Source organism: Streptomyces griseorubiginosus (assembly GCF_017614965.1).
In the GTDB taxonomy this organism is placed as follows: domain Bacteria; phylum Actinomycetota; class Actinomycetes; order Streptomycetales; family Streptomycetaceae; genus Streptomyces; species Streptomyces griseorubiginosus_B.
Map to the genome: position 1 here is coordinate 1 of NZ_WVUG01000002.1, position 91335 is coordinate 91335.

79 protein-coding genes and 10 pseudogenes are annotated in these 91335 nt (G+C 69.1%); 47 read left to right on the plus strand and 42 right to left on the minus strand.

Features of this window, described 5'->3' with window-relative positions; genetic code table 11:
* Window positions 1–847: 847 nt before the first annotated feature.
* The 4 genes from GRC12_RS00505 to GRC12_RS00520 all read left to right on the plus strand — a co-directional run bounded on the left by GRC12_RS00505 (window position 848) and on the right by GRC12_RS00520 (window position 5198).
* On the plus strand, window positions 848–2077 hold the full coding sequence (locus tag GRC12_RS00505) for an ABC transporter substrate-binding protein (protein ID WP_308286428.1): 1230 nt from the start codon (window positions 848–850) through the stop codon (window positions 2075–2077).
* A gap of 58 nt (window positions 2078–2135) precedes the next feature.
* Window positions 2136–3089, plus strand: coding sequence for a carbohydrate ABC transporter permease (locus GRC12_RS00510; RefSeq protein WP_208776594.1), 954 nt, complete (start codon window positions 2136–2138; stop codon window positions 3087–3089).
* Entirely contained in the window at window positions 3089–3922 is an 834-nt protein-coding gene (locus GRC12_RS00515; protein ID WP_244371839.1) for a carbohydrate ABC transporter permease, read from the plus strand. The genes GRC12_RS00510 and GRC12_RS00515 overlap by 1 nt, the downstream gene beginning before the upstream one ends.
* Window positions 3923–4010: 88 nt before the next feature.
* Window positions 4011–5198: an ABC transporter ATP-binding protein gene (locus GRC12_RS00520; RefSeq protein ID WP_208776595.1), complete on the plus strand. Its 1188-nt coding sequence runs from the start codon at window positions 4011–4013 to the stop codon at window positions 5196–5198.
* Window positions 5199–5634: 436 nt separating this feature from the next.
* Here GRC12_RS00520 and GRC12_RS00525 read toward each other — a convergent pair whose 3' ends face one another.
* Entirely contained in the window at window positions 5635–5856 is a 222-nt protein-coding gene (locus GRC12_RS00525; protein WP_208776596.1) for a hypothetical protein, read from the minus strand.
* A 319-nt stretch (window positions 5857–6175) separates the two neighbouring features.
* Between GRC12_RS00525 and GRC12_RS00530 the strand changes: the two genes are divergently transcribed.
* From GRC12_RS00530 to GRC12_RS00555, 6 genes are all read left to right on the plus strand, one after another.
* Window positions 6176–7138 carry a U32 family peptidase gene (locus tag GRC12_RS00530; RefSeq protein WP_244371840.1) on the plus strand — a complete coding sequence of 321 codons (963 nt, stop codon included), beginning with the start codon at window positions 6176–6178 and terminating at the stop codon, window positions 7136–7138.
* A 71-nt stretch (window positions 7139–7209) separates the two neighbouring features.
* Window positions 7210–8448, plus strand: coding sequence for a sugar ABC transporter substrate-binding protein (locus GRC12_RS00535; protein WP_244371841.1), 1239 nt, complete (start codon window positions 7210–7212; stop codon window positions 8446–8448).
* A gap of 361 nt (window positions 8449–8809) precedes the next feature.
* A complete protein-coding gene (locus GRC12_RS00540) occupies window positions 8810–9862 on the plus strand; it encodes an ABC transporter permease (protein ID WP_208776597.1) in 1053 nt (350 codons plus the stop codon).
* Complete coding sequence (locus GRC12_RS00545) at window positions 9859–10632, plus strand: ATP-binding cassette domain-containing protein (RefSeq protein WP_208776598.1); 774 nt, start codon at window positions 9859–9861, stop codon at window positions 10630–10632. Before GRC12_RS00540 ends, GRC12_RS00545 begins: the two co-directional genes overlap by 4 nt.
* Window positions 10601–11179, plus strand: coding sequence for an MBL fold metallo-hydrolase (locus tag GRC12_RS00550; RefSeq protein WP_368861478.1), 579 nt, complete (start codon window positions 10601–10603; stop codon window positions 11177–11179). The genes GRC12_RS00545 and GRC12_RS00550 overlap by 32 nt, the downstream gene beginning before the upstream one ends.
* A 1436-nt stretch (window positions 11180–12615) precedes the next feature.
* Complete coding sequence (locus GRC12_RS00555) at window positions 12616–13134, plus strand: GNAT family N-acetyltransferase (protein ID WP_244371849.1); 519 nt, start codon at window positions 12616–12618, stop codon at window positions 13132–13134.
* A gap of 141 nt (window positions 13135–13275) precedes the next feature.
* Here GRC12_RS00555 and GRC12_RS00560 read toward each other — a convergent pair whose 3' ends face one another.
* The 3 genes from GRC12_RS00560 to GRC12_RS00570 all read right to left on the minus strand — a co-directional run bounded on the left by GRC12_RS00560 (window position 13276) and on the right by GRC12_RS00570 (window position 16591).
* Window positions 13276–13467 carry a hypothetical protein gene (locus GRC12_RS00560; protein ID WP_308286429.1) on the minus strand — a complete coding sequence of 64 codons (192 nt, stop codon included), beginning with the start codon at window positions 13465–13467 and terminating at the stop codon, window positions 13276–13278.
* Between the two features lie 315 nt (window positions 13468–13782).
* Window positions 13783–14904: an IS630 family transposase gene (locus GRC12_RS00565; protein ID WP_308286430.1), complete on the minus strand. Its 1122-nt coding sequence runs from the start codon at window positions 14902–14904 to the stop codon at window positions 13783–13785.
* A 625-nt stretch (window positions 14905–15529) separates the two neighbouring features.
* Complete coding sequence (locus tag GRC12_RS00570; RefSeq protein WP_208776603.1) at window positions 15530–16591, minus strand: YihY/virulence factor BrkB family protein; 1062 nt, start codon at window positions 16589–16591, stop codon at window positions 15530–15532.
* A gap of 425 nt (window positions 16592–17016) precedes the next feature.
* On the opposite strand from GRC12_RS00570, the gene GRC12_RS00575 reads away from it, so the two are divergent.
* The 5 genes from GRC12_RS00575 to GRC12_RS00595 all read left to right on the plus strand — a co-directional run bounded on the left by GRC12_RS00575 (window position 17017) and on the right by GRC12_RS00595 (window position 21240).
* Entirely contained in the window at window positions 17017–17478 is a 462-nt protein-coding gene (locus GRC12_RS00575) for an SRPBCC family protein (RefSeq protein ID WP_208776604.1), read from the plus strand.
* A 12-nt stretch (window positions 17479–17490) separates the two neighbouring features.
* On the plus strand, window positions 17491–17838 hold the full coding sequence (locus GRC12_RS00580) for an ArsR/SmtB family transcription factor (protein ID WP_208776605.1): 348 nt from the start codon (window positions 17491–17493) through the stop codon (window positions 17836–17838).
* A 2-nt stretch (window positions 17839–17840) separates the two neighbouring features.
* On the plus strand, window positions 17841–18251 hold the full coding sequence (locus tag GRC12_RS00585) for an SRPBCC family protein (protein ID WP_208776606.1): 411 nt from the start codon (window positions 17841–17843) through the stop codon (window positions 18249–18251).
* A gap of 417 nt (window positions 18252–18668) precedes the next feature.
* Window positions 18669–19487 (plus strand): IS5 family transposase, encoded by an 819-nt coding sequence (locus GRC12_RS00590; protein ID WP_208776607.1) that lies wholly within the window; start codon window positions 18669–18671, stop codon window positions 19485–19487.
* 148 nt (window positions 19488–19635) lie between these two features.
* Complete coding sequence (locus GRC12_RS00595; RefSeq protein WP_308286431.1) at window positions 19636–21240, plus strand: glycosyltransferase family 39 protein; 1605 nt, start codon at window positions 19636–19638, stop codon at window positions 21238–21240.
* A gap of 574 nt (window positions 21241–21814) precedes the next feature.
* Here GRC12_RS00595 and rpsN read toward each other — a convergent pair.
* Together rpsN and rpmB are read right to left on the minus strand one after the other, a co-directional pair.
* Window positions 21815–22120 carry a 30S ribosomal protein S14 gene (gene rpsN / locus GRC12_RS00600; RefSeq protein ID WP_208776609.1) on the minus strand — a complete coding sequence of 102 codons (306 nt, stop codon included), beginning with the start codon at window positions 22118–22120 and terminating at the stop codon, window positions 21815–21817.
* Window positions 22120–22356, minus strand: coding sequence for a 50S ribosomal protein L28 (rpmB, locus tag GRC12_RS00605; protein ID WP_208776610.1), 237 nt, complete (start codon window positions 22354–22356; stop codon window positions 22120–22122). The genes rpsN and rpmB overlap by 1 nt, the downstream gene beginning before the upstream one ends.
* An 83-nt stretch (window positions 22357–22439) precedes the next feature.
* On the opposite strand from rpmB, the gene rpmG reads away from it, so the two are divergent.
* The 4 genes and pseudogenes from rpmG to rpsR all read left to right on the plus strand — a co-directional run bounded on the left by rpmG (window position 22440) and on the right by rpsR (window position 24315).
* Window positions 22440–22604, plus strand: a complete 165-nt coding sequence (gene rpmG, locus GRC12_RS00610) for a 50S ribosomal protein L33 (RefSeq protein ID WP_014150502.1) — start codon at window positions 22440–22442, stop codon at window positions 22602–22604.
* A gap of 5 nt (window positions 22605–22609) precedes the next feature.
* Window positions 22610–22867 carry a type B 50S ribosomal protein L31 gene (locus tag GRC12_RS00615; RefSeq protein WP_208776611.1) on the plus strand — a complete coding sequence of 86 codons (258 nt, stop codon included), beginning with the start codon at window positions 22610–22612 and terminating at the stop codon, window positions 22865–22867.
* Window positions 22864–24038: pseudogene (locus tag GRC12_RS00620) on the plus strand (CobW family GTP-binding protein). Before GRC12_RS00615 ends, GRC12_RS00620 begins: the two are co-directional and overlap by 4 nt.
* Before the next feature lie 34 nt (window positions 24039–24072).
* Window positions 24073–24315, plus strand: coding sequence for a 30S ribosomal protein S18 (rpsR, locus tag GRC12_RS00625; RefSeq protein ID WP_208776612.1), 243 nt, complete (start codon window positions 24073–24075; stop codon window positions 24313–24315).
* Window positions 24316–24436: 121 nt separating this feature from the next.
* Here the strand turns inward: rpsR and GRC12_RS00630 are convergent.
* From GRC12_RS00630 to GRC12_RS00670, 9 genes and pseudogenes are all read right to left on the minus strand, one after another.
* A pseudogene (locus tag GRC12_RS00630) lies at window positions 24437–25430 on the minus strand (GTP-binding protein); the annotation flags it as partial.
* Window positions 25431–25502: 72 nt separating this feature from the next.
* A complete protein-coding gene (locus GRC12_RS00635; protein WP_208776613.1) occupies window positions 25503–25961 on the minus strand; it encodes a Fur family transcriptional regulator in 459 nt (152 codons plus the stop codon).
* Between the two features lie 13 nt (window positions 25962–25974).
* A complete protein-coding gene (locus GRC12_RS00640) occupies window positions 25975–26844 on the minus strand; it encodes a metal ABC transporter permease (protein ID WP_208776614.1) in 870 nt (289 codons plus the stop codon).
* Window positions 26841–27752, minus strand: a complete 912-nt coding sequence (locus tag GRC12_RS00645; RefSeq protein ID WP_208776615.1) for a metal ABC transporter permease — start codon at window positions 27750–27752, stop codon at window positions 26841–26843. The genes GRC12_RS00640 and GRC12_RS00645 overlap by 4 nt, the downstream gene beginning before the upstream one ends.
* Window positions 27739–28680, minus strand: coding sequence for a metal ABC transporter ATP-binding protein (locus GRC12_RS00650; RefSeq protein ID WP_208776616.1), 942 nt, complete (start codon window positions 28678–28680; stop codon window positions 27739–27741). The genes GRC12_RS00645 and GRC12_RS00650 overlap by 14 nt, the downstream gene beginning before the upstream one ends.
* Window positions 28681–28689: 9 nt before the next feature.
* Complete coding sequence (locus tag GRC12_RS00655; RefSeq protein WP_208776617.1) at window positions 28690–29661, minus strand: metal ABC transporter solute-binding protein, Zn/Mn family; 972 nt, start codon at window positions 29659–29661, stop codon at window positions 28690–28692.
* 318 nt (window positions 29662–29979) lie between these two features.
* A pseudogene (locus GRC12_RS00660) lies at window positions 29980–30370 on the minus strand (SCO5389 family protein).
* Window positions 30371–30426: 56 nt separating this feature from the next.
* A pseudogene (locus GRC12_RS00665) lies at window positions 30427–31386 on the minus strand (nucleotide-binding protein).
* A 386-nt stretch (window positions 31387–31772) separates the two neighbouring features.
* A complete protein-coding gene (locus GRC12_RS00670; protein WP_208776618.1) occupies window positions 31773–33749 on the minus strand; it encodes a heavy metal translocating P-type ATPase in 1977 nt (658 codons plus the stop codon).
* Between the two features lie 96 nt (window positions 33750–33845).
* Here GRC12_RS00670 and GRC12_RS00675 point away from each other — a divergent pair, with 96 nt between their 5' ends.
* From GRC12_RS00675 to GRC12_RS00685, 3 genes and pseudogenes are all read left to right on the plus strand, one after another.
* Complete coding sequence (locus GRC12_RS00675; protein ID WP_208776619.1) at window positions 33846–34244, plus strand: ArsR/SmtB family transcription factor; 399 nt, start codon at window positions 33846–33848, stop codon at window positions 34242–34244.
* Between the two features lie 89 nt (window positions 34245–34333).
* A pseudogene (locus GRC12_RS00680) lies at window positions 34334–34617 on the plus strand (YhjD/YihY/BrkB family envelope integrity protein); the annotation flags it as partial.
* A 63-nt stretch (window positions 34618–34680) separates the two neighbouring features.
* Complete coding sequence (locus tag GRC12_RS00685) at window positions 34681–35235, plus strand: phosphatase PAP2 family protein (RefSeq protein WP_208776620.1); 555 nt, start codon at window positions 34681–34683, stop codon at window positions 35233–35235.
* Between the two features lie 184 nt (window positions 35236–35419).
* Here the strand turns inward: GRC12_RS00685 and mscL are convergent, their stop codons facing one another.
* Window positions 35420–35863, minus strand: coding sequence for a large conductance mechanosensitive channel protein MscL (mscL, locus tag GRC12_RS00690; RefSeq protein ID WP_208776621.1), 444 nt, complete (start codon window positions 35861–35863; stop codon window positions 35420–35422).
* A 713-nt stretch (window positions 35864–36576) separates the two neighbouring features.
* Here mscL and GRC12_RS00695 point away from each other — a divergent pair.
* Window positions 36577–37215: a maleylpyruvate isomerase N-terminal domain-containing protein gene (locus tag GRC12_RS00695; RefSeq protein WP_208776622.1), complete on the plus strand. Its 639-nt coding sequence runs from the start codon at window positions 36577–36579 to the stop codon at window positions 37213–37215.
* A 209-nt stretch (window positions 37216–37424) separates the two neighbouring features.
* Window positions 37425–37841, plus strand: a complete 417-nt coding sequence (locus GRC12_RS00700; protein WP_208776623.1) for a nuclear transport factor 2 family protein — start codon at window positions 37425–37427, stop codon at window positions 37839–37841.
* Between the two features lie 21 nt (window positions 37842–37862).
* On the opposite strand, the gene GRC12_RS00705 is transcribed toward GRC12_RS00700, so the two are convergent.
* Window positions 37863–38633 carry a transposase gene (locus tag GRC12_RS00705; protein ID WP_208776624.1) on the minus strand — a complete coding sequence of 257 codons (771 nt, stop codon included), beginning with the start codon at window positions 38631–38633 and terminating at the stop codon, window positions 37863–37865.
* A gap of 1044 nt (window positions 38634–39677) precedes the next feature.
* Here GRC12_RS00705 and GRC12_RS00710 point away from each other — a divergent pair.
* The 8 genes and pseudogenes from GRC12_RS00710 to GRC12_RS46855 all read left to right on the plus strand — a co-directional run.
* Complete coding sequence (locus GRC12_RS00710) at window positions 39678–42785, plus strand: ATP-binding protein (RefSeq protein ID WP_308286432.1); 3108 nt, start codon at window positions 39678–39680, stop codon at window positions 42783–42785.
* A gap of 205 nt (window positions 42786–42990) precedes the next feature.
* Complete coding sequence (locus GRC12_RS00715) at window positions 42991–43782, plus strand: alpha/beta hydrolase (protein ID WP_208776626.1); 792 nt, start codon at window positions 42991–42993, stop codon at window positions 43780–43782.
* 229 nt (window positions 43783–44011) lie between these two features.
* Window positions 44012–44482, plus strand: a complete 471-nt coding sequence (locus GRC12_RS00720) for an alcohol dehydrogenase catalytic domain-containing protein (RefSeq protein WP_208776627.1) — start codon at window positions 44012–44014, stop codon at window positions 44480–44482.
* 71 nt (window positions 44483–44553) lie between these two features.
* A complete protein-coding gene (locus tag GRC12_RS00725) occupies window positions 44554–45378 on the plus strand; it encodes an alpha/beta fold hydrolase (RefSeq protein WP_208776628.1) in 825 nt (274 codons plus the stop codon).
* Window positions 45379–45506: 128 nt separating this feature from the next.
* A pseudogene (locus GRC12_RS47095) lies at window positions 45507–45671 on the plus strand (type 1 glutamine amidotransferase domain-containing protein); the annotation flags it as partial.
* Window positions 45672–45756: 85 nt separating this feature from the next.
* Window positions 45757–46187, plus strand: a pseudogene (locus GRC12_RS00735) (transposase family protein); the annotation flags it as partial.
* 71 nt (window positions 46188–46258) lie between these two features.
* Window positions 46259–46669, plus strand: coding sequence for a VOC family protein (locus GRC12_RS00740; protein ID WP_208776629.1), 411 nt, complete (start codon window positions 46259–46261; stop codon window positions 46667–46669).
* A gap of 163 nt (window positions 46670–46832) precedes the next feature.
* Window positions 46833–47021: pseudogene (locus GRC12_RS46855) on the plus strand (hypothetical protein); the annotation flags it as partial.
* Here GRC12_RS46855 and GRC12_RS00745 read toward each other — a convergent pair.
* On the minus strand, window positions 47002–48243 hold the full coding sequence (locus GRC12_RS00745) for an outer membrane protein assembly factor BamB family protein (RefSeq protein WP_368861479.1): 1242 nt from the start codon (window positions 48241–48243) through the stop codon (window positions 47002–47004). The pseudogene GRC12_RS46855 and the gene GRC12_RS00745 overlap by 20 nt on opposite strands.
* A gap of 227 nt (window positions 48244–48470) precedes the next feature.
* On the opposite strand from GRC12_RS00745, the pseudogene GRC12_RS46285 reads away from it, so the two are divergent.
* The 4 genes and pseudogenes from GRC12_RS46285 to GRC12_RS00765 all read left to right on the plus strand — a co-directional run.
* Window positions 48471–49507, plus strand: a pseudogene (locus tag GRC12_RS46285) (IS256 family transposase); the annotation flags it as partial.
* A 223-nt stretch (window positions 49508–49730) separates the two neighbouring features.
* On the plus strand, window positions 49731–51257 hold the full coding sequence (locus tag GRC12_RS00755) for a flavin monoamine oxidase family protein (protein WP_208776631.1): 1527 nt from the start codon (window positions 49731–49733) through the stop codon (window positions 51255–51257).
* A 424-nt stretch (window positions 51258–51681) separates the two neighbouring features.
* A complete protein-coding gene (locus tag GRC12_RS00760; RefSeq protein WP_308286433.1) occupies window positions 51682–52041 on the plus strand; it encodes a hypothetical protein in 360 nt (119 codons plus the stop codon).
* A 220-nt stretch (window positions 52042–52261) separates the two neighbouring features.
* Window positions 52262–52915, plus strand: a complete 654-nt coding sequence (locus GRC12_RS00765; RefSeq protein ID WP_208776633.1) for a hypothetical protein — start codon at window positions 52262–52264, stop codon at window positions 52913–52915.
* Between the two features lie 407 nt (window positions 52916–53322).
* Here the strand turns inward: GRC12_RS00765 and GRC12_RS00770 are convergent, their stop codons facing one another.
* The 7 genes from GRC12_RS00770 to GRC12_RS00800 all read right to left on the minus strand — a co-directional run bounded on the left by GRC12_RS00770 (window position 53323) and on the right by GRC12_RS00800 (window position 59688).
* Complete coding sequence (locus GRC12_RS00770) at window positions 53323–54354, minus strand: outer membrane protein assembly factor BamB family protein (protein WP_208776634.1); 1032 nt, start codon at window positions 54352–54354, stop codon at window positions 53323–53325.
* A gap of 461 nt (window positions 54355–54815) precedes the next feature.
* On the minus strand, window positions 54816–55667 hold the full coding sequence (locus GRC12_RS00775; protein ID WP_208776635.1) for a hypothetical protein: 852 nt from the start codon (window positions 55665–55667) through the stop codon (window positions 54816–54818).
* Window positions 55668–56058: 391 nt separating this feature from the next.
* Window positions 56059–56445 (minus strand): fic family toxin-antitoxin system, toxin component, encoded by a 387-nt coding sequence (locus tag GRC12_RS00780; protein WP_208776636.1) that lies wholly within the window; start codon window positions 56443–56445, stop codon window positions 56059–56061.
* The gene (locus tag GRC12_RS00785) at window positions 56442–56732 is read right to left on the minus strand and encodes a type II toxin -antitoxin system TacA 1-like antitoxin (protein WP_439959859.1); all 291 of its coding nucleotides are present in this window, start codon (window positions 56730–56732) and stop codon (window positions 56442–56444) included. Before GRC12_RS00785 ends, GRC12_RS00780 begins: the two co-directional genes overlap by 4 nt.
* A 712-nt stretch (window positions 56733–57444) precedes the next feature.
* Entirely contained in the window at window positions 57445–58035 is a 591-nt protein-coding gene (locus GRC12_RS00790; RefSeq protein ID WP_208776637.1) for an ATP-binding protein, read from the minus strand.
* A complete protein-coding gene (locus tag GRC12_RS00795) occupies window positions 58032–58829 on the minus strand; it encodes an alpha/beta hydrolase (protein WP_208776638.1) in 798 nt (265 codons plus the stop codon). The genes GRC12_RS00790 and GRC12_RS00795 overlap by 4 nt, the downstream gene beginning before the upstream one ends.
* Window positions 58830–58908: 79 nt before the next feature.
* Window positions 58909–59688, minus strand: coding sequence for an SDR family NAD(P)-dependent oxidoreductase (locus tag GRC12_RS00800; RefSeq protein ID WP_208776639.1), 780 nt, complete (start codon window positions 59686–59688; stop codon window positions 58909–58911).
* Between the two features lie 222 nt (window positions 59689–59910).
* On the opposite strand from GRC12_RS00800, the gene GRC12_RS00805 reads away from it, so the two are divergent.
* Entirely contained in the window at window positions 59911–60903 is a 993-nt protein-coding gene (locus GRC12_RS00805) for an alpha/beta fold hydrolase (RefSeq protein WP_244371844.1), read from the plus strand.
* An 18-nt stretch (window positions 60904–60921) separates the two neighbouring features.
* On the opposite strand, the gene GRC12_RS45225 is transcribed toward GRC12_RS00805, so the two are convergent.
* Window positions 60922–61173, minus strand: a complete 252-nt coding sequence (locus GRC12_RS45225) for a hexameric tyrosine-coordinated heme protein (RefSeq protein ID WP_308286434.1) — start codon at window positions 61171–61173, stop codon at window positions 60922–60924.
* 169 nt (window positions 61174–61342) lie between these two features.
* Between GRC12_RS45225 and GRC12_RS00815 the strand changes: the two genes are divergently transcribed.
* On the plus strand, window positions 61343–64099 hold the full coding sequence (locus GRC12_RS00815; protein WP_208776641.1) for an AAA family ATPase: 2757 nt from the start codon (window positions 61343–61345) through the stop codon (window positions 64097–64099).
* A gap of 17 nt (window positions 64100–64116) precedes the next feature.
* Here the strand turns inward: GRC12_RS00815 and GRC12_RS00820 are convergent, their stop codons facing one another.
* The 5 genes and pseudogenes from GRC12_RS00820 to GRC12_RS00840 all read right to left on the minus strand — a co-directional run bounded on the left by GRC12_RS00820 (window position 64117) and on the right by GRC12_RS00840 (window position 69943).
* Window positions 64117–66900 (minus strand): helix-turn-helix transcriptional regulator, encoded by a 2784-nt coding sequence (locus tag GRC12_RS00820; protein WP_208776642.1) that lies wholly within the window; start codon window positions 66898–66900, stop codon window positions 64117–64119.
* Window positions 66901–67075: 175 nt separating this feature from the next.
* A pseudogene (locus GRC12_RS00825) lies at window positions 67076–67618 on the minus strand (RNA-guided endonuclease TnpB family protein); the annotation flags it as partial.
* Between the two features lie 90 nt (window positions 67619–67708).
* Window positions 67709–68152, minus strand: a complete 444-nt coding sequence (locus tag GRC12_RS00830) for a carboxymuconolactone decarboxylase family protein (protein ID WP_208776643.1) — start codon at window positions 68150–68152, stop codon at window positions 67709–67711.
* Window positions 68145–69452 carry an NAD(P)/FAD-dependent oxidoreductase gene (locus GRC12_RS00835; protein WP_208776644.1) on the minus strand — a complete coding sequence of 436 codons (1308 nt, stop codon included), beginning with the start codon at window positions 69450–69452 and terminating at the stop codon, window positions 68145–68147. The genes GRC12_RS00830 and GRC12_RS00835 overlap by 8 nt, the downstream gene beginning before the upstream one ends.
* 68 nt (window positions 69453–69520) lie before the next feature.
* Entirely contained in the window at window positions 69521–69943 is a 423-nt protein-coding gene (locus GRC12_RS00840) for a nuclear transport factor 2 family protein (protein ID WP_208776645.1), read from the minus strand.
* 312 nt (window positions 69944–70255) lie between these two features.
* On the opposite strand from GRC12_RS00840, the gene GRC12_RS00845 reads away from it, so the two are divergent.
* From GRC12_RS00845 to GRC12_RS00855, 3 genes are all read left to right on the plus strand, one after another.
* On the plus strand, window positions 70256–71284 hold the full coding sequence (locus tag GRC12_RS00845) for an MBL fold metallo-hydrolase (protein ID WP_244371847.1): 1029 nt from the start codon (window positions 70256–70258) through the stop codon (window positions 71282–71284).
* 131 nt (window positions 71285–71415) lie between these two features.
* Window positions 71416–71736 carry a WhiB family transcriptional regulator gene (locus tag GRC12_RS00850; protein ID WP_208776646.1) on the plus strand — a complete coding sequence of 107 codons (321 nt, stop codon included), beginning with the start codon at window positions 71416–71418 and terminating at the stop codon, window positions 71734–71736.
* A gap of 7 nt (window positions 71737–71743) precedes the next feature.
* Entirely contained in the window at window positions 71744–72697 is a 954-nt protein-coding gene (locus GRC12_RS00855) for an NADP-dependent oxidoreductase (RefSeq protein ID WP_208776647.1), read from the plus strand.
* A gap of 13 nt (window positions 72698–72710) precedes the next feature.
* Here the strand turns inward: GRC12_RS00855 and GRC12_RS00860 are convergent, their stop codons facing one another.
* Together GRC12_RS00860 and GRC12_RS00865 are read right to left on the minus strand one after the other, a co-directional pair.
* Entirely contained in the window at window positions 72711–73937 is a 1227-nt protein-coding gene (locus tag GRC12_RS00860) for an RNA-guided endonuclease InsQ/TnpB family protein (RefSeq protein WP_208776667.1), read from the minus strand.
* Between the two features lie 173 nt (window positions 73938–74110).
* On the minus strand, window positions 74111–74377 hold the full coding sequence (locus GRC12_RS00865; protein ID WP_208776648.1) for a hypothetical protein: 267 nt from the start codon (window positions 74375–74377) through the stop codon (window positions 74111–74113).
* A gap of 442 nt (window positions 74378–74819) precedes the next feature.
* Here GRC12_RS00865 and GRC12_RS00870 point away from each other — a divergent pair, with 442 nt between their 5' ends.
* Both GRC12_RS00870 and GRC12_RS00875 read left to right on the plus strand, forming a co-directional pair.
* The gene (locus GRC12_RS00870; protein WP_208776649.1) at window positions 74820–75218 is read left to right on the plus strand and encodes a nuclear transport factor 2 family protein; all 399 of its coding nucleotides are present in this window, start codon (window positions 74820–74822) and stop codon (window positions 75216–75218) included.
* Between the two features lie 113 nt (window positions 75219–75331).
* Window positions 75332–76483: an ISAs1 family transposase gene (locus GRC12_RS00875; RefSeq protein WP_439959860.1), complete on the plus strand. Its 1152-nt coding sequence runs from the start codon at window positions 75332–75334 to the stop codon at window positions 76481–76483.
* 90 nt (window positions 76484–76573) lie between these two features.
* Here GRC12_RS00875 and GRC12_RS00880 read toward each other — a convergent pair whose 3' ends face one another.
* Together GRC12_RS00880 and GRC12_RS00885 are read right to left on the minus strand one after the other, a co-directional pair.
* Window positions 76574–77431 (minus strand): alpha/beta fold hydrolase, encoded by an 858-nt coding sequence (locus GRC12_RS00880; RefSeq protein ID WP_208776650.1) that lies wholly within the window; start codon window positions 77429–77431, stop codon window positions 76574–76576.
* Between the two features lie 100 nt (window positions 77432–77531).
* Window positions 77532–79070 carry a DHA2 family efflux MFS transporter permease subunit gene (locus tag GRC12_RS00885; RefSeq protein ID WP_208776651.1) on the minus strand — a complete coding sequence of 513 codons (1539 nt, stop codon included), beginning with the start codon at window positions 79068–79070 and terminating at the stop codon, window positions 77532–77534.
* 133 nt (window positions 79071–79203) lie between these two features.
* Between GRC12_RS00885 and GRC12_RS00890 the strand changes: the two genes are divergently transcribed.
* Both GRC12_RS00890 and GRC12_RS00895 read left to right on the plus strand, forming a co-directional pair.
* The gene (locus GRC12_RS00890) at window positions 79204–79662 is read left to right on the plus strand and encodes an ester cyclase (RefSeq protein ID WP_208776652.1); all 459 of its coding nucleotides are present in this window, start codon (window positions 79204–79206) and stop codon (window positions 79660–79662) included.
* Window positions 79663–79764: 102 nt separating this feature from the next.
* Window positions 79765–81192 carry an aldehyde dehydrogenase family protein gene (locus tag GRC12_RS00895; RefSeq protein WP_208776653.1) on the plus strand — a complete coding sequence of 476 codons (1428 nt, stop codon included), beginning with the start codon at window positions 79765–79767 and terminating at the stop codon, window positions 81190–81192.
* A gap of 11 nt (window positions 81193–81203) precedes the next feature.
* Here the strand turns inward: GRC12_RS00895 and GRC12_RS00900 are convergent, their stop codons facing one another.
* The 3 genes from GRC12_RS00900 to GRC12_RS00910 all read right to left on the minus strand — a co-directional run bounded on the left by GRC12_RS00900 (window position 81204) and on the right by GRC12_RS00910 (window position 83939).
* Window positions 81204–81494, minus strand: a complete 291-nt coding sequence (locus tag GRC12_RS00900) for a WhiB family transcriptional regulator (RefSeq protein WP_208776654.1) — start codon at window positions 81492–81494, stop codon at window positions 81204–81206.
* Between the two features lie 760 nt (window positions 81495–82254).
* On the minus strand, window positions 82255–83016 hold the full coding sequence (locus tag GRC12_RS00905) for a response regulator (protein WP_208776669.1): 762 nt from the start codon (window positions 83014–83016) through the stop codon (window positions 82255–82257).
* Window positions 83017–83054: 38 nt separating this feature from the next.
* Complete coding sequence (locus tag GRC12_RS00910; protein ID WP_208776655.1) at window positions 83055–83939, minus strand: sensor histidine kinase; 885 nt, start codon at window positions 83937–83939, stop codon at window positions 83055–83057.
* Window positions 83940–84077: 138 nt separating this feature from the next.
* On the opposite strand from GRC12_RS00910, the gene GRC12_RS00915 reads away from it, so the two are divergent.
* Both GRC12_RS00915 and GRC12_RS00920 read left to right on the plus strand, forming a co-directional pair.
* The gene (locus tag GRC12_RS00915; protein ID WP_208776656.1) at window positions 84078–84821 is read left to right on the plus strand and encodes an ABC transporter ATP-binding protein; all 744 of its coding nucleotides are present in this window, start codon (window positions 84078–84080) and stop codon (window positions 84819–84821) included.
* Window positions 84818–87163, plus strand: a complete 2346-nt coding sequence (locus GRC12_RS00920) for an ABC transporter permease (protein ID WP_208776657.1) — start codon at window positions 84818–84820, stop codon at window positions 87161–87163. The genes GRC12_RS00915 and GRC12_RS00920 overlap by 4 nt, the downstream gene beginning before the upstream one ends.
* A gap of 396 nt (window positions 87164–87559) precedes the next feature.
* On the opposite strand, the gene GRC12_RS00925 is transcribed toward GRC12_RS00920, so the two are convergent.
* From GRC12_RS00925 to GRC12_RS00945, 4 genes are all read right to left on the minus strand, one after another.
* Window positions 87560–87973: a hypothetical protein gene (locus tag GRC12_RS00925; RefSeq protein ID WP_208776658.1), complete on the minus strand. Its 414-nt coding sequence runs from the start codon at window positions 87971–87973 to the stop codon at window positions 87560–87562.
* 318 nt (window positions 87974–88291) lie between these two features.
* Window positions 88292–88834 (minus strand): hypothetical protein, encoded by a 543-nt coding sequence (locus GRC12_RS00930; protein ID WP_208776659.1) that lies wholly within the window; start codon window positions 88832–88834, stop codon window positions 88292–88294.
* 616 nt (window positions 88835–89450) lie between these two features.
* Complete coding sequence (locus tag GRC12_RS45230) at window positions 89451–90446, minus strand: hypothetical protein (RefSeq protein WP_244371848.1); 996 nt, start codon at window positions 90444–90446, stop codon at window positions 89451–89453.
* A 179-nt stretch (window positions 90447–90625) separates the two neighbouring features.
* Complete coding sequence (locus tag GRC12_RS00945) at window positions 90626–91207, minus strand: suppressor of fused domain protein (protein ID WP_208776660.1); 582 nt, start codon at window positions 91205–91207, stop codon at window positions 90626–90628.
* Window positions 91208–91335: the final 128 nt, after the last annotated feature.

The following is a 91335-nucleotide window of genomic DNA, read 5'->3' on the forward strand; positions in this document are numbered from 1 at the left end:
TCGGTTGGCTTCGCAACCCCGAGCTACCAAGAGGCCCTGCCTTCATGCCCGCGGCCAGCTGCGATCACCCGATCGAGACTCCCGTTCGACGCGCACCCCTCAAGATCGGAACGACAACAGCTACTTACGAACGAAGAGGATCACGAGGCAGATACACCGACGGGCCGGGTTCACGCTGCACCGCCACTGCATCGTCTGGTTCGTCGGGCTGGTGCTGCCCGCCCCTTTCCCCTGCTGCAGGGCCCGGGCGAGCACGCCGTCCAGGGCGTAGCGGCGGAAGCGGGGCTGCGACGTCGTAATGCAGTCGCAGCCCCCGGCGGGGCCGGCACCAGCTGCTCGGTGAGCGCCGGCGAGTGCGGGATCAAGGCGCAATGCGTGGGCCGTGCGAGGGAGGACACGCCCGAAGTCATGGGATCGCTCATGACCGGACGGGTGGGTCGCGTGCCGGTGGGCGGCAGGACCTCGACCACGCCACAGTCCCGGTGGTCTGTTCGCCGTGGGGTATCGCCGCGCCGCCAGGCGTCGCCGGGCCTCAGCCAGGTCACCTGGTGAAAAGTGATGGATTTCGCCTCGTGGGTCTTCGCGGTGAGCGGAGCCGAGGTAGTTGCGCGGGTCGTGAGTTTTGGAGCGGTAATAAACGATGTCCGCCATTTGCACGCATATGTACTTGTTGTTGCTCTATGCAGTGTCTAGCGTTCGTCGTGTAGAGAACGGCTGCGGGATCCGACTCTCGTAATCACCGACCCGGAAGCGAGGTGTGGAGCGCGTGGACGCGAGGCCCGGCTTTCGGCCCCTTCCGGTCTGGAGGCGCCCCAGGGGGAGCATGCGACGGCTGCGGGTGCTTGCCGTGCTGCCTCTGTTGGCGTCGGCACTCGCCGCGTGCGGCAGCGAGGAGGGGTCCGGCCGACCGACATTGAACTGGTACAACTTCCCCGACGACTCCGGCGCGCTGCAGAAGGCGGCTGATCGGTGCAGCCAGGCGTCCCACGGCCGGTACAGGATCAGCTACAACAAGCTCCCCCGTGCCGCCGACGGCCAGCGCCAGCAACTCGTCCGCAGGCTTGCGGCCCACGACAACTCGCTCGACATCCTGGGTCTGGACGTCACCTGGGCGGCGGAGTTCGCCGAGGCGGGCTGGATCCGCGAGTGGACCGGCGCGGCGAAGCAGCATGCCACCGCGGGCACCCTGCGCGTACCGCTGCAGACCTCGACCTGGAAGAACAAGCTGTACGCCGTCCCGTACAACACCAACACCCAGCTCCTGTGGTACCGCAAGGACCTGGTGCCCACCCCGCCCAAGACCTGGGCCGAGATGCTGGACATGGCCCGTAATCTCTCCCGGCAGGGCAAACCCCACTACGTGGAGATCCAGGGTGCTCAGTACGAGGGCCTGACCGTGTGGTTCAACACCCTGATCAACAGCGCGGGCGGCTCCATCCTCAACCCGACAGCGACGAAGCCCTCCCTCGGCGCGCCCGCGGTGCGGGCCGCCACGGTCATGCGTGACCTGGCGCACTCTGCGGCGGCGGACCCCTCCCTGTCCAACCAGATGGAAGACCAGAACCGCCTCGCCATGGAGGCCGGGGATGCCGCGTTCGAAATCAACTATCCGTTCGTCTATCCGTCGATGAAGGCGAACAATCCGGCACTGTTCAAGAACTTCCGCTGGGCGCCGTATCCGAGGGTCGATGCGAACCGCCCGGCACGGCCGACCATCGGCGGCATCGACCTGGCCGTGAGTGCCTACTCGCGCCACCCGCAGCTGGCCTTCGAGGCAGCCCTGTGTCTGCGCAACAGGGAGAACCAGCTCACCGCCGCGCTCCTGGGAGGCCTGCCGCCCACCCTGCGTGCCCTGTACGACGAGCGGCCGTTCGTCAAGGCGTATCCCTTCGCCAAGGACGTGCTGGCCTCCCTGGAGTTGGCGAGCGTGCGCCCGCTCACCCCCGCCTACCAGAACGTGTCGATCGCCGTGTCCCACACCCTGTCCCCGCCCTCCGCGATCAAGCCCGTGAGTTCGGTCGCCACCATCAGGGACCAGATCGATGATGCTCTGCAATCCAAGGGAGTGATCCCATGAACCACCACCCCCTCGGCCGGCGCTCCCGAGTGCTGGTCCCATCCTCAGGCGGTCTCCGATGAGCATGCAGGCGGAACCGGCCGGAGCCCCGCCACCTCCTGAGGCGAAGCAGGCCGGGCAGGACCGGGCGGCGCTCTCGGCCGGCGCCAGGCAGGAGCGGAGGCTCGGCTGGCTGCTCTGCTCGCCGGCTGTGATCGTCATGCTCGCCGTGACCGCGTATCCGATCGGATACGCCGTCTACCTGTCCCTGCAGCGCTACGACCTGCGCTTCCCGGCACAGGCGAAGTTCGTGGGCTTGAGCAACTACGGTGCGGTCCTGTCCTCCACGTTCTGGTGGCAGGCCTTCTGGGTGACGCTGTTCATCACCGGCGTGTCCGTGGCCATCGAACTGGTCCTCGGCATGGGCCTCGCTCTGGTGATGCACCGCACGATCTTCGGTCGCGGATCCGTACGCACCGCCGTCCTGATCCCCTACGGCATCGTCACCGTCGTCGCCGCGTTTTCCTGGCAGTACGCCTGGACCCCGCAACTCGGGTACCTCGCGGAGCTTCTGCCCAGCGGATCGGCCCCGCTGACCCATCAGTGGTCCGCCTTGTGGCTGATCGTGCTCGCCGAGGTGTGGAAGACCACCCCGTTCATGGCCCTCCTGCTGCTCGCGGGGCTCGCGCTGGTCCCCGAGGAGACGCTGAAGGCGGCAATGGTGGACGGCGCCACCGCCCGGCAGCGGTTCTTCAAGGTCGTGCTGCCACTGATGAAACCGGCCATCCTGGTGGCGCTGCTCTTCCGCACGCTGGACGCGTTCCGGATCTTCGACAACATCTACATCCTGACCTCGGGCGCCCACGAGACAGGCTCGGTGTCCATCCTCGGTTACGACAATCTGTTCACCGCGCTGAACCTGGGCATCGGTTCGACGATCTCGGTCCTGATCTTCATCGCTGTCGGGATCATCGCCTTCGCCTTTGTCAAGCTCTTCGGTGCGGCCGCACCTGGCGCGGAGGTGAAGCGCTGATGGCTGCCGTGGGAAAGACGCACGCCACCCGCTGGGGTGTCGTCAACGTGGTGGTGGTGCTGTACGCCCTGTTCCCGGTGTGGTGGATCGCCGCGCTGTCGTTCAAAGAGCCCAGCACCCTGACCGACGGGAACTACATTCCGAGGGAATGGACCTGGGAGAATTACCGGGGCATCTTCAAGACCTCCGAATTCACTCGCGCACTGATCAACTCGATCGGTATCGCCCTGATCTCGACGGTCATCGCGGTGGTGTTGGGCACCATGGCCGCCTACGCGGTGGCCAGGCTCCGGTTCCCCGGCAAGCGGGTCCTCATCGGCATGTCGCTGCTCATCGCCATGTTTCCCCCGATCTCCCTGGTGTCCCCCCTGTTCAACATCGAGCGCATCGTCGGGATCTTCGACACCTGGGTGGGGCTGATCATCCCGTACATGACCTTCTCCTTGCCGCTGGCGATCTACACCCTGTCGGCGTTCTTCCGGGAGATCCCCTGGGACCTGGAGAAGGCCGCCAAGGTGGACGGGGCCACGCCCGCGCAGGCCTTCCGGCTGGTCATCGCGCCGCTGGCCGCGCCGGGCGTGTTCACCACAGCGATCCTTGTCTTCATCTTCTGCTGGAACGACTTCCTGTTCGCCATCTCGCTGACCTCCACCCGGGCCGCGCGCACGGTGCCGGCCGCCATCGCGTTCTTCACCGGAAGCTCGCAGTTCCAGCAGCCCACCGGGTCGATCGCCGCCGCCGCCGTCGTGATCACCGTTCCGATCATCATCTTCGTTCTGTTCTTCCAACGGCGGATCGTCGCCGGACTGACCTCCGGCGCGGTCAAGGGGTGACCGGGCCGACCGCTCAGCCAGGCCACCACCAGGGCACACCGACCGCGGCACCCGGACCCGCAAGGCATGAAGGCAAGGAGGCACCATCATGGCCGAGATCACCCTCGAGGGAGTCACCAAGCGTTTTCCCGACGGATCCCTTGCCGTGAAGGACGTGGATCTCGACATCGCCGACGGCGAGTTCGTGATCCTGGTCGGACCTTCCGGTTGCGGCAAGTCCACCACCCTGAACATGATCGCCGGACTCGAGGACATCACCGAAGGCACCCTGCGCATCGGTGACCAGGTCGTCAACCAGCTCGCTCCCAAGGAGCGCGACGTTGCCATGGTGTTCCAGAGCTACGCCCTGTACCCGCACATGAGCGTGCGAGAGAACATGGGCTTCCCGCTGCGGTTGGCCAAGGTGGACAAGGCCACCATCAACTCCAAGGTGGAGGAGGCGGCCCGGATTCTCGACCTCACCGAGCACCTGGACCGTAAACCCGCGAATCTCTCCGGTGGCCAGCGTCAGCGGGTGGCCATGGGCCGGGCGATCGTCCGCGATCCCAAGGCGTTCTTGATGGACGAGCCTCTGTCCAACCTGGACGCGAAACTCCGGGTGCAGATGCGCACTCAGATCTCCCGCCTGCAACGGCGCCTGGGCACCACGACCGTGTATGTCACCCACGACCAAACCGAGGCGATGACCCTCGGCGACCGGGTTGTTGTGATGCGGCAGGGAGTCGTGCAGCAGATCGGTACGCCCGCACAGCTCTACGACCTGCCGCGCAATCTCTTCGTCGCGGGCTTCATCGGCTCGCCGGCGATGAACTTCCTGAACGCCACCCTGGAGGGCGGTGTGCTGCGCTCGCCCTTGGGTGATCTGCCCCTCGAGGACCGTACGAGGCAGGCACTGGAACGGCAGAACGCACCCCGCGAGGTCATCGTCGGCCTGCGGCCCGAGGCCTTCGAGGACGCAGCGCTGTCGGCTCGACCAAGCCAGGGCGGCCCTGTCTTCACCGCCAACGTGGACGTACTGGAGTCGCTGGGCTCCGACGCGTACGTGTACTTCACGGCAGAGGGCGGATCCGCGACGACCGCGGAACTGGAGGAACTGGCGGCCGACTCCGGTCTGCGTGACACCGGCTCGGAGGTCCAGCAGATCGTGGCCCGCCTGGACGCCGCCACGCGCGCCCGGGAGGGCGCACCGGTGGAGTTGCTCGTCGACATGGCCAAGGCGCACGTATTCGACCCGGCGACCGGAGCGAACCTCACCCATCCCGAGCGCCAATCCTGACGATGCCGCACGGCCGGAAGGTGACATCGGGGGGCCAGGCGGTGCCTCCGCCCGGAACCGACAGCGGCCATGGACTTCGTGGCACGGAAGGAGCGAACCGGCCTGGCACTCACAAGCCCGCCCAGGAGCACGTCGACGGACCACCGATACCCGCTTCCACAGCACTGCGCACGGGACGGCCGCGGCCAGGCTGAAGCCCGCGGACAGCGGCGCGACCGGAAGCAAGGGCGGCACCAGGTCGACGTCCCCACGGACTCGCTCGCCTCCGGGCCACGTTCGTCCAAGACGACGCCCACGGATGCCGCTGGCGGTCACCTCGGGAGCGGCCCGCTTGAAGGGGGCGGCGCGGGCAGGGGGTGATGAGACCGGTCAGGAACGAAGCGGCTCCGGCCGCCGCCGTGCAGCCCTTGGCGTGATGCTCACAGGCCCCTGCAGATCATCGGCCGAAGGGGTGGTCGTCGCGGACGGTCAGTTTCTCGGACAGGACGAGCGGCGACTGCTCGGCGTCCAGCGATGTGGCGTCGACCGGGTGCGGGCTGAGGTCCGTGTCAAGAGTGGCACCGGAGGACTGGAACGCCGCATGGACCTGCGGCGCGCGCTGCGACTGGAGATCGCGGACGGGGGAGTGCAGGCCACTGCGCTGGCCGGTTCCCTGCACTCGCTCCTGGGCCCTTCGTCGGACTTGGCCGTACGGAGGGGCGGTACTTCGTGACGGAGGTCGCGTTCGGGATGACCGGACGGCTCATCGGCGTGTTTCTGCGAGGGCGACGGGATCTCGGTGCGGTCGTTCACCTACGAGGGGTGCGACGACGCGGACGGGGTGGAGCTGGTACCGAGTTGCTGACTACTACGACTGCTGGATCGGCGCCTTGACGGAGCAAGCGCGGTGCGACGTGTGACATCCCGGAGGCCTGCCCATGGTGCCTTCGCGGACCGTTGACGGCTCGTCGTTGGCTGCCTACCGTCCAAGCGCAGCGATGCCGAACAAAGTTCGGAATATCGATCGAAGGAAGGTCCGGATGGATGGCATGGAAAGGTCGCGGCGGTCGCTGTCCGCACTCGGTCTGCCGGAGCGAGACCTCGGGGAACTGCCCGACTCGGACAAGCGGTTCCCGGACGGTGCGCAGTACCGGGTGGAGATCCCGTCGGTCGAAGGCCCGGGGCCGTTCCAGGCGGTCATGGATGAGGCTGAGGGGCGCGGGATCCGGATACATCGCATCAGCCAGGGCAGTGGCATGATGCTCCTTGCCGACTCGGAGATCGAGGAGATGGTCGCTCTCGGCCGCGAACGCGAGGTGGAGGTCTGCCTCTTCGTTGGACCTCGCGGCGGCTGGGACATCGGCATCCAGGCCACGTCCGCCGCGGGCGGGGGTGCAGCCGCGGTGCTGCGTGGCGCCGATCAGCTGGCGTACGGGGTCGAGGACGTCATCCGGGGCTGCGACCTCGGTGTGCGCAGCGTCCTGGTGGCAGACATCGGCCAGCTGTGGGTGCTCGGCCGAATGCGGCAGGCCGGCGACCTGCCGCCGGACCTGGGGATCAAGGCGTCGATCTCGATGCCGACGGCCAATCCTGCGGCAGCACGGGTGCTTGAGGACCTCGGGGTCACCACGATCAATCTGCCGATCGATCTCACGCTTGCCCAGATAGCGGCGATCCGGGGGGCGGTCGACGCGCCCCTGGACGTCTATGTCGAGGGCGCCGACGACTTCGGCGGCGTGGTCCGCTATTACGAGATCCCGGCCCTCGTGCGTGTGGCGGCTCCTGTCCATCTCAAGTTCACGGTACGGAACGCGCCGTCCCTGTATCCCTCCGGAGCGCACCTTGCCGACCTGGCCGTGGCGACCGCACGTGAGCGCGTACGGCGGGCGGCGCTCGGCCTGTCCGTGCTGCGCCGGTACTATCCGGAGGCCGAAGCCAGTCCCGGGCCGCTGGCGACGTAGGCCCGGAGCAGGCGTGGCGGGATGGACGATCTACGTACAAATATTGACGAAACCGTAGTTCACTGAGGGCCTTGACGACCTATCAGGCCGGTTCTACGTTCAGCCCCACCAAATGTGCCGAACGTCGTTCGAAATACCGGGCACCATGGGCCGAACACGCCGGAGTGATCATGAAGAAGATCGATCCGCAGGTGGAAAGGGCCGTCGACACGCTCGGCCTCAACGGGCTGACCAGGCGGCGACTGCTGAGGGGCGGTGGAATGGTGAGCGCCTCGGCCGCCGCGGCGGCTTTGCTGTCCGCCTGCTCGGCCAGCAACAAGAGCGACGACAACAAGACGGGCGACGGTGTCGGCGACTTCCCGAAGACACCGAAGTGGAAGTTCGTGTTCGTCAACCACGTCACGACCAACCCGTTCTTCACCCCGACGCAGTACGGCGCAGCTGACGCCTGTGCACTCCTGGACGCCTCGTTCCAGTGGACCGGCTCGAAGGACTCAAGCGTGCCTGAAATGGTCAGTGCCATGACCTCGGCCATCTCCGCGAAGGCCGACGGCATCGCGGTCGCGGTCGTCGACAAGAACGCCTTCACCTCGCCCGTCGACAAGGCCCTCAACGCCGGCATCCCCACCATCTCGTACAACGCGGACGGGGCCAAAGGGAGTCCGGGGACGAGCCGGCTCTGTTACGTGGGGCAGGACCTCTACCAGTCCGGAGTCGAGCTGGGCCGCCGCATCGCCTCGCTGATGCCATCCGGCGGGGACGCGGTCGGGTTCATCGCCACCCCGGGCGCGCTCAACATCCAGCCGCGCATCGATGGGGCCACCGACGCGATCAAGGCATCCGGCAAGTCGATCAACTTCAAGTCGGTCGCCAGCGGCGCGGAACTTCCTCAGGAGCTGTCGACCATCGACGCGTATGTCAGCGGACACAAAGATCTCAAGGGCCTGTTCGCGGTCGACGCGGGCTCCACGGAGAGCATCGGCAAGGTCATGAAAAAGTACGGCCTCAAGAAGAAGGGTGTGGTCGCGGGTGGCTTCGACCTGAATCCGAACACCCTCACTGCGATCAAAGCGGGTGACCTCGATTTCACGATTGACCAACAGCCCTATCTGCAGGGCTTCCTGAGTGTGCTCTACCTGTGGCTGTACAAACTGTCCGGCGGACTGGTGATCCCGAGTGTCACCGACACCGGCCTGCTCTTCGTGACCAAGGACAATGTCGACCCCTATCTGGAGACCAAGACCCGGTTCGAGGGCTCCAGCACGAGGCAGCAGTGGGTCAAGCGCTCCGGCCCCATAGCACACGCATGAGCTTCCTGAGTCGACCGCTGCGCCGCGAGGGGCGTCTCGGTGATCGGTTTGACCTTGCGCCTGGTGAATGGCGGGGGCGTGGCAGGCGCAGTCGCGCCAGCAGGACCAGATCACGCGGAGCCAGGCGCGAGCAAGGATCCGGCCGGGTCGCCGCACCGTCCCAGCCGGGCCGGCGTCACCTGGATGCCCTGCATCGGCCCTCTGTGGGGCGTGTCCCTGAAGCCGATCAGACGGCCTCGGCCCGGCGGGGCCGGCAGAACTCATGCCGGCCATCGCGTAGAACGCGAGCGCGGCCGGGCACCCGCCGGGACCGAGAGGTCACAACCCCACCCGTGAGGGCTGCAGAAGGGATGGTCCTCCCATGAGCGAGCGAGCCGTGCGGGACTCGACCGGCGGGAAGACCATCACGGCCGGCACCCCGCCGGTGCGGCGGCACGGTCCGCTGCGCCTGGCCTTCGAGGCGTTCGTCATCCGCCGCGAGGCCACCATCTTCATCGTCGCACTGGGCCTGCTGCTGTACTTCTGGTCCAACAACTCCGACTTCCTGGCCCGCAACAACCTGGTCAACCTCTCCCAGCAGACGGCACCGTACGCGATCATCGCGGCAGGCATGGTGCTGCTGCTGGTCAGCGGGGAGATCGATCTGTCGGTGGGCGCCGTCTTCGCACTGTCGCCGTTCCTGATGCACTACATGATCGACTACTACGGCACGTACCCCGTCATCGCGATCATCGGCTCGATACTGGCCGGCGCCTTCATCGGTCTCGTCAACGGCTTCGTGGTGGTCGTGCTCAAGGTACCGTCGTTCGTCGCCACGCTCGGCATGCTCTTCCTCATCCTCGGCATCATGCTGACCACCTCGCACGCCTACCCGGCACAGATCCCCGAGGCAGCACACGGGGTGCGCGGCTGGTTCGGGCAGTCGGACTGGTCGGAACTGATCTGGTGCCTGATCATCGTCGCGTACTTCCACGTGGTACTCACCCGCTCGCGCTGGGGCCTGCACACGATCGCCACCGGCGGCAACCCGCTCGGCGCGAGCGAGGCCGGCATCAAAACCGGTCGCATCAAGTTCGGCAACTTCATGGCCACCAGCGCCCTGGGGGCCTTCGCCGGCATCCTCGAGGCCTTCCGCGTCGACTCGATCGACCCGACCGCTGCGGGTGCGGATGGCGCGTCCCCGATGTTCACCGCCGTCTCCGCCGCGGTCATCGGCGGTACGGCGCTGGCCGGCGGCTCGGGGACGGTCGTCGGCGCGCTGCTCGGCGCGCTCGTCCTCGCGGAGCTGCGCAACGGGTTCAACCTCATCGGCATCAACGCCAACCCGTTCAACATCATCCTCGGTGCGGCGATCATCCTCTCCATGGTGCTCAACGTGCACCTGGCCAGACTGCGAAGGGCAGGCCGCCGATGAGCGGGTCGACCGAGCCGACACCGACCCCGGCGCTCTCCGTGGAGCATATTGCCAAGGGCTTCGGCGCGGTCACCGCGCTGCGGGACGTGAACCTGCGCCTGAACAAGGGCGAGGTACTCGCCCTCGTCGGTGACAACGGCGCTGGAAAGTCAACCCTGTTGAAGATCCTCTGCGGCTTCCACCGGCCCGACGCAGGCCGCATCCTCCTCAACGGCGAGGAGGTGACGCTCAAGTCGGTCGACCATGCCCGCTCGCTCGGTATCGACGCGGTGTACCAGGACCTGGCCCTGGTCAACGAGCTGACGGTCTATCACAACATGTTCCTGAACCGGGAGATGATCCGTCCCACTCGGCTGCTGCACAACCGCGCGATGCGCAAAATCGCCCAGGAGCACCTGGACGAGATGGGGGTGAACATCCCATCGGTCGACGTCGAGGTCGCCAAGCTCTCCGGCGGCCAGCGCCAGGCCATCGCCGTGGCCCGCTCGGTCTATTCCGAGGCCAGGGTCCTCCTTCTCGACGAGCCCCTGGCCGCGATGGGCGCCAAGGAAGGCGCCCTCATCCTCGACCTGGTCAACGACCTCAAAGCCCGCGGCGAGGTCTCCGTCATCATCATCGCCCACAACTACGCCCAGGTCTTCGAGGTCTGCGACCGGGTCAACCTGCTCCAGCACGGCGAAATCACCTTCGACAAGCGCACGTCGGAGACATCGGTGGCCGAGCTCACCGACCTGGTGGTTGAGGAGTACCGGAGGTCGCGAACCAAATAGGCGTCTGTCTCCGCGAGCGCGGCCTCGATGCCGGCGCAGATTCCGTAACCGCGCCGCCGTCCGTCTTCTTCGAAGGGAATCCCACGCGGACTTCGCCACGGCCTGGAAGTACTTCGGATTCGACGAGGACCCCACCGCCGTGGCACGAGTCGTTTTGGGCGGCCGCACGCTCGAGTGCCTTGCCACTCCCGGTCACCATGAGGCAGCGGTCACGTTCTACGACCCGTGGACCGGGATCCTCCTCACCGGCGACACCGTCTACCCCGGCCGGCTCTACGTCCAGGACTGGTCCGGCTTCGCCCGGACCATCGACCCCCTGATCGAGTTCTGCGAGCACAGACCTGTTACCCACGTCCTGGGCTGCCACATCGAGATGACCGCCGAACCGGGCGTGGACTACCCGGTCCGCACCACCTACCAGCCCCACGAACCCCCGCTGCAGATGACCACCGGCCACCTGCACGAAATCCGCGCCGCACTGCACGAGATCGGCGACCAACCCCGCCGACTGGCCTATCCGCTCTTCGTCATCTGCCCAGACGACTGAGCCCCGCCTGCGAGCACCTCCAGCCCGGACACAGACGAAAGCCGAACGGAGCGTCCTGAGAGGAGCGAGACGCTGGCAAGGCTGCTCCCGCTCACCGTCGCCGGTTGTGCACGCGGCGAGGATCGCGCGCCCTGGGGCCCGTTGCAGCAAGCGATTGGCCGGGGCACCGCCCAGATCATCGGCGATGTGCATGACCGGACGGCCCGCCATGCACTACTACGGCTGCTGCAGCAGTTCGGCGTGAGTCTGAAGCGCCGACCATGGTGGTCAGCGGGCTGACCCGCGCCGATCCGGGCGCGAGGACATCGCCCGAGTGCGTCGTGCGCCACATGGGTGGCGCCCTCGTATCCCGCATCAGCGTCGTCGATCACCGTAGGGCTCAACGGCTCCCGCCCCAGGAAGCTGACGATGTCGAGAGCGATCCTAGTCGCGGTCACGCCGTGTACGCGGAGGGCGTTCACGCCTTGCACCGCGCTTCTCGGCCGTAGGCTGCCCTTCCCCACCTCGGAGCTGGCGGTCCAGGAATTCGATGAGCCCCATCTCCGAATGCAACAACCGCTCGCGTTGCTCAGGGGGAAGGGATGCGAGGGCATCGACCAGGATCCGCTTCCGCGGGATGTGAACCATGTTTCCGGAGTAGATCCGGCAAGTTGAGCACCAGGCGAGCCCGATGCAGCGCTCGAACATGGTGGACTCGGGAGGATAGAAGCGGTACCGGTACGAGTAGACGGGCGTCCCGCTTACGGCACAGATCCGGCGTTCACCGTCCAGAACGGACCAGCCGCTCCCGACCTTGTGCCAGGGCTGTCGCCGGGCCGGTGCTCCTCAAGTCGTCATGTCCAGCATTCTGTCCGACCGAGGCTGCACGACACAGCCGTCATACCCAAGTGGACCGCCCACCCCGCCACGTGTCCTGCGGGTGCGGGAGGAAGAGGCGCCGATCGAAATCATGCGGGCGTCGTGAACCGCGGTGAAGAATACAGGAACTGGTCCTTGTCCTGGGGTTGTTCCGTGGCCTCGCCTCGCCGTAGGAGTACGCCGTGGCGCCGCTCCCAGAAGGACGTACACAGCCTTGACGAAGCGCTCCGGCAGCAAGAACGCCACCACCCAGCCGACGGCCCAGGGATCCCAGAGCAGGCCGAAAACCAGGGATGACAGTCCGACGAGGACAACGAAGACTCCGTGAAAGCTGCGGAGCAGGGACTCACGCGAGGCGGGGAGTACCGCCTCGGGGTCGGTCAGGGGACCGCGCTCTCGAAGTCGCGCTTCTCACCTCCCAGCCACCTTGACCGGGTCGAAACCATCAGCAGGCCGAAGAGCGCGCTCATGGCTGCAAACCACAGAAGGGCAGCCACCTTTGACCACGCCAGTTTCCCAGCACCGCACGCGCTCACCGACAACTGCCTCGCCTCAGCGCCGGATGGGACAGCATCATGATGCCCATGCGCATCCTCGTGTGCCGGCAAGATGATCTGGAGGTGCTGGAGGAACGTCTGCCCTCCTCGAGCGCCGTTTCCTACCATGCCCAGCGGTTCGCCCGGCAGGCATCAGGGACGAGTACGTTCCTCGTGGCCTGGCTGGATGCCCAGCCGACAGGAATCTGCGAAGTGCGCTGGGATGGCTGCGCGGCGCCAGAAGTGCGAGCGGTCCTGCCGGGCTGTCCGGAGATCAACGGGTTGCACGTCGTCGATGCGCTGCAGTCCCGGGGGATAGGGACCGCCCTGATCCGTCACGCCGAACAGCTCGCCGGCGAACGAAACGCAGAGCTGATCGGACTGGGAGTAGACGATCACGGAAATCCGCGGGCCGCAGCGCTCTACGCTCGGTTGGGATACGAGCCCACCGTCCCGTACGTGGATCGCTACTTCTACACGGACGACACGGGTGCCGAACACTCGGTCGCGGATCCCGCCGTCTTCCTGGTGAAGGAGCTCCCGCCCCGGCCCCATCTTTGAGACCGATCTCGTGCGCCATCATCAGAGTCTGGTGGCCCGGCCCATGTTCGCGCCCACCAGGTCGGCCATCTCCACCAGCGCCTGGCTGATCGCATCGAGTTCCTTGTGGAAGCTCGCCCGTATGCCGTCCTCGCCCTTGTGTCAGTGCTCCCACGCCAGCGGGCCCGGGCCGGTCCATTCGATCAAGGGTGAGGCGGCGATCTCGTCTTCCTCGCCCAGGTTCAGTCCGGCCCGCCGCAGGAAGACGATCATGTCCCACAGGCCGTAGGCGCGGCCGACGGGGACGCCGTGGATGCAGACCAGCCGGCCGCCCTCGGCATCGGGCGGCCCCACTCTCACGGGACACCAACTCGGCATGTGTGAACGGGTACCCCCGTGCGCGCCGGAACATGGCCGCATGGCCCATCCGGCCAGGGCTTTGCCCGGCCTGTGGCGTCTGTTTGCCTCATGGGCGCGCTGGGCGACGTTGGTAGTGGGTGTGGGCCGTTTCCGGGGAGTGCCGTGCTCGTGGTGGTGCGGAGCGGGCCCGGTTGATGTTGCTGTGGCCACCCTGGAGCCGGCCTGCGGGACCTTCTCGTCTTCCTCCTGGCCGGTCGTGCCGCTCAAGGGGCTGGCTAGTGCTGTGACCGCGTTGGTTCGCCGGGTTGGTCAGGCCGCGGTGGCGAGGGGGCGTCCGCCCCAGCGGATGCCTTTCTCGCTGCGGATGCGGGCGCGTTCCTTGCGTTCGGCGGTCAGGACGCCCGGGTGGCGGGCGTTGGCGTTGCGCCACCGTAGGTAGGCGTGCAGGGCCCGGGTCTGAACGGAGTGGTTGGGGTAGTTGGAGTTGGCGATGGTGAACTGCCGCAGTGGCCCGAAGTGGGCCTCGATCGGGTTCGCCCACGAGGCGTAGGTCGGTGTGAAGCACACCTCGACCTCGTGTTTCTTTGCCCAGCGTCGGATGTCGGCGCCCTTGTGGGCGGACAGATTGTCCATGATCACGTAGATCGGGGCGCCGTCCGGGCGGGCGGCGCGGATCGCCTTCAGTGCGGCCAGCGTGTTCCCGGCGCCCTTCCTGCGGCGGTTGACGCCCCACAGGCGGTCGTCACCGACCGAGTAGCAGCCGTGGAAGTACCGGACTCCGTGGGTGCGGTGGTAGGTGGCCGGCAGCCGGTCGGGGTGTCCTTGTTCGGCCCAGCCCGCGCCCGCGGTGGGCCGGATCCCGAGCGGGCCGAACTCGTCGAAGGCGAAGACCCGGTCCGGGAAGCGGTCCAGGACCTCCTCGATGCGGTCGAGCTTGGTGTCGCGCTCGGGGTCCGGGGACTCCTTCCAGGTCTTGGTGCGCTGGAAGGTGACGCCGCGCCGGGCGAGCAGGCACCGTAACGCCTCGCGGCCAATGCGGATCACCCGGCCGTGCACTTCGCGCAGGTAGGCGACGAGCTTGCGCAGCGACCAGCGGGTGAAGGGCTGGCCGAGCTTGACCGGGCGGGTGGTGGCCGTCGCAATGACGAAATCCTCGTCGTCAGGCTTGAGTTGGCGGGGACGGCCTCCCGCCCACTGAGGGTCCAGGCAGGCCAGGCCGATCTCGTTGAACCGGTGGATCACATCGGGCACCGTGTCCTCGTCGGCCTGCACCAGCTGGGCGATCACCGGCACCCGGTTCCCGCCGGCCGACGCCAGCAGCATCATCGCCCGCCGGTAACGCACCGTGCTGGTACTGCCCCGGCGCACGATCTGCTGCAGCCGCTGCCCCTCCTGGTCGGTCAGTCTGCGCACACGTACAGGCTCAGCCACCACGCCTCCAGCGATCGGATCAGACGTCACCCACATCCAACCGCCACGACCACCAACCCGGCGAACCAACACGGTCACAGCACTAGAGCCAGTGGCCCAGGAGCAGGGCGGGGGTGTGACGGGTGAGCCAGGCGCTGGTCAGGCCGATGGCGGCGGCGCCGGCGGTGACGTCGCTGGGGTGGTGGGCGCGCTTGACTGCACGCGTTGGATGGTCACAGTGGCGGCCGGCACCGCCCAGTGCGCCGGCCTGCAGCCAGGTGGGGGGTGGCGCCGGCGGTGAAGGCGGCCGCGGCCGCGGTGTGCCCGGAAGGGAACGAGGACGGTCGGGGCGGTCGGCCAGCTCGACGTGGGGGAGTCCACTCCGTAGGCGCCCGGGGGCGGCCGGCGAGCTGCCTGCACAGGACGTTCGCCGCACCACAGTGTCGTGCTCTGCGTACACTCCTGCCTCGCCGACCGGACCCTGGACGCAGCCGTCGGGATCAGGGGGATGTCTCGCGCTGCGTCACACGTCGGTCGGGCTCCCACAGGTCCGTCAGCACCCTCCCTCATGAACTGTTGTTGTCCCTGGGAGCAAGCCGGTAAGCAGCAGGACTGCCAGCCCCGTCCGTCATCCGCTGAACGGCGCTCACGACCTGTCCAGGCGGCGCAGGTCCTCCTCGGTCCATTTCCGGGTATCGCGGGGCTGGGTGTAGGGCTCCTTGTGGGGCTGCATGCCGCCGGCGATCGCCCGTTGTCGTAGGGTCTCCGCGTCGAACTCGAGGCCGAGCAGGATCGCGAGGTTGCTGATCCACAGCCAGATGAGGAAGACGATGACGCCGGCCATGGTGCCGTAGGTCTTGTTGTAGGAGGCGAAGTTGGCGACGTAGAACGCGAAGCCGGCGGAGGCGAGCAGCCAGATCAGCAGGGCCAGGAAGCTGCCTGGAGTGATCCACTTAAACCCCTTCACCCGCGCGTTCGGGGTGGCCCAGTACAACAGCGCGATCATGACCGTGACGAGGACCGCCAGAACGGGCCACTTGGCGATCGACCACACCGTCAGGGCGGTGTCGCCGACCCCGAGCGCTGTGCCCGCCTTGCGGGCCAGCGCGCCGGTGAAGACCACGATCAGGGCGCTGATCACAGCGAGCACCATCAGGACGGCTGTGAGTGCGACCCGCACGGGCAGGATCTTCCAGACCGGGCGGCCTTCGGGCATGTCGTAGACGGCGTTGGCCGCGCGGATGAACGCGGCGACGTATCCGGAAGCCGACCACACGGCCAGGACGATGCCGACGATCGCCATGACCGATCCGAGACCGGCGTTGTTCTGCAACTGCGAGACGGCCCCGGTGATGACGGTGCGGGCGGAGCCCGGGGCGAACTGCTGCAGATTCTTCAGCACCGCGTCCGTCGCCGACTTGCCGGCCAGGCTGAGCAGCGACACCAGGACCAGTAGAGCCGGGAACAGGGACAGCAGGCCGTAGTACGTCAGCGCCGCGGCCCGGTCGGTCAGCTCGTCGTCCTTGAACTCTCGCAGGCTTCCCTTCAGCACCGCACCCCAGGCCGTCCTCGGCAGCTGTGTCGGCGCGTTGGGCGCGCGCCGCTCCACCGCGGGTCCGGGGCCGGTCTCCCCGGGAGGCGGGGCTTCACGCTCGGTAGCGTCATCGTGTCCGTGATGTTCTTTACGTCCTGGAATATGCGATTTCATGCCCAGTGGGTACCCCCGCATACCCACCTAATCGGGGCGCGGTCCCTCGATTCGGGGAGCGGTGTGGGTGGGGGTGTCATGGAGGCACAGGGGATAAGAGACCACCGGCCGGGTGGGACCTGCGGGTTCGAACGGGCCCGCCTGATCGCCGACGGGGGAGTGTCATGAGGGCCCGGCGCCGGTCAGCGCTCGACCGGGCAAGAGTCGCTCCGTCACCCCGTCCCTGGACGGCGTCCTGGCCGTCGTCCGTAAGCGCCACGCGGACGCCGACGCCTCGCCCATCCATTGAAGCAATCAGGGTGGTGTGCGATCCCGGGGGGTCGGCACCGGGCACCGCGCATCCTCTTGACGCACGACGGAGCCCGGTCTATTTTACAAGCATCTACTTGTACAAGGATGTTCTTGTGATCGGAAAGGAGCCCGGAATGACCAGCACCACCCCCAAGCGGACCGAGGACTTCACAGCGGTCGTCAACCTCCCCGCCGACCCCGACACCGTGTCGGCCCTCTTCACCTCCGCCGCCGGCGTCAGCCGCTGGTGGGGCCCGACCGAGGGCGAGGGAGCAGTGGGCGGCACGCTCCTCACCAGCTTCGGTGACTACGGCGTCAATGCGATGCGCGTCCTCGAAGCCGGGCCCACCCGCGTGGTCTGGGAGTCCATTGCGCCCGACGGGACCACCGCCACCGGACACACCAAGGAGTGGCTCGGCACGACGATGGAGTTCGACATCGTGCCCAGCGACGGCGGTAGCGAGCTCCACTTCCGGCATGTCGGCCTGACCCCGCAGCTGGAGTGCTGGGAGTCCTGCGTCGCCGCCTGGACCTTCTTCATGGCGAGCATCGAGGCCTTCGCCAAGACCGGCACCGGCACTCCGTTCACGGCCTGAGACCCTGGTGCGATGACCGACCTGAAGCCGTCGGCGTCCGCGGCAACCGATGCGGTGCTGCGGGCGCTCGCCGACCCACATCGCCGGCAGATCCTGCGCCTCGTCCGGCACACCGAGCTGCCTGCGGGCCAGATCGCGGCGAACTTCACCCTTACCCAGCAAGCGGTCAGCCAGCACATCGGCGTGCTCAAGCAGGCCGGTCTCCTCACCGAGCGCCGCGAGGGCACCCGCCGCCTCTACGCACTGCGCCACGAGTCGCTCGAGCCAGTGCGCGAGCTGCTCGCCGAGTTCTGGCCCGACGCCCTCAGCCGCCTGAAGAAGGCCGTCGAGGCGGCCCACCCCAGACCACCGAAGAGGTAGCCGTGACCGCCGAGATCCGCAACGACGTCATCGTCGCGACCGAGCACATCAAGGCACCGCCCGAGGTGGTCTTCCCGTACTTCACCGACCCCGCGCTCATCGTCGAATGGATCGGCGACCGGGCCGAGCTCGACCCGCAGCCCGGCGGCGTGTTCTTGCTCGACATGGGGGAGGTCGTCGCCCGAGGCGCCTACGTCACCGTCGAGCCGCCGTACCGCCTCGTGTTCAGCTGGGGCATCCCCGGCAGCGACGCGCTGCCACCCGGCAGATCGACCGTCGAGGTCGTGCTGACCCCTGACGGCGACGACACGATGGTGGTGCTCACGCACACTGACCTGCCCCCCACTCATATCGGCAACCACCGCGCCGGCTGGGAACATCGGCTCGGGTTGCTGCGCCGGGAGGCCGGCTGAAGCCTGCCCCTGCAGAGTCCCTGGACAGCGGTAGCCGACGCCGGGTGCCGCGACGGCAGTTCTCCAGGCATCGGAACGGTAAGGAGACCCGAAGGTGCGAAGGACGACAAGGATCAGCGCAGTGGCATGGGTGCTGAGCTAGTTTGCTCTGTGCTTGGAGATCTTCCTGTGGCACCACGTGACTCCGACGCTGAGGCTCAACCCGCCCGCCCCACCTCCTGGCGCAGACGTGCGGCCCCAGCCCGGCGGCTTCCTCATCACAGTGCTCGCGGGCTCGGCGATCGCACCTTTGCTGTTCGTGGCCAGTCTGATCGTGGATCGGCGGCGAACTCCTCGATCCCCCTAAGGGGTCCTTGCAGAATGATCTTCCTGTGGCACGGTGGAGGTGTAGTGATTCCGTCTTTGTGGGGGTGACCCGTGGCACGGCGGAAGCCGTGGGAGATCAGTGACGAGCTGTGGGCGGTGATCGAGCCGCTGCTCCCGAAGCATGAACGACGGTTCCGGCACCCCGGGCGCAAGCGGATCGATGACCGCAAGACCCTGCAGGGTGTGCTGTTCGTCCTCTACACCGGGATCCAATGGGAGTACCTGCCGCAGGAGTTGGGCTTCGGCTCGGGGCCCACCTGCCGGCGCCGGCTGGCCGAGTGGCAGGAGGCCGGCGTGTGGGAGGAACTCCAGCGGGTGCTGCTGGACCGGCTGCGGGCGGCGGACCGCCTGGACTTCTCCCGCGTCACCGTTGATGCCTCGCACGTGCCGGCCAAACGGGGGCGCAGCAGCCCAAAAGTCGGTCCGAGTCCGGTTGACCGTGCACGGCCGGGCTCGAAACACCACGTGCTGACCGACGCGCACGGCACCCCGTTGCGGGTATCGCTGACCGGCGGGCACCGCAACGACGTCACCCAGCTGCTGTCGCTGGTCGACGGCGTACCGCCGGTGCGCGGCAAGCGGGGGCGGCCTCGGCGCAAGCCCCGCGCGTTGTACGCCGACCGGGGCTACGACCATGACATCTACCGTCGCCGACTACGCGAGCGCGGCATCGTCCCGAAGATCGCCCGCCGCGGTCAGCCACATGGCTCGGGCCTGGGTCAGGTGCGATGGGTTGCCGAGTCCGCCATTGCCTGGCTCCACGGCCCCCGCCGCTTACGTACTCGCTGGGAAGCCCGAGACGACATGCACGACGCTTTCCTCCAGCTCGCCCACTGCATGACCCTCGCCCGCAAGGTTCCAGCATTCTGAAAGCACCCCTAAAGGGCTTGTAGCCCTCTCGCCCGTGTCGGACCACCCTTCGGTAGATGGTCCGCGGCGCTGCTGGGGTATGGACCCGGTGGCACTCGGCCCCATAGTGTCCGGTCAAAGCGGGCGGGCGGTCGGCCGGGGGGCGGGCGTGGCGGATGCGGAGCGGCACGAGCAGCAGAGTGAGCGGGCGGCATCCGCGACGGGCGCGGTCGCGCCGGGCGAAGGGATCCAGGCTTCCCCGGTCGGAGCGCCCGCACCGGCAGCATCGCCGGGCGGCGGTTCACCGCCCCTGCCCTCCTTCGCGTTACTCCCCGTCGCCGCTGTGTGCTCCGCGCTCGTGGGTGTGCTCACCGTTCTGTCGGGCCGGTACGGCTTTCACCGTGACGAGTTGTACTTTCTGGCGGCGGGACGCCATCCGGCCTGGGGTTATGTGGACCAGCCGCCGCTCACCCCGCTCCTCGCCCGCACGGCGAGCGCGCTGTTCGGGGACACGCCGGAGGGGCTGCGGGTGCCGGCCACGCTTGCGAGTGCGGCCACGGTGGTGGTGGCCGCGCTGCTGGCGCGGGAGGTGGGTGCGGGGCGGCGCGCTCAGGTGCTCGCCGCGGTGCTGACCGCGGTGAGTGCCCAGGTGCTGGCGGTGGGGCACATGGTGTCGACGGCCACGTTCGACCTGCTGGCCTGGCTGGTGCTGAGCCTGTGCGTGCTGCGGCTGCTGCGTACCGGCGAGGGACGGTGGTGGCTGGCTGTCGGCGCCGCACTCGGGGTGGGGCTGCTGAACAAGTATCTGGTGGCGTCGCTGCTGGTGGCCCTGCTCGCCGGGATCGCCGCCGTCGGCCCGCGGCATGTTCTGCGCGGTGCCTGGCCCCTCGCCGGCGCGGCCGTCGCGCTTGCGCTGGCCGGCGGCAATCTGTGGTGGCAGGCCCGGCACGGCTGGCCCGAACTGACGGTGGCGCACGGCATCAGCGCGGACGACGGCGCGGACAACCGGATCGCCTTCGTACCGGAGCAACTCGTCTTCCTTTCCCCGCTGTTCGTGCCGGTGTGCGTGGCCGGGTGGCGCCGCCTGTGGCGCGAGCCGGCCCTGCGCTGGGCGCGCCCGGCGGCGGTCGCGTATCCGTTGCTGTGCCTGCTGGTGCTGGCGGCCGGGGGCAAGGGCTACTACACGGTCCCGCTGCTGATCGTGCTGCTCGCGGCGGGCTGTGAGCCGCTCGCCGGGTGGCTGCGCCGGTACCGCCGGCCGGTGTGGGCGCCGGCGCTTGTCTGCGCGGCGGCGATCAGCGCGGTCGTGGCCCTGCCGCTGCTGCCGCCGAGCGCGCTGGCGCTGCCCATGGCGGTGAACAAGGAGCAGGGCGAGCAGGTCGGCTGGCCTGCCCTGGCGGACGCGGCCCGCCGGGGCTGGTTGCTGATCCCGCGGGATGAGCGGGCCCGGGCGGTCGTCCTCGCCCAGAACTACGGCGAGGCCGGTGCCCTCGACCGCTACGGCCCCGCCCGGGGTCTGCCGCGGTCCTACTCCGGCCATATGAGCTATGCGGACTGGGGCCGGCCCCCGGACTCGGCCGACGGCCCCGTCCTCCTCGTACGGCAGCGGGACGCCACGGACATCGAACGGCACTTCACCGGCTGCCGCGAGGTCGCCCGCGTCGACAACGGACACGACGTCGACAACGAGGAACAGGGCGCGTCGATCGACCTGTGCTCGGGGACGGCACAGCCGTGGTCAAAGCTGTGGCCACAGCTGCGACGCTACTACTGAAAGCAGGTCGGGCGCAGGTTGGCGCGGTTCGGAAGTGCCCTTCAGCTCAGCCGTGTCACGCCTTCGGAATCCTCGACGACGAGGACGACCCGCACGTGGTCGCCGGGGCCGCCGACGGGCGCGCCGCCCGCGCCACCTGCCGCGACCGCGGCCCGACGTGGTGCGGATGCGTATCCGCATGCCCGGCATGGACGGGCTCATACGGCACGTGGAGCGATGCGGTTGCTACGGCCCTGGAGGACCTCGCGGCCGACCTGGAAGAGGCCGGCCGCGACGGCGCCGACGTGCGCAAGGCCGCCGAGGCGGCACTGCGCCACCGCACCGTCCTCGACGAGATCACCGAACTCCGCTTGCTCGGCGGGGACTTGTGGACCGTTCGCCAGGCAAGTCGTTTGTCGGTACCGAGGTTGTCGGAATCTCCGTGCACTCGAACCGCACCGCTGACGGAAGCCCCGGCCGGCAGCTGGCGGCGGAGAAGAAGGCGGGCTGCAGCGTCAAACGCGCGTGTGAGCTGTTGAAGGGCCCGCCGTACCAGTACACCCGGTCCCCGAACGGTGCAGGAATCGGGTGCGGCTTACCAACTGCTCTTGGTCACACCGGGGAGCTCGCCCGCGTGGGCCATCTCGCGCACGCGGATGCGGGACAGGCCAAAGGCGCGCAGATGGCCGCGGGGACGCCCGTCCACGGCATCGCGGTTGCGCAGGCGGGTGGCGCTGGCGTCGCGGGGCTGCCGGCGCAGTTCCCGCTGGGCGGCGGCGCGTTCCTCGTCCGAAGTTCCAGGGGACGAGATGATCGCCTTCAGCTCGGCGCGGCGCGCGGCGTAGCGGGCCACGACGAGGCGCCGCTGTTCATTCTTGGCGATCTTGCTCTTCTTCGCCATCAGACCTTCCCTCCCCGGGCGCGGATGCGGGCCACCGCCGCCTCGATGCCGATCGTGTCAACCGTCTTGACGGCCTTGGCGGAGAGCGTGAGCCGGACGTGGCGGCCTTCGCTCGGCAGCCAGTAGCGCTTGCGCTGGATGTTCGGGTCGAAGCGGCGCTTGCTGCGCCGGTGCGAGTGGGAGATGTGATGGCCGAAGCCGGGCTGACGGCCGGTGAGTTGGCAGTGGGCTGACATGGGGTTCCTCCTCTGTTGGCGGCGACGGCAGCACACTAGCAGCTTAATGAAAATGAAAACCAATCTCCTGTATGGTGCTGCCCATGGCCCGTAACGAACTCCGCCCGATCATCAAGCTGAGGTCCACCGCCGGCACCGGCTACACGTATGTGACCCGCAAGAACCGCCGCAACAACCCCGACCGGCTGACGCTGCGCAAGTACGACCCGGTCGCCGGCCGCCACGTCGACTTCCGTGAGGAGCGCTGAGAACCGTGAAACCCGGAATCCACCCCGACTACCGCCCGGTCGTCTTCCGTGACCGGGCCGCCGACTTCGCCTTCCTGACACGCTCGACGGCCACCAGCGACAAGACCGTCGAGTGGGAGGACGGCAACACCTACCCCGTCATCGACGTCGAGATCTCCTCGGCGAGCCACCCCTTCTACACCGGGACCCAGCGGGTCCTGGACACCGCGGGGCGGGTCGAGCGATTCGAGCGGCGCTACGGACGCTCACGGAGCAAGCAGTGAGCCGGGACCAGGCGCGGCTGCCGGTCGCGGTCGTCGCCGGGTTGCACGCGGATGCCCGCCGGGCCGCCGTGGAGGAGATCCTGCGTACGGTCCCGGCTCGGTGGCGCTGCACCACGACCTGACGTCCGCCGTCGACCGCGCGGTGCACCGCACCGTACGTGATGCCGGCGGCCTGTTGGGCAGCGGTGACGCACCCCTGGTGAACGACTGCGCGTGCTGCGCGCTGCGCGAGGACCTGGTCCCCGAACTGCTGCGGCTCGCAGGGGAGGACAGGTACCGGCTGGCCGTCGTGGAACTGTGGGACTCCGTCGAACCCCAGGCCATGGCCGGGGTCATCGCCGCCGCAGGCGCGCCCCTTGCGCTGACCGGGGTCACCACGGTGATCGACCCGGCACTCGTCCTGCCGTACCTGTCCAACGGCGATGACCTGGCCGACGTCGGCCTCGCCGCCGCCCCTACCGACCAGCGCACGGTCGCCGACACCTTCGCCCGGCAACTGGAGTACCCCACGGTCATCGCCGTCGGTGAGGACGGTACGCACGGGCAGGACGTGGAGGCCGCCGACGACACCGACTATGCGCTGCTCGCCCAGCTCACGCCGGGCGCACGCAAGGTGCGCGTGGGCAGCGGCGCCCTGGGTGGCGTCCTGCTGGCGGGCTTCGACGTGTCGGCGGCCGCCGCCCGTGTGCATCCTGCGTGCGCGCTGCTGCCGCAGGAATGTGACGAGCACGGTGTGAGCACCTTCGTCTGGCGGCGCGAACGGCCCTTCCACCCGCAGCGCCTCTACGCGGCGCTGGAGGACCTGACCTGCGCGGCCGCCCGAAGCCGTGGGCGGTTCTGGCTGGCGGACCGCCCCGACACCCTGCTGTCGTGGGATGCCGCAGGTGGCGCGCTGTGCGTGGAGTCGTCCGGCCCCTGGCTGGCCGCCCTGCCCGACGCCGCCTGGGAGATGGTTCCCGTCGAACGACGCCTCGCCGCCTCCCTGGACTGGCACCCCGAGCAGGGCGACCGCTGCCAGTACCTCACCTTCACCTCGCCCGGCCTGGACCGTGACGGTCTGCTGGCCATGCTCGACTCGTGCCTGCTCACCGACGACGAATACGCGGCCGGCAGCGACTGCTGGCGACAACTCCCGCACGCCTTCGACGGCTTGCTTGATCCAGTGACCTGAAAACGGCGACGCGCAAGAGAGGACCGATCTCACCATGCCCCGACCCACAAGCACCCGGCGGCAGACCGCCAAGCGGCAGCGCACGAACCCGCTGGACGCCGCCGGCATCACCTACATCGACTACAAGAACACCGACCTGCTGCGGAAGTTCATCTCCGACCGCGGAAAGATCCGCAGCCGTCGGGTGACCCACGTGAGTCGTCAGCAGCAGCGGCAGATAGCGCAGGCCATCAAGAACGCACGCGAGATGGCGCTCCTGCCCTACAGCTCCCGATAGCAGAGGGGACTGAGGAGCCGTACGGATGGAGACACCTCCTCTCGTACGGCTCCGGATCAGTGTCCGTGCCAGGCCGGGCCGGGCGGCGCCGTGGCTGCGTTCGCCGCCCGGCCCGGCGTCTTCAGACGCCCGCCACGAGGTGGGGATGCTCGTCATCGCAGGTGTCGTCGATGCCGTAGGTGTCCCAGGCAGGGAACGGGTCCGCGAGCGGCAGTTCCTCCCCCTCGGGCATGAGGCAGTCGGCCAGTGCCGCATGCAGGGCGTCCGCGTGCAGATCTGTGCCGATGAAGACCAGTTCCTGGCACTCTGGGCTGTCGGTGTCGCGTGCAGCCGAGGGGTCGAAGCGTGCGACGGAGCCGGCCTGTGACCACAGGCCCGTCACGTGCGGGCGGCTGGCGAGAGTGAAGAAGCCCTTGGAGCGCAGGATCTGTCCGTATGCGCCGCTGTCGAGTTCCTCGGTCACGAACGCCCACAACCGGCCCGGGTGGAAGGGCAGTCCGGAGCGGAAGACGGTCGAGGAGATGCCGTACTCCTCCGTCTCGGGGACGTGGTCGCCGTTGAGTTCCTTCACCCAGCCGGCGGCTTGTTGGGCGCGTTCCAGGTCGAACAAACGGGTGCCCAGTACGTCACTCACCCTCACCCGGCCATGGACGGCCGGGACGAGGCGTGCGGCCGGGTTGAGGCGGGTGAGCGCCGCCCGCAGCCGGTCCGCCGCTTCCTCGTCGACGAGGTCGAGCTTGTTGCGGACGATGACGTCGGCGAACTCGATCTGGTCCATCAGCAGGTCGCTGACGGTGCGTTCGTCGCCCTCGTACTGCTCCAGGCCCCGCTCGGCCAACTCATCGCCGCCTGCCAGCTCGGGCAGGAAGTTGGCGGCCTCCACGATCGTGACCATGGTGTCCAGGCGGGCGAGGTCGCCGAGGGTGGCGCCGTCGTCGCGGGCGAAGGCGAAGGTCGCGGCGACCGGCATGGGTTCGGATGAGCAGGTAGTCGAAGCGGCCCTCGCGGGCGAGCCGGTCGACCTCTTTGAGCAGGTCGTCGCGCAGGGTGCAGCAGATGCAGCCGTTGGTCATCTCGACCAGCCGTTCCTCGGTGCGCGAGAGGGCTGCCTTGCCCTGTGGCTGTGCTGCGGGGTGCGACTGCTGCCCTTGACCGTGACCACTCCGGACAGGCGGTGGCGCCTGAGTTCACCGGCGTTCGTCCGCAGCCAGTCGTTGGCCGCAGTCCGGGCACACCCCGGACAGCTCCACCGTGTGCCGGACGTTCGCGAACCCGGAGGTCTGCGCGAGGGTGTCGGCCCATTCCTCCACTGGGCCGGAGTCGACGGGGCGGCTCAGGCCGCATTCGGTGCAGATGAGGTAGTGGCGGTGTTCGGGCCCCGGGCGGTAGCGGAAGAGGCGCTCACCGTTGGTGTCGCGCACCATGTCGGCCCGGCCGGCGTCGGCCAGGCCGGCCAGTGTGCGGTAGACCGTGGAGAGGCCGACCCGTGAGCCGGCGGCAGCGAGCTGGTTGTGGAGCGCTTGGGCGCCGACGAAGCCGTCGGCTCGGACGAGTGCCTCGACCACGATGGTGCGTTGCTGGGTGAGGCGGCCGATCAGCGTGACGTCGTGCGAGGGGATGGGGGTGCGCTGGCGGTCGGGAGCCATCGGGTGCCTTCGCTCATGTGCCGGTGGGGACAGCGGTGCGCGTGCGAGGACCGGGAACCGGGCGTCGTATCAGGAAGGTGGCGGTGTACACGGCCGTGGCGGCGGCCATGATCGCGAAGCTCGGCGGCACCTTCGGCACCGCGTAGGAGGTGAACAGCCCCGCCCACATCTCCAGTACCGCAAGCCCGGCGGAGAGGGCGAGTGCCCGGTAAGGGCGGTCGGTGAGGCGGATCGCGGCGCCCGCGGGGGCGGCGAGCAGGCCGAGCAGGAGCAGGGAACCGACCGCCTGGGTGGCCTCTGCGGCGCTGATTCCGGCCAGGGCGAGGAAGCCGTAGCCGAGCAGCCGGACCGGTACCCCGCGGGCGGCGGCCACGGCCTCGTCGAGCGTGGCGAACAGCAGTGGCCGGGCGATGAGGAGCACCAGCAGGCCGACCTCGGCGGCCACCAGGGCGGCGACGACCGCGCTGCTGGAGGAGATGCCGAAGATGGAGCCGAACAGCACGCTGACGCCGGCGGTGCCGTTGGTGGTGCTGCGGGAGGTCGTGTAGAGGGTGATGAAGAAGGCGCCCAGGCCCAGGATCCAGGAGAAGACGCTGCCGATGACCACGTCGTCGGGCCGCGCCTTGCGGCCGAGGGTGCCGAACAGCAGCGCCATGGCGATGGTGGCGGCGAACAGCCCGAGGCGAAGGTCGGCGCCGAAGGCGAGAGCGGCCATCGCACCGGTGAAGGCGACGTGGCTGAGGGCGTCGCCGGTGAAGACCTGCGCCCGCAGCACCAGGAAGTAGCCGACCAGCCCGCAGGCGGCGGCGATGGCGGTACCGGCGAGGAAGGCGTGCAGGAAGAACGGGTGGGACAACGGGGAGGCGGCGAGCAGGACGGTCATGCGGTCACCTCCTTGGCAACGGGCGTGGCCCCGGCCCGGATGCGAGCGAGTCCCTCACGCAGCGAGCGCCGGCCCAGCGCGAGCAGGTATCCGGCGAAGGCGATGGTCGTCACGAAGAAGCCCAGAGGGTAGGGCCAGTAGTAGGCGGCGGTCAGTCCCAGCCAGGTCGCGGCGAAGGCCAGCAGGACGGCCAGGGCCAGACTCAACGCCGGGCGGGCGGTGAGGACTTGCGCGGTGGCGGCTGGAATCACCATGAGGGCGAAGACCAGGAGGGTCCCGGTGATCTGGCTCGCCTCGGCGGTGGCCGCACCGAGCAGGACGAGGAAGACCACCGACAGGGCGCGGACCGGCACCCCGCGCCCGCCGGCGACCTGCGGGTCCACGGACGCGAACAGCAGCGGCCGTCCGATCAGCGCCAGCACCGCGAGCACCACCGCACCGACCACCATCAAAACGGTCACCTGGGCGGAGGTGATGCCCAGGAAAGTGCCGAAGAGGATGGTCTGCGGCCCCTCCAGCAGCCCCCGGTACAGGGCTGTGAACAGGAACCCGGACGCGAGCAGAAACGCCTGTACGGTCCCGGTCAGTGCGGACTCCTCGTGCTCACGGCCACTCCGCAAGGCCGCGATGACCAGCGCCGCAGCCACGCACAGGGTGAAGTAGCCGTAGACCGCGCTGACTCCGAGCAGGAGCGCTCCGGCGGCGCCGGGGAAGGCGACGGCGGAGACGGTGTGGGCGGCGAACGTCTGTCGCCGCAGCACCACGAACCAGCCCACGACCGCGGAGACCACGGCTACGACCGCGCCCGCGCGGAACGCGTTGACCATGAACGGGTACGACCACATGTCCTGGAAGTCGGTCAGGAGGTTCCACGACCAGGCCGGCGCCCCCGTCTCAGCGAGCATCATGACCCCTCCCCGGGGTCTCGTGCCGGTCAGTGTGCACCGCGGGCGCCTCTGGCTGGCCCACGACGACCAGCCGGCCGTCCGAGGTCTGCAGCACCTCGACCGGAGTGCCGTACAGCCGGGTCAGTGTCTCGGAGGTGATGACCTCGCCCGGCGTGCCCGCGGCGGCGCCGCCCTCGGCCAGGTACACCACCCGGTCCAGGTGATGGAGTATCGGGTTCACGTCATGGGCGACCATGACCACGGAGACGCCCTCGTGATGGCAGATGTGCCCGATCAGCGCCGCGACGGCGCTCTGGTTGGGCAGGTCGAGGCTGTCCAACGGCTCGTCGAGCAGGAGCAGTTCGGGCCTGCGGACCAGTGCCTGGGCGATCAGTAGGCGCTGCTGCTCGCCGCCGGAACACTGCCCGATGGGCCGGTGTGCGTACGCCGACGCTCCGACCAGCTCGATCACCTCGTCCACCCGCGCACGGGCGGCCCGTCGCCGCGCGCTCGGGAACGGCAGCGGCACCCCCCACCGGTCACCGTCCAGGCCCATGCGCACCACATCGACACCGCGAATGCGCAGATCGGCGTCGAAGCTGCGCCGCTGCGGCAGGTAGCCGATGCGGTCGTTGGCCTGCCCGGGCCGGGCGCCGAGAACCCGAACCTCGCCGGCCGCCGCGGGCAGGGCACCCAGCAGAACCTTGATCATGGTGGACTTGCCGACGCCGTTGGGCCCGAGCACGGCGGTGAACTCGCCGGCCCCGATGCGAAGGTCCACACCCGACCACAACGTCCGGCCGCCGACCCGCACCGCGGTCCCGCGCAGGGCGACCACCGGATCGCTTCTCGCACCTGCGGCCGTGTCGTGACCCCCGCCTCGGCGGCCGGGGACGGCGTGACTGCTGGTGAGTGTGACGGCTTCGCGGGCCTTCGCTATCGGGTTCATGGCGTCAGCTCACTTCCCGGTGGCCTTGGCCAGGGCCTGCTCGATGCCCCGCAGCTGGGTGGTCTGCCACTGCTGGAAGGTGGCCCCGGCGGGGGTGAGGGTCTCGGTGACGGTGGCGACCGGGATGCCCTGGGCCTTGGCCTCCTTGACCTGCGCCTGCACGTCCGGCGTGGAGTTCTGGGAGTTGTAGACGTATATCTTGATCTGCTTGTTCTTGATCTGCTGGTCGATGGTGGCCTTGTCCTTGGCCGTGGGGTCGGAGCCCTCGCTCATCGCGTCCAGGAACGTCTCCGGGGTGAGCATCTTCAGCCCCAGGCCCTCGGCGAGCGGCGTGACGATGGACTCGGAGGCACCGATCGGCGTGCCCGCGTACTTCGCTTTGATGTCGGCGATGAGCTTGTTGTAGTCGCCGAGCGTCTTCGTCTCGAACGTCGTCTTCTGCTGGTCGAAGTAGGCCGCGTCGGCCGGGTCGATCTTCTTGTAGTCCGCGGTGATCTTCTCGATGACCTGGTGGACGTTGTCCGGGGAGTACCAGCGGTGCGGGTTGCCGCCCGGCTTGATCCCGACCAGGTCGCCGACCTTGAGCTGGGTGCGCCCGCTGGCGGGGTTGGCGGCCAGCAGCTTGTCGGCCCAGGCGTCGTAGCCGATGCCGTTGACGATCGTGTACTGGGCGCCGGCCACGGTGCGGGCGTCGGCGGCGGTCGGCTCGTAGTCGTGCGGGTCGGCGTCAGGGTTGTTGATGATGCTGGTCACCTTCACGTGGCTGCCGCCGAGCTGGGAGGCGATGCTGCCCCAGAAGTTCTCGGCCGCCACCACCTGGATCGTCTTGCCCGAGACGCTGCCGGTCGCCGCGGTGTTGGCGGTGTGCGAGGAGGAGGTCGAGCAGGCGGTCGCCGTCATGGCCGTCAGGGCGGCCGTCGCGGTGACCAGTGCGATCCTCACGGACGGCCGGGCGGAACGGGAGGCGGAGGCGGTGGACATGCGGGAACTCCTTAGGGCGGTGCCGGGGGCGCGGTGGACACGCGCCGGCGGTGTGGCGACACCTTCGACGCTAGGTGGAAATGATTTTCAGATCAATGGCAGATGAAAACCGTTGCCATCCTTTGACCGTGCGCGTGCGACTGCTCGGGCTGCGCAGGCCGGGGGTGCGGCGGATGTCGCATAGACAAGCGTCGGCGACCGGCGCCCACGAGGACCGGGTGTCCTGCTGGGCGACGGCCGCCGAGGGGGCGAAGTGGCCGGCCGGCCTGATTGCCGAACGCCGGTTCCGGCAGTCGGCGATTGCGACCGGCAGTGGGTTCAGCAGTCGCGGAATTCCGGCGACTGGTTGAGGATCTGCGCGCAGCGAGGTGAAGCGGGCGTGGGTGGCGCCGCCGCGCGCCTCGGGGTGGAAGGCGGCGACGCGGTGGCAGTCCTGGAAGGCGAGGGCGATGCCGAAGTGGCGTTCCAGACTGCCGCGGATCGCGTCGCTGGACAGGGCGCGCAGCAGCTGGCCGCGTTCCCTCTCGGAGGGCGGCGGGGTCTGGTTGTCCGCGAACTCGGCGGTGCCGGAGCGCAGTTCGCCGGCCAGGCGGGCGACGAGGTCGTAGGCGTAGGGCAGGGACGTGCGGACCGTTTCCACGAAGTCCTGCTCCCGCACCTCGCCGTTCTCGGCTTCGGCGAGCAGTTGCGGGGAGACGTCGAGCGACATGAAGGGCTGTCCTGTTCTGTGGGGCTGTCCTTGAGCGGGGTGCCTCGGGGTGAGGGTCACACGAGGGCGGTCAGTGCCGCGGGGCCGTGCCGGAAGTCGGGGTCGACCTGGGTGGCGAGGTCCTGGCCGGTGGCCCCGTTGGCCCAGGCGGCGGCGTTGCGCAGATGGAAGTCGACGGCATGCTGCTGGAAGGCGGTCCAGTCCTTGGGGCGGGCGTCCACGGCCCCGCGCAGCCGGTCCAGCGTGCGGGCGTTGTGCGCCTCCAGCTCGCCGTGGCCGCGCCCTTGCTCCTGCGCGCGGACGTACGAGGACTGCACGCAGTGGGCGATGAGGTCGTCGCCGACCTGGCCGCGGAGGAAGTCGAGGTCGTCCTCGCCGGTGACCTTGTTGCCGACCACGGCGACCGGGATGCCGAACTCGGCGGCGTGGTCACGGTACTGGCGATAGACGGAGACGCTCTTACGGGTCGGTTCGACCACCAGGAATGTCATGTCGAAGCGGGTGAACAGGCCGGAGGCGAAGGCGTCGGCACCGGCGGTCATGTCGACGACGACGTACTCACCAGGACCGTCGACGAGATGGTTGAGGTAGAGCTCGACCGCGCCGAGCTTGGAGTGGTAGCAGGCCACGCCGAGATCGCTCTCCTCGAAGGCGCCGGTGACCATCAGTGCTACGCCGTCCACCTCCTGGACGTGCGGAGTGTGCACCTCGTCGTCCCCGAGCAGGCGCAGCAGCCGGGAGCCGCGGCCGGGCGGGGTCGTCTTGACCATGGCGTCGCGAGACGGGATCCGCGGCTTCGTGCCCCGCAGGTAGTCCTAGATCTCGCCGGTCCGCGCGCTGAGCGGCGGGGCGGTGAAGAGCTCGTCCTCGGCGAGGCCGACGGCGTAGGCGAGGTGCTGGTTGATGTCGCCGTCGATCGCGACGACCGGCGCGCCCGACCGCGCCACGTGACGCGAGAAGGGGGCCGACAGGGTCGTCTTGCCACTGCCGCCCTTGCCGACGAAGGCAACACGCATCGCTAGCCCCTCCTATTGGAAATGGATGTCATGAGCATAGGCTGGGGGTGCGACGGAGTGCTGTCAAATCACCCACGCCCCAACTCGCCCATTAGGTGGGCGAGTTGGGTCACCCGTGGCGCAAACGGGGGGATCCCTTTGACCATCGCGGAGGAGACGCAGAGATGAGCGATGCCGCATGCGGTCCCGGGGCCCGCCCTTTCACCCGTGTCGTCTGCGGTTCCGGCGGCGCAGCAGGCGCCGGGCTGAAGTCCATGTCCATGTGAGCGGTTGGTCATGTGCCGGCCGGTGGGCGACACCTGGTCCAGCAGTTCTGCCGCAGCCATCAGACGGCAGCGGCCCGCCGCACCGGCGTGTCGGTGTGACGGGCCGTGGGGCTCGGGGGGTCAGCGGCGGCCCTCCTCACGGGCCCGCGTCCAGGCGGCGTCGCGTAGCAGCCGTAGGCCGTTGAGTCCGACGATGACGGTGGAGCCCTCGTGGCCGAGGACACCGAGGGGGAGGGGGAGGGTGGCGATGAGGTCCCAGACGACCAGGCCGGAGATGAACACGGCGGCGATGACCAGGTTCTGCACGACCAGGCGGCGGGCCCGGCGGGACAGGGCCACCACGGCGGGCACGGTGGCCAGTTCGTCGCGGACGATCACCGCGTCGGCGGTCTCCAGCGCGAGGTCGGAGCCGGCCCGGCCCATGGCGATGCCGGTGTGGGCGGCGGCCAGGGCGGGCGCGTCGTTGACGCCGTCGCCCACGACCAGGACCTTGCGGCCGGCCTGCTCCAGTTCCCGGACCACGGCCACCTTGTCCTGCGGGAGCAGCCCGGCGCGGACGTCGGTGATGCCGGCCTCGGCGGCCAGGCGGGCGGCGGCGCGGGGGTTGTCGCCGGTGACCAGCGTCGGCGCGGTGCCGGTGAGCGCGGTGAGGGAGGCGACGGTGGCGGTGGCGTCCGGGCGCAACCGGTCGGCGATGCCCAGGACGCCCGCCGGCGTGCCGTCGGCCACCACCAGCACCGCGGTGTGCCCGCCGTCCTCCAGTCCGGCGGCTACGGCGGTGTGCGCGCCCTCGGTGCCGGACAGCAGCCGGGCCGGGGACCCGACGGCGATCTTGCGGCCGTCCACCGTGGCGGTGACTCCGACGCCCGGGGTGGAGGCGAAGTCCTCGGTGTCAGGCAGGGGGAGACCCCGGGCCCGGGCGGCGGCCACGACGGCGTGGGCCAGCGGGTGCTCGCTGGGATGTTCGGCCGCCGCGGCCAGCCGCAGCACCTGCCCTTCCCCGAGCCGCGAACCGGGCAGCGGCCGGACGTCGGTGAGGCGCGGGGTGCCTTCGGTGAGCGTGCCGGTCTTGTCCAGCGCCACCGCGTCCACCTGGCCCAGGCGCTCCATCACCACCGCGGACTTCACCAGCACGCCGTGCCGCCCGGCGTTGGCGATCGCGGACAGCAGCGGCGGCATGGTCGCCAGCACCACCGCGCACGGCGAGGCGACGATCATGAAGGTCATGGCCCGCAGCAGCGAGCCGGTCAGCGCCGCGCCGAACGCGAGCGGCACCGTGAACACCGCCAGCGTGGCCACCACCATGCCGATCGAGTAGCGCTGCTCGACCTTCTCGATGAACAACTGGGTCGGCGCCTTGGTCTCGGACGCCTCCTCGACCATCTGCACGATCCGGGCGATCACCGAGTCGGAGGCGTCCCGCTCGACCTGGACGCGGAGGGCGCCGGTGCCGTTGAGGGTACCTGCGAACACCTCGTCGCCCGGCTCCTTGGCGACGGGCAGCGGCTCGCCGGTGATGGTGGCCTGGTCGACCTCGCTCGCCCCGTCCAGCACGCGGCCGTCTGCGCCGATGCGCTCGCCGGGCCGGACCAGCACGGTGTCGCCGACGGCGAGGTGGGTGGTGGGCACGGTCTCCTCGCCGCCGTCGTCGCGCAGCCGGGTCGCGGTGGCGGGGGCCAGGTCGAGCAGGCCCCGCACCGAGTCCGCGGTGCGGGCGGTGGCCAGCGCCTCCAGGGCACCGGAGGTGGCGAAGATGACGATCAGCAGTGCGCCGTCCATGACCTGGCCGACAGCGGCGGCGCCTAGCGCGGCCACGATCATCAGCAGGTCGACGTCGAGGGTCTTCTCCCGCAGCGCCTGCAGTCCCGCCAGCGCCGGTTCCCAGCCGCCGGCCGCGTAGGCGAACGCGTACAGCGGTCCCCACGCCCAGGCGGGCGCGCCGGTCAGCTGCAGCGCAAGGGCGAACAGGAACAGCACCGTGGCCGCTGCGGCCCAGCGGGCCTCGGGCAGCGCGAAGATCCGGGTCCGCCGCCGCGAGGGGGCGTCCGGCGGCGCAGTCGGGGCGGGTGTGGGCCGCTCGGTCAGGGTGGAGGGCATGGCGAAGAACCCTTCGGGAGGGCAGGGCGGATCGACTCGTCCACCATACAGGTACATATGAAGACCTCTTCAAGTGTTGCTTGTATGATGGCCGTCATGGGCCATGGAGCAGCTCCCGCGAACACCCCCGTCCCGCGCACCCGCCTGGACGCGGACAGCGCCGCCCGGGTGGCCACCACCCTCCAGGCCCTGGCCACCCCCTCCCGGCTGCTGATCCTCTCCCGACTGCGGGAGGGCCCCTGCGCCGCCACCGAACTCGCCACCGAGGTCGGCATGGAACAGTCCGCCTGCTCCCATCAGCTGCGCCTGCTGCGCAACCTCGGCCTGGTCGTGGGCCGGCGCCAGGGCCGCTCGGTGATCTACGCCCTCTACGACAACCACGTCGCCGAGCTCCTCGATCAGGCCGTCTACCACATCGATCACCTACGCCTCGGGCTCAGCGATGCCGCGGACACGGACCCCGCGGAGGACGCCGCGCCACGAGTGAGCCTCTGATCAAAGAACATGACCGGGGCAACCGGCGCCAGGCGGACCAACCGGACAAGCGGCGTCGCTGGTTCGGCCCTTGTGACACGGCCGTGGACACCGCCCTGCTGATCTGCATGCCCGCCTCCGCCGCCTTCGCCTTCTACGCCGCCAACTTCGCCTCCTACAACAAGACCTACGGCACGATGGCCGGCGTCATCGCCTTCCTGCTGTGGCCGTGGATCACCAACCTGGCCATCCTGCTGGGTGTGGAGTTCGATGCGGAGGCCCTACGCCAGCGGGCTGTCGCCGGCGGTCTGCCGCCTGGCGCCGAGCCCTGTGCCCAACCCGGGATACCCGGAAGTGGGACGAGGAGGACCGGCGCCGCCTGGGCGGCGACTGACGGCTCACCAACCGCCCGGTGATCTTGGGTGTAGGGCGGTGACCTCGGGATACCTGCCCTTTCATGAGGCTTGTGGCGCAGTTGCGTGACGTGGAGCGGTCGCTGACCAAGGCGGCGGCCTGCCGTATTCCGCCTCCGGCCGGGAAGGTGCTCTCGGCGGTGGAGGAGAGCGCCGAGAGCACGAAGCTGTGGTGCGCTGCTGCGGCTGTGATGGCAGGGGCGGGCGGCAGGCGCGGCCGTACGGCGGCTGCCGCCGGCCTGGGTGCCCTGGCGGTGGCGCAGCTCGTGTCGAACGGCCTGTGCAAGCAGCTGGCCGACCGCCCGCGGCCGCCGAAGACGTGGTTTCCTCACGACGAGGTCGAGGACCGTCCCGACTCCTCTTCCTTCCCCTCCGGTCACACCGCCGCCGCGGTGGCCTTCACCGCCGCGGTGACCCCCGTCTGGCCACCCGCCGGTGTGGCTTGTGCCCTGCCTGCCGCCATGGTGGCGCTGGAACGGGTGCAAAGTGGCGCGCACTACCCGAGTGACGTCGCCGTCGGCACGGGCATCGGGCTGGCCAGCGCTTGGCTCACCCGCAGTGCCCCGCGCCTGATCCTGCGGCACTGGCTGGCCGGCTGACGGGCGGGAGGCATCTTCGGACCGAGCAGGACGGCGAAAGGGGCGGCATAGATGTCGTACCTGTGAGGCTCCATCAAGCGCTATTTGGTGGCGATGCACTGCAGTGCCGGCCTCCTCGGGCAGCCCGGCCAAGCGTTGAGTTCCGAGAATGTCAGGTTTTGTCGCCGGTCGATCAGGGGGCCGGTCACCCGGCCCGCTGGGTTGTCTCCCCGGCCTGGGCGGGTACCGCGGGCAGGGGGACGGTGCAGGAGGCGCAGCGTCGGGCCTGGGCCGGGACGGGGCTGAGGCACTCGGGGCAGTCCCGCTTGGGGGCTTGGACGTCGTTGTGGGGAGCGAGGCGTTCGTGCAGCTTGTTGATCGGGAGTACGACGAGGAAGTACAGGGCGCTGGCGAGGAGAAGGAAGCTGATCGCCGCGTTGATGAAGGCCCCGTAGGGGAACTTGGTGGCGCCCACTGTGAAGGTCTTGCGGGTCATGTCGCCGGTGGCACCGCTGGCCAGCCCCACGAGCGGGGTCAAAAAGGCGCGGACGAATCCGTTGACGACGGCGGTGAACGCCGCTCCGATGACGATGCCGACCGCCAGGTCGACCACGTTGCCGCGCAGGATGAAGCTGCGGAAGCCCTTCACCTTCTCACTCCTTCAAGGCCCAAGACATAGGCGGGCGGCACTCGGGCCCCTTTCCGCGGATGCCCTGCCACGTCTCACCCATTCCTGCGGGGCGGCGGCACCAAGGTCAGCCGAAGAGATCACCGTCTTCGCCGGTCCGTCGACGCCCCTGCCAAAGCATCCGGGTCCTCGCCTTGGACAATGAACAGCTGCGATGCGAACTCGCGCGCGCGGCACCGTCACCGGTGTCCCAGCCGCGCGGGAAGGCTCCTACGAGCGACGAAGCCCTGCAGTCCTTTGGCTCGTTAAACAAGATCGTCCGGGTTAGGTATGTGTCAACCTGGTATGCGGCGATCAACATGGAGAAGGCTCCAATGCCGACGGCGCCTTCGACCCGGGAGCGGAAGTAGACCAGGCTCGCGTCGGCCACGATGATGCACAACTGCTCAAGACGGTCCAGCCACTTCTCAGACCGGCCCCGAGAAACGTTGCTTGAGCAAAGGTGTTGGCAACACGGGTCGCAGCCCGTTGCTCCATGTTTCACCGCTGACCTCAGGCAAGCCCTGGCAAACGGCTGCCTGCCGGATCGGCGCCAAGTGCGCGTGGTCTTCCCGATCTCTACGGTGATTCGTGGGTCCTCAGCGGCGCGGGACGAGGCGAGTGGTGTCCGGAATGAATCACCTGTTCGCGATGTTGACCGCTGAGGCAATCGCCGACGGCAGGGGGATGAGAAGGTGACGCAGGTCAGAGAGCTCTACCTGAGCGTGGCGGAATCCGTGGGGAGGCTGCTGGCAGAGCCGGCTGTCGCAGGCGGCTGGCACCAGCCCTCCGCGTTGGCGAAGCTCAGCGTCCGTGGGCTTGCGGGCCACCTGGCCGGGCAGGTCTTCTTCATTCCCGCAGTGCTGGCCGAGCCAGAACCTTCCGAGCCCGCCATCTCGATCCACGAGTACTACCGGCGCGTGAGTTGGATCGGCTCCGACATCGACACGCCGTTCAATCAGAGCATCCGATCCGGCGGAGAGAACGAGGCGGCCGATGGTCCCGCCGCACTGGCCGCGCGGGTCGCCACATCCGTCGACGACCTGCGCGGCACCTTGCCGGCCGCGCGGGATCGACTCGTCCGCCGCCCGACCTGGGGGCCGTGGTCGATCAGTCTCGACGACTTCATCACCAGCCGGACCCTCGAGCTGATCGTCCACTCCGACGACCTTGCGTACAGCGTCGGGCTGCCCACACCCGAGTTCCCGGCCCTGGCCGTTGAGACAGTCGTGGACCTGCTGTCGCGGATCGCACTGCGACGCCATGGGGCGAATGATGTGCTGCGCGCACTGAGCCGCGCCGAACGCGCACCGGCTTCCATCTCGGCTCTCTAAGGGCTGTCCCGTAAGCCGTGCATCGGCTGACGGTGACAGGGTGCAGGTGGAAAAGTCGGTGGCAGGCTGACCGTCGGTAAGAGACGATCACGAAGTGCACGGCCCTGCTCTTGCCGGACGCGCCTGGACGCGTTGAGCGGTGTGGTGCCGTGCAGACGTCGGATCGATGCTCGGCCGGGCCTTTCCACGCCGGGCCGGAGAGGACGCGTGTGTCGCTCGCTCTTGAAGATCGCTTGGCCATCACCGAACTGGTCTCGTTGCACGGTCACCTCGTTGACGACGGAAGCCTTGGCCGGTTGGAGGAGTTGTTCACCGCCGATGTGGTCTACGACCTCACCGACTTCGGCCAGGAGCCGCTGTCCGGGGTAGCAGCCATCCGAGAAGCGGCATGGGCGCTGGGAGCGGACAACCCTGTCGCACATCACGTCACCAACGTCGTCGTCACGGCGTCGGCGGACGGCCGGGTGCAGGTCCGTTCGAAGGGTCTGGGAATCAAGGCGGACGGCTCATGCGGTTCCGTCTCATACGACAACACCGTCGTGCGCACCCCTGACGGCTGGCGGATCAGCCATCGCAGGGTGTCGCCACGCCGAACTCCCTTGGGCGGGCTGACAAAGCCCAGCTGACCAGGCACTTCCCGCCTGGTCCTAACCGGTGAGGACGACATTGTGCAGGCGGGCGATGCCGAGCATGGCGTGGTGGACACCGTCGCCCTTCAGGCGGCAGTCGCGAAGGATCTTCCAGGTCTTCATGCGGGCGAAGACGTGCTCGACACGGGCGCGGACTTTGCGGTGGGAGGCGTTGTAATCTTCCTTCCATGCGGGAAGTTCGTCCTGGCCGCGCTCGCGGCGGTGCGGGATGACCAGGCCCGTGCCCCGGTATCCACCGTCGGCGATGACAACGGCCTTCCCGACAGCGGCCTTGGCTCCGGACAGTTCCCATGCCTTGCAGTCGTTCCGGTTGCCGGGCAGGGGCCGGCCGACGGCGACGACGAGCCAGGTATCGGCGTCAATGACGACCTGGTGGTTGGTGGAGTACCGATAGTTCTTCGACTGCTCGGCGACCGTGTGGTCTCGGGTGGGGACCAGGGTGCCGTCGACGATCAGCACGGTCTCCTTGCGGAACCGCTTGCGCTGCCGCAGAGCGAGTAACGGCCCGAGATGACCGATGATCCGGGAGGCAGCCGACTTGGACACACCGAACAGCGGGCCGAGCTGCCGCAGCGTCAGGTTCGTCCGCCAGTACGCGGTGACCAGCAAGACCCGGTCGTGCAGCGGCAGGCTCCACGGCCGGCCCTTGCAGGCCGAGTCCGCGCCTTCGCGCCGCAGGGCGGTGACCAGCTTGCCGAACTGCCGCGGGCTCAGCCCAGTGAACGGGGCTATCCAGGACGGCTCCGACGCCGTGATCAGACCAGGCACGACAAGATCATGTCGCCAAGATCAGCCGTTACGGGACAGCCCTTAGGCATGTATCGGTCAGCACCTGCCCGCTCGTCGATCTTGGGGTCGGCCAGGGGCCAGGTGACCGGCAGCCCGGCTGGAGTGCACACCAGGTGCAGCTTCAGACCCCATCAACTCCGCCGGGCCGTGGGGTTGTTCGTCTACGCGATCATCGCCGGATCCCAGCGACGCATGCGGCGCCGGCTGGAGCATGAGGCCCCCCGAGCGGTTCAAGCTCCGCATGTGGGGTTATCCGCACCTGAGATGGATCACCTGGCAGGCATCCTGTTCGTGGTCGGCTCCATGTTGCTGGTCCCACCAACGCCGTGCCGCCCCTGCCCGGGCCGTACACATAGGCGGCGACCACCGCGCCCGCCCCGAAGTACGCGCCCTGCACGCATCCGGTGAGGAAGCGGCAGACGATGAGCAGCGCGATGTTCGCCGCCGGGGGAGAGCAGGTTGTCCGTCAGGAGCAGCCCCCGTCAGGCCGCGCAGGAGCGTACGCCGGTTGACCGGCGCGGGCAGGAGGGTGATCGCGGGTGAGCCGATCACGACGAGAACGGCAGGATGATGCCGTTGTTGCCGAACTCACCCGCGCCGATGCAAACGGGCCCAGGGCCAGCGCGAAAACGACGCGTCCTCTTTGCCGGACCGGTGTGGTGGCAGCGGTGTGGCGGCCTTCCTCGGTCCTGCATTGTTGTTCCTAGGCCTTTTCATGCATAAACGGAATCGTCGCCACCGAGAGTGGACAGACAATCGACGAAGAATGCGGCTTCTGCTTGCACCGGCCCCGGGTGAACGAATCCCCGGAATGGATCGCCGCGTGTAAACTCTTGGCTGCGCATGCCGTGAGCAGATGTGATCCACTCAGTAAGCAACCTGGACCGGATGTATTCGGGGGCCATGAGCGTGGCTGAGTCAATGCGTCCCGTCCCGTTCGGTGAACAGGCTCGGCCGGATGACGGCCTTTCCCTGCGGCTGCAGATCCTCGGCCCGTTGCGGCTCTGGCGCGATGGTGTCGAAGTGCAGGTGGGACCGCGTCAGCAGGCTTTTCTGTTCGCTCTCCTCCTCGCCCGTGAGGGACAGCCGGTCAGCACGTCGGATCTGATCGACCTGATGTGGGACGAAGACGTGCCGGCCAGCGCCCTGAACGTCCTCCACAAATACGTCGGCGCGCTGCGGCGCCTGCTCGAACCAGAACTCCCGGCCCGCGACAGCGGCTCGTTCCTCCACCGCAGCGGCAGCGGATATCTGTTCTCGGCGGGGCCCGGCATGCTCGACCTGGTCACCTTTCGTCAGCATGTCGCGACGGCCCGGACGGCTTCGGCCCAGCAGCACCACGAGGCGGCGCTCGCCGACTACGTGGAAGCACTCGCCCTGTGGCATGGTTCCGCGGGTGACGGTCTGAACAGCGGCCCCACCGCGCTATCCGTCTTCGCCGGCCTCGATGCCGAGTTCTACGAGGCGTGCACGGCAGCGGCCGAACTGGCGACGGCCCTGGTCCGCCCGGAGCGAGTGCTGCCGGCGCTGCACCTGGCCGCCTCGATGGCGCCCCTGCACGAACCCGTCCAAGCCGGCCTCATCACCACCCTCGCCGCCGCTGGCCGGCAAGCAGAAGCACTGTCGGTGTTCGCTACGGTCCGTGATCGTCTCGGCGAAGACCTGGGCATCGACCCCGGGCCGGTGCTGCAGGCCGCACACCAACGGGTGCTGACACAGACGCCGTCGCCGGCCGTGACGGATGCGCACAGCGACGTCAGCCGCCCACGGCCGAGCACGGTCGGCACCTTGGTCGGGCGGGCCAAGGAACTCTCCTTGCTGCGGCAGAGCCGGGACGCCGCGCTCACCCGGGGCACAGCGATCAGCATCATCGAGGGCGAACCGGGTGTGGGCAAGACCCGGCTGCTGGAAGAGGGCACCGCCGAGGCAGCCCGGCGCGGAGCGCTGATCGTGTGGGGCCGCTGCCTGGAGGGCGACGGTGCGCCCTCGATGTGGCCGTGGGTGCAGGCCATCGGCACGATTCTCGACGCCCTGTCCCCGCCTGCCCGGGAGCAGTGGCACGCCGGTGAGCTCGGACATCTCGTCGAGCCTCGCGGCGGCGTGCTGGCCGCACCGGTGCTGCCGGACAGCGGTTTCCGCTTCCGGCTTTTCGAACGGGTGGTCGCCGTCATCGGCCAGGTGTCCGCCCAGCGGCCGGTCGTGCTCGTGATCGACGATCTGCAGTGGGCGGACGGCACGTCGCTGGAGCTGTTCGGGCACCTGGCCGCCCGGCTGCCGACCGGCACTGCCGTTCTCGGCGCCCTGCGCGACCGTGCTCCCGCACCCGGCTCGGAACTGTCCCGTCTGCTGGCCGCGGTCAGCAGGGTGCCCGGTCACCGCCGGTTCCGGCTCGGCCCGCTCACCCAGGACGACGTGGCCGAACTGGTCCGACGCGAGATGGGCCATGATCCCGGGGCGGGCGTGGCCCGCAGCATCCACACGCGGACCGCGGGCAACCCCTTCTTCGTGCGGGAACTGTCCCGGCTGCTCGCCGACGGCGGGGTGCTCACCGACGACGCCGCGGCCCGGGCGGGGGTTCCGACCACCGTGCGGGACGTCGTCCTCGACCGGATGGCCGACCTGGACGGCGATGCCAGAGATCTGTTGCAGATCGCCGCCCTCATCGGCCGCGATGTCGATCTCGACCTGCTCGTCCGGGTGGCAGGTGGGGGAGTCGAGAGCTGCCTCGAGCAACTCGAGCCCGTGAAGGCCCTGGGCATGATCGAGCCGACACCGGAGAATCCCTTCCTGTTCCGGTTCGCCCACGACGTGGTCCGTGAGTCGGTCTCCACGACAACGCCGCCGTCGCGGGCGAGCCGGCTGCATCTGCGGGTCGCTGACGCTCTGGAAGCGACCGAATCCGACCGCGAGTTGACCGCCGAACGTCTGGCGCACCACTTGTGGGCGGCCGGTCCGCTGGCCGATCCGGCCCGGACGGCTGCCGCCCTGGTGCACGCGGGGCGGCGGGCAGCGGGCAAGTCCGCCCTCGACGTCGCCGAGCGTCAGCTGCGGCAGGCCGCGCACGTGGCGCGGACGGCCGGCCTCGAGGACCTGGAGCTGACGGCTCTGTCGCAGCTCACCGCCGTGGTCGGGATGCGGTCGATGTACGGCTTCTCGTCGCGGGACCTGCTCGAGCGCGCCGAGCATCTGGCGCGCCGCCTCGGCCGTGAAGTAGAGGCGGCCGGTTTCCTGTTCTCCCGCTGGTCCTCCCACGCCCAGGCCATCGAACTCGACCGCAGCGGGCCCCTCGCGCGTCAGCTGCTGGAACAGGCCGAGGCGTCCACCGACCCGTTCGTGCTCGGGTGCGGTCTGCAGGCCTGGGGGATTCACCAGTGGGACATCGGCAACATCGGCGAGGCGTTCCGATACCTCAGCCGCTCCCGGGACATCGTCCTCAACCTCACCCAGCGCGAGAAGGATCCGGTCCAGCACGACCTCCAGTTGCTCATGACAGGGATGCTCGCGGAGGTGACCGCGCTGCACGGTGACGTAGCGTCGGCGCGGGTCCTGCTCGACGGGTTGGAGGAGGTGGCGGGCGCCGACCCGTACATGATCACGATCTGGGCCACCATGTCCGCGCGGACCGCAGCGATCATCGGTGACCCCGACCAGGCACTCCGCGCGACGCAGCGGGGACTCGCCGTGGACCCTGACTTCTCTTTCGTCTTTCTCGGCACCTACCAGAGACTGGCCCACTGCTGGGCCCGGGCCATGACCGGCGAGGACCCGGCCGGGGCCGCGGCGGAGGCTCAGCGGATCATCGTGGCGAACCTGCTGAACCCGCCACGTTCCAGCGTGGCCACGTTTTACGGGCTGCTCGGTGAAATGTGGCTGGCGGACGGAGCGTTGACCAAAGCCGCCGCCGCTCTCGACCGGGCTGACCTCTACCTGGACACCTGTGGCCAGCGCCACCCGGAGGGCCTGATCCTGCTGCTGCGAGCACAGCTGCTGCAAGCCAGTGGGGAGCCCGTCGCCGTGGTCCGCGCGGCCGCCGAAAGGGCGCGGGCCTTGTCCACAGAGCGCGAGGCCCACCTGTTCGCCCACCGCGCCGAAAGGTTCCTGGCGGACCTTGAGGACTCCGCCGACACATGACGGCACCCGCCTCCGCTGTGCTCAGGCGGTCTGTGGCGCGTCAGTGAGTGTCCACTCGTCGTCAACAGGACCCGTCTACGGTCAACGGAACGTCTGCGGGTGCGGGCGGCCGTGGACCATGGCCGCCGGGCGCTGCCGTACCGGCACGGCTCAGGCCGCGGCGATGCGCGGATCATGCGTCAATCTCTGAAGGCGAGGTCGCTCGATGAACACTCCGGTGGTCTTCATTCACGGACTTTGGATCCATGCGCTTTCCTGGCACCCCTGGCAGGACCTGTTCGGCGAGCGAGGCCATGAGACCCTTGCACCCGGCTGGCCCGGTGAGGCCGATTCCGTCGAGGCCAGCCGGGCCGATCCCGGCCCCACAGCCCGGCTCGGCGTCGACGAGATCACCGACGCCTACGCGAAGACCCTGGCGACTCTGGGGGCGCCGCCCATCGTGGTCGGTCATTCCTTCGGTGGGCTGATCGCGCAGAAGTTGCTCAGCCGCGGCCAGGCCGCCGCGGCGGTGGCGATCTCACCTGCGCCGATCAAAGGGATCCGGGTCCTGCCGCTGAGCCTGCTGCGCTCCAGCCTGCCCGTCCTGTCCCGGCCGGGCAACAAACGCAAAGCCGTCGCCCTGACCGAGAAACAGTTCGCCTACGCGTTCGGCAACGCGCTGCCGCGGTCGGAGTCCGACGAACTGTATCGCCGCTGGGCCATCCCGAGTCCGGGCCGTCCGCTCTTCGAGGCATCGTCGGCCAACTTCACCAGGAACGCGCCCACCGCCATCGACACGGGCCGGGGTGACCGCGGTCCGCTGCTGCTTGTTGCGGCAGGCAAGGACCACACCGTGCCCGCCGTCGTCGTCCGGGCGGCCCACCGGCTCTACGCCGGCTCCGGCTCCGTCACCGAGATCGTCACCTACGCCGATCGCGGGCACAGCGCGCCGTTCGACCACGGCTGGCGCGAACTCGCCGACGACACCCTCGCCTGGCTTGCCCGCCAAGCCCTGTAGCCAGCCGGAGGTGGAGGTGCCGTCGGTTGCGAGCGCCGGGCGAAGCCGTTGAGGCGCCGGACTTGCGCCCTCGTACTCGGCCTGATCCGGAATCCACAACGTGTCCACTTTTCATCCATCGGTGCTCCGTAGCTTCGGTCGGGACAGGGAGGACAGGGACACCACAGATCGCAAGCACTGCGGTTCATTCCGCGCCCGGGAAGTCAAGGACGCACGGAAGGAGTCGGCCATGGCAACGATGAAGGCGGCAGTGGTCCCTGAGGCCAACGCGCCCTGGGTGCTGCAGGACGTTGCGATGCCGACGGCGGGGCCGCACCAGGTCCTCGTCAGGATCCATGCCTGCGGGGTGTGCTACACCGACGCACTGCTGGCGCAAGGGGTGCTCACTCTCCGCCCGTTCCCCATGGTGCTCGGGCACGAAGGCGTCGGTGAAGTGGTCGCCGTCGGCTCCGGTGTGACGTCACGTCAGGTGGGCGACCGGGTCGGGCTTCCCATCATGCAAAAGCCCTGCGGAAGGTGCGCGTTCTGCAAGGAACGGCACGCGGACAGCTTCGTGACGGCCAACAACTGTGTCGCACCTGTCCTGACGAGAGTCAACGTCGACGGCGGCCATGCCGAATACATCGCCGCCGACGAGCAGGGCACGGTCCTCCTGACCGACGCACTGTCCTACGAGTTCCGAGCTGTCGTGAAGTACTGAGCTGCCGTGCGAGGCAGCGACCCCAATCATCCCAAGGCCGTCCAAAGGGGCGTCCGCGAGGGAGGTACACCATGAACACGATCACAGTCACAGACGGTACAGAGATCTTCTTCAAGGACTGGGGCTCCGGCCAGCCGATCGTCTTCAGCCACGGCTGGCCGCTGTCGGCCGACGACTGGGACAACCAGATGCTGTTCTTCCTGCACCACGGTTATCGCGTCATCGCCCACGACCGGCGCGGACACGGCAGGTCCACGCAGGTCGGCAGCGGTCACGACATGGACCACTACGCCGACGATCTGGCCGCGCTGACCGAGCACCTGGACCTGCGGGACGCCATCCATGTCGGCCATTCCGCCGGCGGCGGCGAGGTGACGCGCTACGTCGGCCGCCACGGCGAGGGCCGGGTGGCGAAGGTGGTGCTGATCAGCTCGGTGACACCGTCTCAGTTCCTGTCGGACGCCAACCCCGACGGTCTGCCACAGGAGGCCTTCGACGGTCTGCAGGCCGGCATCGCAGCCAACCGCTCCGAGTTCTACCGGAACGTCGCCTCCGGCCCGTTCTACGGCTTCAACCGGCCAGGCGTCGAACCGTCCGAGGCGGTCATCCAGAACTGGTGGCGCCAGGGCATGATGGGTGCCGCGAACGCCCAGTACGACAACGTCTTCGCTTTCGCGCAGGAGGACTACACCGAGGACCTCAAGAAGATCAGCGTGCCGGTCCTGGTGATGCACGGCGACGACGACCAGATCGTTCCCTACGCCGCCACGGCGCCCCGGGCAGTCGAACTGCTGAAGAACGGAACACTCAAGACGTACGCCGGCTTCCCGCACGGTATGCCGACCACGCAGGCCGACACGATCAACGCCGACCTGCTGGAGTTCATCCGGTCCTGACCGCCGTGGGCGTCCCCCGGGACACGACCCAGGAGACAGGAGAGGGCACATAAAGGTCCCGCAACGAGCCACAGTTCCAGACCGACCAGACCCGCCGGTTCGAGGCCGACGCCCGGGCCCAGGTCCAACCGGACACCACCGTGCGGCTGGACTCGGTGTCCGTCGACGACTTCGACGCGGTGTTCTACCCGGGCGGGCACGGGCCGCTGTGGGACCTCACCGAGAACCCGACGTCGATCGCGCTGATCGAAAGGGCCGTCGGGTCGGGCACCCCACTGGCGCTGGTGTGCCACGGCCCCGGTGCGATGCGGCACTGCCGGACCCCGGACGGCACGCCGCCCTTGGTGGCAGGCCGCAGGGTCACCGGCTTCACCTACAGCACCCACATTCGCCGAACCTGTGGCCGCGTCGATGAAGGCGTAACTGATCCTCGACGGCACGCTTCTGCCCATCGACCGGATCGCCGCCGACCGGCCCTTCTGCTCGGACAAACACAAAAGGCACGGGATGAACGTGCAGCTAACGCCGACCCGAAGGGCCCTTTGCTGTGGGCCTCACCGGCCCTGCCCGGAGCCGTCCACGACGTCCAGGCGGCACGTGAGCACGGCATCATCGATGCTCTCGCCAGGGCGGGCATCAAGTGCTGGGCCGACAAGGGCCACCAGGGTGCCGGCGGCACGGTCCGCACTCCTTGCCGCGGCCGTAGGAACAGCTTCTCCGCAGGCCACCAGGAGGTCAACCGATCTCGTGCGAAGATCCGGGCACTCGTCGAGCAGGCCGTCGCCACTCTCAAGTCCTGGCGGCTCCTCTGCCGGGAGCAGCCCACCATGAGGATCAGGTCTCGTAGCAGGTCTGATCGATCTCGTGGCAAGATCACGGGATGCTACGACTAACCGACTTCATCATTGATTGCCCGGACACGATGAAGCTGGCAGCCTTCTACTCCGAGGTGGTGGGGCTTCCGGTAAAGGAGGGCAGCAACGAGCACTGGGCCGGTATCCGGCTCGGCGAGGTCGAACTGGCCTTCATCGAGGTGAAGGACTACCGCGCCCCGCAGTGGCCCGACAGCGAGCACCCCAAGCAGTTCCACCTCGACTTCGAAGTCGACGACATGGAGGCCGAACAGCGCCGCGTCCTGGACCTCGGCGCGACGCTCCAACGGGACTGCATCGACCCCGACGGCTACGGCTTCCGCGTCTACACAGACCCCGTCGGCCACCCCTTCTGCCTCTGCCGGAACAAGGGTGTCACCTGGACCGCTCAGGGGCCTGTCTGGCCCGAGCCCGCCTAGGACTGTCCGCTAACGTCGGCCTGCAGGCATCCGGGATTCACACAGGCGCGAACGAGTGTTGAGAGACTCCAGCAACGGGATCTTGCGGAACGTTGGGGCCAGCATAGCGAGTGAGATCCCTGCCGGGGCCACTCACGTGGAGAAGTGGCAGCTGGACCTGGGCATGATCGACGAAGCCCGCACCTGTGGCGTCGACGTCGCCCTGGTCGTCCCCGAGCCGGATACAACGACCCACTCCTTCCCCCTGGGCCTGGAGGAACGCAAACGCGCCTACGCAGTCGGCATCTCCTCCCGGCTCAGTGCTCACCCCGAACAGGCGCAGCCGGTTCTGGTCAGGCGCGGACAGCCAGTAGGCCCCCGTTCTGGAGGCCGAAGTACAGGACGCCGTCGGCCACCGCCGGGGTGGAGAAGATGGGGCTGCCGGTCTGCGCCGTCCACTGTTCGTCGCCCGAGAGCGCGTCCAGCGCCCAGATGCGGCCGTCGTTGGTTCCGATGTACAACGTGCCGTTGGCCACCAGCGGAGCCCATCGCACCCAGACCCCCACCCTGCGTCTCCACCGGCTCTCGCCGGAGGCCGCGTCGACCGCCCACAGATACCCGTCGGTGGTGCCGAAGTAGACGATGCCGTCGGCCACGGCCGGGGTGGACTTCACCCATCGGCCGGCCGGGAGCTTCCACCGGACCTGACCTGTCGCCGCGTCCACTGCCCACAGGTGCCGGTCGGCGCTGCCGACGTAGAGGGTTGCTTCGGCCGCCACCGGCGAGGACCACAGCCCGCTCAGTGTCTTCAACCGCCACCGTACCTGGCCGGAAACGGTGTCCAGCGCCCACAGAAAGCCGTCGTTGCTGCCGACGTACACCGAGTTCCCCACCATGGCCGGCGAGGAGCGCACGCCTTTGCCGACGCCGACCTGCCACCGGCCCTGGCCGGTAGCGGCGTCGACCGCCCGGAAGTAACCGTCGTTGCTGCCGAAGAGGACCATGCCGTCTGCCACCACTGGTGTGGACCGCACCAGGCCGGCCGTTGGGAACCTCCACCGCTCCTGACCCGAGGCGGCGTCCACCGCCCACAGGTTCTTGTCCCAACTGCCGATGTACACCGTGCCGTTGACGACGGCTGGGGAGGCCGCCACCACGCCGCCGGTCCTGCAGCGCCAGCGTTCCTTGCCGGACACGGCGTCGACGGCCCACAGCAGGTGGTTCCAGGTGCCGACGTAGACAGTGCCGTCGACCACGACTGGTGATGATTCCTTCACGGCTCCGCCGGTATCCAGCTGCCAGCGCAAGGCGCCGCGTCGCTGCCCTTCTTCCCGCCCCTTGCGGTCACCGTCGGTGGCTCGGGCGGGACCCAGGACGTACGGTTTAACGGAAACCGGCAGGTAGGCGAAGTAGCCGATGACCTCGATCGCGTTGAACAGCCCCAGCGGCACGACGACCAGCACCCACCACGGGGTCAACTGACCCATGACGACTGCTATCAGTGCAGCGATACAGCCCAGTCCTGAGCAACTGGCCACAAAAAGCTCGACAGTTCCCTTGGCGCGAAGGCCTCGAAGCAGCATGACCGACAACATATGATCATCCGGCGGCTGAATTAGCCAACTTTACGGAAAAGATCAGCGGCGGAAACCTGCGCGGATGCCCTTACTCACAGAGCACTCTGATACCCCTCGGTAAGGGCGACGACTGGAACAGCGAGCAGCGCTCGGCGCTCGTCTCCTCCATGCGCGAGTACGAGGGAACCCTGCCGGTCGCGAGCATCGGCGACGACCGTGACAACCGGGCCCCGTCGGCGTCGGCCCTGCACTTCCTCGCCGAGGACAATCTCGCCGCGGCGAGTCCCGATCTGGTGCGGTCGATGATCAAGACGTTCGCCGACGCCCCCATGTCCGCCGGGGCGGACGCCCTCTGCCACGCCGAATCCGGCCAGCTGCTGGAACGCCGCCGGCGGGCCGAGCAGGCCCTCATCTCGGTGGTCGCCACCGCCTACCTGCTCGGGGTCTCCACCCGTCGAGTCGAGAAGCTCGCCGAGTCCATGGGCGTCACCCAGCTGTCGAAGTCACAGGTCAGCGCGATGGTCAAGCGCCTCGACGAGTAGGTCGCCGCGTTGCGTAACCGCCCCCTGGACGCCGGCCCCTACGCCTTCGTCCGGGTCGACGCACTCAGCAGAAGGTCCGCGAGGGCGACCGCATCATCAACGTCCACACGCTCGTCGCGGTCGGCGTCAACGCCGACGGGCACCGCGAGGTCCTCGGCCTGGACGTGGCCACCGCCGGCGACGGCGCCGGCTGGCTGGCCTTCCTGCGCTCGCTCATCGCCCGCGGCCTGTCCGGCGCCGAACTGGTCATCTCCGACGCGCACGCGGGCCTGGTCAACGCGGTCGGCGCCACCCTGCCCGGCGCGAGCTCGCAGCGTTGCCGCACCCTCCCCGCGGCGGGGGCACCCCCATCGCCCGCGCGCTGCTGGGCCAGGTGCCCGAGTCCGCCGAGCCATGGGTGCCACTTTGCTGCGGACCGTCTTCGAACAGCCCGACACCGACGCCGTCCAATCCCAGACGCGGCACGTCCTGGACGCCTTGGAAGCCAAGATCTGGTCGAACAACCCGCGGAACGGCTGAACAAGGACATCCGCCGCCGCACCGACGTGCTCGGCATCTTCCCCGACCGCACCGCCCTGATCCGTCTGGTCGGTGCGTTGCCGGCCGAGCAGAAGGACGAGTGGACCGAGGCCCGCCGCCACATGGGCATCGAGCTCCTGGCCAAGGCCCGCCTCCACCCGATCGAGTCAGAAACCAACGAGTCCGTCCTTTCCACCGAACTCAACGCAAACCTCAAAGAAGAGATCACCGAGCGACCGTCGATAGACCACTCGGAGGGGCAGTTGCAGAAACCGCGTGGATACACGAGTAACCGGCGGGCTGTAACCGGCGGTTGGAAGGCTTCCCGAGTCGTTCAAGATCGACGGAGGGAGCCCTCACGCAATGGCACAGCCTCACAGCCGAACCACCACCAGTCGGCGTTCGTTCCTGCGTAACGTCGGTCTCAGCAGCGGTGCCGGTGCCATGTTCGCCACCATGGGCGCCCTGGGCCTCGCCCCGACCGCACAGGCCGCCCAGCGCGAAGAGCCTTTCCGTGCCCTCAAGGCGAGCGACTTCACCCTCACCGGCCGCAGCGCCGCCAAGGTCGTTGTCCTCGGCGGCGGCATCGCCGGGCTGACCACCGCGTACGAACTCGGCAAGGCCGGCTACGACTGTACGGTCCTGGAGGCCAGAGACCGCACCGGCGGCCGCAACTTCACCGTCCGCGGCGGTGATTCAACCACCGACCTGTACGGCAACCGGCAGACCGCCCGCTTCGCCGAGGGCCACTACATGAACGCCGGGCCCGCCCGCATCCCGCAATGGATGGTCACCCTCGACTACTGCCGTGAACTCGGCGTTCCCATCGAGGTGTTCACCAACGTCAACGCCGACGCCTACCTCTTCAACGAGTCGGCCGGAATGACGAAGCCCGTGCGGTACCGGACCGCGAAAGCCGATGTCTACGGCTACGTCTCCGAGCTGCTCGCCAAGGCCACCAACAAGGGCGCGCTAGACAAGGAGTTGACGGCCGATGACCAGGAACGGCTCGTCGACTTCCTCCAGGACTGGGGGGAACTGGGCGACAAGCTGACGTACGAGGGCGGCGAACGCCGCGGATACTCCACCGTCCCGGCAGCCGCCGGCACTCCCGGCGTCCTGCTCGGCGATCTCCCGACCGCCTCCCAGGTCTTCGCCAGCGGCGTCGGCCGCTACTTCTCCTTCGAGTTCGGCTTCGACCAGGCCATGCTGATGTTCCAGCCGGTCGGCGGCATGGACCAGATACCGAGAGCGCTGACCAGGGCCGTCGGCGCTCACCGCATCCGTACCGGGGCGGCCGTCAGGAAGATCACCGACAAGGGCAGCGGCGTCACCGTCACCTACACCCAGGGCGGCCGTACGAAGGTCATCGAGGCCGACTACTGCGTCGCCGCCATGCCGCCCAGCATCCTCGCCAAGATCCCGCACAACCTGGGCTCCGGCGTGCAAAGCGCCCTGGAGGCCATCACCCCCTCATCCGCGGCCAAGATCGGCTTGGAGTACCGGTCCCGCTGGTGGGAACTGGACCACAACATCTACGGCGGCATCACCGAGACCGACCAGGACGTCGTGCACATCTGGCACCCCTCGTACGGCTTCCACGGCGAGCGGGGCATCATGATCGGCTACTACAACTACGGAGACGACGCCGACTCGTACGCCAAGCTCGCCCCCAAGGAACGCGAGAAGCGCGCGGTGGCCGCCGGCGTGAAGATCTACGGCGAGAAGTACCGCACGGAGCTCGTCTCCTCCTTCTCCCACCACTGGCGCCAGACACCCCACCTGGAGGCCGCTTGGCACGACACGCCCGGCGGCCCCGACGCCCCGCGCTACAAGCCGTTGAACGAGCCCTCCGGGCGGGTCCACTTCGCCGGTGACTGGCTCAGCTATACCGACGCCTGGCAGCACGGTGCGTTCACCTCGGCCCGCAAGGCCGTGACCGCCCTGCACACGCGTGTGCTGTCGGACTAGCACAGACACACAGACAAAAGGCGCGTGTTGAAGGTGTCCCGCAGGAGAAGGCGATAGAACGCGGCTGTGGAGGGCAGGCCGAGCGCTCTGAGTCGAGCTGCGGGAGAAGCTTCTGATGGAGGAGTGAACGGCTTCCGCAGCAATGACCTCTGGACCCCACGGGAAGAAAACCCATCCGTGCGGCCGACGGCACCGAATCATCGGTGAGGGCGTCAGGAAGCGGGGCTCTCACCCGTCGCCCGGCTGGGGCAGGGACACCCCGGCCGGGCGACGAGAGGTTCCACGCATGCCTAAAGCCGTTGCGTGCAACCGCCACCAGGACCGTCGCCCACCAGCGCCCCCGGCGCCTGGCCCGGGTCGCTGCCCGCGGTCTGACGCGGACCGCGATGCTGCCGCTGCCGTCGTGGAAGGCGGTCCCGACGGGGTGTTCGAGTCGCTGACGTACGGCAACTTCGATGCCGAAGAGGCGCTGATCGAGTGGGAGAGCATCTTCACCGGTCGGGGCTTCGAAGAACTCGTCGCCGCTGATGAGCCCGAAGTGGTTGCCGACCCAGGCGATGGTGAGGACCCGGTTGTCCTCGCTGCTTCCCGGGTGCTTCAGGATGCCCTTGCCACTGCCGATGAGCACCGGCTTGTGGAGGTCAGTCAGTTGTGGGTGCAGGAGCGAGCGGCAGACGGCGAGGTATTCGGCCTGGAGACGGCAGCTGAGGTCTTGAGCGGCCTGGTCGACCTGGCGTGGGTCGTCGGCGAGCAGGGGGAGAGCCTGTACTGCTGGATGGCATAGAGGCGGACACGGCCACCGTTGACCATCGTCGGTTGTGTGGACAGGGCAAGGGCGTTCGTTCTGGGCCTGCTCGCGGAGCTGCCGCGCGCTCACGGTCCGTGTGAAGGCGAATGACGGATCTGTGCGGTGGAACGGCCTGACGGTCAACTCCTCAGTACGTTTAGATACTTGAGGCTCATCAGCCACATCCGACCCACCATCCCCCCACGAGGAGACCTTGATGAAGGTGTTAATGCGGAGCCGCGCCCGAGCGGCCCTGCTGGCGCCTGCCGCCGCCCTGATGCTCTTCGCGTCCGCAGGTACGGCCAGCGCGAACTCCAGCCCCGGCTGGGGTGACGACAAGCCCGACGTGCTCTCTGACTGTAACCAGGGCAACGCCGACCTGTGCCAGTACCATGAGATCAACGCCTGGACCTCGTACGGCGACTGGCACGAGTCGAGCAACGTGTTCTCGAACTGCTCAGGCACCGACAACGCCACGTTCCAGATCGCCAGTGCGTACGCGACGAACACCTCGTACTCGTACCAGCAGTCCACGAGCGTCGAGGTCAGCGCGGGATTCAGCGACACGATCGAGCTGGGCATGAAGGCCAGCACGGAGACCTCCGAGACCTGGACCCTGGGGGACACCCGCACCAACACGCAGACCGTCACCAGCACCGTCCGCCCCGGATACAAGGGCGGTTACTCGTTCCGTCCGCTCGTGCGGCACTCGCAGGGCTGGATCGAGGTGCACTACGGCAAGCGCGTCGACGGCCACTACTACTGGTACTACCCCGGCCAGGGTTCCGACGGCTTCCGTATCGACACCCCGGTCGCCTGGTCGGACGGCTCCCTCAAGGGCGAGCTGAAGTGGGAGACGTGGAAGTGCTGACCCGGCCGGGCTGTCCAGGGTGGCCCTGAACCTTGCGGCACCACACCTCACGCACGGCGTGAGAGGAGGGTCGGGTGACCCGGCCCTCCTGCTCGGTTCCGGCTACTGACCTTGCTGGGGTGATCACTGCGGCCTGCCGCCCCGCCCCAACGAGCGCACGCGTCCGCCCGACGGTGGCAACTGACAAGCCTGCTCACTGGACGCCACGACCGGCTGCGCGACAAGGTCCGCCAGAAGGAGGGCCGGTCGCCGGCCCGACCGCCGCCATCGTGGACGCGCAGTCACTGCAGGCGGCCGGCGGACATCCCGCGCTCGACGTCCGGGTGGGACGGTGGGAAGAAGGTGGGCCGCCGCAAGCGGCACCGGGTCGTGGACTGCCTCCTTCTTCGGTCTGAGCTCTTTCTCCTCTATGACGACACCGCTCCTGGGGCCGGCACCGCGTCTATGGCGTACAGGTATCCGTCCCGGGAGCCGACGTAGACCACGCCGTCAGCGACGACAGGGCTCTCCACCCGTCCGCCGGTCCGTACCTTCCAGCGGACCCGGCCGTTCTCCGCTCTCACTGCCCACAGATGACCGTCGTCGCTGCCGAAGTACACCGTTTCGTCCGCCACCGCCGGGGAGGAGTCGACGCAGCCGCCCGTGACGACGTGCCATAGGGTTTTGCCGGTGGTCGCGTCGAGTGCGTAGAGGCGGTGATCCTGGGAGCCGACGTACACAGTGTTGCCGTGGATCGCGGGCGTGGTCGCGATGCTGCTGACGCTCTGGACGTCGGGCCATGCCTGCCATCGTTGCTCGCCGGTGGCGGCGTCGAGGGCGAACACGTGGTAGCCGAGTCCGTCTGCCAGATAGAGGCTGCCGTCGTGCACGAGTGGGGTAGCTGACCCGAGGGCGAAGGTGGACTGCTGCCAGCGGAGCCTGCCGGTGGCCGGGTCGAAGGCCCGGACCGTGCCCCGGTCGACCGTGTAGAGGGTGCCGTCGGCGAGCACGGGGCCGGCGTCGTTCCAGCCGGCGCGACGGTACTTCCTCCGCCAGCGGCGACGCCCGGTTGCCGCGTCGAGGGTACGGAGGTACCGGCTGCCGTTGACGAAGTGGACCAGGCCGCCGCCTACCGCGGGCGGGGTATAGGACCACCACTTCATCCGGCGGCGCCAGCGGGTGTGGCCGTCGGCGGCGTCCAGGGCGAAGAACCGGTGCTGGCCCGCGACGTAGACGGTATCGCCGACCACGGCGGGCCCGCTCATGAACCCCGCGTCGGGCCGGGTCCACCGAACACTGCCGTCAGCCGCGTCGATGGCCCACAGCCCCTTGCCGACGACATAGACGGTCCCCCCGGCGACGCACGGCGCCGAGTGGACGCGTCCGACGCGCACCCGCCAGCGCACGGTTCCGGTTCCGGTGATGCCAGACCCCTCCGTGCCCGCCGACGGTCTCGGCACGCGCAGCCGTATCCCTTGCTCCCGGCGCCAGTTTCTGCGCCGAAGACGCTTTCTGTTCGTCATTGCACGCCTTGTGTCCGACGTTTTCGGTCAGTAGAGGTCTTCCCTCGTCACGGGCTGACAAGTCACACGCGTCCTCCCAGCCCAACGCACCGCAAATGACCACGTTGCTTTCAAAGAGGCCGCCCCGAACGGCGGCTGCCAAAACGGTACTTGAAGCGCAGTGCAGCGATCACGGCAGCCGCCGCTTCCGTCATGGGTTCTCACCGCCGAATCGGTCGGGGTGCCGGTCACCCTGGGCGGAGTCAACGTGGTGTGGTGGTCACCTGGTTGACGGTTTCCGGTTGCTGCTGCTGCGTCGGTACGAGGCGAGAGACCAGTGGCGGTTCCAGCGGCATCCGCCGGAACCGCCACCTAGGCTCCGTTCACCTCACCGACACTGTTGAGCGGCTTGCGGTGGTTCAGGGCGTGTTCAGGCCGAATCTCTGTGTAGTGGTGTTGCTGGCACCGGGGCTCTTGACGTTGTGGTTGACGCTGATGTTGTTGTACATCGGGAGGATGCCGCTGAGGCTGATGGGCAGCAGCGACCCGTTGCCGCCCCCGTTGTTCCCTCCGGCCTGTTCGTAGGTGATGGTCACCGCGGCCGGACCGGTAGCGGGTCCGGAGGTGCCGCCCGCCGGGACACGGTTGGATCCGCCACCGCCGCCACCGGGCCCCTCCGTCCCATTGGAAAGAATCTCGCCGCAGCCTCCTCCTCCGCCGCCACCGAACCACCCTGCTCCACCGCCACCACCGGACATGGGACCCCCGCCGTTGCCGCCCGTACCGCCGCCACCGGGTGTGCCGGGCGTGCCGGGTACTGGGAGGCCGGCGACAGGGCAAGCGGCTCCACCCGCGCCGGGGGTCGCCTGAGTTCCCCCGCCACCTCCTCCACCGCCGTTGGGTCTGCTGCCTCCCGTCTCACCGGTCACTCCTGCGTCTCCTCCGGTGGCCTCGGGGGCGGGGTACAGATCCACCCCGGCCCCTCCGCCTCCTCCGCCGCCCGCGACGATCAGTCGGGGGTCGGTGGCCGTGTTGCCGGTGAGGAAACAGCTGGGGCTGGTGGAGTCGCAGGTGCGCACATCGCTGGCGCCGCCGCCGGCGCCGCCCTCGGCGAACGAGCCGCCCGCTGTTCCTCCGCCGGTGGCGACGTTGACGTAGAGGGTGGTGGTGCCCGCGGGCACGTTGGCGGTGCCGGTGACGGTGGAGCCGGCACCGCCAACTCCTCCGTTGGTGCCGTTGTTTCCTGCGCCCCCGGTGGCGGTGAAGATCAAGCCACAACAGGCCTATGCCGGGCATGCGGACACACCGTCACTCCCGCCGCGACGAATAGTCCTCAAGTCGGAGAAATCCGCCACGTGGACCAAGCGCGGGGGAAGGCGTTGCGGTGATCGCAGGCAGCGACTGCGGGAGGTGGGCCGGCGCCCGGGCTCGGGCCGAAGCAGGATCCCCCTTGTGGCCCGGCAACGGCCTGCTGTCTCCGGTCAACTCCGCGGATCCAGATGAACTTCGGCCGCGAGGCCCGTGCTGTCTCGCTCGTCGGCGTCGCCGTCGCGATCCACTCGGCCCACTCGTCCCGCTTACGCCACACATACGGTTCGCCGTTCCCTCCACGGGAGGGGAGGGAACGGCGAGGATCGAGACGAGGCCCAAGTCGGCTGAAGGTCAGGCAGCGCTCCAGGCACGCATCTGACGGCCGATCAGTCCAATGCCTATCGCGCCGGTAGCCGCGTCCCGCACCAGGGCGACCGCTTCCTTCGGCGGATACTCCAGACGGCACCCGTTCAGTGCGAGGTAGGCCTCCGCGCAGTGCCACGCGAACGCCTCGTTGGAGTGCTCCAGACACGGCAGCCGCACCAGCGTCTGCAACAGCGCCGCCGCCTTCAGATACAGGGACCCGTAGACGTCACGCTCCATGGCTCGGGCATTGACCCGGGCGACAGCGGCGTACAGGGGACCGTAGTCGTCCACCTGGGGATCACCGGGCAGCAACTCGGCAGCGTGCAGAAGGAAAGTCACATCAAGAGGGTGACGAGGTTCGTGCTGCGTCACGCGGCGTGGCCCCGCTCCTGCTGCTCCTCAAGATCCCGCCGCGCCGCCAGGTCCTCAGTACGGCGCTCTCCGTCGGCGCCGGCCGCCTCCGCGAACACCTCGCCGCTGCGGGCCATCGACGCGCGGAAGGCGTCGAGGAAATGCGTCTCCACAGCGGTGGCACGTGCGTAGGCAGCGGACAGGATGTACTCCTGCAAGCTGACGCCCTCCTGTCGCGCTGCGGCCTCGATCGCGGCGCGCTGGTCCGGATCGGGGAAACGAAGGTTCATCGCTTTGGGCTGAGACATGGTATCGACGGTACCACTGGTACCACGTTCGGTCCATGCGGGATCGCAGCATCGCCCTCCACGAGGAAGCCGCCGAGGCCATCCGTCCTCTGGCCGCACTGCGGCGGGCCCAAGACCGTGGCGTCATCGCGGGCCCCCACTACCTCTTCGCCCACCGGCTCCGCGTGTGGATCTGCCAAGAGCTGCCCATCCTCATGGCAGATCACCGATCATTCCCGGCACCGTCTCGCGCCTGTTGGAGACGTTCCGGTTCACCGCCGTCCGGCCCCATGAGTTCTTGAACTGCCTCGCCCGGCGCGGACGGTGGTTGCCCTGCTCGGTCGGGATGGTCGTAATCGACGCCGTCCACCAGGCCATCCTCCTCATTCTCACCGCGCCGAAGGACCGCTGTGAGGGGCAGACCGGCGCCATCAAGGGAATCGCAGTGGAAAACAGACGACAGGAACTCAAAGGCAGGGCCGCCGGAGTACCGTCAGCTCTGCCGCCCCATTGGTGATCGGGAGGACCATCACCGACCGCGCGATGTGGTGAGGTCCATCCTTGAGGGACACACGCCGAGGCGGCCCGGCATGCTCAATGACGTTTCCCCTCTCGCCTCAGGCGCCAGCGGGGGACGAGTCAACGGCGACTCGTAGGCCACTTCCCAGTTGCGGTCCGGCACGGCGATGTCGGCGATCAATCCTCGTACAGGCCGCCTCGTGAAAGCGCGAGGTTAGCCGATCAGCCGAACGAGTTCTTCGTCGGCCCGGTTGGCCCAGGTGACGGCCCCGAGGTTGCTGAGCAGGGCGCGGGCCGTGTGCAGTGTGGTGGTCGCCTGCTCCGGTTGGCCAGTGCGGCGCAGCCAAGAGCCGTGAGCCAGGGCGAGACGGGCCGCAAGCCATGGCACCAGGACGGTGAGCGGGCGTCGTAGCACCGCCCGGCGCAGCAACCGCGCGGTTCCCTGGTTGATCAGGGCGGGCTCGGGCGCCCGTTGCGCGACGATCTCGCCGAAGGCGGAGCGAAGCGCTTCCGGCTCCGCCCCACCAAGCGCAGGGATGTCTTGGACGAGGCCCCGCACCAGTTGATGGAGCCCGGCGAACGGCAGCCGCGCCTCCGCCTCGACGCCCACGGTCTTGAGTACCTCGTCACCGGCGTCTTCCGCGAACCGCTGGGCGACCTCCAGCAGGGCCGTTTTGCCGATGCCCGGCTCGCCCTCGATGAGCAGTACCCGACCGGGCTGGGGCCCAGGTCCCCACAGCCGGGCAAGTTCGGCCACTTCCGCTTCGCGGCCTACCAGATTCTCGTGGTCCACCTCCCCGGTCACAGCCCCTGCTCGGCAAGCCAGTCCAGGCAGGCGTCGGCGACCTCACGCCAGCCGCTGTCAATGGTCAGCGAGTGACCGCGGGAAGGGAACTCGATCAGGTCGGTGACGGCAACGCCCCTGTACTGCCGGAGGGTCGCCTTGGTGATCGCCTCCGGCACCGTGTGGTCCTTGCCGCCCATCACCAGCAGCAGCGGCCCCCGGTCCGCATTGCCGGTGTCGACCTCGGCCGGGGAATGCCGGGAGAAGTTGGCCGCGGCCGCCTCGAACAGCGGCTTGCCCGGAGCGGGGATGGTCCACCGCTCGTACAGCTCGTCGGACTCCTGCTCGCTGACAGCGTTGCCGAAGGCGAAGCGAAACTGCTCAGCTGTCAGGGAGACGGCACGGTGCTTGTTCGCGGGATTGCGGAAGACCGGGAAGGTCGACCGCAGCGACGACAGCGGCAGCGGCAGTACGCCCTTGATCTGCGCGGCGTCGATGGCTATCGCGGCCGCGGCCAGGTTCTGCCCGAGAAGTTTCTCGGCGATCATGCCGCCGAAGGAGTGCCCGACCAGAACCGGCTGCTCGGGCAGTTCCTGGATGACCTTGGCATAGTGGGCCACGACGTCGTCGATGCCGTGGCCGGCAATGCTCGACCAGTCGGCTCGGGACAGCTCGACGGTGTCGGCGACGCCCGGCCATCCGGGCGCGACGGGCTGGTAGCCGCGGTCCTTGAAGAGCTCCGCCCACGGGCTCCAGGAGCTCGGGTGCAGCCAGAGGCCGTGGATGAAGACGACGGGGCGCAGGGACGCACTCATGGTCGTCCCTCCTTCCTCTTGACGGGGTTTCCAGCCTCGTGAACCGGGCGGCTGCGGCGCTTGAGTCACCTGACTCAAGTCACCAGGTCGGCACGAAACCGCCGTCGATCCGCAGGTCACTGCCGACGATGTTGGCGGCCCGGTCGCCGGCCAGGAACACCACCAGGTCGGCGATCTCCGAGGCCCGCGAGAAGCGGCCGCTGACCGTGGCGGCCGCAGCCTGTGCGAGGACGTCCTGTGGGTTCAGCCCCGCCGCAGCGGAAACGGTGTCGGCCACCCCACCTCCGCCCAGCCACAGGTCGGTCTCGACCGGCCCGGGGCTGACGCTGTTGACCCGCACTCCGCGCGGCCCGAACTCCTTCGACAGGGCCTTGGAGAAGTTGACCAGGGCCGCCTTGGTCGCGCTGTAGTCGACGACCGTGGGGTCCGGCAGCTCGGCGTTCACCGAGCCGATGTTCACGATGGAGCCGCGGCCTGCCTCCAGCATGCGCGGCAGCACCGCCCGGGTGACCGCGATCGTGGCGAAAAGGTTGAGTTCGAGCGTCTGCCTCCACTGGGCGTCGGTGACGCTGAGGAAACCGCCCGGCCGTGCCGGTGCCGAGCCGACATTGTTCACCAGCACGTCGATGCGATCACCGGCCGCCGCTACCAGCTGGCCGGCACTGTCCGGCTCGGTCAGGTCGAGCGGGACCCAACGGGCGCCTGCCTCCTTCACGAGCACGTCGAGACCGGGCGACGAGGTCCGCGCCGCCGCGACCACATCCGCCCCCGCGGCCGCCAACGCCTCCGCCACGGCCAGCCCGATCCCCTTGCTCGCTCCGGTGACCACGGCCGTCATGTCCTGCAGTTCTCGTGTCATCGCCTTACTCCTCATCACCATCGGTTTCCGCCCCCAGCCTGTGCCCCGCGACGCCCCCCGCGCTTGAGTCGACTGACTGAAGCGGGACCGAAGAACCCTCACCCGGGTGCCGAGGTGCACGGGAGATGCCGCAGTCACCGCCACTGCGGTGACAGGCAGCGATGCCCAGAACAGTCAGTCGACCGAAGCCCGGCGACCTGAGACGTCCCTAACGTCCCGGCCATGACGATCACCATGAAGCGGTTCACCCGCGCCGTACTGCGGGCCACGCTCGCCCTGCTGCTCGTAGCCCTGAGCGTCGGAGCCACCAGCGCCGCGGGATCTCCATCTCCCCACCGACACGCCACCGCGGCCCCGCCGCCCAGGGGATTCGCCGAGCACCGGGCGCAGGTCAACGGGATCACTGTGGAGTACGTGCGGGGCGGCCACGGGCCGACGCTGGTCCTTTTGCACGGCTACCCCGAGACCTGGTACGAGTTCGAGTCCGTGCTCCCCACCCTGGCCCGGCACTTCACCGTGATCGCCCCGGACCTGCGCGGGGCCGGCGACAGCAGTGCCCCCGCCGCCGGCTACGACAAGAGGACCATGGCCGAGGACCTGCACCAACTGCTGGTCAAGCTGGGACTGCAGCACCGCATCGACCTGGTCGGGCACGATATCGGCACCATGGTCGCCTACGCCTACGCCGCCCAGCACCCGCACGACGTGTCACGTCTCGCCCTGACCGAAGCCCCGATACCCGACCAGAGCGTCTACCAGTTCCCCGCACTCACACCCGGCGGCCCAGGCGTGTGGAACTTCGGCTTCTTCAACGTCACCAACGGCCTGCCGGAACAGACGATCACAGGACGTGAGCGCACCTGGGTCGATCTCTTCATCCGCATGTTCGCCGTCCACAAGGACGCCGCCAGCCGCCCGGACGCGGTACGCGCCTACGCACAAGCGCTGAGCGATCCGGCCCATCTGCACGGCAGCCTGGAGTGGTTCCGCACGCTGGACCGGGACGTCGCGGACAACGCCGAGTCGGTCCGAACCCCGCTGCCCATGCCGGTCATGGCCGTGGGCGCCGACCACAGCCTGGGCCAGAGCGTCCTTGACCAGGTCCGCCGCTACGCCACCCACGTCCAGGGCGTGGTGCTGCCCGACTCCGGCCACTGGATCTTCGAGGAGCACCCGCAGGAGATGAGCGACTTGCTGCTGCGGTTCCTGTCCTGAGGGACGGGCCGGAGGCGTTCAGCGCCAGTAATCGTTGGCGGCCGCGATGGTGGCGAACTCCAGCGCAACCACCTGACCTGCGGCAATGAGCTTGGCCGCGTCGGCTGCGTACTGCGGCCGGCCGGCCTGGATGACCTCCAGCTCCGGCTGGATGGCGTGGATGGTGTTCCGCGCCAGGGCCAGCGCCAGCGCCCGGCCCTCCTCGGGCGTGGCCGTGATCAGAGTGCCGCCGGGGACGAGAACCAGAGCTTCATCGGGAACGCGCGTCACCGTACCGAACCTTTCGCTGGGCGGAATCGTCGCCCGTGACGCTACGAGAGCCGTACGGGCGCCCGCTTCAGTTGGACGACTGCACCTGCATCCCCGCTTGCCGTACTGGGTTCCCGGCGACCTGCGGCTACGTATGCTGGCCGCATCGCCGCCGAAAGGGGTCTGCTCCGTGCACGCCGCCGACCTTCCCGCCCCCTTTCTGGGGCGTGAGCGGGAACGCTCCCTCATTCGGCGTGTCTGGAGCGCGCTGCCGGACCGCGGCTGCGTCGTGCACCTGAGCGGACCGCCCGGCATCGGCAAGACCGCGCTGCTGCGGGCGTGCGCTGAGGACGCACTCGCCCAGGGACTGCAGGTGGTCCGGGCGGTGGGCAGCCGGGCCGAGCAGGCGCTTCCCTTCGCCACTCTGCACCAGTTGCTGCGTCCGCTGCTGGCGGGCGTCGAGCAGCTGCCGTTCGCCCAGCGTGCCGCGCTGCTCGGCGCTTTCGGCGTGGCAGACCTGCTGCGACCGGCGGAACCGGCACACATCGGCCTCGCTGCCCTGGAACTGCTCTCTGAGAGCGCCGTCGGACAGCCGTTGCTCGCCATCGTCGACGACCTGCAGTGGGCGGACCCGGCGAGCCGAGAGGCCATCGACTTCGTGTCCCGGCGCCTGGCCGCAGAGCCCGCCGTCCTGCTCGTCGCCACCCGAGAGGCCCCGCCGCGCACTGCCTCCGCCGGCGACGAGCACGACCCGCTGCATCTGCCGCTGACCCCGCTCGAGACGGCGGACGCCAGGGCTCTTCTCACCCGGCACGCGCCCGCACTGCCCGATGACCATCGAGACCGGGTCCTGGAGACGGCCCAGGGCAATCCGCTGGCTCTGCTGGAACTTTCGGCTTCGGTCCGCGCCAGCCCACCGGGCGCGGCGCTGGCCCTGACCGACCGTCTTCGGCACGCCTTCGCCGACCGGCTGGAGGAGTGCGGGCCGGCCGCAAGGGCGGTGCTCCTGGTCGCGGCGATCCAGGACAGCGACCGTCTCGACGAGGCCGAACGGGCGGCGCAGGTGCTCCTGGGCAGGCCGGTAGGGGACGGTGACCGGAGGGACGCCGCTCGCTCGGGACTGGTCGAGATCGACGGAGAGGCGCTGCGCTTTCGCCATCCGCTGATGTGCTCGGCCGTGATCGACCACTCCACCCCGCAGGCCGTGGCGGCCGCCCACGGTGCTCTGGCCCATGTGTTGGCCGCGGACCCCGACCGGTCCGCCTGGCATCACGCCTGCGCCCTGCAGGAGCCGGACTCAGCGGTCGCCGACGCACTCGAAGCCTCCGCCGACCGGGCCCTGGCCCGCGGCGCTCCCAGTCTCGCCCAGACCATCCTCGAACGTTCCGCGCAGCTCAGCCCGCAGCAGGACGTGAGCGGCCACCGGCTGCTGCGCGCTGCCGAGGTCGCCTTCGAACTGGGCCGCCCCGACACGGTTCGGGCGCTGCTCGAGCAAGTGCGCGCACGGCCGCTCCTGCCTGAGGACTCCGGTCGTGTGAGCGCCCTGGAGACGGCCTTCGACGATGGTGTTCCCGGCGGTGAGCGGCTCGTCCGCCAGTTGCAGCAGGCTGCCGCCGAAGCTGTCCGGGCAGGAGACAGCGAGCTGGCCGTCAGTCTCCTCATCCGCGCCTCCCGCTCCTGCTACTGGGGAGCGACGTGTGACACCGTGCTGCTGGGCCGACTGCGGTCAGTGGCCGACGAGGTGCGCCTGGCGCCCGGCGACTCCAGGCCGGTGCTCGTCGACGCCTTCCTGTCCCCCTTCGCCCGCGGCGCATTGATCGTCGACCACCTGAAGCGGTGGACAGCAGGCTCCGACAGCGACCCGGCGCTCACCGGCCTGCTCGCCATGGCCGGTTTCGTCAGCGGCTCCTTCGAGCACAGCCTGCCTCTCACCCTGGCCGCCGAGACCGGGCTGCGCCAACAGGGCCGTCTCGCGGCTCTCACGCAGGTTCTGGTCCTGCGTACCTTCGCCGCCCTCTACCTCGGCCGGTGGGATGTGAGCGCCACGGCCGCCGACGAGGCGCTGCGGTTCGCCGAGGAGACCGGCCAGACCACCTGGGCCGCCTGTGCGCGTCTGGGACTGGCCAACGTGGCCGCGATCCGCGGACGCCACCGCCTGGCCATGCGCCTGCTCGGCGAGGTGCAGCAGGCCGCGGTGGTCAGCGGCAACGTCGGCGTCGCCAACGGCATGCAGCTCACCCGGGGCCTTGCCGCCTTCGGCCAGGAGGATCCGGGGCTGGCCTATGACGAGTTCGCGCGGATGCTCGACCCGGCTGATCCGGTCTACCAGTCACCCCAGTGCGCGTGGGCCCTGGACTACTACGCCGAAGCCGCGCACGGCGCCGGCCGTCAGGGGGAGGCCCGGGCGGTGGTCCGGCAGGTGGAGAAGCTGGCCCAGGGCACCCCGGCCGGCGGAGTGCAGCGTGCCCTGGCGCTCGCCCATGCCCTGCTCGCCGAGGACGACGAAGCGCAAGACCGCTTCGCTCAGGCGCGGCTGCACCTTGCCGACGGCTCGACCTGGTACCGCGCGCGGCTCGACCTGGCCGAAGGAGCCTGGCTGCGCCGCCACCGTCGTATCGCGGAAGGCCGTGAGCTGCTGCGGGCCGCCCAGCGGGCCTTCGACCTGCTCGATGTCCCGGCCTGGGGCGCACGCGCCGCCCGCGAGGTGGCCGCCACCGGACAGTCCGCCGAACGACGGCGCCCCGGCCGCTGGGCGAGCCTGTCCCCTCAGGAATTGGAGATCGCACGCCTGGCCGGGCAGGGTCTGTCCAACCGGGAGATCGGTGAACGCCTCTACCTCTCGCACCGCACCGTCGGCTCGCACCTGTACCGCCTCTTCCCGAAGCTGGGCGTGCAATCCCGCGGCCAGCTGGCTGCCGCGCTGGCGGAGTCCGAGGAGCGGGAGTGAGCCCCGCGGTCATCGCTCTACAACGCTTTGAGCGCCTCGGCCAGTTGAGCACGGGCCGTGATACCGAGCTTGGGGAAGACGCGGTAGAGGTGCGAGCCGACCGTCCGCGGGGACAGGTAGAGCCGATGGCCGATCTGGCGGTTCGACAGCCCCTCGGCGGCCAACTTGGCGATCTGCAGTTCCTGCGGCGTCAACTGTGCGACCGTCACATCCTGTTGGATCGGCGCTCGGTGGCCTGCGGCCCGCAGCTCCTGGCGGGCCAGTTCCGCCCAGGGACGTGCTCCCATCGCCTCGAAGACGGTCAGCGCCGCGCGCAGCGGGCTGCGCGACTCCGCGCCGCGGCGTCTGCGCCGCAGCCAGCTGCCGTAGGCCAGTTCCAGCCGCGCACGGGGCCAGGGCCAGCGCACAAGATCGGCCGCGAGCGCCTCGTGGAACGGTTTCTCGGCCTCCTCGTCCTCCGTCAGGACCGCGTCCGCGTACCTCAGATTGACCTGCAGCAGCGCGGCCGGACACTCGCCCCAGCCGTCCCGCGCCCGCCCGATGGCCTCCCGCGCCTCGTCCTGCCGACCGGCTCGGGCCGCGGCGTCGGCCAGGAAGCCGACGCCGCCGAAGCTCTCGCGTGCGTTCCAGTACGGACCGCTCCGGTCGAACAGGTCCACCAGTGCTGTGCATGCCTCGTCGGCGCGTCCGTCCACCAGCAGCGCGATGCCGCGCACGAGCTGTGCGCAGGCGAGCAGGTCGTCGATGCCCCTGGGCAGCAGCTGCTCGTCCACTTCGGAGGCGAGGCGCAGGGCGGTGGCGGTGTCTCCGTGCAACGCTGCCACCTTGGCGTCGCCGACGAGGGTGCCGGCGGACCAGATGGGCTGCCCGGTGTCGACGGCCAGCCGGTGTCCCTCTTCGGCGGCCTGGGCCGCCAGCCGCCAGTCACCGAGGTCGAGGCGGACCTGGATCTGCATGCCGAGAACCTGCGGCAGCAGCCCGAGCCGTCCCTGGGCGCGCAGCCGGGCCTCGGCCCTGTCGAGGAAGTCGGCGGCGAGTTCGGTCTCACCCACAGCGTGCGCTGCCTGGCCCAGCAGGCGCAGGTTGTCGACGTCCCCGGTGATGGTGACGTCCTGCCCGGCCTTCAGCAGCAGCCGACGCACCTCGGCAGCCTCCCGGATCGGATCGGCCGTGGCGAGGACCGCGACATGGCGCGGGTCGTGTTCGGCTGCCGCGATGCCGCGGGTTACGGCCACTACCCGGGACCGCGCCTCCCGGCCGGTCTCGGCCCACCAGCACCGCAGTGCCGCGCCCATCAACAGATTGAACGCCAAGGAGACGTCCCCTACTGCGGCGGAACGTTCCGCCAGGGCGCACAGCTCCAGCACCGGGGCGGGATCTCCGGGCATGCCGTCCTCGAAGATCTGCTCCAGCCAGGTCATCCGGGCACGTTCGAGCTCGGGCAGGTCTTCGCGTGCGGCCGCGCTCAGCAGCCGGCGTACGAGGTCGGCTCGGCCCAGTCCGAAGCCGTGCTCGGCAGCGAGCAGCAACCGGCGTCCGGCGTCGGCCGGCTCGGGAGACAGCTCAGCGGCGCGCTCCAGCACCCGGATGGCTGTGAGAGCCGAGCCCCGCTGGAGCGCGATGCGGTGGTTCGCCTCGAGTTGGGCCGCCACCTCCTCGTCCGGGGCGTCGAGCGCGAGCGCGCGGTGCCAGGTCGCGCGGTAGGGATCGCCGGCGAGCTGCCGCGCCAGCGCCTCGTGTGCGGATCGCAGCCGCAGCGGCGTGGCCTCCTGCAGGACACCGGAGCGCACCAGCGGGTGCCTGAAGCGCACGCGCAGGTCGTCGAAGCGTACGAGCCCGGTGCCGACCGCGGGCTGCAGATCGTCCAAGGTCAGCTGACGACCGGTCAGCAATGAGGCGGCGGCGAGGATTTCGGCGTGCTGATCGCCGGAGTCCGCCGCGGCCACCAGGATCGCGTCGCGGGTGGCCTGCGGCAGATCGCGCAGCCGCCCGACGAAGGCCCGCTCGAGCCGTTCGGTGAGGGTGAGCCCGTCGCTGTGATCCCCGGCATGTGAAAGCAGCGTCCCGAGGCCGGCTTCCGTCCAGCTCGCCGCCAGTTCCACGAGAGCGAGCGGGTTGCCTTCGGCACGGGTGAGGATGTGGTCGCGGGCGACCGGGTCCAGATCGGCGCGGGCCCGCCGCACAAGCGCGGTGGCCTCCGCTGCTGTGAGCCGGCCGAGGTCGACGCGGGGCAGGTCGGCCGGGACGGGCCGCTCCCCTGCGTGCGTGCGCGAGGTGGCCAGCAGCACGATCGGGTCGTAGCCGAGGCGCCGGGCCACGAAGGCCAGCGCGTCGGCACTGGGCTGGTCCAACCACTGCAGGTCGTCCACGCACACCAGCACCGGCGCCTCGGCGGCGGCTTCGACCAGCACATCCAACGTCGCGAGCGCGACCAGGAAGGGCTGCGGCGCGGGCCCCTCCCGTACGCCGAGGGCGGTGAGCAGCGCCCTGCGCTGCGCGCTTGGAAGGCGCGACACCCGGTCGAGCAGCCCGGCGAGCAACCGGTGCAGGCCCTGGAACGGCACCTCCGCAGCCCCTTCGGAGCCGGCCGCGCTCAGCACCGTGAAGCCTGCCGCGCGGGCCCGCCGCTGCGCGGCGATCAGCAGACTCGTCTTGCCGATCCCAGGCTCTCCGGCCAGGACCAGCGCGCCACCGCCCTCGGACGCCAGGAGCTGATCGACGATCCGCAATTCCGCGTCCCGGCCCACCAGCGAATCCGTCCCGGCGGGGACACCGGCCCGGATGTGATCAGTACCGCCCATGCTGAGATGCTACGTGTCCGAAGTGCCGCAGATCCTGCCGCCAAGCGGACCTTGTCCGCGCCATGACGCAAACAGTCACCCACCGCAATGACACAACACCCGACCAGGCTTCCGTCCGTCAGGGTGTACGCAGCGGCTCCAGAGCCTCGCTCACCCGGTTGACTTCCTCCCCCGTCTAAAGGCGGGGGATTCCAGCGGTCGCCCGCTGGGGTTCCTGCTTCACCGACGACCGCCCCGTCCGGGAGGACTCCCGTTGAGGTCTTACACCGTCTCCACAGGCAGACGCCGCCAGCCCGGCGGCCAGGATATTGCGCGCCGCGTTCACGTCCCGGTCGTGCACGGCACCGCAGTGCTCGCACGTCCACGCACGGACGTTGAGTGGCATCTTCGCCGCGACCGTGCCGCAGCTCCCGCAGAGCTTGCTGGAGGGGAAGAAGTGGTCGATCACGACGAGGTCGCGCCCGTACCAGGCGCACTTGTACTCCAGCATCATGCGCAGGTCCGTCCAGGCCGCATCCGAGATGGCGCGCGCCAGGCGCCCGTTCTTCAGCAGGTTGCGGACGGTGAGGTCCTCGATCACGACCACTTGGACCACCTTCTCGCGGACGAGTCGAGTCGACAGCTTGTGCAGGAAGTCGCGGCGCCGGTCGGCGATCCGCGCATGCAACTTGGCAACCTTCCTGCGCGCCTTGGCCCGGTTCGCCGAGCCCTTCGCCTTGACAGCCCCACCCTTCCTGGGCGGGTGCTCGACACAATGATCTTGAGGTTGGTCATCTTGGCACCTCTTCCATGAGCCGCCGGCACCGGGTCACTTCCGCAGCGGGGGTCGCATTCCGGTGCTGACGCCGATGCGGTTCCACACATTGATCGTGCCGATAGCCAGGATCAGGTCGGCGAGTTCCTTCTCCGTGAAGAACTCCTGCGCTTTGGTCCACACGTCCTCCGGCACGCCGGCCTCTTCCAGCCGTGTCACGGCGTCGGTCAGAGCGAAGGCCGCACGTTCCCGCGGCGTGAAGTAGGGGAACTCATGCCACACAGACACGCCGAGAACGCGCTGCACACTGTCTCCCGTCTCGAACAGGTCGTGGCTGTGCGAGTCGACGCAGTACGCGCACCCGTTGAGGACCGACGCCCGTAGCTGGATCAGAAACAGCAGCTTGTTGTCGACGTTCGACCGGACGTACTTCTCCAGGTCCAGCACGGCCCGGTAGCCCTCCCGCGCGACCTGGCCCAACTTCATCCGCTCACTCAAGGCGTGCTCCTTCGGCTGATTCGAGGGGGACGGCGGCCGAGCGCACCAGGCCGAGTTGCACGGTCTGGCGGCCCAGGGCCGCTTCAAGGACCCAGTCGGCCGCTGTGCGCAGGCGGTTGCCCGGCATGGCCAGCAGGTGGTAGCCGCGGGCGACGGCCTTCGCCGGCCATCCGGACAACGGGATGCGGAACGGGTTGGCCGCCGCCTGCGCCCCGCCGAGGTCGACCACGAAGCCGAGATCGTGGTGCCTGTACGGGCGTGCCCGGCCGTGGCCGAGCGAGGCGGCGACGTTTCGTCCGGCAAGGGCGCCCTGACGGGTTGCGTGCTGGGCCGTCATTCCGGTGATCTCACCTGGACGGGTCAGGTCGGGTACGGCGGCGGCGTCGCCGCAGGCGAACACCTCGGGATGGCCGGGCACGGCCAGGGTGGGGGTCACCACCAGTCTGCCCCGGTCCACCTTCAGGCCGGTTGCCTGCACGAGGGGGTCGGGGCGTACGCCGACGCACCAGATGATCGACTTGGTCGGCAGGAACCCCCCGATGGTCAGGTGAACGCCCTCGTGGGTGGCCTCCCGTACGGAGGTCCGCATGCGCACCTCCACGCCCCGCTGCAGCAGCACCCGGTGTGCCGCACGGGACAGGCGCGGATCCAGTTCCGGCAGCACTTTCGGGGCCAGGTCCAGGAGGATCCAGCGCACCTTCTGGTCCTTGAGTTCCTTGTGCCCGGCAGCGATCGCCTGGGTGAACAGCGGTCCTTGAGCGGCGATTTCGGTCCCGGTGTATCCGGCGCCGACCACGACGAAGGTGCATCGGGCCTCGCGTTCGGCCGGTTGGTCGGCCGCGGCGGCGAGTTCCAACTGCCGGATGACGTGGTCACGGAGGTAGAGGGCTTCGGCGACGCCGCGGAAGCCGTGCGCATACTGGGCCACGCCGGGAACGGGGAGCAACTTGTTGACGCTGCCGACCGCGAGGACCAACCGGTCGTATCCGAGCTGGTGCCGGGTGCCTTCGGGGTCGGTGTAGCTGACCCGTCGTTCCTCCAGTGACACGCCATCCACGGTCCCGAGCACCAAGCGGACTCCGGGCAAAGTCCCCGGCAGGGATACGGTCACGCGCCGGGGGTCCACCACGCCCGCGGCCACTTCGGGCAGCAGCGGGAGGTAGAGAAAGTAGTCGGTGCGGTTCACCAGGACGATCTCCACGTCCGGGGCACGTTTTGGCAGTGCCCGTGCCAGCGAACGCGCCGCCTGGTACCCGGCGAATCCACCGCCGACGATCACCACGCGAGTCGGCTGCCCCATGTCCACCACCCTCTCCTGCCGCCTGTTTCCCTGCCGCCCACCGTGCCCGTCGCGCCGAAGCCGCTGCTTCAGTCGGCTGACTGCGCCGGCTGAAGGGCCTCCAGCAGGACGGCCGTGTCCACATGGACTTCCAGGGCGACGATGCGCCCGCCGCGCACCTGCCAGATGTGCACCTCCTGCGCGTCGAAGGGCTTGCCGGTGGCGAGGGCGAAGCCTCGTGTCCGGCCGATCTGCACGATCTTGTCTCCGGCGCGGAAGAGCGCCTCGGTCTCGACCTCGCTGTGGATGGCGCTCGACACGGCCTGGTAGAACGTCTGGAACCCGGGGAGCCCGGCGTACGTACCGCCCCATGGCACCTCTTCCGTCTGGTACACGGTGATCCGCGGGTCTGCCAGGGAAGCGCCGTCCGGATTGGTTCCGTTGATGAAGTCGTAAACGGCGCGGACCACGGCGAGGTCGTCCTGCGGCTCAGCGTCGTGAGGCTCACGCACGGCTGCGCTCCTTGTCCACGGGACCGGTGCTTGCGCTGACAGACTCCGGGTGCCGGGCGGACGCGCGCTTGCGTCGTTCGACTGCAAGGGCCGCTGCAGGGACCCCAGTCGGATGACTCAAGCGGCTAAATTACCCCGGCGCCCACGCTGACGTCACCATCCGGCGCGGCAGACGGCCGTGCCGGACAGCAGCCGACTCGCCGGCTGCCGATCTCAGAGGGGAACGCCGTGACGCACGCCACTGACGTGACGAACTCCATCGATGCGGGGCGCGGGACAACCGCACGCCGTGCCTTCCTGACAAGAGCCGCATTGACGGCTGCCGTCCCCGCCGCGGCCTCCCTGACGGCAGGTCTGTTGTCCGGAACCGCCGAGGCGGCTGCCACACCCGATCTGCCGGACTTCGCTCCCGTACCTGCCGGGTCCCTCGGCCCAGCGCTCAACGGGCAGGGCTACTACGTCGGGCCCATCGCCGACGGCCTGTACTGGGTGACCGACGGCAGCTACCAGGCCATGTTCCTGGCCACCAGGGAAGGCGTCGTCCTGGTGGACGCCCCACCCACCCTCGGGCACAACCTGATACGCGCCATCGAGCAGGTCACCCGGCCGATCGGCCTGCCCAGCAAGGTGACGCACCTGGTCTACTCCCACTCGCACGCCGATCACATCGGAGCCGCAGGACTGTGGGGCAAGGACGTCGAGCGCATCGGCCACGCCGAGAACCGGCGGCTTTTGAAACGGGACGCCGACCCCGGCCGGCCTGCGCCCGCCACAGTCTTCGAGGACCGTCTCGTCGTCGAAGTTGGCGGAGAGAGGCTGGAGTTGAGCCATCACGGCGCCAACCACGCGCCGGACAACATCTTCATCCGGGCTCCCCGCCAGCGGACCCTGATGGTCGTCGACGTGTTCTACCCGGGGTGGGTTCCCTTCTCCAACCTGGCTGTGTCCCAGGAGATCCCCGGCTGGGTCCGGGCTCACGACATCGCGCTCGGCTACCGGTGGCAGACCCTGGTGGCGGGTCACCTGGGACGTCTGGGGCACCGCGGGGACGCGGAGGTCCAGCGGCAGTACATCGCCGATCTGTACGCCGGTGCCCGCGCCGCGATCGCCGGTTTGGACCCCACACCCTTCTTCGCGAAGTACGGCCCCGGCGGCAACGCATGGGCCGTCTTCAAGACGTATCTCCGGGCGGCGGCGGAGCGTGCCGCGGGCCCTGTCACGGACAAGTACCTCGGTGTTCTGGCGGCGGCCGATGTCTTCACCGTCGACAACGCCTTCACCGTCGTGGAGTCCCTGCGCATCGACGACGACGTGCTGGGACCGTTCGCCATCCACCCCTGAGCACGGAGGTTCACCGTGCGCGAGCGCATCCGCCGGCCCCGTTCCGGCAGCCTGACCGTGGGCGTCGACCTCGACGGTACGAGGAACTCGCGGCGAACCGGCATTCCCGGCAAGACGCTGGAGGAGGTGGCATGACACGATCGAACTGGCGCAGCGCTGCCTCGTGCCGGGGCCTCGACGTCGAGACCTTCTATCCGCTGCCCGAAGACCAGGCCACGATCCGAACGGCCCTGTCTGTGTGCAGCCGGTGCCCGGTCCGGACGCCCTGCCGACGCCATGCGCTGAGCCGTAAGGAGCGGTACGGCATCTGGGGCGGGCTGACCGAGGCAGCTCGCGAGGCGATCATGCGAAGGTCACAGGCCACCGGCGCGGGTTTCAGTCAAATGACGCAAGCGGCGTTTCCGGGACCTCCCACATCCTCGACGGGAACGACATTCCATCGCAAGGAGTGATTGACCGATGACCACCATGCGCGCTGTGCGGGCCCACAAGCGGGGCGGTGCGGAGGAGCTGGTGTACGAGACCGCACCGCGTCCCGTGCCTGCCGAGGGCGAGGTGCTGGTCGCCGTGAACGCCGCCTCCATCACCAACGGGGAGCTCGGCTGGGACGCCACCTGGACTGACAGCTTCGACGGAACGGGCGTCGACCGGACACCGGTCGTGCCCTCGCACGAGGTCAGCGGTGTCGTGGCCGAGCTCGGTCCGGCGGTGACGGGCCTGGCCGTGGGGGAGGAGGTGTACGGGCTGATCCCGTTCACCCGTGATGGTGCCGCCGCCGAGTACGTCACCGTTCCCGCGGAGGCGCTGGCGGCCAAACCGTCCCGTCTGGCCCATGCGGACGCGGCGGCGCTGCCGCTGGCGGCACTCACGGCCTGGCAGGCACTGGTCGGCCATGCGGCGCTGGCGCCTGGACAGCACGTCCTGATCCATGGCGGTGCCGGCGGCGTCGGTTCCCTTGCTGTACAAATCGCCGCGGCACTCGGCGCACGCGTGTCGGCAACCGCTGCGGCAGGGGACCGGGAGTTCGTCGCGGGGCTTGGTGCGGACCAGGTCTTCGACTACATCGGCGATCGCTTCGAGGACCACGTACACGACGCCGACGTCGTGCTGGACACGGTCGGCGGCCAGACGCAGTCCCGCTCGTGGACGACGCTGCGTCCAGGCGGGACCTTGGTCAGCATCGTCCAGCCCCCGAATCCGGACGACGCCGCGTCGCGAGCAGCACGCGGCGTGTTCTTCGTCGTCTCACCGGACCGTAACGGCCTGGAAGCCATCACCGCGTTGATCGACCAGGGCCGCCTCACCCCGGTCGTGGACCGTGTCGTTTCCCTGTCCGAGACCCGCGCGGCGTACGAGGCCCTGCAGACGGAGCATCCTCGCGGGAAGGTGGTACTCCGTATCAGCGAGGGTTGACGCGCTCCCTGGCCTAAAGTCCAGGGATTCCGGCCTGGGTCGTCTGACCCTTCCGGGGGCTTCCTGCTTCACCGCGCTGTGCGGGCACGGGTGCCCGTCTTACCGGCGCTCCACAGGCGTTTAGCGTCTCCGCCCGTTTGGCGGCGACGATTCGGTGTCCTTCGAAGAGGACGTTGCGGGCTGCGTTGCGATCGCGGTCGTGCACGGTGCCGCAGGCTCCGCACCTCCACTCCCGCACGTGCAGGGGCTTGGGACCGTCCCGGAATCCGCAGGCCGAGCAGACCTGAGAGGACGGGAAAGCCCGGTCCACCTTGGCGAAGGTGCGGCCGTGCTTGACCGCCTTGTACTCCAGCATGCCGACGAACGCGGACCATCCCGCGTCGTGCACGGACTTGGCGAGCCGGGTACGGCCGAGGCCGGACACCGCGAGGTCTTCCACGTACACCGCTTGGTTGTCGCGAATGATCTGTGTGGAAGCCTTGTGGTGGAAGTCCCGGCGCCGGTCGCCGACCTTGGCGTGCTGGCGTGCGACCTTGATGCGGGCCTTAGCCCGGTTCTTCGACCCCTTTGCCTTTCGGGACAGCTCCCGCTGCAGGTGCTTGAGCTTTTTCTCCGCCCGGCGCAGGAAGCGCGGGCTGGCGATCTTGCTGCCGTCGGACAGGACAGCGAAGGCGGACAGACCGAGGTCGATACCGGCCTCGTCCTCAAGCTCGGGCAGGATGTCCGGCTCGGTGTCCACGACGAAGCTGAGGAAGTACCGGCCGCAGCTGTCCTTGGTGACGGTCAGGGACGTGGGTGCGGCCGGAAGTCGGCGGGACCACGTGACCTTGAGGCTGCCGACCTTGGCCACGTACACCGTGCCATCCTCCTGGAGGGAGAAGGCGTTGGTGTTAAGGCGGATCGACTGCCGGGTGTCCTTCTTCGACTTGTAGCGGGGAGGGCCGACCTTGCGGCCGGGCCGCTTGCCCCTGAGGCTGTCGAAGAAGTTCTTGTAGGCGGTGTCCATGTCCCGCAGGGACTGTTGCAGGGCGACCACATCGGCGAGCCATGAGCGTTCCTCGGTGCGCTTGGCCTGGGTGATGCGAAGCCGGGACAGCTCCGCCGACGTCCCGTACGGCAGCCCCGCCGCGTGTGCTTCCTTCCGGTCGCGCAGGCAGTCGTTCCACACCACGCGGGCGCACCCGAACGCACTGGCCAGCGCACGGCGCTGTGCGGCGTCCGGGTAGACCCATTCGGCAATGCATGTGCACGGCGCGGGGTGTTCAACGACGAGGTACCGGACGTGCACGTCAGGGCAGTCTTGAGATGCATTCATCCCCGGCATGAACGCTAGGGCTTTCTGCAAGAATCCCGGTAACGGCCTTGCCTGCACGTGAGATTTCTCGGTCACCGGGTCGACGGCCCGGTGACCGCTCATGTGTCGTCGCGCGTCACCGTTGCGGCGCGTGTGCGGACGTCCGCCACGCAGCGGAGGTACAGAGCGGCGAGTGCCTCATCGCTGATGCTTTGAAGAAGATCCTGCGGAGCCAGTCCGCTCTGTGCGGCGACGCGATCTATCAGAACGGCCACTTCGCCGATGGCGCGACATTCCACGAAGTCCCCGCACGGGCAGGCGACGTCGGGCGTGTAGGGGCAGTCCTGGAATGCGTGCCGCGTTCTGCGCTCTTTATGGGCGGTCATGCCTATTACCTTCCGGCGCGTGAGATTCCACCATCACACCGCTTTTCGGCCGTCTGGACTTCTGTCAAGCGACTGCCCGTTTTCAAAGGGGTTCCGGCCGAATACCGGGCAGGAGGCCTTGAGATGACGGTCGGATGACGGATACCCGGACATAGCGAAACTTCCGAGCAGGAATCGACGGGCTCCGGCGATGAACAACGCCGTCTACCACTGGAGTTGCTTTGCCGTCGCCAGCCCGCCGCGTCGTCGACGTCACCCGGAGGCTGTGCCAGAGAGCGCCGGAGTAAGAGCCGTCTGTAAGCAATGCATGCGCACCCGGCGCGGCTGAGAAGGCCGTTGGGACCCCAGGGCTGCTGCAAAGTCGCATGATCTCGTGGGTGCCCTGAGTCGAAGTTGCCTCGACGCCATGTCCGTTGCCCCGTAGCGATGTTACCGTCGCGCCATGTCCAAGATCGAGATTGACGCAATCGCCGCCGAGTTCTTCGGGGCCTTCGATAACCGCGGCGGCAAGGCCGCGGACGTGGCCCGGATCCGCCGGCTGGTCATTCCGGGTGGTGTGATCGTGCTGACCGGGCCGAAGTACACGGTCTACACCGTGGACGAGTTCATCGAGCCGCGCGAACGCCTGCTCGCCGACGGCCGGTTGGTCGAGTTCTCGGAGTGGGAGACTTCCGAGCGAACCGAGGTCGCGGGCGACATCGCGTCGCGCTTCGGCGAGTACCGGAAGGCCGGCATCCTGGACGGCGAGCCGTTCGAGGGCGGCGGGACCAAGACCATCCAGTTCGTCCGCACCCCACAGGGCTGGCGGATCGCGGCGTTTTCCTGGTACGACCGGCCCTGAGGGTCCTCAGGTCGCGGCGGTGCAAGGAGCGGGGCTGGGCCGTCACGCACGCAGCGAAAGTCCGGTTGAACGGGGGTGACCTTCCCAAGTCGCCTCGTACCACCGGAGCTTCGATGTGTCGTCAGTCTGCCACCGTTTGCCTGATCAAGTCGCCCGCTCTGGAGGGCACTGCGGGGTTGTCGCTGGTGGAGCCGTTGCGGCTGTTGCCGGATCCGCGGCGATGTCGAGGGGTGCGTCACCCGTTCGTGGCGGTGCTGCTGGTTGCCGCCTCTTCGGTTGTCGCTGGCGCACGCTCGTATACGGCTATCGGCCAGTGGTCCACCAACGCGCCGCAGCACGCCCTGGCCCGCCTGGGTGCCCGGGTCGTAGGGTCGTTGAGCGTGCGCGTCGCGCCGAGTGCCGCCACGATTCGGCGGATCGTCGGCCTGGTCTGCCCCGGCGGTCTGGCCGATCTGACCGGCGCTGATCCTGCCGGCTCGGACTCGGTGGCGCTCGACGGCAAGGCTGCCCGCGGCTCCCGACACGGCCAGACGCCCGCAGCCCACCTGCTGGCCGCGATGACCGGCGACGGCCGAACCGTCACCCAGTTGCGGATCCCCGACAGGACCAACGAGACTACCTGCTTCGCCGCGCTACTGGCGCCCTTCGACCTGACCGGGGTCACCGTCACGGCCGACGCCCTGCACACCCAGCGCGCGCATGCGCGCTTCCTGGTGGACGAGAAGAAGGCGCACTACCTCTTGGTGGTCAAGGCCAACCAGCCCGAACTGCACCGCAGGCTGCGATCACTGCCGTGGAAGGACATCACCCCGCGCCGCTACGACCGGGAGAGCGGCCACGGCCGCCGGGAGACCCGAGTGACCAGGGCCCTCACCGTGACCGACCTCGGCCTCGACTTCCCCCACGCCGCCCAGGCTGTACGTATCCTGCGCCACCGTACCGACCGCAGGACCGGAACCGTCAGCCGTCAGACCGTCTACGTGATCACAGACCTGAGCTCGCATCAGGCATCGCCCCAGCGGCTGGGCCAACTGGCCAGGTCGCAGTGGACCATCGAGAATCGGCTCCATTTCGTCCGCGACACCACCTTCGCCGAGGACGCCTCGAAGATCCGCACCGGCCACGGCCCCGAAAACATGTCGACCCTACGCAACCTGGCGATCAACGCGCTCCGCGCCGCCGGACACCGCAACATCGCGGCCGGCATCCGGCACGTCTCCTACGAGCCCTTCACCCGCCCGCTCGACCTGCTGGACATCGTCTGACCAGCGCGAATACAAGATCACCGCACTTTGCAACGGCCCTGGTTGGGACCCGTCGGCCGAGCCGGGTCCCAACGGCCTTCTGCGGCGGGATCAACCGTCGTGACGTACGGCGTCGAGCACGATACGCAGGACCGCCTGAGGGTGGGACACCATGACGGCGTGCGAGGATTCCACGTACTCGATGTGGGCATTCGCGCGCTCGGCCATGAACCGCTGGCCTGCCGGCGGTATGGCCTTGTCGTTGAGCGTCACCAGGTCCCAGGACGGGATGCTCTTCCACGCCGGATCGCCGGATACCTCGGTCTCCGCGGTGTAGGACAGGGGCCTTTGCGTGGCGGCCATGACCGACGCTTGGGAGGCGGGCACGTCCCCGGCGAACACCTGCCGGAAGTCCGGGGCCTTGATGTAGATGTCCGCGTCCTGACCGCTTGGCGCGGCCGGGTTCGGAACCGGGCGGGTCATGGTGGTGTCGGGACCGAGGAGGGATCCGGGGTACTGACGTGGATCGAGCACGGTAGCGAGGCTTTCCCCCTTGTCGGGCACGAACGCGCCGACGTACACCAGCGCCTTGACGTTGTCCACGCCACGGGCCGCATTGGTGATGACGGCGCCGCCGTAGGAATGCCCGACCAGCACGATCGGACCGCTGATCGTCCGCAGGAGCGAGCGTACGCAGTCGGCGTCACTGCTGAGACCCCGCAGCGGGTTCGGGGCCGCGACCACCGGGAAGCCGAGGCGCTGGAGGTCTGCGATGTCGGCGGTGAAGCCGCTGGAGTCGGCGAAGGCCCCGTGCACGAACACGATCGTCGGCTTGGGAGTGGCGAGGGAACTGCTGCCCGCGGCGGCAGACGCGCCGACCACGTTCGGCAGAAATGCGGTCAGGGCCGCGCTGAAGGTCAAAACGGGGTACGTCCAGCGCCGCCTGAGCGGGCGAAGTCGAGGGAGCATGGCTTTCCCTTTCCCGGGGATGGCAGCCCAATTGCATAACCGGGCCGGAGTGGCGGTGAATTGATGACGCCACTATGTGGAAGGTAAGAGGTGCGGTGGTTCACGGACTTCGGTCAGGTGACTGCGGCGGCGGGGCGTCGATGGCGCAGTGCGACCGGACGGGCCGGGCTGAAGCTGCTGGTGCACGTCGAGGGTTGCGGATCGCTGTGGCGGCAAGCAGCCCTCCGAAAAGGCACAGGGCGCAGGCGATGACCGCGGCGGAATGGAACCCGGCCGAGAAGCGCTCCGGATGGAGGTAGGCGTCGCCGGTGATGCCTGTCGCGGCGGGGAATGTCGCCACGGCGATGAGTGAGGCGGCGCGTGCTACGTCGTTGTTGAGGGCCGAGGCCGTGCCGGCACGGCGGGCCGGCGCGGCCGCCAGCACGGTGGCCGTGAGGGGGGCCACCGTGATCGCCAGTCCCAGACCGAGGACGGTGACAGCGGGCAGCACCTGCGTCATGTAGTCGCCGGATGCCGTGACCTGGGTGAACAAGGCGAATCCGGCGCCGACTGTGATCGGGCCGAGACTCATCTGCAGCCGCGGGCCGATCCGGGTGGCGACCGCTCCCGAGCGGGCCGAGAGGGCAAGGGTGATGACGGTGACGGGCAGCAGTGCTGTCCCCGCCTGCAGCGGCGTGTAGCCGCACACCTGCTGCAACTCGATGGGCAGCAGGAACAGCGCGCCGCCCAGGGCGCCGTAGACAAGGAACGTCACCACGTTGGCGGCATCGAACTGGGCGGAGGAGAACAGGCTCAGCGGCACCAGCGGCTGCGGTGATCGCTGTTCCCACAGCAGGAAGGCGGCCAGCGTGATCGCACCGCCATGGAAAGCCGCCAGTACGGCGGGGCTCGCCCAACCGCTGGACGGTCCCTCTATGAGGGCGTACGTCACTCCCATCAGCCCGAAGGTGACCAGGGCGCCGCCGGTGACGTCGACCCTGCCGGTCGCCGCGGGGTCGCGGGATTCGGGGACGTGCCGCCATGACAGCGCCACGACCGCCGCGGCGACGGGCAGGTTGATCAGGAATATCAGCCGCCAGGAGGCGGCTTCGACGAGCCAGCCTCCCAGAAACGGACCGATCGCCGTACCGACACCGCTCAGCCCCGACCACGCGCCGATCGCCCGGCTTCGGTCCGCCGGGTCAAAGGACGCTTCCAGGATGGCGAGACTCCCAGGCGTCAACAGGGCCGCGCCGACGCCCTGCAGTACGCGCGCCGCGATCAGGGCCCCGGGGGCCGGCGCGAGGGCGCAGAGCAGGGAAGCCACCGCGAACCAGACGACGCCGACGAGGAAAACCCGTCGGCGTCCGTAGCGGTCACCCAGGGCACCGGCGAACAGCAGCAGCCCGGCGAGGGTGACGGTATACGCGGTGACGACCCACTGCAGACTTGCCAGGCCGATGTGGAAAGACCGGCCGAGGGCCGGCAGGGCGATTCCGACTACGGTCGCGTCTATCGAGGCGATCATCGACCCGAGGACGGTGGCGGCCAGCACCCATCGTCCTGCCGCACTGGAATACCGCAGCAGGGCTTCGCCTCCGGCTGCCTCACTCGTTGCCACGAGGGCTCCTGACGCTGTGGGATCCGACGAGCTCAGCATGAGGTCCTTGGCGTGTACCCGCTTCAGTCGTCCGACTGAAGCCGCGGACGGGGGGACGTACGTAGCGTCGTTGCGTCGGGACGGTCGCCCGGAGACCGACGGGGCACCGCGGAGCGCAGGAGGTGCAGTCGTGTTGGCCGTCGGAAGGTGGAACAACGAAGAGAAGAGAAACGCGGCCGTCGCCCGGCGTTGGCTGACGGAAGGCGCCATGGGCCAGGTCGGCCTCGCGGAGAAGACCTTCACTGCGGACTTCCGCACCAACGGAAGACTGGTCGGGACCGCCGGTCCACAGCGCAATGTGGCCAACCGTCTGAACGGCTTCCCCGACCTCGAAGTCACCATCGAGGAGCAACTCGCCGACGACGACAAGGTGGTGACCCGTCTGACCTGGCGCGGCACACACACAGGCGAGTACAGCGGTCTCCCGCCCACGGGCAGGCGAGTAGCGGTCCAGGCCCTGACCGTCTTCCACTTCCGGGACGGCAAGGTGTTCCAGAACTGGACGGTGATCGACCATTTCGAGCTGTTCCGACAACTCGGCGCCCTGCCGCCCCGTCTGCTGCCCGCCCAGGTCCCCGCCACTGAGCAGTGACAGAAATCTGGACCCGCCTCCAGCCCCGGAGCGACGTCACCAGGAGGAACCGCCATGTCCGACACCACCGGCTCCCACACCTTCTACACCGGATTCGACGCGATGCCGCTGGCCGGCGAATGGCGCCCAGGCAGCGCCGGCCGGACGCTCTCCGACGGCAATCCCTACAGCGGCGAGGTGCTCACCGAGATCACATTGGCCGGCACCCGCGACGTGGATCTCGCCTACGATGCCGCCCGGGACGCGCAGCGGGCGTGGTCGTGCACCGACCCTGAAGAGCGGGCAGCGACTTTCCAGCGCGCTGCTGCCATCGTCGTGCAACGGGCCGACGAGCTCGCGGACTGGCTGACGCGCGAGATCGGCGCCACCCGCGACCGGGCTGCTGTGGAGGTCGCCATCGTGGCCGCCGTCACGGCCGCAGCGGCCGAACATACCGCCGATGTCGTCGACACCGTCGGTACGGACGTGCCCGACAAAGAGAACCGGGTCTACCGCAAGCCCGCCGGGGTGGTCACGGTCATCAGCCCGTGGAACTTCCCGATGTACCTGTCCAACCGGTCCGTCGCGCCTGCTCTGGCGCTGGGCAACGCCGTCGTACTCAAACCGGCCGAGGACTCACCGATCACCGGCGGCCTGCTCCTGGCCAAGGTGTACGAGGAGGCCGGGCTGCCCGCCGGTCTGCTCAGTGTCCTCGTGGGCAAGGGGCGCGACATAGGCGATTACCTGGTCCAGCACGAGACTCCCAGGGTCGTCTCGTTCACTGGCTCGACACCCGTCGGCCGGGGCATCGCGGCCAAGGCCGGAGTGAAGAGACTCGCTCTGGAACTCGGTGGCAACGGACCGCTCGTCGTGCTGGACGACGCAGACCTCGAACGGGCCGTGGAGTGCGCGGTGTTCGGAAGCTACTACCACCAGGGACAGATCTGCATGGCCACGAACCGGGTCATCGTGGATGCGTCCGTGTACGGCGAGTTCGTGGATCGGTTCGTCGAACTGGCCCGTGCACTGCGGATAGGCGACCCGCAGGACGCGTCCACGCAGATCGGCCCGGTCATCAACGACAGACAACTCGACGGCATCCGCGCCAAGGTGACCGAAGCGGTTGCAGGTGGGGCGCGGCTGCTGCTGTCCGGCGAACCGGCCGGCCCCACCGGCCGTGTGCTGCCGCCCCATGTACTCCTCGGTGACAACTACACCGCCACGGCGGCACAGGAGGTATTCGGACCCGTCGCGACGCTGATCCGAGCGGACGGCGAGGCGGATGCCTTGCGCATCGCCAACGACACGGAATACGGCCTGTCCAGCGGTGTCTTCACGCGCGACGTGGAACGCGGGCTGCGATTCGCCCAGCAGGTGGAGGCGGGCATGACCCATATCAACGACACCACCGTCCACGACGACGTCCACGCCGCTTTCGGAGGTGAGAAGGCGTCGGGTGTCGGCCGCTTCGGCGGCAGGTGGGTCGCCGAGGATTTCACCACTCACCACTGGATCAGCATCCAGCACAAACCACGACCGCTTGTGTTCTGAACGGCAGTGCCTCAGACAGGCCGCGCAGGCGGGCCCGGCCGGTCGGTCCGGGCTTCCTCTCGCTCGAGTTCCGTGAGGCCGCCCCACACCCCGTACCGTTCGCCCCCGTTCAGCGCGGTCCGGGCGCACTCCTCACGGACCGGGCAGCGCGCGCAAATGGCCCGTGCCTTCTCCTCGCGAGTACGCCGTAGCGCACCCCGTTCGCCCAACGGGGGGAAGAACACCGAACTGTCCATTCCCCGGCACAGCGCATGACGCTGCCAGTCCCAGTACTCGACGAGCGGACGGTGCAGGGGAATCATGCCGAACTCCTTCCTCCACGGCACCGAGTGAGCCCAGCGGGCCAGTCATCGGCTTCCACGACGCCGGTGTCACACCGGACACCGGCGTCACCGGGCGAGCGCTACCCCAGGCCGGAACCGTTCGTCCCATCCTGGGACGCGGCCGGCGCGCCGTCTTCAGTCGGTTGACTGGAAGGCAGGCAATGAGTCCCCCCGCGGTCACGGCCGTCACCCGCTCCTGAACACAGCGGTGAACACAGTCATTCGACGTAAGCGCGGCAATTCGGAACCCCGGACCCTGATCCATGGCGGTCCACTCACCCACCGCAGGGAGGAACCATGACAGGCCTCCACCATCCCCACGTCGCCTCGCGTCACCAGACCTCAACCGTCGCTTCACCACGGTCGCCGACTTCACACGCGCCCATGCCCTGGCCTCGGCTGCATGGCGGCAGGCGGACTGGCGGATCCTCCACCCGGCTTCCTCGGTTGTCGTAGCCGAGCTGACCGGAGACGACGCAACGCTGCTGTCCCTGGACCCCGAGCTGTACGCCGGAACCGGAGTCAGCCCACTGAATCCCATGAGTCCCTGATTCGGGCGGGCGTAGTCGCTCGTTCGCATCACAGCCAGACTCGCACGGTACGCGGGCCGGGCCTCGGCGGGGTGGGGTGGTCTGAGCCCTGCGTGGGGCGCTCAGGGATCCCATACGGTCGGGCCCGCGCCGATCCACTCGATCAGATCCGAGGAGACAATCCCGTCCTCCTCTGCCTGGAAGCAGTGTCAGTCGGCGGCTGTCGCGCCGGGCGTGACGAGGCCCGTCTCGTAAGCGAGGACGACAGCCTGGGCGCGGTCGCGGAGAGCGAGCTTGGTGAAGATCCGGGCGACGTGAGTCTTGACGGTCGACTCGCTGAGGGAGAGGGTCCGGGCAATTTCCGTGTTCGACAGGCCTCGGCCCATCAGCGCCAGCACCTCGCGTTCACGGGGGGTGAGCGGGGCCAGGTCGCGGTGGATCGCGGGTGTGCCGGCGGCCGAGGACCGGGGAGTCGGGCCTGGCCGACCGGGCTCGTGGGTGGTCGCGTAGCGCTCGACCAGACGGCGGGTGATCGAGGGGGCGAGCAGCGCGTCGCCGGTGTTCACCAGTCGCACGGCGCCTGCGAGATGGGCGGCGGTGACGTCCTTGAGCAGGAAGCCGCTGGCTCCGGCGGCGAGGGCCGCATAGACGTAGCTGTCGAGGTCGAAGGTGGTGAGCATGAGGACACGGCAGTGCGGGAGTATCCGCAGGACACGTTTGGCGGCTTCCAGGCCGTCCAGGTTGGGCATCCGGATGTCCATGAGGACGACGTCCGGTCGCAACCGTTCGGCTTCCGCGACGGCCTGGACACCGTCCGCTGCCTCCCCGACGACGTCGATGCCGCGCGAGGCGAGGATGAGGCGGAAGCCGGTTCGGATGAGCTCCTCGTCGTCGGCGATGAGAACACGCGGGCCGTCGGTTTCCCGGTTCGGGTTCACGTCGGGTGCTTGGGGGATGGGGACCGGACTCATGGCTTGGTGGGCGCGGCGGTCAGGGGCGGCGGGGTCGGTCACGGGCGCTCCAGCGGGATACGGGCACGGACACGGTAGCCGCCGCCGATGCGGCGCCGGGCGTCGAACCGGCCGCCGTAAACGGCGACGCGCTCACGCAGGCCGATCAGACCGCGCCCGGCGCCCTCGTCCCTGCGACCGTGATCACCCGATCCCGCACTCATCCTTGCGTCATCGGGCGACAGCACGCTCGGACCGCTGTTGAGCACCTCGACCCGCAGACTGTGATCGGCATAGCGCAACGTCACGGTCGCCCTGCCTCCGTCGCCATGCTTGAGCGCGTTGGTCAGCGCCTCCTGGACGATGCGGTAGGCGGTGACGTCGATGCCGGGCGGTAGTGGGCGCGGTTCACCCGAGATACGGACCTCGACCGGGAGTCCGGCGAAAGCGATCCTGTCGACGAGGGTGCCGAGCTGGCTCAGGCTGGGCTGCGGTGCAAGCCCGGAGAGGTCGCCTTCGCCGTACCGCTCGGCCTCGTCCTCGTCATCGCCGCACGGTGACGGCGCCAGCAGGCCCAGCAGGTGGCGCAGTTCGGTCATCGCGTCGCGTCCGGCACCCTCGACCGCCCGCAGCGCGGTCTCCGCCTCGTTGGGCAGGGTGGCCAGCACCTCGCGGGCGGCGCTCGCCTGAACGACCATCAGGCTGACCTTGTGACTGACGATGTCGTGCAGCTCACGGGCGATGCGGGCGCGTTCGGCCGCGACCGCCGTGCGGGCGGCGGCCTCCCGTTCACGCTCCAGCAGCCAGCGCCGGTCTTCCAGGACCTTGGCGTGACGGCGCCGGGCACGCGCCAGCAGCATGGCAGTGCCCCCGGCCACCGCCAGGCTCACCGCCGTAACGGCGATGAGCAGCCAGCCCGCACCCGATCCCCACACGTCGTCCATTGCGCCCCATCGTGCCAGGCAGCCGGTGAACCGGCGTCCCCCTGTGGGTCCACCCCCTACATCCCCAGAATGACCACTCCCACCGGTTACCTCCGGGGGCTGACGCACGGACGGCCCACGCCGCCTACGGTCCCAACCATGACCACCGAAGACATCAGCGGCACGGCCCGGGCTGCCGGCCCGGCTGCCGTGCCCCGCCGGGAAGTCGTCCGGGTGAGCGGCCTGCGCAAGGAGTACGGCGACACCGTCGCCCTGAACGGGGTGTCGTTGCAGATCAGCGCCGGGGAGGCGGTGGCGGTGATGGGCCCGTCCGGCTGCGGCAAGTCGACCCTGCTCAACATGATCGCCGGCCTCGACCGGCCGAGCGCCGGCTCCGTGCGCGTACACGACGAGGACCTGGCAGCGATCAACGAGACCGGACTCGCGCTCTTCCGGCGCCGCCGGATCGGCATGATCTTCCAGTTCTTCAACCTCATCGACGACCTGCCTGCCATCGACAACGTCGCCCTGGCCGCCCAGCTTACCGGAACGCCGGCCCGTCAGGCCCGGCGCCGGGCACTGGAGCTGCTGGACGAACTCGGCATCGCCGACCGCAAGAACGTCTACCCCGCCGCACTCAGCGGCGGCGAGCGCCAGCGTGTCGCAGTGGCCCGCGCGCTGATGAACCGCCCCGCCCTGCTGCTGGCGGACGAGCCGACCGGCGCCCTGGACAGCCACGCAGGCGAACAGGTGATGGACCTGCTCTTGGACCTCAACGAGCTCGGCCAGACCTTGCTGCTGGTGACGCACGACCAACGGCTGGCCACGCGCTGCGCCAGCCGCGTGGTGACCATGGCGGACGGCCGGATCACCGGCGAACGGACCCTGGAGCGTTCGGCATGAGCGCGGTGTGGCGGGCCTCGCGCGCGGCCGTGCGCCGCCGCCGGCTGCAGACTGCCGTGATCGGGGTGGTAGTCCTTGTCTCCAGTACAGCCCTGGTGGTCGCCCTGGGCCTGTTGGACATCGCGTCCGGACCCTTCGACCGGCTCTTCGGCCAGGCGCACGGCGCACACGTCATCGCCACCTTCGACGCGGCGAAGGTCTCCGGCGCGCAGCTGGCACAGACGGCACACCGCCCGGGCGTACGAGCCTCCGCCGGGCCGTTCCCGCAGGCCGTGATCGAGGTGCCGCAGAGCGCGGCATCCCAGTCGCTCGGGATGGAGCCCGGCCCCCTGCAGGTGGTGGGACGGGCGGACCCCGGCGGTCCCCTCGACCGGTTGGACCTCTTCACCGGGCACTGGGCCACCGGCCGGGGCCAGATCGTCCTGGCCTTGCCCGACGTGCCCGGGCTGGGCAAGGGGCCCAACTCGCCGATCGGCAAACGCATCCAGCTGCCCGGGTTGCCACCGCTGACCGTCGTGGGCCTCGCATCCAGCGTGAGCGAAACCGCACAGGCGTGGGTCTCCCCGCACCAGATAGCGGCCTTGCACCCCACGACATACCAGATGCTGTACCGGTTCGACCAGGCCACGACAGCCCGTCAGATCACCGTCTACACCGCAGCGGCCACAGCCGACCTGCCCTCCGGATCGCTGCTCGCCCACCAGTCGTATCTGGCACTGAAGGCGCAGATCGCGTCAAAGCCCAACGCGTTCGTGCCGTTCCTCATGGCCTTTGGCATCCTCGGCCTGCTGGTGGCCGTCCTGATCGTGGGCAACGTGGTCAGCGGTGCCGTCGTGTCCGGCTTCCGGCACATCGGGGTGCTCAAGTCCCTGGGATTCACGCCCAACCAGGTCGTCGCTGTCTACCTGATGATGGTCTGCGTCCCCGCGACGGCGGGCGCGGTGGCCGGCACGGCCCTGGGCGCACTGGTGGCACAGCCGCTCCTGCACCAGGTCTTCACCGGCGCGGACCTCGGCACGGTGATCGTCACGCCGACGATCGCCTCCTGGGTGTACGCGACCACGGCGCTCGGCATGCCCGCAGTCGTGCTGCTGGCCGCACTGATTCCGGCACTGCGCGCGCACCGCCTGTCTGCGGCACGCGCGATCAGCGCGGGCAGCGCACCTGGTGGCGGACGGGGGCGGGCGGTGCAGCGGTGGCTGACCGGGGTGGGGATGCCGCGCCCGGTGACCCTGGGCCTGGGCCTGCCCCTGGCCCGGCCCGGGCGGGCCATGCTCACCGTCTGCGCGGTACTGCTCGGGGTGGCGACAGCGACCCTCGCCACCGGCCTGTCGGCAACCATGGTCTCCTACGGCAACGCGGTCGAGGGCGCCGGCAGGGCGCAGGTGATCGTCGACCGAGGGGAGGCCAGGGTCGGGCAGACCGTCCCGAAGCACGGCGACACCGCGGCACAGGCCCTGTTGCGCGGCCTGCCACAAGCGGCGCACGTGTCCGCCGTCGGTTATGTCAATGTGCGGCTTCTCGGGCAGAACCAGGAGGTGACGATCGAGGGTCAGCGCGGAGACCGGTCGGCTCTCCAGGACGACCTGGCCAGGGGCCGGTGGATGCGCGGCCCCGGCGAGGTGGTGGCCTCTGGCAGGTTCCTGTCCAAGGAAGGGCTGCGGCTCGGTGACTCCTTCGCCCTGGCCGCGGCGGACGGCCGGCAACAGCGCGTGAGGCTGGTCGGGGAAGTCATGTCCGGGCCAGCGGACTCGCTGCGCGCCGACTGGACCACGGTGACGGCCCTGGCACCGGGCGCGCAGGCCAGCCAGTACTGGGTGCGGCTCATCAAAGGAGCTGATGCCGGCACCTACATGAAGGCCGTCCGGGCCGCCGATCCCGGGCTCTACCCGAGTGCGAAGACATCGGTGAACGCCGGAGCCGTGACGGTGATCGGCTCCGCGGCCCTGCTGACGCTGATGCTGACAGTGGTCGCTGCGATGGGCGTGTTCAACACCGTCGTGCTGAACAGCCGGGAACGGCGGCGCGACCTGGGGATGCTGAAGTCGATCGGCATGACGCCACGGCAGGTCACGGTCATGATGGTGGTGTCCATGGCCGGCCTTGGTCTGCTCGGCGGAATCCTGGGGCTGCCCCTGGGAGTCGTCGCGTACCGGGTGGTGATCCCGGTGACGGAGCACAGTGCCAACCTCACCTTCCCGGACCGGATGCTGGAGGTGTGGCATCCCGGCTCGATGACGTTGCTGGCACTGGCGGGAGTGGCGATCGCCGCGCTCGGCGCGGTACTGCCGGCGCGCACGGCTGCCAGGCAGACCATCGCCCAGGTCCTGCACACCGAATGAACAGCGACGCTCTGTCGGAGGAAAACCTCCGACAGAGCCCTGCCGCACCAGCAGTCCCCGAGGCGGCGCCCACCGCTTCCCTGGTCACCACCAGTGGGCCGTGTCGGCGATCTGAGATGGAGACATCGTCACCGTGCGGAAGGCGTTACTGCGTGCAACAGGTGTCGCGCCGTCACCCGATCACGTAAGGCACGCACCGACTCATAGGGGCCTTGTTCGCATTCCGTTTCGGCTTCGGGTTTCTCGAACAGGCCGGCTATCTGAGCCATAAGCGCGTTGGCCGGCGCAAGCCACGGCCCTGGCCCGAATGCGGGAAGCAAACCGAGGCCTTCCGGACGACGGTCCACCCGTCCTGCCCGACGCACCGCTCTTGGAGCGGATCAGGTCACCGAGGCGTCAATCACTGGTGCCCGCGTCTTGATCAACATCAGTGCCGGGCACCGCACGGCGCAACGGCCCCAGATCCCCGTACAGGGCGGCATGGAAGGCTGCGGCGAGCTCACGGGCCCGACCCTCACTCGGCACCCCGTGCAGCATGAAGTAGAGCGGCCCGGCAAAGGCGTCCGTGCCCGTCTCCCGCTCGTGGACCAGGCAGGCGATGGCGGCCCGCAGGGCGGCGTTCACGGCGTCGTCGACGACATGGCCCGGGCCGGCGGTCAGCGCGTCCGCCTTCACCGTCCACCGCTCGCCCTCGCGTTCAATGCCCACGAACACGGCCCGCTGGGTCTTGGCCGCGCGATACACAGCATCGAACCGGTCGGTGGCGTCGGGGACCAGATGGCCCGGGCAGGGGATGGGCAACTGCTGCATAACGGGCATCGTTCCAGGAATCACCCCGATTCATCGCAAGTGTCCCGGAGTGGCGGACGAGGCAGCCACCGATCGTCCCCACACACCCCGTACATCACATCACCCGACTGGTCGCCTTGTCCCCTTCAGGGACCGGCAATCAACGCGCGGGTAACCAGTTCCAGCGGTCGACGGTGTACTGGATGTGGGCAATACCGACGCTCTCGCCGACTCTCGGTGTCCCGAGCTTGACCGGTGCCTTGGACAGGTCACCGACAAGGTCTCGCTCACCTACGGCCCCGCGGGCCTCACCGTCGTCGCCCCGCTGCCGGGCGGCCACTACCGGGTCGTCGCCCCCGTGGACGACGCGCCCGCCACCGCCGGCACCCCGGCCGATCCGGTCACCTGCAGTGCGGCGTCGCACATCGGGCCGGAGAGCCGTTCGAGCGGCGCGGCCCGCACCAGCAGGTCGCGATGGCGCGGCGCGAGGCCCGGCAGAACCTCCGCAGCGAAGTAGTCCAGCAGATGCCGGTCGTCGGCGTGGGCCTTCGCCGGGTTCGTGCGCAGGGCGAGAGCGGCCAGCTGCAGGCCGGCCGCCCATCCTTTTGTCCGTTCCCATACGGCTGCCGCGACCGCTGCGTCGAGGTCGTGCCCCGACACCGAAGCCACCAGGGCCGCCGCCTCGGGGGGGGGCGAGAACCGCAGCTGTGCCGCCCGCAGCTCGGTCAGGTCACCGCGGGCCCGCAGCCGTGCGATCGGCAGCGGCGGGTCGGTGCGCGAGGCGATCACGATACGCAACGAGTCGGGCAGGTATGCCACGAGGTACTCGAGCGCCTCGTGGATCCGCCGGTCGGCGAGTAGGTGGTAGTTGTCCAGGACCAACCAGTACGTGCGGCACCGTCGCTACCAGTTCGTTCAGCAACATCGGCAGCGCGAGGTCGATGGGGGAGACGCTGGCCGCGTCCAGTGCCTGCAGCGGGCCCCTGCTGATCGCGTCGCCGGCGTTGTGCAGTGCGGTGAGTACATAGCTCCAGAACCGGACTGGTTCGTCGTCGTTCTCCGCGAGCGAGATCGTGGCGATGAGGCGGTGGCGACGAGCGCACAGCCGACGTCCGCGGCGGCCACCCTGCCGCCGCCGCCCCAGAGCCTGCAGAGCTCGGGCATCGAGGCAGCAGGCCTGTGGAAGAGGACCAGCCGCTCCGCTAGCGGCTGCGCCGCCGACTGCCCGTCGGAAAGCGTCTTCGGAACAGAGACGGAAAGCGAAGGAGAGGCCGGCAATGGAGGATGGGAACACATCTGACGGCGTGTGCACGCGCGAGGACGGCGTGGCGGCCAGCGATGGCCTCGCAGCCAACCGGGCCCTCTGGGACGACCTCGCCGAATTCCACGGAACCGACCCTGAAGACCGGTCGTACGACGTGCAGGCATTCCTCGCCGGCGGGCAGACGCTGCGCGGGATCGAGCGGGACCTCGCGGGCGACGTGGCCCGCTGCATGGTTCAGCTTGATGGTTCTCCACCCCAAGGATCGTCAAGCACTGTTTCGGGGATGTTCGCCGTGAGCATTTCGTCGGTGCAGCGGCGCAGCCCGGCGCCATTGTGGTCGACCCAGGTGAGCCATGGCACCGGCTGGAGCAGGTCGTCGTATTGACGGGTGCCGGGGTCGGTGAGGAGGGTGCGGAGCTCGTCGGGGGCGGGGTCTGTGGCCAGGCACAGCCAGGCCAGGCCGGCGCCGATGCGGACCTCGGGCGGTCGTCCGGGATCCGACCACAGATCCCGGGCCCATTGGGAAGCGTGTCCATCTTGGTTTTCGCGGGCGAGTTGGGCGATTGCCAGGATCAGGCTCACCCGGACTACCGCATCGCCTTCCTCCGCCAGCCTGGACTGCAGAGCGGAGGAGACGTGTGAAAGTTCGCCGGTCGCTGCGGCAAGGACGTAGGCGGTCACGGAGCGGACCTCGGGGTCGGGATCGGAGAGAAGCGGGAGCAGAAGGTGCAGGTCGTCCGTGACGGCCTGACGGGAGGCCTGGATCGTCCAGTCCACCGGGCACATCGTGCTGCCCTCGATCATCAACGGCTCCTCGGCGACCTGGAGCATGCCTTCCCGTGATCCGTCCCCCATGTGCTGACACCGCCCGATCTCGGCGATCAAGCGAAGGATACGGGCACGGAGTTCGGGGCGCCCGGTCGCCGCGATCCGGAGCAGAAACGGCACCGCCAGAGCTCCGACCGCGATCGTGCCGCCCTGATGATGAAGATTCGTCCAGAGCCGATGCAAGGCCCTGTCTGCAGCTTCGGCGTCCCCGGACGCGAGCGTAGCGAGCAGGCCGGGGATCTCCTCGCCCGGACCGTAGAAGTGCCGGAACCGCTGCCAAGGGACCTCGTCATACCTGAACCCGTCCTTGGCCTCCCGCGGGATCGCGCCCACGGCCGTCCGCACGTCGCGGTCCGTGCCGGTCCATCGTTCCGGCCAGCCGGCCCAAAAGTCATCGTCCACGGCTTGGCCTTCCACTTCACCGACAGCACCCGGGCCCCGGGAGTCTAACGACCGGTGATCAAGGGACGGCCCTTCTGCGTACTCCGGTGGCACCGCACCACGGCGACGTCATTTCTGCGTTTTGACGGCACTGGAGGACTTCCCGGCTGCCGCTTGTGCCCGGACTGTGACCACGAGGTTCAGGCGACGGATGGACGCCTTGGATCGGTGGGGACGATCGCGTGCTCGTCGAAGAGCTGTTCAAGGGCTTCGTGGCCGTGCTCACCGCGGTATGCGATTTCGGCTGCCGTGACCGGCAGGGCCCAGAGGATGCGGGCATGGCCGTCCGGCAGCGGGCAGTGCTCCAAGTCAGGGCCATGGAGGTAGGGAAGGCTGATCAGCAGGTGGTCGCAGTGGGACCCGGGCAGCCACGGCTCCCCGATGGGCAGGCTGTGCTCGAGATCGAGGTGGTGATCGGCGTGGTAGTAGGCGGTCATGGCCAGGAGATCAGCGAAGCGTTCGTCGCGGGCGGGAGCAGTGAGGACGAATTCGAGGCCGTGGCCGTCCGTCTCAACGGTGGACCAGCAGCCGGCGGTGATGTAGGCCCAGCTGTCGGCGCGCGGTCCTGGGCTGACGGTGAGGATCCTCAGGTCGGGAACCATTTCCCTTCGGGCAGGTCCCGGGTCGTAATCGCTGACGGTGATCGCATGGCCGGTGAAGAAGTCGCGAACGTGGGCCTCGACGCCTGCTGCCGCCCGCTGGCTGCGCTCGCTCTCGAACATGGTGACTCCTCCACCCCGTAAACGGGGTGGCTTCTCGCTAAGCCGGGTTGGCGTTGCGACGGACCAGCCCGGCCCGTAGAACGTTGGTTGCTCCCACGACGTCGGCGTGCGCTGTGTGGCCGCACGAG

Coding starts and splice junctions, on each gene's coding strand:
- GRC12_RS00915 (WP_208776656.1), top strand. CDS start 84,078: ATGACCACCGAAGACATCAGCGGCACGGCCCGGGCTGCCGGCCCGGCT.
- GRC12_RS00855 (WP_208776647.1), top strand. CDS start 71,744: ATGACCACCATGCGCGCTGTGCGGGCCCACAAGCGGGGCGGTGCGGAG.
- GRC12_RS00880 (WP_208776650.1), bottom strand. CDS start 77,431: ATGCTCCCTCGACTTCGCCCGCTCAGGCGGCGCTGGACGTACCCCGTT.
- GRC12_RS00510 (WP_208776594.1), top strand. CDS start 2,136: ATGAGCATGCAGGCGGAACCGGCCGGAGCCCCGCCACCTCCTGAGGCG.
- GRC12_RS00755 (WP_208776631.1), top strand. CDS start 49,731: ATGTTCGCCACCATGGGCGCCCTGGGCCTCGCCCCGACCGCACAGGCC.
- GRC12_RS00745 (WP_368861479.1), bottom strand. CDS start 48,243: ATGTTGTCGGTCATGCTGCTTCGAGGCCTTCGCGCCAAGGGAACTGTC.
- GRC12_RS00515 (WP_244371839.1), top strand. CDS start 3,089: ATGGCTGCCGTGGGAAAGACGCACGCCACCCGCTGGGGTGTCGTCAAC.
- GRC12_RS00520 (WP_208776595.1), top strand. CDS start 4,011: ATGGCCGAGATCACCCTCGAGGGAGTCACCAAGCGTTTTCCCGACGGA.
- GRC12_RS00640 (WP_208776614.1), bottom strand. CDS start 26,844: ATGACCGTCCTGCTCGCCGCCTCCCCGTTGTCCCACCCGTTCTTCCTG.
- GRC12_RS00885 (WP_208776651.1), bottom strand. CDS start 79,070: ATGCTGAGCTCGTCGGATCCCACAGCGTCAGGAGCCCTCGTGGCAACG.
- GRC12_RS00645 (WP_208776615.1), bottom strand. CDS start 27,752: ATGATGCTCGCTGAGACGGGGGCGCCGGCCTGGTCGTGGAACCTCCTG.
- GRC12_RS00820 (WP_208776642.1), bottom strand. CDS start 66,900: ATGGGCGGTACTGATCACATCCGGGCCGGTGTCCCCGCCGGGACGGAT.
- GRC12_RS00925 (WP_208776658.1), bottom strand. CDS start 87,973: ATGCAGCAGTTGCCCATCCCCTGCCCGGGCCATCTGGTCCCCGACGCC.
- GRC12_RS00530 (WP_244371840.1), top strand. CDS start 6,176: ATGCCGAACAAAGTTCGGAATATCGATCGAAGGAAGGTCCGGATGGAT.
- GRC12_RS00865 (WP_208776648.1), bottom strand. CDS start 74,377: ATGACCGCCCATAAAGAGCGCAGAACGCGGCACGCATTCCAGGACTGC.
- GRC12_RS00725 (WP_208776628.1), top strand. CDS start 44,554: ATGAACACGATCACAGTCACAGACGGTACAGAGATCTTCTTCAAGGAC.
- GRC12_RS00920 (WP_208776657.1), top strand. CDS start 84,818: ATGAGCGCGGTGTGGCGGGCCTCGCGCGCGGCCGTGCGCCGCCGCCGG.
- GRC12_RS00875 (WP_439959860.1), top strand. CDS start 75,332: ATGTGTCGTCAGTCTGCCACCGTTTGCCTGATCAAGTCGCCCGCTCTG.
- GRC12_RS00575 (WP_208776604.1), top strand. CDS start 17,017: ATGACCAGCACCACCCCCAAGCGGACCGAGGACTTCACAGCGGTCGTC.
- GRC12_RS00720 (WP_208776627.1), top strand. CDS start 44,012: ATGGCAACGATGAAGGCGGCAGTGGTCCCTGAGGCCAACGCGCCCTGG.
- GRC12_RS00850 (WP_208776646.1), top strand. CDS start 71,416: ATGACACGATCGAACTGGCGCAGCGCTGCCTCGTGCCGGGGCCTCGAC.
- GRC12_RS00685 (WP_208776620.1), top strand. CDS start 34,681: ATGAGGCTTGTGGCGCAGTTGCGTGACGTGGAGCGGTCGCTGACCAAG.
- GRC12_RS00895 (WP_208776653.1), top strand. CDS start 79,765: ATGCCGCTGGCCGGCGAATGGCGCCCAGGCAGCGCCGGCCGGACGCTC.
- GRC12_RS00765 (WP_208776633.1), top strand. CDS start 52,262: ATGAAGGTGTTAATGCGGAGCCGCGCCCGAGCGGCCCTGCTGGCGCCT.
- GRC12_RS00670 (WP_208776618.1), bottom strand. CDS start 33,749: ATGCCCTCCACCCTGACCGAGCGGCCCACACCCGCCCCGACTGCGCCG.
- GRC12_RS00675 (WP_208776619.1), top strand. CDS start 33,846: ATGGGCCATGGAGCAGCTCCCGCGAACACCCCCGTCCCGCGCACCCGC.
- GRC12_RS00650 (WP_208776616.1), bottom strand. CDS start 28,680: ATGAACCCGATAGCGAAGGCCCGCGAAGCCGTCACACTCACCAGCAGT.
- GRC12_RS00580 (WP_208776605.1), top strand. CDS start 17,491: ATGACCGACCTGAAGCCGTCGGCGTCCGCGGCAACCGATGCGGTGCTG.
- GRC12_RS00540 (WP_208776597.1), top strand. CDS start 8,810: ATGAGCGAGCGAGCCGTGCGGGACTCGACCGGCGGGAAGACCATCACG.
- GRC12_RS00870 (WP_208776649.1), top strand. CDS start 74,820: ATGTCCAAGATCGAGATTGACGCAATCGCCGCCGAGTTCTTCGGGGCC.
- rpmG (WP_014150502.1), top strand. CDS start 22,440: ATGGCCCGTAACGAACTCCGCCCGATCATCAAGCTGAGGTCCACCGCC.
- GRC12_RS00555 (WP_244371849.1), top strand. CDS start 12,616: ATGCCCATGCGCATCCTCGTGTGCCGGCAAGATGATCTGGAGGTGCTG.
- GRC12_RS00655 (WP_208776617.1), bottom strand. CDS start 29,661: ATGTCCACCGCCTCCGCCTCCCGTTCCGCCCGGCCGTCCGTGAGGATC.
- GRC12_RS00795 (WP_208776638.1), bottom strand. CDS start 58,829: ATGAGTGCGTCCCTGCGCCCCGTCGTCTTCATCCACGGCCTCTGGCTG.
- GRC12_RS00740 (WP_208776629.1), top strand. CDS start 46,259: ATGCTACGACTAACCGACTTCATCATTGATTGCCCGGACACGATGAAG.
- GRC12_RS00905 (WP_208776669.1), bottom strand. CDS start 83,016: ATGAGTCCGGTCCCCATCCCCCAAGCACCCGACGTGAACCCGAACCGG.
- GRC12_RS00785 (WP_439959859.1), bottom strand. CDS start 56,732: ATGTCTCAGCCCAAAGCGATGAACCTTCGTTTCCCCGATCCGGACCAG.
- rpmB (WP_208776610.1), bottom strand. CDS start 22,356: ATGTCAGCCCACTGCCAACTCACCGGCCGTCAGCCCGGCTTCGGCCAT.
- GRC12_RS00635 (WP_208776613.1), bottom strand. CDS start 25,961: ATGGCTCCCGACCGCCAGCGCACCCCCATCCCCTCGCACGACGTCACG.
- GRC12_RS00800 (WP_208776639.1), bottom strand. CDS start 59,688: ATGACACGAGAACTGCAGGACATGACGGCCGTGGTCACCGGAGCGAGC.
- GRC12_RS00545 (WP_208776598.1), top strand. CDS start 9,859: ATGAGCGGGTCGACCGAGCCGACACCGACCCCGGCGCTCTCCGTGGAG.
- GRC12_RS00715 (WP_208776626.1), top strand. CDS start 42,991: ATGAACACTCCGGTGGTCTTCATTCACGGACTTTGGATCCATGCGCTT.
- rpsR (WP_208776612.1), top strand. CDS start 24,073: ATGCCCCGACCCACAAGCACCCGGCGGCAGACCGCCAAGCGGCAGCGC.
- GRC12_RS00835 (WP_208776644.1), bottom strand. CDS start 69,452: ATGGGGCAGCCGACTCGCGTGGTGATCGTCGGCGGTGGATTCGCCGGG.
- rpsN (WP_208776609.1), bottom strand. CDS start 22,120: ATGGCGAAGAAGAGCAAGATCGCCAAGAATGAACAGCGGCGCCTCGTC.
- GRC12_RS00570 (WP_208776603.1), bottom strand. CDS start 16,591: ATGAAATCGCATATTCCAGGACGTAAAGAACATCACGGACACGATGAC.
- GRC12_RS00910 (WP_208776655.1), bottom strand. CDS start 83,939: ATGGACGACGTGTGGGGATCGGGTGCGGGCTGGCTGCTCATCGCCGTT.
- GRC12_RS00900 (WP_208776654.1), bottom strand. CDS start 81,494: ATGATTCCCCTGCACCGTCCGCTCGTCGAGTACTGGGACTGGCAGCGT.
- GRC12_RS00805 (WP_244371844.1), top strand. CDS start 59,911: ATGACGATCACCATGAAGCGGTTCACCCGCGCCGTACTGCGGGCCACG.
- GRC12_RS00945 (WP_208776660.1), bottom strand. CDS start 91,207: ATGTTCGAGAGCGAGCGCAGCCAGCGGGCGGCAGCAGGCGTCGAGGCC.